This window comes from Amycolatopsis cynarae (assembly GCF_026802195.1).
GTDB classification, from domain to species: domain Bacteria; phylum Actinomycetota; class Actinomycetes; order Mycobacteriales; family Pseudonocardiaceae; genus Amycolatopsis_E; species Amycolatopsis_E rhizosphaerae.
On record NZ_CP113836.1, the window covers coordinates 3897554 to 4012896 of the forward strand.

The following is a 115343-nucleotide window of genomic DNA, read 5'->3' on the forward strand; positions in this document are numbered from 1 at the left end:
GGGACGGCAGCAGCGCCCGGGTCAGCTCCATCGGCGTGAGCAGGTTCACCTCGACGATCCGCCGCACGTCCGCCGCGGTCATCTCGGGGAAGGGACCCGCCCAGCCGATCCCGGCGTTGTTGACCAGGATGTCCACCTCGCCGAAGCGGCGGGTGATCTCCTCGGCGGCGGCGGGCACGGCCGCCGGGTCGGCGAAGTCCGCGGTGAGCGTGGCACCGCCGGTGCGCCCCGCCAGCGCGGCGAGCCTGCCGGGGTCGCGCCCGTGCAGCACGAGCCGCGCCCCGGCCTCGTGCAGCCGGAGCGCGGTCGCCGCCCCGATCCCCGACGAAGCGCCGGTGACCACCGCGAGCGCGCCCCGGACGTCCATCTGCGGGGACGCGTCAGCCGGTGACGCCGACCGCGTCGACGACGAACACGAGTGTCTCGTTCGGCTTGATGGTCTGCTGCCCGCTGGCGCCGTAGCCCAGCTGCGGCGGCACGACCAGCAGGCGGCGGCCGCCCTGCTTGATGCCCACCAGGCCCTGGTCCCAGCCGGGGATGACGGTGCCCTGGCCGAGGGTGAACGAGAACGGCTGCGAACCGAACGAGTTCTGCTGGTCCTTCTTGTCCGACCAGGTGTAGAGGTCGTAGTTCATCTGCAGCGCACTGCCGGCCTTCGCGTCGGCTCCGCTACCGGCCTTGAGGTCCTTGGTCAGCAGCTTCGTCGGCGCGGTGCAGGTGTCCGGGATGGTGACGGTCGGCTTGCTGCCGTAGTCCCCGGTGACCTTGATGTCGTCCACGGTGCACTCATGCTGCTGGGTGGTCGGCGCGGCGGCCACCGAGGACGCCGAGGAGGCTCCCGCCGGGTTCGGCGCCGGATAGGTGGGTCCGTTGCCGGGAGGGTAGGACGAGGGCTCCTGGCCGTTGGAGCAGGCGGCGAGCCCCAGCGCGGCTGCCACCACGAGCACGATCTTGCCAGCATTACGCATGGCGACACCTTAACCGCCGGTTGACCTGTCCTTATCCGGCACCCACGAGAGTCGGCAGCGCATGCTCGGTGTAGACGACACCGAGCCGCTGCGTCGCCCGGGTGAGCGCGACGTACAGGTCGTTCCAGCCCCGCGGGGAGGCCGCCACGATCTCCTCGGGCGCCACCACGAGCACCCCGTCGAACTCCAGTCCCTTCGCCTCGCCGACGGTCAGCACGGACAGCCGTTCGTCCTCGGGCAACTGCTGCCGCACCCGGTCCAGCCGGGAGTCCGGGCACAGCACGGCGAGCGTGCCGCCGTCGACCGCGGCCAGCTCCTGGGCGGCCAGCCCCGCGACCCCCTCCTCGGGCAGCTTGCGCTGCCACGGCTCGACCCCGGTCTCCCGGACCGAGGAGGGCGCCCGCAGCCCCGGGTCCACCTCGGCGAGAGCGGCCGCGGCCAGCCGCATGATCTCGGCCGGAGTGCGGTAGTTGACGGTCAGTTCCCGCAGGCGCCAGCGGTCCTCGACATAGGGGGCGAGCATCTCGTGCCACGAGGAGGCGCCCGCCGCCGCACCGGTTTGCGCGACGTCGCCGACCAGGGTCATCGACCGGCTGGGACAGCGCCGCATGAGCAGCCGCCAGTCCATCGGCGACAGCTCCTGTGCCTCGTCGACGATCACGTGCCCGAAGGTCCAGCGACGGTCGGCCGCCGCCCGCTGCGCGGCGGTCAGCTCGCTGCGGCGCTGCTGGCGTTCGGCGAACAGTTCGGCGTCGAGAATGTCGCTCACCCGGAGGATTTCCTCGTCGATGATCTCCTCGTCCTGTTCGAGGATGTCGAGCACGCCCTCGGCGTAGGCCCGTTCCTCACGCTCGCGCCGCGCCCTAGCGGCGCGAGCGTCGCTGTCGTCCTCGCCGAGCAGCTCGGCCAGCTCGTCGAGCAGCGGCACGTCCGCGGACGTCCACCGCTCGGCGGCGGGACGCACCAGATGCGCCCACTCCTCCTCGGCGAGGAGGCCGCCCGCCGCGGACTCCAGCCGCTCCGGCGCGGAGAACAACTCGCGCAGCAGGCGCTGCGGGGTGATCTTCGGCCACAGGGAGTCCAGCGCCTCGCGGACGGTCGCCGAGGCGGCCAGCTCGGCCCGGATCTCCGCCCGGTCCCCGGGATCGAGCACCGGCGTGTCCGCGTTTTCCCCCTCCTTGAGGGGGATTTCCGGCACGCCGTCGAACAGGTCGACCTCGAACCGGCTCGCCGCCCGCTCCGCCAGCACGCCGAGCAGCTCTTCGAAGAACACGCGGCGGGCGACGTTGTGCGGCCGCAGGGTCCCGCGTGCCTTGGCGCGGGCCCGCTCGCAGGTCGCCCGGTCCAGCTGGAGCACTCCGTCGTCGAACTCCACCTCGAGCACGTCTTCGGGCACCCGCTGGCGGTCGGCGACCGCGGCGGCCAGCACCCGGGTCATCACCAGCCGGCCCTTGACCTCGGCGGCCTCGCGGCTGTCGGCTCCCCTGGCCCGCACACCGGGGAACAACTGTCCCACCGTGGCCAGCAGCACGCCGGTCTCCCCGAGCGACGGGAGCACCTGCCCGATGTAGCGCAGGAAAGTGCTGTTCGGGCCCACCACGAGCACGCCGCGCGTGGCGAGCTGCTGGCGGTAGGTGTAGAGCAGGTACGCGGCGCGATGCAGGGCCACGGCCGTCTTGCCGGTGCCCGGGCCGCCCTGGACCACGAGCACACCGCCGAGCTCGTCGCGGATGATCCGGTCCTGCTCGGCCTGGATGGTGGCGACGATGTCGCTCATCTCACCGGTCCGGCGGCGCTCCAGCGCGGCCAGCAGCGCCGCCTCGCCCGCCAGCCCCAGGTCGTGGCCCTGGTCGGCGGCCCGCAGGTCCAGGATCTCGTCGTCAAGGCCGACCACCCTGCGGCTGAGGGTGCGGATGTGCCTGCGCCGCCGCACTCCCTCCGGGGAGGCGGCGGTGGCCAGGTAGAACGGCCGCGCGGCGGGGGCGCGCCAGTCGATGAGCAGCGGTTCGTAGTCGCCGTCTTCGTCGAACAGCCCCAGCCTGCCGACGTAGACGGTCTCGTCCTCGTGGAAGTCGAGGCGGCCGAAGCACAGTCCCTGTTCCACCGAGCTGAGCTGGGCGAGCCGCTCCGAGTACAGGGTCGTGGCCACGTCCCGCTCGGTGCGGGCCTGCGGCGGTCCCCCGGCCTGCCCCAGCACTTCGGTCAGGCGCCGCTGCGCGGATTCCCGCTCGGCGTCGAGCCTGCGGTACAGGAGAGACACGTAGTCCTGTTCCCCCGCCAGGTCGGTGCTGTTGTCTGGTTCCCGTTCCGGGGACACGGACAAGACGCAACCCACTTTCGCATCCGGAATGATCTGGTGACTGTTGCCCAACGCGGGAACCCGTCGGGGAATTCCCGCGCCGCCGGCCACCCGCCGGATCGTGCGAAGAACTAGAACGGCAGGCCGAAGGCGGGGAAGCCGAACGCCGAGTCCACGGCCAGCGCGCAGAACACGATCATCAGGTACGTGTTCGAGCGGTGGAACAGGGCCATCGGCTTGGTCGCCACCCCGCGCTTGACCTGGCGGTAGAGCCGGTGCGCGTAGAAGAGGAACCAGGTACCGGCCAGCACCGCGAAACCGGCGTAGAGCCAGCTCGTCGCGGGCACCAGCAGCAGGCTCCAGCCGACCATGACCCACGAGTAGATGAGGATCTGCCGCGCCACGTGCTGGGGGGTGGCCACGACCGGCAGCATCGGCACGCCGGCCCGCTCGTAGTCCTCCCGGTACCGCATGGCCAGTGCCCAGGTGTGCGGCGGGGTCCAGAAGAAGATCACACCGAACATCACGAAGGCGGGCCACTGCACGGTGCCGGTGACCGCGGACCAGCCGATCACGGTCGGCATGCAGCCCGCGGCCCCGCCCCACACCACGTTCTGCGCCGTCCGCCGCTTCAGGCCGAAGGTGTAGACGAAGATGTAGAACAGGATCGTGGCGATCGCGAGGATCGCCGAAAGCAGATTGACCGTGAAGTACATCATCGCGAACGACGCGATGCCCAGCACGATGCCGAACACGAGCGCGTTGCGCCGCGGAACGGAGTCACGGACCAGCGGCCGGCGCTTGGTGCGGTTCATCACCTTGTCGATGTCCGCGTCGATCACACAGTTCAGCGCGTTCGCGCTGCCCGCGGCCATGGAACCACCGATCAGCGTGGCCAGCATCAGCCACGGCGACGGAATCGTCCGCCCGGCAAGGAACATCGCCGGAATGGTCGTCACCAGCAACAGCTCGATGACCTGCGGTTTCGTCAACGCGAGGTAGGCACCCGCGCGGCCGAGAAGGCGCTGCGGGAGCGTGCCGGGCCGTCCGCCGCTCGGGTCCACAGCGCTGGTGCTGTCACTGCGGCCGTGCGCAGCGTCCACCAACGACATTTCGCTCCCTGGGTCGGATCCAAATCGGGTCGGCACCAAGGCGCGACACCTCGACCGATGGTAGTCACGGCCGCGGGCCGCAGCGCGCCTGGGGTTGCCGATCTCGCCGTCCGGCCACGGTAAGTGTCGGGTTTCGACCCGGCGGGTAGTCACCCACTAGGCTGCCTGCCGAGGGACCCGATCGTGGCTGCGCGCAGGGCCCCGAGCAGGAATATTGCGCCTTCGTGATCGATTGAGACAAGGGGTAGCCTGCAGGCGCGCGCAAGCCGAGTGACGAAAACGACCAACGACAAGCACCGGGGAGTCCGAGTTCAGTGTCCGAAACCGCCTCTATCAGCGAGAACAACCCTCTGCTCCGGCGGAACGTGCCCGCCGGCTGGACCGATCTCGACACCCGCGCCGTGGACACCGTCCGGGTGCTGGCCGCGGACGCGGTCGAGAACTGCGGCAGCGGGCATCCCGGCACCGCGATGAGCCTGGCCCCGCTGGCCTACACGCTGTTCCAGCGCGAGATGCGTCACGACCCCAGTGACCCCGAGTGGCCCGCGCGCGACCGGTTCGTCCTCTCCGCCGGGCACAGCAGCCTGACGCTCTACATCCAGCTCTTCCTCTCCGGCTACGGACTCGAACTCGAGGACCTCAAGCAGCTGCGCAAGTGGGGCTCCAAGACCCCGGGCCACCCCGAGTACCGCCACACCAAGGGCGTGGAGACCACCACCGGCCCGCTGGGCCAGGGCCTGGCCAACGCGGTCGGCATGGCGATGGCCGCCCGCCGCGAGCGCGGCCTGCTCGACCCCGCGGCCGCGCCCGGCGAGAGCATCTTCGACCACCACATCTACGTGATCGCTTCCGACGGCGACATCGAAGAGGGCGTCACCTCCGAGGCCTCCTCCATCGCGGGCCGCCAGGAGCTGGGCAACCTCATCGTCTTCTACGACGACAACAAGATCTCCATCGAGGACGACACCACCATCGCGCTGTCCGAGGACACCGCGAAGCGGTACGAGGCCTACGGCTGGCACGTGCAGACCGTCGAGGGCGGCGAGGACGTGGTGGCGATCCAGGAGGCGATCGCGGCGGCCAAGGCCGACCCGCGCCCGTCCTTCATCCTCCTGCGCACCGTGATCGGCTACCCGGCGCCGACGAAGATGAACACCGGCAAGTCGCATGGTGCCGCGCTGGGCGCCGAAGAGGTGGCCGCGGTCAAGAAGATCCTCGGTTTCGACCCGGAGAAGGACTTCGAGGTCGACGACGAGGTGCTGGCCCACACCCGCCAGGCGGTCGACCGCGGCAAGCAGTGGCGCGCCGAATGGCAGGAGCGCTACGACGCGTGGGCCACGGCCAACCCGGAGCGCAAGGCGCTGGCCGACCGGCTGGCCACCCGCACCCTGCCCGATGGCTGGGCGGACGGGCTGCCGTCCTGGGAGCCCGACGCCAAGGGCATCGCCACCCGCAAGGCCTCCGGCGAGGTGCTCTCCGCCCTGGCCGACGCGCTGCCGGAGCTGTGGGGCGGTTCGGCCGACCTGGCCGAGAGCAACAACACCACGATGAAGGGCGCCGACTCCTTCGGCCCGGAAAAGGCTTCCACGGAGATGTGGCGGGCCAACCCCTACGGCCGCACGCTGCACTTCGGTGTCCGCGAGCACGCGATGGGCTCGATCCTCAACGGCATCGCGCTGCACGGCGGCACCCGGCCCTACGGTGCGACCTTCCTCATCTTCAGCGACTACATGCGCCCGCCGGTGCGGCTGGCCGCGCTGATGAAGCTGCCGGTCACCTACGTCTGGACGCACGACTCGATCGGTCTCGGCGAGGACGGCCCGACGCACCAGCCGATCGAGCAACTGGCCTCGCTGCGCGCGATCCCGGGCCTGAACGTGGTCCGGCCCGCGGACGCCAACGAGACCGCCGCCGCCTGGAAGGCCGTGCTGGAGGACACCGAGCACCCGTCGGGCCTGGCGCTGACCCGCCAGAACGTGCCGATCCTCGAGGGCACCTCGGCCGAGGGCGTGGCCAAGGGTGGGTACGTGCTGGCCGAGGCCGAGGGCGGTGCCGCCGGCAAGCCCGAGGTGATTCTCATCGCCACCGGCTCGGAGGTCCAGCTGGCCGTCGCGGCCCGCGAGGCCCTGCAGGCCGACGGCGTGCCGACCCGCGTGGTCTCGATGCCGTGCGTGGAGTGGTTCGACGCGCAGGACGAGGCGTACCGGGAATCGGTGCTGCCCTCCGACGTCAAGGCCCGCGTCTCGGTCGAGGCCGGCGTGGCCCAGCCGTGGCACCGCTTCGTCGGCGACGCCGGTGAGATCGTCTCGATCGAGCACTTCGGCGCCTCCGCCGACTACCAGACCCTGTTCCGCGAGTTCGGGTTCACCGCCGACGCCGTGGTCGCCGCCGCGCGCAGCTCGCTCGCCAAGAGCAAGAACTCCTGACCACAGAGGGGATCACAGTCATGAGCGAAACCGGAAACGGCACCACCGACCGGCTCGCCGCGCTGTCCGAGGCCGGCGTGTCCATCTGGCTCGACGACCTGTCACGGGACCGGCTGAACTCGGGCAACCTCGCCGAGCTCATCCGGGACCGCCACGTCGTGGGTGTCACCACCAACCCGACGATCTTCGCCAACGCCCTGTCCCAGGGCGAGGCCTACGACGAGCAGGTCCGTGAGCTCGCCGCCCGCGGCGCCGGCCTGTCGGCCACCGTGCGCGAGCTGACCACCACCGACGTGCGCAACGCGGCGGACCTGTTCCGCGATGTCTACCGCGCGAGCAACGGGGTGGACGGCCGCGTCTCCATCGAGGTCGACCCGCGGCTGGCCAAGGACGCGGAGAAGACCGCGGCCGAGGCGCAGGACCTGTGGAAGACGGTGGACCGGCCGAACATCTTCATCAAGATCCCGGCCACCGAGGAAGGCCTGCCCGCGATCACCCGCACGCTCGCCGAGGGCATCAGCGTCAACGTCACGCTGATCTTCTCCCCTCAGCGCTACCGCGCGGTGATCGAGGCCTTCTTCGCGGGCCTGGAGCAGGCCAAGGCCAACGGCCACGACCTGCACTCGATCGAGTCCGTCGCCTCCTTCTTCGTGTCCCGTGTGGACACCGAGGTCGACAAGCGGCTCGACGCGATCGGCACCGCCGAGGCGAAGGTGCTGCGGGGTGAGGCGGCGATCGCGAACGCACGCCTGGCCTATGCCACCTACCTGGAGCTCTTCGCGTCGGAGCGCTGGGCCGCGCTCAAGGCCGCCGGAGCCAACCCGCAGCGCCCGCTGTGGGCCTCCACCGGCGTGAAGGACCCGGCCTACTCCGACACCCGCTACGTCGACCAGCTCGTGGTGGCGGGCACGGTCAACACGATGCCGGAGAAGACACTCTTCGCCGCCGCCGATCACGCGGAGATCGAGGGCGACAGGGTCAGCGGCACCGAGGCGCAGGCACAGGCGGTCTTCGACCAGCTGTCCGCGGTCGGGGTGGATGTCGCCGACGTGTTCCGCACCCTCGAGGACGAGGGCGTGGAGAAGTTCGAGAAGTCCTGGCAAGAGCTGCTCGACACCGTCGAGGCGCAGCTCGGGAAGGCTGAGAACTGACATGATGGGGGACGAAACCAGCGGGCTTGCCGTCACCATCCCCGATGGGCAGCTCGCGGCCCAGGCCGCACCGCTGGTGGACAAGCTGGTCTCGGACCAGATCGCCTCGAAGCTCGCCGCCGGAGACCCCACGCTGTGGGGTCCCGCGGCGGAGCCCGAAGCGTCCATCCGGCTGTCCTGGACCACGCTCCACAAGAGCTCGCGTCCGTTGATCGGGGAAATCGAGGCGCTGCGCGAGGAACTGCGCGGCGAAGGCGTGGACCGCGTCGTGCTGGCCGGTATGGGCGGCTCGTCGCTGGCGCCCGAGGTGATCACCAGGACCGAGGGCGAGGCACTGACCGTGCTCGACACCACCGACCCCGGCCAGGTCGCCGACGCCCTCGCCGGTGATCTCACCCGCACCGTGCTGGTGGTGTCGTCGAAGTCCGGCGGCACGGTGGAGACCGACAGCCACCGCCGCATCTTCGCGAAGGCCTTCGCGGAGGCCGGTGTCGACGCGGCGAGGCGGATCGTCGTGGTCACCGACCCGGGTTCGCCGCTGGCGCAGCTGGCCGAGAACGAGGGCTACCGCAAGGTGTTCCTGGCCGACCCGCACGTCGGCGGCCGCTACTCGGCGCTCACCGCGTTCGGGCTGGTCCCGGCGGGGCTGGCGGGCGCCGATGTGGCCCGCCTGCTCGACCAGGCCGCCGCCGCGGCCCAGGTGCTGGGCGGTGACGACGCGGACAACCCGGCGCTGCGGCTCGCCGCGGCCTGGGGCGCCGCACACGCCAACGGTGCCGAGAAGGTCGTACTGGCGACGACCGACTCGGGCGGCCTGGACTCGCTGCCCGGCTTCCCCGACTGGGCCGAACAGCTCATCGCCGAGTCCACCGGCAAGCAGGGCACCGGCCTGCTGCCGGTCGCCGTCGAGAGCGCCGACGCGCCCGGTTTCGCCGACGCCGGTGCCGACGCGACCCCGGTCGCCGTCGGCCCGGCCACGGGCGCGGCGAAAATCGCCACCTCCGGTTCGCTCGGGGCCCAGTTCCTGTTGTGGGAGTTCGCCACCGCGATCGCGGGCAGGCTGCTGGGGATCAACCCGTTCGACCAGCCCGACGTGGAGGCCGCCAAGGCGGCCGCCCGGTCGCTGCTGGACAACCCCGCCGCGCTCGGCGGCGGCGAGACGCCGTCCACTGTGGACGGCGCGGTGGAGGTCTTCGCACCCGCCGGGGTGTCCGGCGAGGGCACGCTCACCGACGTGCTCACCGAGTTCTTCGCCACCGCGCCGGAACACGGCTACCTGGCCGTGCAGGCCTACCTGGACCGGCTCGACGACGCCTCCGCTTCGCTGCTGCGCAGCGAGCTGGCGCGGCGCACCGGACTGCAGACCACCTTCGGCTGGGGGCCGCGGTTCCTGCACTCGACCGGGCAGTACCACAAGGGCGGGCATCAGAACGGCATCTTCCTGCAGATCACCGGTGCCGCCGAGCACGACCTCGACGTCCCGGACCGCCCGTACACCCTGGGCACGCTGCAGCACGCGCAGGCGCTCGGCGACGGGCAGGTACTCACCGGGCGCGGCAGGCCGGTGCTGCGTCTGCACCTCACGGACCGGGCCGCCGGCCTGGCCCAGCTCGTCCGGGCGATTCAGGCGATCCAGGAGGTGGGGGACCGATGACCGACTGGAGCAACCCGCTGCGCGATCCGCGCGACAAACGCCTGCCGCGCATCGCGGGCCCGTCCAGCATGGTGATCTTCGGGGTTACCGGCGACCTGTCCCGCAAGAAACTCATGCCCGCGATCTACGACCTGGCCAACCGGGGCCTGCTGCCCGCGGGGTTCTCGCTGATCGGGTTCGCCCGGCGGGACTGGGAGAACGAGGACTTCGGGCAGCTGGTGCACGACGCGGTCGCCGAGCACGCCCGCACCCCCTTTCGCGAGTCGGTGTGGAACCGGCTCGCCGAAGGCATCCGTTTCGTGCAGGGCACCTTCGACGACGACGACGCCTTCGACCGGCTCGCGCAGACCGTGCGGGACCTCGACGCCGAACGCGGCACCGGGGGCAACACCGCGTTCTACCTGTCGATCCCGCCCAGCGCGTTCCCGGTGGTGACCAAGCAGCTGGCCCGCTCCGGTCTCGCGCAGAGCGACGACCAGTCGTGGCGCCGGGTGGTCATCGAAAAGCCGTTCGGGCACGACCTGGCCAGCGCCAAGGAACTCAACACCATCGTCAACGACGTCTTCCCCGAGGAGTCGGTGTTCCGCATCGACCACTACCTGGGGAAGGAGACGGTGCAGAACATCCTGGCGCTGCGCTTCGCCAACCAGATGTTCGAGCCGATCTGGAACTCCAACTACGTCGACCACGTGCAGATCACCATGGCCGAGGACATCGGCCTCGGCGGCCGGGCCGGCTACTACGACGGTATCGGCGCGGCACGCGACGTGATCCAGAACCACCTCCTGCAGCTGCTGGCCTTCACCGCGATGGAGGAGCCGCTGTCGTTCGAGCCGCGCGCCCTGCGCGCGGAGAAGATCAAGGTGCTGTCGGCCACGAAACCGTGCCATCCCTTCGACCAGACGACCGCCCGCGGGCAGTACGCGGGCGGCTGGCAGGGCGGCAAGAAGGTGCCGGGCCTGTTGCAGGAGGCCGGGTTCGCCAAGGACTCGATCACCGAGACCTACGCCGCGGTCACCCTCGAGGTGCAGAACCGCCGGTGGGCCGGGGTGCCGTTCTACCTGCGCACCGGCAAGCGCCTGGGGCGCCGCGTCACCGAGATCGCCGTGATGTTCAAGCGGGCCCCGCACCTGCCCTTCGACCGCACCTCCACCGAGGAGCTGGGGCAGAACGCACTGGTGATCCGCGTCCAGCCGGACGAGGGCGTGACCATGCGGTTCGGGTCGAAGGTGCCGGGCACCACGATGGAGGTCCGGGACGTCACGATGGACTTCGGGTACGGCCACGCCTTCACCGAGTCCTCCCCCGAGGCCTACGAGCGGCTCATCCTGGACGTGCTCCTCGGCGAGCCCTCGCTGTTCCCGGTGAACGAGGAAGTCGAACTGTCCTGGCAGATCCTGGACCCGGTCCTGGAGTACTGGGCCAAGCAGGGCGCTCCCGAGCCGTATGCACCCGGCAGCTGGGGGCCCGCTTCGGCCGATGAAGTGCTGCAGCGCAGCGGGCGGAACTGGAGGCGACCGTGAGCCACACTTTGCGCAGCCCCGGCCACGGTCGCCGACCGGGTGCGGGTGCCCCGCACAAGCACTGGAGGCGACCGTGATCATCGATTTGCCCTCGACCACGACCTCTCAGGTCAACCGCAAGCTGGTGGAGTTGCGGGAACGTGGTGGTGCGGTCGCGCTCGGCCGCGTGCTCACCCTGGTGATCGTCGATGACGACGGCGAGCATCTGGAGGCGCACATCGACGCCGCCAACGAGGCCAGCCGCGAGCACCCGTGCCGGGTGATCGTGGTCGCGCGGGGTTCCCGCACGGCGGCTCCGCGCATCGACGGCCAGATCCGGGTCGGCGGTGATGCCGGTGCCAGCGAGGTGGTGATCCTGCGGCTGTACGGCCCGCTCGCGGCCCAGGGCCAGAGTGCGGTGGTGCCGCTGCTGCTGCCGGACGCGCCGATCGTCACCTGGTGGCCCAGCGCGGGACCGAAGGCTCCGGCGCAGGACCCGATCGGCCAGCTGGCGCAGCGCCGGATCACCGACTCGGCGGCCGAGCGCAGCCCGATAAGAGCACTGGCCACCCGCCGCAAGTCCTATGTGGAGGGTGACACGGATCTGGCCTGGACGCGGTTGACCAACTGGCGTGCCCAGCTGGTGGCCGCGCTGGATCTGCCGCCGTACGAGAAGATCACCGCCGCCACGGTGACCGGCGAAGCGGATTCGCCCTCCACCGAGCTGCTGGCGGGCTGGCTCGCCGAGTACCTGCGGGTGCCGGTGAAGCGGGTGAAAACCAGTACGGCGCAAGGAATCGTGTCCGTGTCGCTGGAGCGTCGCTCGGGTGCGGTGGAGCTGTACCGGCCGGATGGCAAGGTCGGCACGCTCACCCAGCCCGGCCAGCCGACGCGGCGCATCGCGCTGCACCGCCGCAGCACCAAGGACTGTCTCATCGAGGAGCTGCGGCGGCTCGACCCGGACGAGGTCTACGAGGCCGCGCTGCATGGTCTGGACAAGCTGAGCGCGGGCGCCGCCAAGAGCCCCGGCAAGCCCAAGGCCAAGAGCAACGGGAAGAAGCCGGCGAAGGCAGCCGCCTCGTGAGCGCGACCGAGGTGGTCGTCTACGCCAACCCGGAACTGCTGGCCGCGGCGGCCGCCGCCCGGCTGGTGACCAGGCTGGTGGATCTGCAGGCCGCCAAGGGAAGCGCTTCCCTGGTGCTCACCGGCGGCACCACCGGGATCGCGGTGCTGGAACAGCTGCACCGCTCCCCGGCACGGGATGCGGTGGACTGGTCCCGGCTGGACCTGTACTGGGGTGACGAGCGGTTCGTGCGCGCGGACGACGACGAGCGCAACGAAAAGCAGGCCCGCGAAGCGCTGCTCGACCACGTGCCCGTCGCCCCGGAGCGGGTGCACGCGATGCCGGCCTCGGACGGGGAATTCGGCGACGATCCGGACGCGGCGGCGGAGGCCTACGCCCGGGTTCTGGCCCGCCACGCCCGGCCCGAGGACCACGGCGAAGTGCCGGGATTCGACATCGTGCTGCTCGGCCTCGGCGGCGAGGGGCACACCGCGTCGATCTTCCCGGAATCGCCCGCGGTGTACGAGACCCAGCGGTCGGTGATCGCGGTGCGCAACTCGCCGAAGCCTCCGCCGACCAGGATCTCGCTGACCCTGCCCGCCCTTCGGCAGGGACACGACGTCTGGCTGCTGACCACCGGGGCGGCCAAGGCCGATGCGGTGGCGCTGGCACTGGCCGGCGCCGGCGAGGTGCAGCTCCCGGTCGCGGGTGCCCGCGGACGGCGACGCACGCTGTGGCTGATCGACCGGACCGCGGCGGGCAAGCTGTCGAACGTCTACCTGCCCCCGACGGCCTGATGACGGGCGCGGTGCCGTGCGGGTGCGCCCGCACGGCACCGCGCTTTCCGACGAAAGTCTTGAGAATGCACGGAATTTACCCCCATCACACGCTTCGTCGTTAGCATCCGCACATTTTTTCGGTTTCCCGCGTCCCGATCGGGCGTCTCGTGCATCTCACCGTCAAGTCCACGAGACGAGTGAGGTCCAACGACATGAGCACTGAGGGACTCTCCATAGGGATTTCGGTCGGCGGCCCGAGCGCCGGCGCCGGCACCGGAACGGCCGAGCGCACGCGGCGGAGAACCGGTTCCCGCCCGCGCGTACTGCTCCGGCGGGAAACCTGGGCACCGCTAGCCATCGACGCGGCCGCCATCCTGCTCGCGGCGCTCGACGTCTGGCTCGTCGTCCCGGAAAAGGCCGAACCGTACTCCATCTACCTGTCGGCGTTCGCCTGTCTCGCGCTGGCCGCCCGCCGGTGGCTGCCGTTCCTGGTCGTGCTGGGCACGGTGCCGGGCTTCCTCACCGGCTGGTCCCAGCTGGCCGCGATGATCGCGCTGGGCATGCTCGCCACCCGCAAGCAGACGCACTGGCAGGTGTGGGTGGGTGCGGCCCTGGTCTGGGCCTGCCGGTTCATCCAGTGGCCGCTGTCCGATTTCGCCACCCTCAGCTGGCGCGAACACGTCCTCGACGGGATCTACGGCGTGCTCGTGGCGGGAATGCCCATCGCCATCGGCCTGCTCATCGGTGCCCGGGCCCAGCTTTCCCAGAAACTGGGCGAGCTCGCCGCCAGCCGCGATCGGGAACGCACGTTGCACGCCGACGCCGTCCGTGCCGAGGAACGCGCCCGGCTGGCCCGTGAAATGCACGACGTGGTTTCGCACGACATCACGCTGATCGCCATGCAGGCCGGGGTTCTCGCGGCCACTCCCGATTCGGAACGCGCGCAGGAGACCGCGAAGGTGATCCGCCAGCTGTCCACGCGCACCCTGGAGGAACTGCGGTCCCTGGTCGGTGTGCTGCGCTCGGGTGCGGCGGACGACGGCCCCCAGCCGGGTATCGGCGAGCTCGACCAGCTCGTCCAGGGCTGCGAGGTCCCCGTCCAGCTCACCGTGGACGGCGTACCCGAGCACCTGCCCGCGAAGGTGTCCGCGGCCGCCTACCGCACCGTGCAGGAATGCCTCACCAACGTCCGCAAGCACGCGCCCGGCGCCGCCGCGAAGGTCTACATCGTCGGCACGGACGGCTCCCTCGACCTGGAGGTCCGCAACGACGGCCCCCGGCGGCCGGTGACCCCGCTGCCGTCCGGTGGGCACGGCCTGACCGGACTGGCCGAGCGGGCGCGGCTGCTCGGCGGCAGCTTCGAAACCAGTCCGACCGAGGATGGCGGGTTCCGGGTCCGGGCCAGCTATCCCCTGCACGCCTGAGGGCGCTGCTCCCCCGCGCGGCCGCCTGGTTGCCCGCAGGAGACCGGGAAACGGCAACGGGGGCCGGGCCTTGTGGGCCCGGCCCCCGTCTGGGACGTGCGTGTCAGATGATCTGGCGCCGCTGGCGCAGACGCTCGAGCGCCTCGGCGAGGATCGCCTCACCATCGGCGTCGCTGCGCCGCTCCTTCACGTAGGCCAGATGGGTCTTGTAGGGCTCGGTCCGTGGTGCCGCCGGCGGGTTCTTGGCGTCCTGGCCGCCGGGAAGTCCGCAACGGGGGCAGTCCCACTCCTCCGGGATCTCCGCGTCCATCGCGAACGAGGGACGCGATTCGTGCCCGTTGGCACACCAGTAGGAAACCCGGCGCCGGGGCGCGGACTCACCGCGCTCGGACTCGCCGGAAGGACCGGCACCGACCCTGGTGCCTCGAATCGCGTTACCGCCAACCATGAATCCTCACAGTGTTATCGGCGGCGCACCCCCCATAGGCACGCCCTGCACTCAGACCTTCAGCAGCAGGCCGAGGCCCACGATGCTGATCAACCAGACAGCACCGAGGAACAGGGTGATGCGGTCGAGGTTCTTCTCGGCCACGCTCGACCCCGCGAGACTCGACTGCATGCCACCGCCGAACAGCGAGGACAACCCGCCACCACGTCCGCGGTGCAGCAGGACCGCGATGACCAGCAGCACGCTGGACGCGATCAACAGGATTTGCAGGAACAGCTTCATCTCATCCTCTACGTTCTCGGGTCACGCACGACGGGCCGACTTGGCCCGATCGTACGTTACCGCGAAGACCTGCCTGATCGTGTGACGGTCTGAGATTGCCAGACTACTCGTCGCCCGCAAGAGTTACGGCAGCGGTCCCCCGGCGGCCAGTGCGCACAGCTTGGTGAACTCGTCGGCCTGCAGGCTCGCCCCGCCGACCAGCCCGCCGTCGATGTTCTCGCAGGCCACCAGTTCGGCGACGTTGCCCGACTTGACCGAACCGCCGTAGAGCACGCGGACCGCCTCGGCCACCTCGGTGCCGTACTTCTCCGCCAGAGCACCCCTCAGCGCCTTGCACACCTCTTCGGCGTCGGCGGGAGTGGCGACCTTGCCGGTGCCGATCGCCCACACCGGTTCGTAGGCGACCACCACGTGCTCGGCGACCTGCTCGGCCTTGAGGCCCTTGAGCCCGGCGAGCAACTGGCTGGTGCAGTGGCCGAGGTGCGCACCGGAGTCGCGCACCTCCTGCTGCTCACCCACGCACAGGATCGGCTTGATCCCGTGCTTGATGGCGGCCTTGACCTTCTTGTTGACCAGCTCGTCGTCCTCGTGGTGGTACTCGCGCCGCTCGGAGTGCCCGACGGTCACGTACGAACACCCGAGCTTGGCCAGCATCGGCCCCGACACGTCGCCGGTGTAGGCACCGGAATCGTGCGGCGAGAGGTCCTGCGCCCCGTAGGTCAGCAGCAGCTTGTCCCCGTCGACCAGGGTCTGGATGCTGCGGATGTCGGTGAACGGCGGCAGGACCGCCACATCCACCTTGGCGTAGTACTTCTCCGGCAGGGAGAACGCGATCTTCTGCACCAGGGCGATGGCCTCGAGGTGGTTGAGGTTCATCTTCCAGTTGCCGGCGATCAGCGGCTTGCGCGCCATCAGTCTCCCTCTCCCAGCACCGCGACGCCGGGCAGTTCCTTGCCCTCCAGGTACTCCAGGGAGGCGCCGCCACCGGTCGAGATGTGCGAGAACCCGTCCTCGGGCAGCCCGAGCAGGCGGACCGCGGCGGCCGAGTCGCCACCGCCGACCACGCTGAACGCGCCGGAGTCGGCGATGGCCTGCGCCACGCCCCGGGTACCCGCCGCGAACGGAGCCAGCTCGAACACTCCCGCGGGCCCGTTCCAGAACACCGTCTTCGCGCCCGCCACCTCGGCCGCGAACAGCTCGACGGTGCGCGGACCGATGTCCAGGCCCATCCAGCCCGCCGGGATGGCCTCCGCGCCCACCGTGTCGGTGGCCGCGTCCGCCGCGAACCTGTCGGCCACGACGACGTCGACCGGGACGACGATCTTGTCACCGTGCTCGTCGAGCAGCTTGCGGGCGGTGCCGACGAAATCGGCCTCCAGCAGCGAAGCGCCGACGTCGTGCCCCTGGGCGGAGAGGAAGGTGAAGGCCATTCCCCCGCCGATGAGCAACTTGTCGACCTTCGGCAGCAGGGCCTCGATCACCGCCAGCTTGTCCGACACCTTCGACCCGCCGAGCACCACCACGTACGGGCGCTGCGGGTCGCCGGTGAGCCTGCTCAGCACCTCGAGCTCGGCGAGCACGAGACCACCCGCGTAGGCGGGCAGCACCCGGGCCACGTCGTAGACCGAGGCCTGCTTGCGGTGCACCACACCGAATCCGTCGGACACGAACGCGCCACCCTCGCCGAGCAGCGCGGCGAACTCCGCCGCCAGTTCGGCGCGCTCGGCCTCCACCTTGCTCGTCTCGCGCGGGTCGAACCGCACGTTCTCCAGCAGGGCGACCGCACCGTCGGCCAGGGAACCGGTCACGGACTTCGCCTGCTCGCCGACGACGTCACCGGCGAGGCGCACCTCGGCGCCCAGCAGCTCACCGAGCCGCGCGGCGACCGGGGCGAGCGAGTACTTCGGCTCCGGCGCGCCCTTGGGCCTGCCCAGGTGGGCCGCGACGACCACCTTGGCGCCGGCCTCGGCCAGGCGCCGGATGGTGGGCAGCGCGGCCCGGACCCGGCCGTCGTCGGTGATGGTGGTGCCGTCGAGGGGGACGTTGAGGTCCGAGCGCACCAGCACCCGGCGACCGGCGACCCCCTCGGCGAGCAGGTCTTCCAGAGTCTTCACGGTCATGTTCGTCAGGACAGCTTCGAGCCGACGAGCGTCACCAGGTCCGCGAGGCGGTTCGAGTAGCCCCACTCGTTGTCGTACCAGCCGAACACCTTCACCTGGTCGTCGATGACCTTGGTCAGCGGCGCGTCGTAGATGCACGAGGCCGGGTCGTTGACGATGTCGCTGGAGACGATCGGGTCCTCGCTGTAGCGCAGGATGCCCTTGAGCGGGCCCTCCGCGGCGGCCTGGTACGCGGCGTTGATCTCCTCGACGGTGGCCTTCTTCGTCAGGTTGACGGTCAGGTCCGTGATCGAGCCGGTGGGCACGGGCACGCGCAGCGAGTAGCCGTCCAGCTTGCCGTTGAGCTCCGGCAGCACCAGCCCGATCGCCTTCGCGGCACCGGTGGAGGTCGGCACGACGTTCAGCGCGGCGGCGCGGGCGCGGCGCGGGTCCTTGTGCGGGCCGTCCTGCAGGTTCTGGTCCTGCGTGTAGGCGTGGATGGTGGTCATCAGGCCCTTTTCGATACCGAAGGCCTCGTGCAGCACCTTGGCCAGCGGGCCGAGGCAGTTGGTGGTGCAGGACGCGTTCGAGATGATCGTCTGCGAGCCGTCGTAGAGCTTGTCGTTGACACCCAGCACGACGGTCAGGTCCTCACCCTTGGCGGGCGCGGAGATGATCACCTTCTTGGCGCCGCCCGCGATGTGGGCCTTGGCCGCGTCGGCGTTGGTGAAGAAACCGGTCGACTCGACGACCACGTCGACGCCCAGGTCGCCCCACGGGAGGTTGGCCGGGTCGCGCTCGGCCAGCGCCTTGATCGTCTTGCCGCCCACGACGATGCCCTCGTCGCTGACGGTCACCTCTTCGGGGTAGCGGCCCAGGATGCTGTCGTACTTGAGCAGTTGCGCCATCGTCGCGACGTCACCGAGGTCGTTGAAGGCGACCACCTCGATGTCGTGACCGGCGGCCTGCACCGCGCGGAAGAAGTTACGGCCGATCCGACCGAAGCCGTTCACACCTACGCGAACCGTCACTACTCTTCTCTCCTCGGGTCCGTCCCGGCCTTCGGCCGGGACAACACATCTTCGGGCTCCCGGCCACCCTAGCGTGCTGGCCTGGGCCGATCGGCATGGACCAACGAGATGTCCGCCACCTGGCCACCCCCTGTCCCGCCATGGGGGGAATCGATCAAGAAACGAGCCCTTTTTCCAGCGGTGTCCGGAACTTGGGGGTAACCCGCCGCGTTCCCAGCCAATCCTGCAGGCGGGCACTTTCCGCCGCGATGGCCGTTTCCGCGGCACGGCCGACGTCTTCGAGCAGACGGTGGACGATCTCGCCGTCGGACCGCTGCGCCCAGCCGCCCACTATCCGGCCGTCCCACCACACCGTCGGCCCGATGTTGCCGGTGCGGTCGAACAGAGCGCCCTGATGGTCCCCGAGATACCAGTCGCGGTGGAGCCACCCCATCGGGGTCGGATCGAGCGCGGGCAGCAGTGCCGCCGACGGCTCGGACGCCGGTACGGGGCCGGGATCGTCCGGCAGCGCGATGCCCGGCGTGCCGTCCAGGTCCACCTCGGCCGGGCCGACCGCCGTCAGCGCCTTGCGCACCTGGCCCGCCGTCCAGCCCGTCCACCACTTGAGGTCCTCCACCGTCGCCGGCCCGAAGACCCGCAGCCAGCGCCGCGCCAGTTCGGCGCGCGCGGTGTCCGGCGCCAGTACGGGGAGGCCGCCGTCGATCCAGTGCTCGGCCGTGGCCCACGCGTACTGCGTGGACAGCCAGGAACCGCGCGGCCTGCCCCGCACGATCCGGCCGCTCGCGGCGAGCAGGAACAGCACCCGGTTGGTGATGAAGGGCCTCGCCTCGTAGGGCTTGCCCTCGGCCATCACGATCTGCGTGCGCAGCCGGGGCTCGGCGGCGGCGATCTCCTCGGCATGTGCCGTGCCCAGGGCGCGCAGCGCGGCATAGGCCCCCTCCTCCACTTCGGCCAGCCACCCGGACAGGTCGGTATCGAGCCCCGCCGTGCCCAGGTGCTGGACGAGCCGTTTCCGCTCACGCTGCGCGATATCGCCGGCGCAGGCGGCCTGCACGACCGGGGCGAGCGTGGCGGGCACGACGAACACGGTGCGGCGCATGCCGAGCATGCGCAGCAGCACCCGGTCCTCGTAGAGGGCGCGCTCGACCGTCTCGGGCTCGGCCAGGCGCACTGCCGCGGACAGGTGCACGGTCGCCGGATCGGTGGCATGCAGCGCGACCAGGCTTTCCGCGACCTGTTCGGGGCTCGCCGCCGGGGTGGCGAGGTGATGGCGCGCCATCAGGCGCGCCCGCCGCTCGGCGGCGTCGATTCGGGGCGTCACGCGATCTTCCTACCAACACCCCCCGACATAACCGGCCCGAACACCCTGCGCTCTGGCGTCCACGCGGCCGTGAGGGGCCCCTCACGGCAGTCGTTTGACGGGGGAGCGGCACTCGCGGGACCAAGGGGCGTGCCCTCAAGGTGGCCTTGAGGGCGTTTATGACCCTGAAGGCGACCTTCAGGGCACCCCGCCCCGGCCCCACCGCGGGACCACACCCGTCTAAGCGTGGGACACGGGCGCACCACCGTGGGACTCGCCCGGCGGACCCGAGCCGACCGGACTTTGCCGGGGCCCTGGTCGATAGGGCCGTGAGGGGACCCCTCACGGCAAACGCGGGGCGGTGGTGAAAGGAGTTCCACCGGCTCGGGCGGGAGGGCTAGGGTCCCGGGCATGGTCTCCCCGAGTCACTTCGTGGCGTTCGCCGCGCTCGTGTTCGTCATGGTGGTCGTGCCCGGGCCGAGCGTGCTGTTCACCATCAGCCGCGCGCTCACGGTCGGGCGGCGCGACGCGCTGCTCACCGTGCTCGGCAACGCCGCCGGGGTGTACACGCAGGTGGTGGCGGTGGCCTTCGGGCTGGGGGCACTGGTCCAGACCTCGGCGGCGGTGTTCACCGTGATCAAGCTCGCGGGGGCGGCCTATCTGGTCTACCTCGGCGTGCAGGCGGTGCGGCATCGCCGCAGGCTCACCGATGCCTTCGCCGTGAGCGCCCCGGCCGGCCCCGGGCGGGTGCCCGCGGTGCTGCGCGACGGGTTCGTGGTCGGGTTCGCCAACCCGAAGTCGATCGTGTTCCTCGCCGCGGTGCTCCCGCAGTTCGTCGTCCCGGCGGCCGGGCGGGTACCGGTGCAGATCATGATCCTTGGCGTGTGCCTGCCGGTCATCGCGGTGCTGTCCGACAGCGCGTGGGCCCTGGTCGCCGGGGCCGCCCGCACCTGGTTCGCCCGCTCCCCCCGGCGGCTCGAACTCATCGGTGGCACCGGCGGCATGGTGATGATCGGACTCGGCGCCGGGCTCGCCCTCACCGGCCGCAAGGACTAGCGAAACCGAAGCGACCACTCGATGATTTGCTTCTCCTCCTCGACCTTGCCCGCGAGAAAATCGAGCAGCGTCGGCCAACTCCTGCGTATGACTTCTTCTCCCTCCAGGTGGAAATTGAGCCGCCCCGAGGGCTGCCCGGGCTCGAGCCAGTAGAGCTCGTATCCCTGGTGCATGCCCACGAAAACCGACCCGGGTGACATCAGATGGGTGACGTTGCTTTCCTCCAGAAAATCGGAAACCTCGTCGGCGATCTCCACGATCTCACGGTAGAAGAACGAGCTTCCGCGCAGAAAAACACCCGCGCGCTTTCCCATGGTCAGCAGAAACTGTTCATACTGGGAGGGCAGACGCTCGACCTGCTGGACCCGTCGGACTTCGTCGACTTCCTCCGGCGAGCACCCCACCAGGGTTTTCCGCGTCGCCCAGCCCAGCGAGACAAGTCGCGCGGCCAACTCTTCCATGGTTTCCGGCATCGGCTTCTAGGGCCGTTCGGCCAGGATCAGGTCGAGCAGGCCGGGGAAGGCCTCGTCGAATTCGGGGCGGCGGAGGCGGTTGAGGCGGCGGGCCCCTTCGTCGCGCTGCTCGACGAGCCCCGCGGCGCGCAGGACGGCGAAGTGGTGGCTGCGGGTCGCCTTGGTCACCGGCAGGTCGAAGGTGCCGCAGGCCTTGGTCCAGTCCGGCAGTCCCGCGAGCTCGCGAAGGATGGCGCGCCGCACGGGGTCGGCGACCGCGGTCAGCGCGTCCTGGAGCGGGACGTCCCGGGGGTGCACATGGGTCAGCCCGCGCGCCCGGGCGTTGTCGTAGGTCCGCTCTCGCGCTGTGTTTGATTGCTGTCGTACACTCATCTGGTCGACCTCCATCGAACACTGTACCCGTGAAGGAGCACGTCATGACCCGCCTGCTCGACCTGTCCTTCGGCCCCGGCTCCCGCAACCGCCTCGCCGAGACCACCTCCCCCGGCCTCGACGGCGCGCTCGCCGCCCTCGAATCGTTCTACTACGCGTTCAACCACCGCGATCTCGACGCCTTCGCCCAGGTGTGGACGAAGGACCCGCTCGCGCAGCTGAACAATCCGCTCGGCGGGATCCTGCGCGGCGGCGAGCCGATCACCGAGCTCTACGACCGCGTCTTCCACGGCCCGGCGCGGGTCACCGTCACCTTCGGGGACATCGTCGAGTACGCCGACGACCGGCACGCCGTCTTCGCCGGCCGCGAAACCGGCGAATACTCCGTCGGCGGCTCCCCCGCGGTGCCGCTGTCCATCCGCACCAGCCGCTACTTCCGGTACGACGACGGCCGGTGGTCGCAGTTCCACCACCACGGCAGCATCGACGACCCCGCCGCGCTGGCCGCCTACCAGTCCGCCATCCGCGGAAGCTGACCGCACTCCTGCGCCGCCGTCACGCCGTCTCCGATGCCCTGGTGAACAGGCGGGTGGCCGAAAGGTACGAGGTGCCGTCGGGGGGCGGCAGTTCGTCGAGCTCCCGGCGGACGGTCGTCTCCACCGACAGGTACTTGCGGCCCGCCCGCAGGTCGGCGTCGTTGCGGAGCCGGATGATCAGCGGGAACTCCGACAGCGCGCCCGCGTCGAACAGCCCCGTGGTGTAGATCAGCTGCACCCCCAGCGCCTCGGCGACCACCCGCTGCAGTTCGAGCAGGTAGCCCGCCGAGGCCCGGCCGATCGGGTTGTCCAGGAACAGCACCCCGGAATGCGGGTTGCGCATCCGGCCCCGGTTGTTCGCCCGCAGCGCGGCGAGCGTGCAGTAGAGGATGATCGCGGCGGTCAGCTGCTGGCCGCCCGAGAACACGTCACGGATCTCCGACACGCGCTGCCGCTCGGTCCGCAGCACCGAGTCCGGTTTGAGCATGTCGACCCGGAACCCCCTGGGCACGGCGGCCCGCACTCCGCGCAGCACCAGGGTCATCCCGTCCCGCTTGACCTCGCGGCCGTCGGCGGTCCGGCCCGCGGCCGCCTCGTCCACGACCTGCCCCAGCGCCTCCGCCAGCTCCGTCTCGTCGGGGTCGGCGAACCGGATGCGCAGGAACTCCTGGCCCGACCAGTCGCCGAGCCCCTCGGGCAGCCGCGACAGCCGCTGCGCCGAGCGCAGCATCCGCAGCCCGCCTTCGACCAGGCCCTGCAGGCGCGCCACGATGCTGCGGCGGTGGCGGTCGATCTGCGCCAGGTCGTCGGTGAGGGTGCGCAGGCGCGGTTTCAGCGCCGCCGCCCACTCCGCCGCCGAGGCGGGCAGGCTGTCGCGCCGCACCGAGATGATCTGCTGGCGGACCGGGCTGGACAGCTTCTCGAACCGCTTGTCCGTGGCGTACTGGGCGAGCGCGTCCGCGGCGGCCCGTACCCGCTTCTCCGCGTGGTCCACGGCGGTTTCCGCGTCGGCGAGGGCGGCGGTCAGCTTGCGGTGGCGGGCCTGCGCGGCCTCGACAGCGCCGTCGAACACGGTCTCGCCCGCCGTCTCGCCCGCGAGGTGCCGCAGGGATTCGGCGAGCATGCCGAACCCGGCGGCGGCTTCCTTCGCCGATTCCACGGCCCGCTCGGCCTCGGCGCGCCGGGCCTGCGCCCGTTCGCAGGCGCGGGCGGCGGCACTCGCCTCCTGGACCGCCTCGTCGATGAGTTCGCGGCCGTGCCCGATGTCGCGCGGCCGCACCTCGAGGGAGGCGCCCTGCCGGGGCAGCTGGTCCAGCTCCGCCCTGCAGGTGGCGACCCGTCCGATCGCCCCGCCGTGCTCGGCCTCCAGCGCGGCCACCACCCGGCCCGCCCTGGCCTGGGCGGCCGCGCGCGCGGCGGCGTCGGAACCGTCCGGGGTCTCCAGCAGGCGCGCCGCCTCCTCGCGCACCGCGGGCTCCAGCGCCTCCAGTGCCGCCCGTGTCGCGGCTTCCGCCGACTCCGCCTGGTCCAGTTCGGCCCGCAGGTCGCCGCCGACCTCGACCTTCGCGTAGGCATCGACGGCGGAGGCGAAGGCACGGCGCAACGCGTCCACCGGTTCGGCGGGCACACCGTCCTCTTCGGACACCGAGCCGCCGCCGGGCACCTCCGCGAGCTCGGCCCTGGCACTGCTGACGGTCCGGCGATGCCCGTCGGCCGTGCGCTGTTCCTCGGCGGCTTCCTCCCGGAACCGCTCGGCACGGGAGGCCGCCTGCCCGGCCTCGGCCACCGCCCGCGCCACGATCTCGCGGACCCGCTCGATCTCCTCGGTCCACTGTGGAATCCTGGCGACCCGCCCGGCGAGCGCGGCCAGCCTTCGCGCGCGCTCCTCCGTTTCCCGCGCCAGGGCACGGGCCGCGGGTACCGCCTCGCGCAGGCGCTCACGGCGCCCGGTCAGTTCCCCGAGCGCGCGTTCGGCCGCTTCCGCCGCGGCTCGCGCTTCGGCGAGTTCCCCCGCCGCGTCTTCGGCCTGCTCGGCCAGCGAACCGAGGGCGCCGACCGGATAGTCCTCCCGCCAGGCGGCGAGTTTCCACTCCAGTGCCGCATCGTCGTCGATCGCCCCGGACAGCGCGTCGAACTGCTTCCGCCTGCGGGCACTCCGGGCCAGGATCGCGCGACGCTCGGCTTCGGCGGCCTCTTCGTCGTACATCGCCGGGTTCGGCGGGACCAGGAACTCCACCCCCGGCGCGGCTTGGTCACCGCGCACCGCCTGTGTGGTGGCGACGGGCAGCACCACGCCCGGTAGCAGCCGCGCCGCGGCCAGCGCCTCCCGTGCCCTCGGCACCTGCGCGGCCTCGTTGACCAGCACGCCGCCCACCAGGTGCGGCCGCCGCGCCAGCACGCGCTCCCGCAGTTCGGGGTCCAGTGTGGACAGATAGCGCCAGCCGGACCACGCGGTGATCCCGGCCTCCTCCAGGACCTCGAGCGCGGCCTGCACCTCGGGCGGTGCGGGCAGCAGTCCACCGCTGCCGAGCGCGGCGAGCGACCGCTCGTCGGCCGAATCCGCCACCCGCAGCGCGGTCCGCTCCCGTTCGGCCGCGGCCCTCGCCTCCCGCAACCGCTTCAGCAGCGCCGGGGTGTCGGTTTCGAGCCGGACGCTGTCGCCGCCGAGCAGTTCGAGCAGCCGCGGATGAGCCGCGAGGCTGTCGGTGCGGCGATGTGCCCGGGCGAGTTCGGCGGCCGTGCGGTCGGCCAAGGCCCCTGCCTCGGACATCCGCTGCCGGGCCCCGTACAGCACCGACTGCGCCTCGGACAGTTCCTCCGCGACGCTTTCCCGCTCCGCTTCCCGGGCGGCGAGCTCCCGCGCCGCCCGCTCGCTCAGCGCCGCCGCCTCCCGCGCCGCCTCCGCGACCTGGGTCCCATCGGTGAGCAGGCCCTCGCGGACCGCCTGGGCCACCTCGGCCCGCACCTCGCCGATGCGGGCGCTCAGCTGCGACTCCTCCGCGCGGTGGCGGGCCGCGGTGCCGGTCGCCTCGTCCCGGCGGGCCTGCGCCTCGGCCGCCCCGGCCAGCGCGGCGGCCGCGCGCTCCTCGGCGGCGGCGGCCTGTTCCCCGGCCTGCCGGGCCAGAGCGAGCAGGCCGCGGGCCAGCGCGTGCGCGGCGGCGTTCCTCGCTTCGAGCGCGGGTTTCGCCCGTTCCTCCCGCTGCCCCACCAGGCGCCGGATGTCCGCGGCCTTGCGCGCGGCGTTGACCTGCGCCAGCACCGTCGTGGTCTCCCGCCACGCCTGCGCGCTCGCCCTGGCCCCGGCCAGTTCACCGTCCAGCCGCGCCTTTTCGCCGGTCGCCTCGGCGAGGCGGAGTTCGGCCACCACGCGCCGCAGTTCGGTGACCACCGCGGCGAGCCTGCGATGATCCCCTTCGGCGAGCCGCTCCGCGTCGCGCGCTTCGTCCACATAGGACGACAGCCCGGCGAGGCGGCCGGACTCCAGATCGTGGCGGGCCAGCACCGAGGCCGCGAACCGCCGTGCCTCGTCGCGCGCCGCCCCGGCGAGCTTCCGGGAGGCCGCCGCGAACGACTCCTCCTCGCTCAGCGGTCCGAGCAGATCCAGCGCGCCCGCCACGAAATCCCGTTCCGCCAGCAGGTCCCCGCGCTGGCCGAGATTGTCCGCGTAGGTCTTGACGACCTCGGCGAGATCCCGCGGATCGTCCTCGGAGAGCACCGCCCGCAGCAGGAATTCCACGAAGGCTTCGTCGGAGCCGAAGGCGAACGCGTCGGCCGCCTCGCCCTCGCCCGCGTTCATCGCGCGCTGGTAGCGGAACAGTTCGGTGTCCAGCCCGAGCGCGTCGAGCCGCTCGGTCCACTCGTGCTGCCGCCGCGTCCACGACAGCTCCAGCTCCGGCTCGTCGCGATGGGCCCGGGCCAGCCGTTCCTGGAAGCCCGACATCGTCAAGAGCCTGCCCTCGGCGGTGAACGGCAGCGACTCCAGGTGCGTGTCCACGCTGGGCCGGAAGCAGTACCACGCGTCGACGAGGTTCGCCGGATCCTGCGACAGCACGTGCCCGCGCCACTGGGACACCTTGCCGGTGATCACGCGCTGCCCCGACCCGGTGTGCTGCCATTCCAGCACCACGTGGGCGACATCCTTGGCGCCGACGAACTTCTCCAGCACACGCGTGTTCGTCGTGCCCACCACCTGCCGACGTCCCGGCAGCATCACGGAGAAGATCAGTTTGATCAGGACGGACTTCCCGCCGCCGTTTTCCAGGAACAGCACGCTCGCCGGGGACGGGCGCCGCGGCAGGCCCTGCCCGGCGGCGTGGATCCCGGCGCCGAACAACGCGTCCTGCGCGGGCGCGGCGACCACCGGCCCCACCCCGGAGAAGTCCAGCATCACGTCCTGGTACCGCGCCCCGGCCGGACCGACCGAATGCAGGCGCACCCGTGAAAGCTCGTACATCGCTACCCCGTCCCCCGGTTCAAAGAGTGTCCGGAAGGGACGGACGAAGCGTCCCCCCGGATTCGGGCACCGCCACCACGCCCAGCGCCAGCAGTTCCTCGAAGGCGCTGTCCGCGGCCAGTTCCCGCACCTGCACCTGGTAGCGCCCCGTGGTCCGGTAGGTTCCGCCCTGCTCGGTGCCGGCCTGGACCAGGAAACCTTGCTCGGCAAGGAAACGCAGCGCGCGGGAAACCATCCCCCGCGTGGTGTCGGAGGCGAGCCTGCCGTCCTTCGTCGCCGCCACGGCGGGGCGGCGCGCGTAGGCCCGCCACGCCTGTTCCAGCTCCGGCGCGTCGGAGAGCGGATCGTTGTTGCGCTCCGCCTTCGAAGCCCGCTCGTCCAGGATCCGGCACGCCTCCCGCACCACGCCGTCGACCTGCTCGACGCTGACCCGGCCGACGTAGGTGTCGTTGGCCAGATCGTCGGGCCGCGGGTAGGCCAGTGCCGCGGTGGCCAGGTGGACCAGGCCGTGCAGCACCTTCTCGGTCTCACGGCGCTCGCGGATCTTGCTCTGCCGCGCGTAGGTGTCCATCCTGATCTCGAACACCGACTCGTCGGTGGCCGCGAGCACCGCACCCGCCTGCGCGTTGACGTCCAGCACCAGCAGCCCGAGCCCGGCCGCCACCGAATGGGTCATCTGCTTGAAGGCGCTGTCCTCGCGGTAACGGCGGACCAGATCGGCATAGACCACGTCGCGCGAAGGCAACTGCTTGGGCCGCAGGCCGAACGCGATCAGCCGGGCCGCGGACTCCCCGTCGCCGGTGCTCACCGGCCTGCTCATACTTCCCCCTCCGCCCCGGCGTCCGGGGCGTTGATCCGTGCCGTCACCAGCAGCAGGTCCGCCCCGCCGAACTCCTCGTCGGCCAGCGGCGTCCCGTCGTCCACGGCCAGCAGCGCGCGGTCTTCCCCCTGCCGGAGCGCCGCGCCGATCTCAGGACTATAGGAGTGCAGTGCCCGCAGCGCGACCAGGCGGGCCAGCCGCGGATCGCTCTCGCGCGCCTCGGCCAGCAGCCCGGACAGGCGCCGGGGCACCTCCGGCAGGTCGAGCAGTTCGTCGGCGCGCCGCCAGTGCGCATCACTGTAGTAGCCGGGGTTTTCCGCCGGCACGAGCTGGGGTTCGGGCACTTCGCCGACGAGCTGGTCCCGCTCGGGCGCCGGCCGCAGCAGCAGCGACACCAGCGACGGCAGTGCGGGCACAGCCGGCACGCTCACCCCGGCCACCCCGTGGAAGAAGCGCTCCACCGGACCGGCCGCGGTGGCCAGCGGCAGCTCCAGCGACGGCACCAGCAACTGCCCGAACAGGTCCAGCGTGGCCCGGCGGGGCGGGCCGGAGAACTGCTGGCGGTCCTGCTCGGCGCGGAAGACCGCCCCCGCCGCCTGCAGCCGCGCCTGCAGGCGGGTGTGCCTGCCGATGCAGTCGCTGACGATGTCCACCAGTTCGGCCGCGCGGCGCTTGTGGCCGACGTCCTCGGCCTCGTCCCTGGCCTTGGTGATGTTGCGCAGGATGGCGTTTTCGGCGCGGAACCGGGACTCGATGTGCGCGAGCGCGGAGTCCAGCAGTTCCGGCATTTCCTCGGCCCAGTCCACCGAGCGCACGTCGCGGCGGGTGGCCTCCAGCTTGGCGCGCAGCGTTTCCCCGTACTGCACGGTGCGGTAGCGGGCCTGCTCGGCGGCGAGCTTGGCGTCGGCCAGCCTGCCGCGGCTGATCAGGTTCTCCAGTTTGACCTCGGCCGCGATCTGCGCCGATTCGACGTCGGTGTCCAGCGCCCCGACCAGCACGTTGATCGCCTCGTCACTGGCCCGCAGGTACACCTCGCCGTCCGGGGCGGCCAGTTCGACCAGCAGCTTGAAGTCGAACGCATGGCGCCGGTAGGTGCCCGAGGCGTCGACGCTGCCGTACACGCGGCGGAAACCGCGGTCGGTGGTGCCCACGTTGATCAGGTTGTCCAGCACCCACCGCGCCACCCGCAGGTGCTCCTCGGTGCCGCGGTCCGGCGCCTGCGCGGCGATGAACGGCCGCAAGCGCCGCACCACGTCGTCGTGACCGGCGCCGGTGTCGAAGTCCATCGCGATGGTGACCTGGTCGATCGTGTGCAGCGCGATCTCCGCCATCTGGTAGACCGTCGCGTCGGCCCAGTCCAGCTTCGCCTTGCGCGCGTCCAGATCGTGCAGGGGCGCGGTGCAGGCGAGCGCCTTGAGCCGCCTCGCCAGACCTTCGTCCACCAGGCCGCCGCTGATCAGCTCCGCATCTCGCACGACGGGCCAGACTAGCCCCCGCGCGGTCCGCCCCGATCGGGTACCGCGTCTTCGAACTCGCGCTCGTAGGCTTCGAGGGTGTCGATGAACATCCGGCGCTGCTCCGGGGTGAGCGGCGCGAGCACCTTCTGCCAGGCACGGGCACCATGGGCCAGCCAGGCTTCGACGTCGGCCCGGTAGCGGCCGGCGATGCTCACGATGGTGCGGCGCCGGTCCGCCTCGTCCTCGTGGCGTTCCAGGATGCCGCTGCGGCTGAGGTCGCCGACCATCAGGCTCACCGTCGTCGGCGCCACCTCCAGCCGCGCGGCCAGCTCGTTCACCGCGAGCGGACCGTCGAACAGCAGGTAGGCCAGCAACGAAAGGTGCCTCGGGGCGAGCGAGAACGAGCGCAGGCTTTCCGGCACCGGCAACCGCTTGGCCCGCCCGACCAGGCGCGGCATGAGCAGCAGCAGGGTGCGCACCCCCTCGTCAACACTCGGACCGCCCGCCATGGCCCCATCTTCGCACGGGCCCGGAACGGTGATCGACTACCTTGGGGCGCATGTACGAGATGACCAGGGCACAGTGGTGGGAGTTCGCGGGCACCGGAACCCGCACCGGCAAGCTCGGGCTCACGCGGGCGGACGGATCCCCGCACGTCACACCGATCTGGTTCGTGCTCAACGAAACCGCCGACGGCGACGAACTGGTCTTCAACACCGGGCGGGACACGGTCAAGGGCCGCATCCTCCGCCGCGACCCGCGGCTCTCGCTCGTCGTCGACGAGCAGGAACCGCCTTACGCCTTCGTGCAGTTCACCGCGGTCGCCACCCTGCACGAGGACCTCGACGAGATGCTGCCGTTCTCGACCGAGATCGGCGCCCGGTACATGGGCGCCGACCGCGGCGAGGAGTTCGGCAAGCGCAACGCCGTGCCGGGCGAGTACCTGGTGCGCGCCCGGATCACCAAGGTGATCGCCCTGGGCGGCCTCGCCGACTAGGGCATCGATACGGCTGTGACGGGACCCCTCACGGCAACGCGCACCGTCTCTCAGGCGATCTCGCGGCGCCGTCCGCTGCCGTCGGCCGCCCGCAGGCCCGACAGCGGGGGCCGCTGCTGGCACGCCAGATCGGTCAGCACCATTTCCCGGCTCACCCCGTGCCCCGATTCGCCCCGCTGGAACTGGGCCAGCAGGGTCGCGGGCGGCTGCGCCGAAATCAGCCGCCCATAGCGTTCGAGCCGGTCGAACAGGGTGAGCATGATCTGCCCCGCCATCCGCCCCAGCGCCTGGGTGCTCTGGTGGCGGTGGGTCCGTTTGCCCAGATCCACCTGCGCCAGTGCGTCCAGTCCCCGCGACTCGAGGATGTCGATCAGATGGCCGATCTCCACGCCGTAGTTCACCACGAACGGAATGCTTTCCAGCACCTCGCGCCTGCCCGCGTACTCACCGGCGAGCGGCTGCACGAACCCGGCGAGTTCCGGCCAGTACATGTTCAGCAGCGGGCGCGCCACGAGTTCGGTCACGCGGCCACCGCCGTCGGCGTCCGTGCCCGACGAACCGACCAGCGGACGGTGGTAGAAGCCCTTGACGTAGGCCACGGACTCGTCGGTCAGCAGCGGGCCCAGCAGCCCCGTCACGTAGTCGCTGGTGAAGTCGTAGAGGTCGCCGTCGACGAAGACCACGAGGTCGCCGGTGGTGGCCGCGAGCCCCTTCCACAGCGCCTCGCCCTTGCCCGTCATGCCGGACAGCATGGGCAGCACCGAATCCTGGGCGACGACCGTCGCTCCCGCCTCCGCCGCGACCCTCGCCGTCGCGTCCTGGGAGCGGGAGTCCACCACGAGCAGTTCGTCCACCAGCGGCACCGTTTCCATCAGGTCGTGGCGCACGGTGCGAACGATGTCACCGACCGTCTTCTCCTCGTCCCGGGCCGGGATGACCACGCTGACGGTGGTGCCGCGCTTGATGTCGAGCAGGTCGCCGGCCTCCCAGTCGGCGGCCTGGCTGCTGCGCCGGGGGAGCCAGCGGCCCACGTCGGCGGAGACCTTGAGTTCCGCCGCCTCGTTCGCCCTGTTGGTACGCATGCCTATCCCCTTCCCCGAACCGGACACGGCCAAGGCCCAGAGTCTGTGGGTCGGGTTTCACCAATCACGCCGCCATGAAACCGCTAGGTTACGAGATACGGCAGGACTGGTGTCCTACGTAACACCGCCTCTACATCGGCTCACTGCCCGATGGCGGTACAGGCCAGCGGCCGGGTCGCGGCCAGCTGCTGGGTTCCGGTCAGCTGCACCATCACCCCGCTCCCGCCGGTTCCGGTCCGCACGAACGCCGTGATCGTCGTGCACACGACCTGCTCGATCGCCGTCTCCGACAGCACAAAGGGATCACTCGCCGACATCGGGGAAATCCACACGGTCACGTAGCCCTCCCGGAAACCGAGCACCGAAAGTCCGAGATGCGGTGGCAAGGCCGTGCCGGACCCGGCCGCGGCCTCTCCCGGCGTGGGCCCCTCGGCGAGCAGCCGCAGCGCGGTGGCCGGATCGCCGAGATAGCCGAGCGGCCGGGTCACCGGCCGCACCCGCCCCGCCACGACGAAGTACAGCGCGGGGCCGGTTCCGACGCCCACGGCGGGCTCCCCCGCCGCGACCACGCCGGTCGGCCGCACTCCGCATCCACTGAGCGCGAGCAGTGAAATCAGCAACGCCAGCAGTCGTTTCACGGCTCCCCCGTCTTCGCCGCCGTCTTCGGGAGGGTCAGGACGAACCGCGCACCGGCTCCGGGTTCGTTGCCCGCCTCGAGACGTCCGCCGTGCAGCTCGGCGTTCTTCAGCGCGATCGACAACCCGAGACCGCTGCCTTCGGACCGGGTCCGTGCCGCATCCGCCTTGTAGAACCGGCTGAACACGTGGGGCAGCACGTCCTCGGACAGTCCCGGGCCGTGGTCCACGACGGTGAGCACCGCCAGTCCCCCCGCCTCGCCGAGGCGGACGAGCACGGGCGGCTCACCGTGCCGCAGCGCGTTGCCGACCAGATTGGCCACCACCACGTCGATCCGGCGCGGATCGACCTCGGCGATGATCCCGGCGGGCAGCCCGGTCTCCACCTGCCCGGTGAACCCGCGTGCCCGCAGGCTCGCCGAGACCAGTTCCGCGAGATCGGTGGGGCGGCGGTCGAGCCGCGCGGCGCCGGAGTCGAACCGGGAGATTTCGATCAGATCCTCGACCAGCCGGGCGAGTTTGCGGGTTTCGGAGCTGACCAGGCGCGCGGCGGTGCCCGTGTCCCCGGCGAGCGCGGCGTCGTCGAGCACCTCGTTCACCGCCGTCATCGCCGCCAGCGGGGTTCTCAGCTCGTGCGAGACGTCGGCGACGAACCGGCGCGCGTCGGCCTCCATGCGCCGCAACTCCCCCACCGAAACCTCCAGGCGGGCGGCGGCGTGGTTGAACGTGCGCACCAGTTCGGCCAGTTCGTCGTTCCCCCTGGCGGGCAGCCGCACGGACAACTCCCCCTCGGCCAGCCGCCGTGCGGCGTCCCGCAGGCGCCGCACCGGCCGCAGCACCGCACTCGCGGCGAGCCAGGCGATGAGCACCGCGATCGGCACCGCCACCGCGGCGGTGCGCCAGCCGTTCTCGGTGAAGGCCTGGATCTGCGCGGACGGCTGGTTCAAGTCGTACCACGCGTAGACCTCCAGCCCCGACGGGTGCCGGTGGAACGAAGCGTCCACGGTCAGCACCGGCATCCCCACCCACAGGGCGGGCCAGCCGTCGCTCACCACCCGCTGGAACCGCATTTCCGATCCGGCGTGCACCGCCGCCCGCAGTTCGGCGGGGACGGTGCCCGGCCTGCCGTACCGCGAAACGACATTGCCATAGAAGGCCCCTGCGGCCCCGGGCACCGACCGGACGAGCTCGTCCAGCGCCGCCTGGTCCGGTGGCATCGGGATGGCGGGAGCCAGTGCGTCGACGTCGTCCCGCAGCTTCCGCATCGCCTGGTCCTGTGCGGCGGCGAGCACGGTGCGGCGCGCGTCGACGTAGTTGGCGCCGGTCGCCCCGATCGTGGCGAGCAGGGCGACGAACGTGACGATCAGCAGCAGGCGCACCCGGACGCCCAGGAGGCGGGCCAGCAGGCGCCGGATCACACGGGACCGAACCGGTAGCCGAAGCCGCGCACGGTGCGCACGTACACCGGCGTGGACGGCCGGTCCTCGATCTTGGCCCGCAGCCGCTGGACACAGGCGTCGACCAGCCGCGAATCGCCGAGGAAGTCGTGGTCCCACACCAGTTCCAGCAGCTGCTGCCTGCTGAACACCCGGCCCGGCGTGCGGGAAAGCTCCAGCAGCAGGCGGAGTTCGGTCGGGGTCAGTGCCACCGGAGTGTCGCCTTTGGACACTTCGAGCGCGGCCCTGTCGATCACCAGCGCGCCGTGGGACTCCCGCTGCCGTTCCTGGCCGGGGGTGCCGCGCCGCAGCACCGCCTTGATCCGTGCGTCGAGCACACGCGGCTGCGCGGGCTTGACCACGTAGTCGTCGGCCCCGGCCTCCAGCCCCCCGACCACGTCGATGTCGTCGCCCCGCGCGGTCAGCATGATGATCGGAACGCCGCCCGCGGCCCGGATCCGGCGGCACACCTCGAATCCGTCGATTCCGGGCAGCATCAGGTCCAGCAGCACGATGTCCGGGTGCCTGGCGGCGAACGCGGTCAGCCCCCGCTCCCCGTCCACGGCCACCTCGACGCGGTGACCGTGCCGCCGCAGCCCCAGTGCCAGCCCCTCACCGACCGCGGGGTCGTCTTCGATCAACAGCACGTTCGGCACCGGCCCATTATGTCGGTCGTTCACCGGGTCCCTGCGGCTTGTAGCAAAACCATGACAAGACCGCGGTGAAACGCGAAACCCCGGCCCCGACGCTGACGGTCATGCTCGATCATCGGACACAGCTTGCCGTACCCCACCGTAGGAACCGCCGCGGCGCCGTCTGGGTGGGCGCCGTCGCCGTCCTGGTGACCGCCGCCGCGCTGGTGACCTCGTTCCTGCTGGTTCGTTCCCCGGACGGCGACACCGGCGAGGTCGCCGCGAACGCCTCGGCCCGCGCCATCGTGGTGTTCGACCGCACCACCGGCCGGACGGTGCGCGGTGACAACGCCGCCGCGCGATTCCGGTCGGCCTCGCTGGTCAAACTGCTGATCGCCCTCGACCTGCTCGACCGCGGGGTGGTCACCCCGGCGCGGCCGAGTCCCCGGATGAGCCGGATGCTGGCCTACAGCGACGACGGCATCGCCCAGCAGCTGTGGGATTCCGGCGGGGGCGGGCAGATCGTCACGCGCATGGCCCAGGCCCTCGGGCTGCACGACACCCGGCCCCCGACCGTCGACCGGCGCTGGGGCGACACCCGGATCAGCGCCGACGACATGGTCACCCTCTACCGCCATGTCTGCGGCCTGCCCGCCGACCGGCGCGCCCTGATCCTCGACCCGCTGCGCGGAGCCGCCCGCGTCGCCGCCGACGGGACCGACCAGTTCTTCGGCATTCCGTCGGCGCTGCACGAGCCGTGGGCGGTCAAACAGGGCTGGGCCGCCGGGCAGGGCGGGGTGGACGCGCACACCAGCGGACTGGTGGGCACCGGCGACCGCTACGTCGTGGTGGTGCTGACGCACGCTCCCGAAGGCAGTTCGCTGTCCGCGGCCACCGCCACACTCACCGCCATCACCGCGACCCTGGCCCCGCTGCTGAAATGATTTCCTGTGAGGGGTCCCCTCACAGCCGACCGTGAGGGGACCCCTCACGGCAGCGTCCGCAGCCCTGATCGGGATTGGCCGTGGGGGTCCTAGGCTTCTTCGGCGAGCATTTCGGCGGTCACGGCGGATTCGGTGTCCGGGATGCCGAGGTCCTTCGCGCGCTTGTCGGCCATCGCCAGCAGGCGGCGGATCCGGCCGGCGACCGCGTCCTTCGTCATCGGCGGGTCGGACAGCTGGCCCAGTTCCTCCAGCGAGGCCTGCCGGTTCGACAGGCGCAGCTTCCCGGCCGCCAGCAGGTGATCCGGGGCCGTGTCGCCGAGGATCTCCATCGCCCGCTCCACCCGGGCCGCCGCGGCGACCGCGGCACGGGCCGAGCGGCGCAGGTTCGCGTCGTCGAAGTTCGCCAGCCGGTTGGCGGTGGCCCGCACTTCGCGGCGCATCCGGCGTTCTTCCCACTGCAGCACGCTGGCGTGCGCGCCGAGCCGCGTCAGCAGCGCGCCGATCGCGTCGCCGTCGCGCACCACCACCCGGTCCGCACCGCGCACCTCACGGGACTTCGCCTGGATGCCCAGCCGCCGCGCGGCGCCCACGAGGGCGAGCGCGGCCTCCGGACCGGGACAGGTCACCTCCAGCGAGGAGGAACGGCCCGGCTCGGTGAGCGAACCGTGCGCGAGGAAGGCCCCGCGCCAGGCGGCTTCGGCGTCGGCGACCCCGCCGGACACCACCGCCGCGGGCAGGCCCCGCACCGGGCGCCCCCGGTTGTCGATCAGGCCGGTCTGCCGGGCCAGGCCCTCACCGTCCTGCACGACGCGCACCAGGTACCGCGTGGTCTTGCGCAGGCCGCTGGCGGAGAGCACGTGGACGTCCGAATGGTGCCCGTAGAGCTCGTGGATCTCCTTGCGCAGCCGCCGGGCCACCGACCCGGTGTCCAGTTCGGCCTCCACGACGACCCGCCCGCCCACGATGTGCAGTCCGCCCGCGAACCGCAACATCGAGGCGACCTCGGCCCGCCGCGGCCCGATCTTGGTGATCTGCAGCCGGCTGAGTTCGTCCTTGACCGCGGCGGTCATCGCCATGGTCCCTCCCTGCTCTCTTCACCGTCCCGGCCCACCGCTTCCCAGCGGCGTCCGAGAGCTTCCCGCACACAGTCCGCCAGCGCATCCGGATCGTGTAAACCCGCCACGTTCGGGTCAGCCACGTCGGCCAGCAGCGCTCGCGCCCCCAGTTCCGCCGCCGCGGCGCGCAACCGGGCCGGCATCGGCACCGACGCGCGATCGGCGATCACCACGTCCAGTCGCAACCCGGGCGCGTGCTGGAAGAGTACGTCCAGGTGCCGCTCCGGGGAGAACCCCGCCGTCTCACCCGGTTGGGGGATGAGGTTGAGCACCACCATCCGCATCGCCCCGGTGGCCACCAGCGCGTCGTGCAACTGGGGCACCAGCAGGTGCGGCAGCACACTCGTGAACCACGAACCGGGGCCCAGGAAGACCACGTCGGCGCCGAGCACCGCCTCCACCGCCTCGGCGCAGGCGGCGGGCACCCCGCCGGGCCGCCGGGGGGTGTGCAGGCGGATCCGGCGCACCTGCCCCGGCGTGCTGGCGATCGCGACCTGGCCGCGGATGACATGGCTCTCGCCGTCGTCGCTCAGGCCCGCCACCTCGGCCTCGATGTCCAGCGGCTCCGCCGACATGGGCAGCACCCGGCCCGAGACGCCGAGCAGCCTGCCCGCCTCCTCCAGCGCCGCCACCGGATCACCCAGCACCTCGAACAGCCCGGCCAGCAGCAGATTGCCCACCGCGTGCCCGGTCAGCGCGCCGCTGCCGCCGAACCGGTGCTGGAACACCTCCGCCCACAGCGGGCCGCCGTCGCCGGTACCGGCCAGCGCCGCGAGCGCCTGCCGCAGGTCACCGGGCGGCAACAGCCCGAGCTCGCGGCGCAGCCTGCCGGAGGAACCGCCGTCATCGGCGACCGTGACCACCGCCGTGACGTCCGGGGTGATCCGGCGCAACGCGCCCAGCGTCGCGTGGAGTCCGTGGCCGCCCCCGAGGGCGACCGCGCGCAAGGGTCTGCCCAGGCTCACTCGCGACCCAGATCCCGGTGGATCACCTTGACCGCCATTCCGTCCTCATTGGACAACAGCCGGGCCAGTTCCTCGGAGATCGCCACGCTGCGGTGCTTGCCGCCGGTGCAGCCGACCGCGAGCGTGAGGTACCGCTTGCCCTCCCGCCGGTAGCCCGCCCCGATCAGGCGCAGCAACTGGTGGTAGCGGTCGAGGAACTCCTCCGCACCCTCCTGGGAGAGCACGTAGTTGCGCACGTCGGAATCGAGACCGGTGTGGTCGCGCAGCTCCGGGATCCAGAACGGGTTCGGCAGGAACCGCACGTCCATCACCAGGTCCGCGTCCATCGGCAGGCCGTACTTGTAGCCGAAGGACAGCACGGTGACGCGGGTGCGCGTGGCCGATTCGGAGCCGAACGCGTCCTCGATCTTGGCGCGCAGGTCGTGTACCGACAGGGCCGAGGTGTCCAGCACCAGGTCGGCCTCTTCGCGCAGCGGGGCGAGCAGCGCGCGCTCGGAGGTGATGCCGTCGGCGAGCCTGCCGTCGCCCTGCATCGGGTGACCGCGGCGCACGTGCTCGAACCGGCGCACCAGCACCGCGTCCGTGGCCTCCAGGAACAGCACCCGCGGCTTGTACCCCCGCGCGTCCAGGTCCTTGATCACCGAGGCGAGGTCCTCGGTGAAGGCGCGCGAGCGCACGTCCATCACCACCGCGACCTTCGTGATGGCGCCCCGGGCCTGCGCACCCAGTTCGACCATCGTCTCGATCAGCTCCGGCGGCAGGTTGTCCACCACGAACCAGCCGAGATCCTCCAGGCATTTCGCCGCGGTGCTGCGGCCCGCCCCGGACAGCCCGGTGACGACCGCGACCTCCATCCCCGACACGCGGCCCCCTTCGCTTGTGCTCATGTCTTCCTCTCCCCTGCCTTCCCGTCCTCGCCCCGCAGTGCCGCGAACACCGCTTCCGCGGTGCGTTTCCCCACTCCCGGCACCGCCGCGATCTCTTCCACCCCGGCCAGTTTGAGCTTCTTCACCGACCCGAAGTGCTTGATGAGCGCGGACCGGCGCGTCTGCCCCAGGCCCGGCACACCGTCCAATACGGACACCTGCAGCCGCTTCGAACGCTTCTCCCGGTGGTACCGGATCGCGAAGCGGTGCGCCTCGTCGCGCACCCGCTGCAACAGGTACAACGCCTCCGAGGTGCGCGGCAGGATCACCGGGTCCGGATCGGCCGGCAGCCACACCTCCTCCAGCCGCTTGGCCAGCCCCACCACCGCGACATCGGTGATGCCGAGCTCGGCCAGCACGTCCGCCGCCGCGGTGGCCTGCGGGCCCGCCCCGTCGACCACCAGCAGGTTCGGCGGATAGGCGAACTTGCGGGGCCGCCCCGTCTCCGGGTCGATACCGGGCGTCCCGGCGGGCGGCTCGACGGCCTCGCCGCTCTCGGCACCCTCGGCGCCCCCGTCCTGCCCGTCCGCCGCGGCGGCCGTGTTTTCCTTGAGATAGCGGTGAAAGCGGCGGCGCACGACCTCGGCGATGGACGCCACGTCTCCCTCTTCGGCGGCCTCCCGCAGCGCGAAGCGGCGGTACTCCGACTTGCGGGGCACCCCGTCCTCGAACACCACCAGGGAGGCGACCACGTCGCTGCCCTGGATGTGGCTGATGTCGACGCATTCGATCCGCAGCGGCGCGGTGTCCAGTCCGAGCTGCTCCTGCAGCTCCGCCAGCGCCGCGGAACGGGCGGTCAGATCGCCCGCGCGGCGCAGTTTGTGCTGCGCGAACGCCTCCTCCGCGTTGCGCTGCACGGTCTCGGCCAGCGCGCGCTTGTCCCCGCGCTGCGGCACCCGCAGCTGCACCCGGGAACCCCGCAGCCCGGACAGCCATTCGGTGAGCGCCTCCGCGTCGGCGGGCAGTTCGGGCACGAGCACCTCGCGGGGCACCGGCGATCCGGCGTCCGCGGTCTGCTCGGCCTGCTCCACCTGCTCGCCGTAGAACTGGGCGAGGAACTGCTCGACGAGCGCGGGCACGTCCATCTCCTCGACCTTGTCGATCACCCAGCCGCGCTGGCCGCGCACCCGCCCGCCGCGGACGTGGAACACCTGCACGGCCGCTTCCAGCTCGTCGTGGGCGAAGGCGACCACGTCGGCGTCCGTGCCGTCGCCGAGCACCACGGCCTGCTTCTCCATCGCGCGGCGCAGGGCCCCGATGTCGTCGCGCAGACGCGCCGCCTTCTCGAACTCGAGCTGCTCGGCCGCCTCGGCCATCTCCCGCTCCAGCCTGCGGACCATCGCGTCGGTCCGCCCGGCGAGGAAATCGCAGAAGTCGCCGACGATTTCGCGATGCTCCTCCGCCGACACCCTGCCCACGCACGGCGCCGAGCACTTGTCGATGTAGCCGAGCAGGCACGGCCGCCCGATCTGGCCGTGCCTCCGGAACACGCCGGTGGAGCAGGTGCGCGCCGGGAACACCCGCAGCAGCAGGTCCAGCGTCTCCCGGATGGCCCAGGCGTGGGCGTACGGGCCGAAGTAGCGGACGCCCTTCTTGCGTGGGCCGCGGTAGACGTGCAGGCGGGGGAACTCCTCGTTCACCGTCACCGCCAGCACCGGATAGGACTTGTCGTCGCGGTAGCGGACGTTGAACCGCGGATCGAACTCCTTGATCCAGTTGTACTCCAGCTGGAGCGCCTCGACCTCGGTGGAGACGACCGTCCATTCGACACTCGCCGCCGTGGTCACCATCTGGCGGGTGCGGGGATGCAGGCCGGCCAGATCGGCGAAGTAGGAGTTCAGCCGGCTGCGGAGGCTCTTCGCCTTGCCGACGTAGATGACCCGCTTCGTCGCGTCGCGGAACTTGTACACACCGGGTTCGTCGGGGATGCTCCCGGGTGCGGGTCGGTAGGTGGACGGGTCAGCCACGGCACAAGCCTATGGCTCACCCCCGACAGTCCCGGCAACCCCTCCGTCATCGGCGTGGACGGTGTGCCATTCTCAGGCCCATGCGCATCGCCACCTGGAACGTCAACTCGGTCGCCGCCCGGCTCCCGCGGCTGCTCGCCTGGCTCGGTTCCGCCCAGCCCGACGTGCTGTGCCTGCAGGAACTCAAGTGCGCCACCGAGGCGTTCCCGCACGGCGAAGTGACCGCGCTCGGCTACGAGGTGGCCGCCTACGGGCTGGGCCGCTGGAACGGCGTGGCGATCCTCTCGCGCGTCGGGCTCGGCGACGTCCGCCGCGGGCTGCTCGACGAACCCGCGTACGAGAACGAGACCGAACCGCGCGCGATCGGCGCGACCTGCGGGGGCGTGCGCGTGTGGTCGGTGTACGTGCCGAACGGCCGTGAACCCGAGCACCCGCACTACGCGTACAAACTGCGCTGGCTGGAGGCACTGCGCGCCACCGTCGTGGCGGAGACCTCGGCGGAGCGGCCGCTCGCGGTACTGGGCGACTTCAACATCGCGCCCACCGACGACGACGTGTGGGACATCAGCCTGTTCGAGGGCGCCACGCACGTCACCGACGCCGAGCGGAAGGCACTGGCCGTGCTGCGCGACGCGGGACTCACCGACGTCGTGCCGCGGCCGCTGAAGTACGACCGGCCCTACACCTACTGGGACTACCGCCAGCTGGCCTTCCCGAAGAACAACGGGATGCGCATCGACCTGGTCTACGCCGACGCGGCGTTCGCCGCCGCGGTCACCGACGCCTACGTCGACCGCGAGGAACGCAAGGGCAAGGGTGCCTCCGACCACGCCCCCGTCGTCGTCGACCTCTCCCGCTGAGCGTTCGAGGAGGCCCTGCTGCACAACCGAAGACAGCTCTACCGATGAGTGGCGTGGGTCAGCGGTCGGCCCAGGCTTGTTTGTGCAGGCGGCGCAGGGCGCGCACGGACCGCACCGCGTGTTCGCGGTCCACGGCCTGGATGGCCAGCATGCCCTGGTACTCGAAGTCCGGCAGTTCGAGGCGGGCGAACGAGGCGCCGTCGGGGAAGCTCACCGACAGCACCTCGTGCCAGGCGAGCTTCTTGTTCAGCAGCAAGATGTTGCGCACCTCGATGCCCTCGGCGTCCGCCCGCACGCGGGGCGTGGCGAACAGCAGCGCCCCGCCGGCGAGGACCACCCCGATGCCCACCATCGCGATCTGGTCCGACACCGCGAAGATGACGCCGGTGCGGGAGCCGCGCAGCAGTACCGACACGACGACGAACACGGCGAACAGCACCACCGACAGCACCACGGCCATCCAGGTGGCGCGCTTCGGGCGGATCACGAGCACTTCTGAAGTGTCCTTGGCGGTCATGGTCTTCACACGAAACCTCGTTCGGTCCACGGCTGGCGCAGCGACCTCAGCACGAGCGCGGTGTCCAGTGCGGCCTGCGTCGCCTCGCGGCCCTTGTCCTCCGCCGAACCCGGCAGCCCGGCCCGGTCCAGCGCCTGCTGCTCGGTGTCGCAGGTGAGCACCCCGTTGCCGACCGGGGTGCCCTCGTCCAGTGCCACCCGGGTCAGCCCCGCGGTCACCGCGTCGCACACGTACTCGAAATGCGGGGTGCCGCCGCGGATCACCACGCCGAGGGCGACCACCGCGTCGTGCGTGCGGGCCAGCGCCTGCGCGACGACGGGCAGTTCCACCGCGCCGGCGACCCGCACCACGGTCGGCTCTTCCTTCAGCTTCGCCTCACCGGCCGTGGCGAGCGCCCGGGCCAGCAGGGTGTCGGTGATCTTGGCGTGCCACCGGGTCGCCACGATGGCCAGCCGCAGGCCCTCGCACTCGCTCAGGTCGATCCCGACGTCCGGGCGTCCTTCGCCGCTCACCGCGCCGCTCCGTTCCCGTTCCCGCTCGGCGCCTCGTCCAGCTCGGCCCCCACCTGGTCGAACTCCTCCAGGTTGGCCAGGTCGTGGCCCATGCGGTCGCGCTTGGTCCGCAGATAGCGCAGGTTCTCCGGGTTCGGCGAGATCGGCAGCGGCACCCGCCCCGTCACCTCGAGGCCGTACCCCTCGAGCCCCACGCGCTTGGCGGGGTTGTTGGTCAGCAGGCGCATCGACCGCACCCCGAGATCGCAGAGGATCTGCGCGCCCGTGCCGTAGTCCCGGGCGTCGGCGGGAACCCCCAGCGCGAGGTTCGCGTCGACGGTGTCCGCGCCCAGATCCTGCAGCTGGTAGGCCTGCAGCTTGTGCAGCAGCCCGATGCCCCGGCCCTCGTGACCCCGGATGTAGAGCACCACCCCGCGCCCCTCGGCGGCCACGGCCTTGAGCGCCGCGTCCAGCTGCGGACCGCAGTCGCACCGCAGCGAGCCGAACACGTCACCGGTCAGGCACTCGGAGTGCACGCGGACCAGGATGTCCTCACCGTCGCCGATCTCGCCGTAGACGAACGCGACGTGCTCGATCCCGTCCAGCAGGCTGTCGTAGCCCACAGCGCGGAACGTGCCCGCCGCCAGCGGGATCCGTGCCTCGGCCACCCGCTCGACCTGCTTCTCGTGGCGGCGGCGGTAGGCGATCAGATCGGCGATCGTGATGATCTGCAGGTCGTGGTCCGCGGCGAACACTTCCAGCTCGTCGCGGCGGGCCATGTCGCCCTCGTCCTTCTGCGACACGATCTCGCAGAGCACGCCCGCCGGGTGCAGTCCGGCGAGGCGGGCCAGATCGACCGAGGCCTCCGTGTGCCCGGGGCGCCGCAGCACGCCGCCCTCCTTCGCCCGCAGCGGCACCACGTGCCCGGGACGGCGGAAGTCCACCGGCTTCGAATCCGGATCGGCCAGCAGGCGCACGGTGTGCGCGCGGTCCGCGGCCGAAATCCCGGTGCTGACCCCCTCGGCCGCGTCCACGGTCACCGCGTACGCGGTCCCGCGCACGTCCTGGTTCGTGTGGTACATCGGCGGCAGGTCCAGTCGCGCGCAGTCCTGTTCGGTCAGCGCGGCGCACACGTAACCGGAGGTGTAGCGCACCATGAAGGCCATGAGCTCCGGCGTGGCCTTCTCGGCGGCGAAGATGAGGTCGCCTTCGTTCTCCCGGTCCTCGTCGTCGACCACGACCACGGGGCGCCCGGCCGCGATGTCGGCGATCGCCCGCTCGATCCCCGCGGTGTCCACCGGCATCCTGGCCCCGCACGGCGTCCCTGCAGTCACGCGTCCTCCTGTGTCTTGCGGGGCACCCGCACCCGGTCGGACCGAATGCTCATGCGTCCTCCTGTACCCCGCCGGTCTTCAACCCATTGTGCTCTGCGAGCCGGGCCAGGTGCGGAGCGGCCAGCTTCTCCACGTACTTGGCGAGCACGTCGACTTCGAGGTTGACCGGATCGCCCGGTTCGGCCAGGCCCAGCGTCGTCAACTCCAGTGTGGTCGGAATCAGCGCCACCGTGAACTCGTCGTTCGTCACACTCGCGACGGTCAGCGAGATGCCGTCCACCGCGATCGAGCCCTTCTCCACCACGTAACGGGCCAGCCCGGAGGGCAGCGCGAACCGGGTCAGGCCGTTCTCGTCACGAGAGAGAAAGCGGCCCGTGCCGTCCACGTGGCCCTGCATGATGTGCCCGCCGAGGCGGTCGCCGACGGCCGTGGCACGCTCCAGGTTGACCCGGTCGCCCGGCGCGATCTTCGCCAGGCGCGAACGGCGCAGTGTCTCGTCCACCACATCCACGGTGAACTCGTCGCCGGACACCTCGACCACCGTGAGGCACACCCCACTGACCGCGATGGAATCGCCGTGCCCGGCGTCGGAGGTGACGAGGGGGCCACGGACGGTGAGCCGGGCGGCGCTGGGCAACTGCTCGACGTGGGTGATCTCACCCAGCTCTTCGACGATGCCGGTGAACACGGGAGTCTCCTGTCCTGCGGTCGGAATCACTGGGCCTGGGCCCGGGCCGCGCGTTCGCGCAGGGCGGCCACGGCCTTGCCGGGGTCCTGGGCGCCGTAGACGGCCGACCCGGCGACGAAGCAGTCGACACCGGCCTCGGCGGCGGCCTCGATGGTGTCGGCGTTGATCCCGCCGTCGATCTCCACCAGCACCTTGAGGTGCCCGGTGTCCACCAGCCTGCGGGCGGTGCGGACCTTGTCCAGCACCTCGGGGATGAACGACTGGCCGCCGAATCCCGGCTCGACCGACATCACCAGCAGGGTGTCGTAGTGCTTGAGCGTTTCCAGGTGGTCTTCCAGCGGGGTGCCCGGTTTGACGGACAGGCCCGCCTTGGCCCCGGCGGCACGCAGGTTCTTGGCGAGCATGACCGGGTCGTGCGCGGCCTCGACGTGGACCGTCACGTTGTAGGCGCCCGCCTCGGCGTACGCCGGGGCCCAGCGGTCGGGGTCCTCGATCATCAGGTGGCAGTCCAGGGGCAGATCGGTCGCCTTGAGCAGGGACTGCACGACCGGAAGGCCCAGGGTCAGGTTGGGGACGAAGTGCGCGTCCATCACGTCGACGTGCACCCAGTCGGCACGCGTGTCGCCGGTTCCGGCCACGGCCTGGATCTCCTCGCCCAGGCGGGCGAAGTCGGCGGACAGGATGCTCGGCGCGATAAGAGGTCGGTGGGCCACGGTTACGCAGTGTAGAAGGCGGTCCCCGGGCCGGGTTCGGGGCCAGCGCCGGGCAGGGTGAGCAGGGCGTCGCGCCACGCCTCTCCGAGGGCGTGCAGGCGGACCCCGGCGGAGGCGAGGGCCTCCAGGTGCCGGGGCCAGGCCGGGTGCCCGGCCCGGGCCGGGCGCACCTGGTAGGCCACCGCGATGGGGACCGCGGGATCGCCGAGCACGTCCCCGAGCACGGTCAGCGCCTGGTTGTCGGCGATGCCGAGCGCGAGCTTGGCCACCGAGTTCGCGCTCGCGGGCGCGAACAGGAACGCCTCCGGATCGGGATGCGGCCGCGGACGGCCGGGCAGCCGCGGCTCGCTGCGCACCTCGAGATCGGTCAGTGCCTGGAGCTTCGGCAACTCTCCGGCGTCGTCCAGCCAGCGCGCCGCGGTGGGCGTCAGCGTGATCGCCAGGCGCCACCCCAGCCGGGCGGCGGGTTCGGCGAGCTCGGTGCGGAACCGGGATTCCACGCCCCCGCACGAGCTCGCCACCAGGCCGAGGACCCTCACTCGGGCCGTCGCAGCACCGCGCAGAACATCGCGTCGGTCCCGTGCCGGTGCGGCCACAGCTGCACGTACGGGCCGTCCCCCAGCTGCGGAACGCCGGGGAAGAACTCGCGCGCGTCGAGGATCTCCGCCTTGGCGCGCCGGGCCGCGTCGCCGATGACGCCCTCGGTCTCGGCGAGGTGCGGGGAACACACCACGTAGGCCACCACGCCGCCGGGCCGGAGCAGTTCGAACGCCGAAGCCAGCAGCTGGCTCTGCAGCTTCGTCAGGTCCGACACGTCGGAAGGCTTGCGACGCCAGCGGGCCTCCGGCCGCCGCCGCAGCGCGCCGAGCCCGCTGCAGGGCGCGTCGACGAGGATGCGGTCGTAGCCGGGCTCCAGCCCGGGATCGCGCCCGTCGGCCACCCGCACGGTCACGGGAAGTCCTTCGGTGGCCTTCTCGACCAGGCGCGCCCGGTGCGGGGCCTGCTCGACGGCGTCGACCCGCGCCCCGGACAGCCCGGCGAGCGCGCCGAGCAGCGCGGCCTTGCCACCGGGCCCGGCGCACAGGTCGAGCCACCGCTCGTCGCTCCCCTGCAGCGGGACCCGGGTGAGGGCGACGGCGCACAGCTGACTGCCCTCGTCCTGGACGGCGGCGAGCTTCTCCTTGACGGGCTCGGAATCCCCGGGGTCCCCGGCACCGGCCGGGAGGTGCACGCCGTAGGGCGAGTACGGCGCCACGTCGCCGCCGGTGATGGCGGCCAGTTCGTCCGCGCTGATCTCCCCGGGCCGGGCGACCAGGTGTACCTCGGGCCGGGCGTCGTCGGCCTCCAGCGCCGCCTGCAGCTCGGTCCCCTTGTCCCCCAGTGCTTCGGCGAAGGCGCGGGCGATCCAGCGCGGGTGCGCGGTCCGCATCGCGAGGTGCCCGATCGGATCGCTGTCACGGTCCGGCGTGAGCTCCTCCAGCCAGGCCGCCTCGTCCTTTTCGGACACCTTGCGCAGCACGGCGTTGACGAAACCCGCGACATGGGAACCCGCGTCGGCACGGGCCAGGTTCACCATCGCGTCGACCGCGGCGTGCTCGGGCACCCGGGTGCGCAGCAGCTGGTAGGCACCCAGCCGGAGGCAGTCCAGCACCGTCCCATCCACTTTGGACAACGGGCGGTCGATGCAGGCTTCGATCACGGCGTCCAGCAGCCCCTGCGCCCGCGACGCGCCGTAGGTCAGCTCCGTGGCGAGCGCGGCGTCCCGGCCGCTGATCCGGCGCTGCCGCAACAGATCCGGCAGCACGAGGTTGGCGTAGGCGTCCCGCTCGCGCACCGCGTGCAGCACATCGAGGGCGACCCGGCGCGCCGGGTCTTCCGGGGCCGGCGGCCGCCGCGGGCCCTGCTTGCGCGGGGCGGGCCTGCCCCGTTGCGGCCGAGACGGCCTGCGTTCACGTTCCGGGCTCATACCAGGCGTTCCCCTTGTTCGATTCTCGTCCCGCGCGCCCAGTCGGTGGCCGCCATCCGTTTCTTGCCCTGCGCCTGCACTTCACCCAGCGACACCGGTTTGGTCGCGGTGCCCGCGAGCACGCGCCTGCGCTCGACCAGCAGTTCCCCCGGCGCCAGGTCCGGGCCGTCCACCACGGTCACCGGCCCGAGCTTGAACCGTTCCTCCCGGAACAGCGCCCAGGCGCCGGGCTCCGGGGTCACCGCCCGCACGTGCCGGTCGACGGCGGCCGCCGGATCGGCGAAGGAGATCCGGGCGTCGTCCACGGTGACCTTCGGCGCGTAGGTGATGCCGTCAGCGGGCTGCGGCACCGGGACGAGCGTGCCGTCCTCGATACCGTCCATTGTGGATACCAGCAGCCGGGCGCCGCTGACCGCGAGGCGGTCCAGCAGCGCTCCGGCGGTGTCGCCCGCGCCGATCGGCTCGGTCACCACCCCGTAGACGGGCCCGGCGTCTAGCTCGCGGACGATCCGGAAGGTGGAGGCGCCGGTGATCTCGTCACCGGCCCGGATCGACGCCTGCACCGGAGCCGCGCCACGCCACGCCGGCAGCAACGAGAAGTGCAGGTTCACCCAGCCTTGGCGCGGGATGTCGAGCGTACGCTGCGGCAGCAGCGCGCCGTAGGCGACCACCGGGCAGGCATCGGGCGCCAGTTCGCGCAGCCGGTCCAGGAACTCGGCTTCCCCGGCCTTGGCCGGGGTCAGCACCTCGATCCCGTGGTCGTCGGCGAGCGCGCCGACGGGCGAGCGCAGCAGCTTCCGGCCCCGCCCCGCGGGCGCGTCGGGACGGGTGACGACCGCGACCACCTCGTGCCGCGGCGAGTCGAGCAGGGCTTGCAGTGACGGCACCGCGGGTTCCGGGGTGCCGGCGAACACCAGGCGCATCAAGGCACCTCGGCGGGTTCGGGCTGGGTAAAGGACTGGGTGAACATTGCCGTCCAGTCTATGGGCACCCTCCCGCCGCCCCGATCACCCGTGCCCTGAGAGACGCCTGGCAGGACCAGCCGGTTCTTCGAAAGCGGCGAAGCCGCTTGCGCCGCCGCGGGTTCTCAGGCGTCTTCTCGTGAGGACAGCGCCGACGTGGTTTGGCATTCATGAGGAGGCGATCCCACAGCGAGAAGACGCCTGAGGTTCCGCTACCTGCACCGCCACGCAAGTCCCTGCCAGAACACTTCCTAGATGATCTCCAGGGGGTCGAGCTGGATGCGGACGGGATCGGCCTCCTTGCGGGCGACGCGCTGGGCCTGGGCGGTGGCCAGTGCGGTGGCCAGGGCGCGGCCGTCGGAGCGCGGCACCCGGATGAGCATGCGTTCCCGCTCGGTCCGGCCCTCCTCGTCGGCCCGCCCCACCGGAACGGGACCGAGCAGTTCCCCGGAATCGGGCAGCACCAGTTCCTCCAGCAGCGCCGCCACCGCCCCGGGCGTGCCCTCCACGCTCGCCATGCGTACCGCGGGCGGGAAGGCGAGTCCGGCGCGCTCGGCCAGTTCGCGTTCGGCGTGCCAGGCGGGATCCCAGCGGACGAGGGCCTGCACGGGGGTGAGCCCCGCCTCCGCGCCGACCACGACGCGGCCGCCCGCGGCCGACGGCCGCACCAGCGCCGCCGCGGCCAGCCAGCGGCGCAGGGTCTCCTCCGCGGCCCGCAGGTCCTGCCTGCCCAGCAGCGCCCAGCCGTCCAGGAGCAGGGCGGCACCGTAACCGCCCTCGGCCACCGGTTCGGCGCCCGGCGTGCACACCACCAGCGCCGGTTTCCCGGGCACGGTGGCCAGCACCTCCCGTGCCCCCGAGGTCCGCACCGGGACACCGGGGAAGGCCCGTCCCAGCTCCTCGGCGGTGCGCTGGGAGCCGACGACCATCGCCCGCAGCCGGGTCGAACCGCAGGCCACGCAGCGGAAGCCGCCGTCGGGGGCACCGCACCAGCGGCAGCTCGGCGGGCGCCCCGCACCACCGGACAACGCCAGCGGCCCCGCGCAGCGGCGGCAGTGCGCGGGGGTGCGGCACCGGGCGCAGGCCAGCGCCGGGACATACCCGCGCCGGGGCACCTGGACCAGCACCGGGGCCCCGGCGGACAGGGCCTGCCGGGCGGCCTCGAAGGCCACCGCGGGCAGGCGGGCGGCCCGCGCCGCCTCGTCCCGGGCCACGTCGAAGTCCTCCCCGACGGGGGTGACGCGGGGTGCGGCCCTGCGCAGCTCGTCCCAGGAGGCGATCACCGCGTGGGCCCAGCCGGACTCGACGAGCAGCTGGGCTTCGGCGGTGCGGGCGTACCCGGCGACCACGAGCGAAGCCCGCTCGGCGTGGGCCCGCAGCGTCAGCACGTCACGCACCTGCGGATAGGGCATATGGGGATCGACGTGCAGATCGTCGCCGTCGTCCCAGACCACGAACAGCCCGGGGTCGGCGACCGGGGCGAACATCGCCGCCCGGGTGCCCACCACGATGCGGGACAGCCCCCGGGCGACGGCGAGCCACCGGCGATAGCGCTCGGCGGGCCCCACGTCGGCCGACAAGGCCACCACGGCGCCCTCCCCGGCCAGGCGCGCGCACGCGGCGTGCAGGCGCACGAGGTCCCGCTGGTCCGGCACCACCAGCACCGCACCGCGCCCGCCCGAGGCCACCGTCGCGGCGGCCTCCGCCAGCCGGGACGGCCAGTCCTCCCCCGGCAGCGCCTGCCAGACGGCGTGGGCCTGCCGCTGCCCGCGCAGCGCGTCCAGGAAGGCCGTTCCGCGCTGGTAGCGGCCCCAGCCGGTGGTCGCGGGCACGGGCGGCGCCGGTGCGGGCGGGCCCGCGGGCTCGGCCTCGGCCTTGGCGTGACGGGGCGGGATGGCCAGGCGCAGCACGTCGATCAGGGTGCCGCCGTAGCGTTCGGCGACGGTACGGGCGAGCGACGCCAGCGACGGCCCGAGCACCGGTTCACTGGAGACGACCCGCTCCAGGAAGGCCAGCCTGCCGGTGTGCCCGGTGGTGGCGGCGCGTTCGAGCAGGAACCCGTCGACGAGCTGCCCCGCGAACCGCACCCGCACCCGGCATCCGGGCACCGCCGCCTCGTCCAGCTGCGCGGGCACCTGGTAGTCGAAGGTGCGGTCCAGGTGCGCGAGCGGCACGTCCACCACGATCCGGGCGATCGGATCGCGCTCGGCCGGCCGCTGCTGCCCCTTGCGGGCGGCAGCGGGCCTCCCCGCGGCGCGCTTCGCCTTGGGGAGGTCCCACAGGGGCGGAGTCTGGGGGCCGGTCACCCGCTGATCTCTACCAGAAGGCCCCGACAGTCCGGACCGCCACGGCGGACCGGGTCAGGCGCCGGCGGCACTGCGCAGGTCGGCGGCACGGTCGGTGTTCTCCCACGGCAGGTTCAGCTCCGGCCGTCCGAAGTGACCGTAGGCCGCGGTGGGCGTGTAGATCGGGCGCAGCAGGTCGAGGTCGCGGATGATCGCGGCCGGGCGCAGGTCGAACACCTCGGTGATGGCGGACTGGATCTTGACCGGGTCCACCGTCTCGGTGCCGAAGGTCTCCACGAACAGCCCCACGGGCGTGGCCTTGCCGATCGCGTACGCGACCTGGACCTCCACCCGGGACGCCAGCCCCGCGGACACCACGTTCTTGGCCACCCAGCGCATCGCGTAGGCCGCCGAACGGTCCACCTTGGACGGGTCCTTGCCGGAGAAGGCGCCGCCGCCGTGGCGGGCCATGCCGCCGTAGGTGTCGACGATGATCTTGCGGCCGGTCAGGCCCGCGTCCCCCATCGGGCCGCCGATCACGAACCGGCCGGTGGGGTTCACCAGGAGCCGGAGGTCTTCCGTCTCGAGGCCGAGGCCCGCCAGCTCCGGTGCGACGACGTGCTCGCGCACGTCGACGCCGAGCATCGTCTCCAGGTCGATGCCCTCGGCGTGCTGGGTGGACACGACCACGGTGTCCAGCCGGACGGGCTGGTCCCCGGCGTACTCGATGGTGACCTGGGTCTTGCCGTCCGGGCGCAGGTAGGGCAGCACGCCCTCCTTGCGGACCCTGGTGAGCCGCTGCGACAGGCGGTGCGCCAGCGCGATCGGCAGCGGCATCAGCTCGGGGGTGTCCGAGCAGGCGTAGCCGAACATCAGGCCCTGGTCGCCCGCGCCCTGGCGGTCGATCTCGTCCAGCGCGTTCTCGAGCCGGGTCTCGTAGGCGGTGTCCACGCCCTGCGCGATGTCGGGCGACTGGGACCCGATCGCGACGTTCACCCCGCAGGAGTTGCCGTCGAAGCCCTTGGCGGAGGAGTCGTACCCGATCTCGAGGATCTTCTCCCGCACGATCGTCGGGATGTCGGCGTAGGCCTCGGTCGTCACCTCGCCGGCGACGTGCACCTGGCCGGTGGTGATGAGTGTTTCGACCGCGACCCGGCTGCGGGGGTCCTTCGCCAGCAGCGCGTCCAGAATGGAGTCGCTGATGGCGTCGCAGATCTTGTCCGGGTGCCCCTCCGTCACGGACTCGGAGGTGAACAACCTGCGGGTCGTTTCGGTCACGACGCTCGTCACATCCCATCAAACTCTGACGCCGGTGTTCCGGCGGCACCGCGGCGGCATGGCCGACGGTGTCCCGTCCAGCGTACGAGAAATTCTCAACGGCCGGTCAACGCTTGCCGTACTCCGACACGGCATCCCACACTGTGGCCGCGAGCTGCGCCTTCGACCCGAGCGGAATGGCCCGCTCCGTGCCGTCGGCCGCCAGCAGCCAGCCCGCGTTGTCCTCGACCTCGAACGCGCGGCCGTCACCGACCGCGTTGACCACCAGCAGGTCACAGCCCTTGCGCCGGAGCTTCGCGCGGGCGTGATCCAGCACGCTACCTTGTTCGTCGCCGGTTTCGGCGGCGAAACCCACGACGACCTGGTCGGGTTTCCGGTTTTCGACCAGCTCGGCGAGGATGTCCGGATTTCGCACGAGCGAAATCTCCGGATCGGGCCGGTCCTCCGATTTCTTGATCTTGTGTTCCACCCGGGCCGCGGGCCGGAAATCGGCCACCGCGGCGGCCATCACCACGACGTCGGCGGCCTGGGCCGCCTCCAGCACTGCGTCGCGCATCTCCAGCGCGGTGGACACGTGACGAAGATCAACTCCGGCGGGTTCGGGCAGGGCCGCCGTGTGCGCGGCGACCAGGACGACCTCGGCGCCCCGCTGGGCGGCCACCCTGGCCAGCGCGTAGCCCTGCTTGCCCGAGGACCGGTTGCCCAGGTAGCGGACCGGGTCGAGCGGCTCGCGCGTGCCACCGGCGGACACCACCACCCGCAGCCCGTGCAGGTCGCGGGGCAGCGCGTCGGGCCGCGCGAGCAGCAGGCGCGCCAGGTCGGCGATCTCGGCCGGGTCGGGCAGCCTGCCCTTGCCGGTGTCCACGCCGGTCAGCCTGCCGGAAGCCGGTTCGGCCACCACCACACCGCGCGAGCGCAGCAGCGCCACGTTGTCGCGGGTCGCGGGGTGTTCCCACATCTCGGTGTGCATGGCCGGGAAGAACGCGACCGGGCACCGCGCGGTGAGCAGGGTGTTGGTCAGCAGGTCGTCGGCCAGCCCGTGCGCCGCGCGGGCCAGCAGATCGGCGGTGGCGGGCACCACCAGCACCAGATCCGCCTCCTTGCCGACGCGGACGTGCTGGACCTCGGGCACCTCGGTGAACACGCCGGTGTGCACGGGATGCCCGGAGAGCGCCTCGAAGGTGGCCGCGCCGACGAAGTTCAGCGCGGCGGCGGTGGGCACCACCCGCACGTCGTGACCCGATTCGGTCAGCCGGCGCAGCACCTCGCAGGCCTTGTAGGCGGCGATGCCGCCGCCCACGCCCAGGACGACCCGGGGCCGCTCACTCACCTTCGGTGTGCTCGAGCAGACCGCCGTGGATCTCGCGCAGCGCGATCGACAGCGGCTTCTCGCGGGGTCCCGGCTCGACCAGCGGGCCGACGTACTCCAGCAGACCCTCGCCCAGCTGCGCGTAGTAGTCGTTGATCTGACGGGCACGCTTGGCGGCGTAGATCACCAGCGCGTACTTGGAACTGACCTTCGCCAGCAGATCGTCGATCGGCGGGTTGGTGATGCCTTCCAACTCTTCGCCATGGGCAGTACCCAGCGCTGAAGTCACTCGTGATGCTCCCGAATCGATTCGAAGTCCGTGTTCATCAAGTCTAACAACTGCCCGGCCGCGGTCCGCACGTCGGCGTTGACGACACGCACGTCGAACTCCCCCGCCGCCGCCAGTTCGCGCTCCGCCTCGGCCAGCCGCGCCTTGACCGCGGCCTCCTCCTCGGTGCCGCGGCCGGTGAGCCTGCCGACGAGCTCCTCCCACGAGGGCGGCATCAGCATCACCAGCCGGGCCTCGGGCATCGCCGCCCGGACCTGCCGGGCGCCCTGCAGCTCGATCTCCAGTACCGCCTGCCTGCCCTCGGCCAGCGCCCGCTCGACGGGCTCGCGCGGGGTGCCATAGCAGTTTCCCGCGAACTCCGCGTGCTCGAGCAACTCTCCCGCGGCGACCATCTTGTCGAACATCGCGCGGTCGATGAAGTGGTAGTGCGCCCCGTCGACCTCGCCGGGCCGGGGGGCCCGGGTGGTCACCGAAACGCTGAAGTAGATGTCCGGATCCAGCCGTCGCAACTCTGAGACCACGCTGGACTTGCCGACCCCGGACGGTCCCGAGACGACGGTGAGCCGACGCCGGGACGAACGTCCCGGAACCGGCTCACCGTGTGTCGCACGGCCGGTGTCCCCGGCCGCTGCCACGTGGTTACCTGTGTCGCTCACTCGCCGCTGAACTCGGCCAGCAGCGCCTTGCGCTGCCGGTCGCCGAGGCCGCGAAGCCGCCGGCTCGGCGCGATTTCCAGGCGCTCCATGGTCTGCTGAGCGCGCACCTTGCCGACGCCCGGAAGCGCCTCCAGCAAAGCGGAAACCTTCATCTTGCCGAGAACCTCGTCCTCGTCGGCCTGCTTGAGCACATCAGTCAGGGTGGTACCGCCCCGCTTGAGGCGTTCCTTCAGCTCCGCGCGGGCACGACGAGCGGCAGCGGCCTTCTCCAGCGCCGCCTTGCGCTGTTCCTCGGTCAGCTGGGGAAGTGCCACGTTTTCCTCCGTAGTACTCAAAATTCCGGGTGGGTGACGCGACGGTACCCACCCCCGGCCACCGGCCACAATGCGGGGGTGGCTGGTCAGTTCCGATTGCGGGGCCTGATATTAACGCTCATTCACTGATCGAAGCCTGGATCCTCCGCACGGCCGCCCGCAGCGCGGCGGGGTCCGGCCCATGCCGCAGGAGGTCCCTGGAGGATGCCGGGAGCACGCCCCGCAGCGCCGTGCCGAACAGCCTGCGAAGATCACCCACGGTGGCGCCCTGCGCCCCGAAACCCGGGGCCAGCACGGGTCCGTTGAGCGCGTCCAGGTCGAGTTCGCCGGGCGCGACGGTGGCCCCGACCACCACACCGACGTCCCCGAGCGGCGCCACACCCCGGTTCACCGCCGCCGCCTCATCCACAATGGACTGCGCGACGGTCTTTCCGTTGGGCAGCAAGGCATTCTGCAACTGCCACGCCTCCGGGTTCGAAGTGCGCGCGAGCACGAACACGCCCCGGCCCGCCGCCCGCGCGGTTTCGATCGCCGGGACCAGCGAGCCGAAGCCCAGGTACGGCGACACCGTCACCGCGTCGGCCGCGAGCTCGCTGTCACCGTCCAGATACGCGGCGGTGTAGGCGCCCATGGTGGAACCGATGTCTCCCCGCTTCACGTCCAGCAGGACGAGCGCACCCCCCTGGCGGGCGTAGTTGATCACCCGGGCCAGAACGGCGACCCCAGCGGCCCCGTAGGCCTCGAAAAAGGCCGACTGCGGCTTGATCACCGCCGCCTCCGCGGCGAGCACCTCCACCGCGCCCAGGGCGAACTTCTCGAGACCGGACACCGACCGTGGCAGACCCCACGCGTCCAGCAACCCCGGGTGCGGGTCGATCCCCGCGCACAGAGCTCCGCGCTCCGCCGTCCGCTCGGCGAGCCTGCGCCCGAACGGTTCAGTCATCGTGACTCCTTTCGGCGCAGCGCGGACGCGCCCGTGCGCCTCACTCCCCGGCCCGCAGGGCGGCCTGCAGGTCCTGCAGCGAGCGCACCCCGATGTCCCCGCGGATGAGCGCCTCGATGCCGTGCACAGCCGCGGCCGCGCCCTGCACCGTGGTGATGCACGGGATGTCCCGCGACACCGCCGCCGTCCGGATCTCGTAGCCGTCGATCCGCGGTCCGCTGTTGCCGTACGGGGTGTTGATCACCATGTCCACGGCGCCGTCGAGGATCACGTCGACGATGTTGGGCCCCGGCACCGCTTCCGGCCCGTTCTCGGTGTGCTTGCGCACCACCGTGCAGGCCACGCCGTTGCGGCGCAGCACCTCCGCGGTACCCGAGGTCGCGAGGATCTCGAACCCGAGGTCGGCCAGCCGCTTCACCGGGAACACCAGCGCCCGCTTGTCCCGGTTGGCCACCGACACGAACACCCGGCCCGAGGTCGGCAGCGAACCGTAGGCCCCGGCCTGCGACTTGGCGAAGGCCTTGCCGAAGGAGGTGTCCACCCCCATGACCTCACCGGTCGACTTCATCTCCGGCCCGAGCAGCGAATCCACGCCCATGCCCTCCGGCGTGCGGAACCGGTGGAAGGGCAGCACGGCCTCCTTCACCGCCACCGGGGCGTCGGCGGGCAGCGCGCCGCCGTCACCCTCGGCGGGCAGCACCCCGGCGGCCCGCAGCTGCTTGATCGTCGAGCCGGTCATGACCAGCGAAGCGGCCTTCGCCAGCGGCACCCCGGTCGCCTTGGACACGAACGGCACCGTGCGGCTCGCCCGAGGATTCGCCTCCAGCACGTAGAGCACGTCGTCCTTGAGCGCGTACTGCACGTTGAGCAGGCCCCGCACCCCGACACCCCGCGCGATCGCCTCGGTGGAGGCGCGCACCGTCTCGATGTCGAGGCGGCCCAGGGTGATCGGCGGCAGCGCGCACGAGGAGTCGCCGGAGTGGATCCCGGCCTCCTCGATGTGCTCCATCACGCCGCCGAGGTACAGCTCCTCGCCGTCGAACAGCGCGTCGACGTCGATCTCGATCGCGTCGTCGAGGAACCGGTCCACCAGCACCGGGTGCTCCGGGCTGACCTCGGTGGCCCGCCGGATGTAGCCGGCCAGCGAAGCCTCGTCGTAGACGATCTCCATCCCGCGGCCGCCCAGCACGTACGAGGGCCGCACCAGCACCGGGTAGCCGATCTCGTCGGCGATCCGCTTCGCGCCTTCGAAGGAGGTCGCGGTGCCGTAGGCCGGGGCGGGCAGCCCGGCGTCGCCGAGCACCTCCCCGAAGGCGCCGCGGTCCTCGGCGAGGTCGATCGCCTCCGGCGGGGTGCCCACGATCGGCACGCCCGCGTCGGCCAGCCGCTGCGCCAGCCCGAGCGGGGTCTGCCCGCCCAGCTGCACGATCACCCCGGCCACCGTGCCGGAGGCCTGCTCCGCGTGGACCACCTCGAGCACGTCCTCGAAGGTGAGCGGCTCGAAGTACAGGCGGTCGGAGGTGTCGTAGTCGGTGGACACCGTCTCCGGGTTGCAGTTGACCATGACGGCCTCGAACCCGGCCTCGCGCAGCGCGATGGCCGCGTGCACGCACGAGTAGTCGAACTCGATGCCCTGCCCGATCCGGTTCGGGCCCGATCCGAGGATGAGCACCTTCGGCTTGTCCGGCTGCGGGGTGATCTCGGATTCCGCGGTCCCGGCGTCGTACTCGTAGGCCGAGTAGTGGTAGGGCGTCTTGGCCGCGAACTCGGCGGCGCAGGTGTCCACGGTCTTGAACACCGGGCGCACGCCCAGGCGGTGCCGCAGCGAGCGGACCCCGCCCTCACCGGCCAGTTCCGGCCGCAGCGCGGCGATCTGCTGGTCCGACAGCCCGGTGCGCTTGGCCTCCCGCAGCAGCGCCTCGGTCAGCACCGGCGCGTCCCGCACCGCGGCGCCGACCTCGCCGATCAGCGCGATCTGGTCGATGAACCACGGGTCGATCCCGCTGGCCTCGTGCACCTGCTCCACGGTGGCACCCAGCCGCAGCGCACGCTCCACCGCGTACAGGCGGGCGTCGTGCGGGGTGCGCAGGTCCGCCAGCGTCGACTCGAGGGTGGCGCCCTCCGGGTCGGGACGGGTCCAGAACCCGGCCGCCTTGGTGTCGATGGAGCGCATCGCCTTGCCGAGCGCCTCGGGGAAGCTGCGGCCCAGCGCCATCGCCTCGCCGACGCTCTTCATCGTCGTGGTCAGCGTCGGGTCCGCGCCGGGGAACTTTTCGAAGGCGAACCGCGGCACCTTGACCACCACGTAGTCCAGCGTCGGCTCGAAGGACGCCGGGGTCTCCCCGGTGATGTCGTTGCGGATCTCGTCGAGGGTGTAGCCGATGGCCAGCTTCGCGGCGATCTTGGCGATCGGGAAGCCGGTCGCCTTCGACGCCAGCGCCGAAGACCGCGACACCCGCGGGTTCATCTCGATCACGACCATGCGCCCGTCGTCCGGGTTGATCGCGAACTGGATGTTGCAGCCACCGGTGTCCACGCCGACCTCGCGCAGCACCGCGATGCCGACGTCGCGCATGTGCTGGTACTCGCGGTCGGTCAGGGTCATCGCGGGGGCGACGGTGACCGAGTCCCCGGTGTGCACGCCCATCGCGTCGACGTTCTCGATCGAGCAGATCACCACGACGTTGTCGTGGCGGTCCCGCATCAGTTCGAGCTCGTATTCCTTCCAGCCGAGGACGCTCTCCTCGATGAGCACCTCGGTGACCGGCGACTCCGCCAGCCCGGTGGACGCGAGCCGCTCCAGCTCCTCGCCGGTGTGCGCCATGCCGGAACCGAGACCGCCCATGGTGAACGAGGGCCGGATGACCACCGGCAGGCCGAGCTCGGCCACCGTCTCGCGCACCTCGTCCATGGTGTGGCAGACCCGGCTGCGCGGCACTTCCGCGCCGATCGCCCGCACGATGTCCTTGAACTTCTGCCGGTCCTCACCGCGCTGGATCGCGTCGATGTCGGCACCGATCAGCTCGACCCCGTAGCGCTCGAGCACCCCGCGCTCGTGCAGCGCCACGGCGGTGTTCAGCGCGGTCTGCCCGCCGAGCGTGGCCAGGAGCGCGTCGACCGGACGGCCCAGCTCCTTCTCGCGGGCGATGACCTTCTCCACGAAATCCGGCGTGACCGGCTCGATGTAGGTGGCGTCGGCGAACTCCGGGTCCGTCATGATCGTGGCCGGGTTGGAGTTGACCAGGCTGACCCGCAGCCCCTCGGCACGCAGCACACGGCAGGCCTGGGTGCCCGAGTAGTCGAACTCGGCCGCCTGGCCGATGACGATCGGGCCCGACCCGATGACGAGCACGTGTTGGATATCAGTACGTTTCGGCATCAGCGGGAGCTCTTCTTTTCCATCAGAGTGACGAACTCGTCGAACAGGGGGTTGGCGTCGTGCGGACCGGCCGCCGCTTCGGGGTGGTACTGCACCGAGAACGCGGGCACGTCGCTGCACCGCAGCCCCTCGACGGTGCCGTCGTTGGGGCAGTAGTGGCTGACGCGGGCGGTGCCGAACGGCGAGTCGAAGGTCCGCCCGGCCTCACCGGTCAGCGCGAACCCGTGGTTCTGCGCGGTGATGGCGACCCGTCCGGTCTCCACGTCGATCACCGGGATGTTGATGCCCCGGTGCCCGTACCGCATCTTGTAGGTGTCCAGGCCCAGCGCCCGGCCGAGGATCTGGTTGCCGAAGCAGATGCCGAACAGCGGGATCTCGCGGCGCAGGATTTCCCCGGTCAGCGCGATCGCGTGCGCCTGGGTCTCCGGGTCCCCGGGGCCGTTCGACAGGAACACCCCGTCCGGCTCGATGCCGAGCAGGTCCTCGACCGTGCTGCCGGCGGGCAGCACGTGCACCTCGATCCCGCGGCGGCTCATCTGCCGCGGCGTGTTCGACTTGATGCCCAGGTCCAGCGCGGCCACGCGGTAGCGGCGCTCCCCCTGCGCCGCGATGACGTACGGCTGGGCCGTGGTGACCTCACCGGCCAGGTCGGCGCCCTTCATCGGCGGGCTCGCCAGCACCTTCTCGCGCATCGCGTCGTCCCCGGCGAGCCCGTCGCCGGAGAACACCCCGGCCCGCATCGCGCCCTGCTCGCGCAGGTGCCGGGTCAGCGCACGGGTGTCCACCCCGGAGATGCCCACCACGCCCTGGCGCGCCAGTTCTTCGTCCAGGGACCGGCGGGAGCGCCAGTTCGACGGGATCCGGGCCGGATCCCGCACCACGTAACCGGAAACCCAGATCTTCGACGATTCGTCGTCCTCGTCGTTCCACCCGGTGTTGCCGATCTGCGGCGCCGTCTGCACCACGATCTGACGGTGGTAGGAGGGATCGGTCAGGGTCTCCTGGTAGCCGGTCATGCCGGTGCAGAACACCGCTTCGCCCAGGGTCGTCCCCTGCGCCCCGTACGCCCAGCCACGGAACACCCGGCCGTCTTCCAGTACCAGCGCCGCCGGTGTCTTCCCGCTCACTGGGCACCTCCCTTGATCTCGTTCTGCACGCTTTCCGTCCACTGTGGATAGACCTCGAGGTCGTCGCCGCGGAATCCGGTGTCCAGTTCGACCCCGCCCAGCCGCCAGGTGAACACCAGCAGGCTGTCGGTCCCCATCACCTTCCCGGCGATCGCGCTCGCGCGCCGGACCCCGGTCAGCGAGTCCGCCGGGATCCAGAACCCCGGCGCCCCGGCCCGGTCGACCTCGATCCCGCCGGGGTAGCGGCGCAGCACCGCCCGGCCCCGCAGGCCCATGCCGCGGGTGACGATCCGGTCCTGCCAGTTGCCCGCGGTCGTGGTGCTCACGTACAGGCCCGCCGTCTCCAGCAGCGGCTCCCCCGGCTCGTCCGGAACCGTGGGGAACGGCGGCACCAGGACGCTCTGCGAGCGGGCCCGCCGTCGCCAGCCCACGCGCATGCCCCACAGGGCGAGCAGCAGGCAGGCCAGGACGGCCAGGGTCAGCAACCATCGTTCCATCAGCCGATTTTCCCTTCGCGCGCCGTGATGCGCCCGCGCAGCAGCGTGAGGGTCACCACGGCGGGCAGCCGCATCCCCTCGTACGGCGTGTTCGCCGCGATACTGGCCAGTTCCGCCCCGCGCACCGTCCACTCCGCGTCCGGGTCGACGAGCACCAGGTTCGCCGGTTCCCCGGCGACCAGCGGCCTGCCCTGGTCCGCCAGCCCGGCGATCTCGGCGGGCCGTTCGCTCATCACCCTGGCCACCCCGCGCCAGTCCAGCAGCCCGGGGCGGACCATCGTCTCCGCCACCACGGACAACGCGGTCTGCAGGCCGAGCATGCCCGGCCGGGCCTGGGCCCACTCGCAGTCCTTGTCCTGCACGGCGTGCGGCGCGTGGTCGGTGGCCACGCAGTCGATGACCCCTTCGGCCAGCGCCTCCCGGAGGCGGAGTGCGTCGCTTTCGGCGCGCAGCGGCGGGTTGACCTTGTTGACCGGGTCGTAGGTCTCCAGCCGCTCGTCGGTCAGCAGCAGGTGGTGCGGGGTCACCTCGGCGGAGATCCCGGCTCCGCCCGGCCTGCCCTTGGCCCAGCGCAGCACGTCGGCGGTGCCCGCGGTGGACACGTGGCAGACGTGCAGGCGGGCCCGCGCGTGCTGGGCCAACAGGCAGTCGCGGGCGACGATCGACTCCTCCGCGGCAGCGGGCCAGCCGGCGTAACCGAGGCGGGAGGCACGCTCCCCCTCGTGCGCCTGCGCCCCGACCGTCAGCCGCGGCTCCTCGGCGTGCTGCGCGATGACCGCACCCAGCGCGGTGGAGTACTCCAGCGCCCGCCGCATGATCAGCGGGTCGGCCACGCAGTGTCCGTCGTCGGAAAACATCCGCACCCCGGCCGCGGACCTGGCCATCGTGCCCAGTTCGGCCAGCCGCTCGCCCTTCAGGCCCACCGTCACCGCGCCGACCGGGTGCACGTCGACCAGCCCGGCCTCCCGGCCCCGCCGCCACACGTGCTCGACCACGACCGCGTTGTCGGCGACCGGATCGGTGTTGGCCATCGCGAACACCGCGGTGTACCCGCCGAGCGCCGCGGCGGCCGAGCCGGTGGCGATCGTCTCGGTGTCCTCGCGCCCGGGCTCACGCAGGTGGGTGTGCAGGTCGACGAAACCGGGCAGCAGTACCTGGCCCGCCGCCTCGATGATCTCGGTGTCCCCTTCGGGCTCGACCGCACCGGCCTCGCCGATATGCGCGATGATCCCGTCGGCGACCAGCACGTCCACTCCGATGCCCTCGCCGTAGAGCCGGGCACCCCTGATCAGGATCTGGTCGCTCATGCCGTTCCTTCTGTCTCCGAGGCCAGCAGGTGGTACAGCACGGCCATGCGCACGTGCACCCCGTTGCGGACCTGCTCGGTGATCGCGGAGGCGGGGGCGTCGGCCACGGCCGAGGCGATCTCCATCCCCCGCAGCATCGGCCCGGGGTGCAGGACCACCCCGTGCGCGGGCAGCAGTTTCAACCGCTTCTCGTTGAGGCCGTAGGCGATCGAGTACTCCCTGGCCGACGGGAAGAACCCGCCGTGCATGCGTTCGGCCTGCACCCGCAGCATCATCACCGCGTCGGCCGCGGGCAGTTCCGCGTCGAGTTCGTGGGACACCGTCACCGGCAGCGCCTCGACCCCGGCGGGCAGCAGTGTCGGTGGGGCGATCAGCACCACCTCGGCGCCGAGCGCGGTGAGCAGGTGGATGTTCGACCGGGCGACCCTGCTGTGCAGCACGTCGCCGACGATGGCGATCCGGCGGTCGCGCAGTCCGCCCAGCCGCTCCCGCAGGGTGGCCGCGTCCAGCAGCGCCTGGGTCGGGTGCTCGTGCATCCCGTCCCCGGCGTTGACGACCGCGGTACCGGCCTCGGCGAGCCAGCCGGCGAGCCGGTGCGCCGCCCCCGAGGCGGGATGGCGGATGATCACGCAGTCGGCACCGGCGGCGGCCAGGGTCAGCGCGGTGTCGCGCAGCGATTCGCCCTTGCTCACCGAAGATCCGCTCGCGGAGACGTTCACCACGTCCGCGCTCATCCACTTGCCCGCGATCTCGAACGACACCCGCGTGCGGGTCGAGTTCTCGTAGAACAGCGTGATCACGGTGCGCCCGCGCAGGGTCGGCAGCTTGCGCACCTCACGGCCGAGCAGGGTCTCCTTCAGACCGTCCGCGGTGTCCAGCACGGCGGTCGCCAGCTCCGGGTCAAGGCCCTCGGTGGCCAGCAGGTGCTTCACTCAACTCTCCCCAGTCTTCTTCGCGGTGGAGTCGCGGAGCAGGACGCCGTCCTGCCCATCCACTTCGGACAGCAGCACCAGGACTTCTTCGGCGCGCGAGGTGGGCACGTTCTTGCCCACGTAGTCGGCGCGGATCGGGAACTCGCGGTGGCCGCGGTCCACGAGCACCGCGAGCTGCACCGCGCGCGGGCGGCCCAGATCGCGCAGCGCGTCGAGGGCGGCCCGGACCGTGCGGCCGGAGAAGAGCACGTCGTCGACCAGGATCACGACCCGGTCGTCGATCCCGGTCCCGGGCACCTTCGTCGAGGCCAGCGGCCGCGTCGGACGGCGGCGCAGGTCGTCGCGGTAGAGCGTGATGTCCAGGGTGCCCGTGGGCGGGGCGACACCGGTGAACTCGGCGATCCGCTCCGCGAGACGGGTGGCCAGGCTGCTGCCCCGGGTGGGAATCCCGAGGAGCACGGGGAGTGCGCCCGAGTCCGCACCGAGGGCGGTCTTCTCGATGACCTGATGGGCCATCCGGGCGATCGTGCGCGCGACATCACCGGCGGAGAGCAGTTCCCGCTCACCACCCGGATCCGTCGCGCCGCGAGGGCGTGACGTCACAACGGACTCCTTCCCCGCCTCACCGGACGGGTCCTTAAAGGATGCCGACCTCCTGCTTCGCAGGAAATCCACTCGACAATAACAGGGCGTCCAGTTCACACACGACGGGTGGTATGCCCCCGCCCGATTGCAGCATTTGCTTGACCTAGTGACGACAATGCGTAACCATTACTCTGAGTATTCAAACTCGGCAGTGCCCCGGCGGTCCTCCCGACCGACTGGGCGAGGAAACGGAGAACCACCAGATGGGCGATTACGCCAAGGCGCTCGGGGCGAAGCTCCGCGGGATCCGCCAGCAGCAGGGCCTGTCCCTGCACGGGGTCGAGCAGAAGTCCGGCGGGCGCTGGAAGGCGGTCGTGGTCGGATCCTACGAGCGCGGCGACCGCGCGGTGACCGTCCAGAAGCTGGCCGAACTGGCCGACTTCTACGGGGTTCCGGTTGTCGAACTGCTCCCCGAAGGACGGGTGCCCTCCGGTGCCGAGCCCGCGACGAAGATCGTGATCAACCTGGAGCGGCTGCAGCAGTTGCCCGCCGAGAAGGTCGGGCCGCTCGCCCGGTACGCGGCGACGATCCAGAGCCAGCGCGGCGACTACAACGGCAAGGTCCTGTCCATCCGCACCGAGGACCTGCGCTCCCTCGCGATCATCTACGACATGACCCCCGGCGAGCTGACCGAGCAGCTCATCGACTGGGGCGTCCTGCCTCCCGAGGCACGGCCGGCGAAGGAAGACTGAGGCGGGCCCGCCGGCCTCCCACCGCCCGCCCGCGATGGGAGGCCCCCAGAGGCTTCCGGGCCCCGCGCTCTACAGCACGGCGCGCAGCCGGTCGGCGATGTTGCCGATGCGGCCGAGCACACCGTTGACGAACCGCGGCGAATCGTCGGTCGACAGTTCCTTCGCCAGGCCGACGGCCTCGTCGATGGCCACCGGGTCCGGCACGTCCGCGGCCCACAGCAACTCGTAGACGCCCACGCGCAGCACCGCGAGATCGACCGGCGGCATGCGGTCCAGCGTCCAGCCCTGCGCGTGTTCGGACAGCAGTTCGTCGATCCGCTCCCGGTGCGCCGTGACGCCTTCGACGAGCGCGATCGTGTAGTCACCGATCGGGTCGACCTCGGTGGAACCGACCCGGCTCGCCAGCAGCGTCACCGGATCGATCTCTCGTTGCGCGGCCTCGTAGAGCATTTCGACGGCACGCCTGCGCAACGCGCGGCGGCCCAGCGAGCCGCCGCGCCTGGTCGAATCTGCGGGAGAGCTCACCGCTCGCCTCCGGATGCCGGGGCGCCGGCGAGGGCGCCGGCCACCCGCACGGTCATGGTCCTGACGTTCATTCGGCCCGTCAGTTCGAGACGCGGCCGAGGTAACGCCCGTCACGGGTGTCCACCTTGACCTTCTCGCCGGTGCCGACGAACAGCGGCACCTGGATCTCCGCGCCCGTCTCCAGCGTGGCCGGCTTGGTGCCGCCGGTGGAGCGGTCGCCCTGCAGACCCGGGTCGGTGTGCTGGATGACCAGCTCCACCGAGGTGGGCAGCTCGACGTACAGTGCGACGCCCTCGTGCATCGCGACCTGCACCTCGGTGTTCTCCAGCAGGTAGTTCCTCGCGTCGCCGACGGTCTCGCCGGGCACGGAGATCTGCTCGTAGGTCTCGCCGTCCATGAAGACGAAGTCGCTGCCGTCGCTGTACAGGTAGGTCATGGTGCGCCGGTCGACGGTCGCGGTCTCGACCTTGGTGCCGGCGTTGAACGTCTTGTCCACCACCTTGCCGGACAGCACATGCTTGAGGGTGGTGCGCACGAAGGCGCCGCCCTTACCCGGCTTGACGTGCTGGAAGTTCACGACGGACCAAAGCTGGCCGTCGAGGTTGAGCACCAGGCCGTTCTTCAGGTCGTTGGTGGTGGCCACGGGTAGTCCAGTTCTCCTGTTGTCCGTTCACGGCCGCCCGGGCGATGCCTAGACGACCACGAGTTCCTTGCTGCTCAGGGTGAGGAGTTCGGGAGCGGTGTCCCGCACGACCAGCGTGTCCTCAATGCGCACGCCACCGCGGCCGGCGAGATAGACACCTGGCTCGACGGTGACCGTCATACCGACCGATAGTGTACCTTCGCCGGTCTTGGCGAGCCTCGGTGCCTCGTGGATCTCCAGTCCGACGCCGTGCCCGAGGCCGTGCGGGAACTCGCCACCGTGACCGGCCTGCTCGATCACCTGGCGCGACGCCCGGTCGACCTCGGTCAGCCCGGTGCCGGGCAGCGCCCGCGCCACCCCCGCCGCCTGCGCGCGGAACACCAGCTCGTACAGCTCACGCTGCCATTCGGCGGGCCCGGACAGCACCACGGTACGGGTCATGTCCGAGTGGTAGCCGTCCACAGTGGCCCCGAAGTCCAGTTTCACGAAGTCGCCGCGCGCCAGCACCGCGTCCGTGGGCCGGTGGTGCGGGATCGCCGAGTGGGCGCCCGCCGCGACGATGGTGTCGAACGCGGGCCCGGCGGAGCCGTAGTCCAGCATCCGGTCCTCCAGCTCCCGCGCCACCTCACGCTCGGTGCGGCCCGGCCGGATCCCGCCGTGCTCGAGCAGATCGGCCAGCGCCCGGTCTGCCGCGGCACAGGCCATCCGCAGCGACTCGACCTCACCCTCGTCCTTGACCAGCCGGAGCCGCTCCACCAGCCCCGGCGCCCGCACCAGCTCCGTCCCGCCGGTGAGCCCGGCAAGGCGGTGGTACTGCTCGACGTCGACATGCTGGCTCTCGAACCCCGTGCGACGGTAGGAAGCAGGCCGATCGCCGGCCCGTTTTACCAGAGCCGCCGCACTGTCCCGGTCCACGACCGGCTCCAGATCGGGCACCTCGGCCGCCGCCTGGGTGGTGTAGCGGCCATCGGTGCAGAACACGGTGCGTTCCTCGGAGGAGGCGTGCACCAGCAGCGCCGCGTTGGACCCGGTGAAACCGGTCAGATAGCGGATGTTGCGCAGATCGGTGACGAGCAGCGCGTCCAGCCCGGCCTCTTGGACCAGGCCGCGAAGGGATTCCCGGCGGGAAAGATGTTGTGCGGGCACCCCGTCAGCTTAGGGGCGGAAGTGCCGCCAAGACCTGTATCCAAGTGGTTTGTGTGGCGGTGCGGGTGGCGGAACCTGACGTAGTCCCTCGCTGTGGGATCTCCTCCTCATGAATGCCAATCAGAGGAGTCGCTGGCAGTGCTGTTCTTGCGAGGAGCCACGTCAGAACCCGCGCCGGTGCCGGTTGACGGCCCACCGCAAGCGGCTCCGCCGCCTAGGAAACACGACCTACTAGGGTCGGGACTTCGCACGGGCGGTGCCCTACAGTGAGGCGATGCGGCCCTGGTTGCTCCGCGGTCTCGGCATGGCGCTGTTGCACGCCGTGGCCGACACCGCCCTCGCGAAGGCGACGGTCTACGAACCCACCGGCCTGACCACCACGCGGATCGTGGTGATCGCCCTGCTGGTCGGCGCGGCCGTGCTGTGGAGTTCGGTGGACTCCTGGCGGCGCCGGGAAGAGCCCGGACGGACCTGGCTGATCGCGGCCCTGCTGGCCGGACCCGCCTCCGGGGTGCTCTACGTCATCGGGCGCGCCCTGTTCGTCGACCAGACCGGCACCGGGGAACTGTGGCCCGCGCTCACCGGTGGCGCCGCGTTCACCGCGCTGCTGGTCCTGATCCCCGCCGGGCTCGGCATCCTCGCGGGCAGCCGGCTCACCCCGCCGCGCGCCACCCCGGCGGAATCCGCCGCCCCCACGGCGGGATCCGCTCCGGTGGCGAGGGCGGGCAAACCCAGCCCGCGCCCCCGCGCCTGACCGGCGGCGTCCCGCTCCGCCACGCGAACGCCCTCGATCCGCTTCTCAAGGACCGAGGACGGGGCCACGGGGATAGGTCCGCCACTGGGTGGGGCTGACGGTCTGCACCGTCGAGGCGTTGAGAGCGGCGATCGAGCCCGGGTGGGCCGGCCAGAGGCGGCCGTCGCTGAGCAGCAGACCCAGGCCGAGACCGTCGGCGGTCACCGCGCGGGCGCCGGTGGCGAGGGTGGCCGCGACCGGAATCCGGTCGAGGACCGGCACCCGGCCGTCCAGCACGTGCCGGGCCAGTTGCCCGGCGACCGAGCGGCGGTCGATCCGCACCACCTGGCCCGCCACCACCAGATCCATCGTGCGCACCGGGGACGGCATCGCGAACCCGTCGAGCAGCGTCAGCGCCCTGGCCGGTTCGGTGCAGCCGTCCACCCCGGTCAGGTCGACCCCGAAGTGACGCAGGTCCGTGGGCGCCCCCGCCTCCCCCAGCACGGTCGCCCGCACCAGGTCGATCGGCACCCGGCCACACGGATCGTCCGCCGCCACCGGCGCGTGCCCGTCGGGGGTCCGCACCAGACCCGGCCCCTCCCGCCAGGCCCCGGGCAGCACAATCGGCTGGTAGGGGCTGCCGGTGAAATCACGGTTCCGGAAGGTGATCGTGGTGCCGTCCTGCGTCTCGTGCGCGATGGCGAAGGCGTTCAGCGCGTCCACCCACATCAGATCGGCGCTGAAGGCATCCACCACCGAGGTGGTGCGCGGCACGGCGTTACCGGACACCGCGGCGAAACCCTTGTCCCCCAATGCTTCCACATCGGAACTGAAGCTGGGATCCTTGGCGCGCAAGACGAACTGACCGGCGCCGTTCCAGCCCGCGGCACGGCCGGTGGTGTCGGTGAACATCAGGTAGAACCAGCCGTCGAGAAACACCACCGACGGTTGCCCCACCCCGTAGAGGTTGTCCCGGTGCACGTCGTGCGACGGGGTCACGATCGGTCCCGGCGAACGGGTCCAGGTGATGCCGTCGGCACTGGTCGCCAGTCCGATCGCGTTGCCGAGCGCGTGATCCCCCGCCGCTCCCGTGTAATACAGGTAGTAGGTCCCGTTGACCTTCACCACCGACGGATCGCAGGTGTGCGCACCGTCGAACTGGCCGGGGTTTCCCGACAGGACCGCGGGCGGCACACCGCCTCCCGGGCCGGTGAACGGGCCGTCCGCGGAAGCGGCCTCGCCGTAGATGATGTCGTCACCGGGCGGGCCGGCGTTGGGATACTGGCTGCACCACCACATCCGGGTCCGGCCACCGTCGATCATCACGGTGGGCCCGTAGTTGTACGGCGCACCGGGGCCACCGGCCGCGACCACGCCGCCGCTTTCCCTGGGCTGCCCGGTTTTCAGCGCCACATCGCTCGGGGTGGCCGAACGCGGCGCGGCCGACGGTTTCCCGCCGCCGAGCCCGCCGTCACCACTGCCCTCGGCCTGGGTCCGCGTGGTACCGGAACTGCACCCGGAGAGGACGGCCGCACCCAGAATCCCGGCGAGCAGAAGGGCTCCGAATCGCCGGCCGAACGAGCGCATGAACCGGTGCCCCTCTCTCCCCCACAGTCGATGGCAGCACTCAGTGTAGAGATCGACGCCCCGTGTCCGGTGGGCACTCGGCGGACTGTGCTCAATCCGCCGGTCCGGCGCCGCCGGTGCGCGCCACCAACTCGACTTCGAACCCGTCGTCGTTTTCCAGATAGGCGGCGTAATGCGCCCGCCCGCCCGCGTGCGGGTACCGGTCGGCGAACAGGGGCCGCCAGCCGTGGGTGAGCGCGGCTTCCGCCAGTGCGTCGACCTGCTCAGCCGAACCGGCGTGCAACGCCAGGTGGTTCAGGCCGGGCCGGAGCCGGTCGTGTTCGTTCGCGGTCAGGGCGGGTGAGGACTCCACCACCACGTAGGCGCTGCCGAGCCGCCAGCTCACCCCGTGCGGCCAGCGCTGGTACTCGTGCCACCCGAGTTCGGTCAGCAGCCAGCCGAGACTTGCCTCGGCCCGGCCGAGATCCGCCACCCACAACTCGACGTGGTGCAGCCTGCCCCGCTCGCCCGGCAGCGCCACATACACCCGGTGCTCGGCGCCGTAATGCGTTCTGCCGCCCACATCGAGAAAACCCAGTCGTTCGGCCAAATTGCGGCTGGCCACATTGGACTCATGGATCAGTGCCCAAATCGCGGGCAGGCCCAGTGTTCCGAAGCCGTGGCCGAGCAGGGCGGCCACCGCCTCGGTGGCCAGTCCCTTCCCGCCATAGGCGGGATCAAGGTAGTACCCGATCTCCATCGCATCGCCTGGCAGCTCACCGGAATCGCGCAGATGCACGAGTCCCACCACGACGCCGTCGTGTTCCAGGACCCAATGCCCCAGCCCTTCCGGCCCCTCGTAGGCGAGGCGCCACTCGACCGTCGCCCGCGCCTGTTCCGGGTCGCTGAAGTCGGCGGCGAAGTACCGGCTGGTTTCGGGGTCGGCGAAGAGACCGATCACCGCGTCCGTGTCGGCAGGTGTGAGCCCGCGCAGGAGAAGACGCTCGGTCCGCAGCGCGGGGACCTTCACCGCTGTTGCTCCGCCAGCCAGCGCAGGGCGAGCGGGTACCCGGCGACGCCGAATCCGGCGAGCACCGCGGTCGCGATGTCGGAGAGCACGCTGTGGTGCCGGAACTGTTCCCGCTTGTGCACGTTGGAAATGTGGACCTCGATCAGCGGTGCGCTCAGTTGCGCGGCGGCGTCGCGCACCGCGATCGAGTAGTGGGTCCAGGCACCGGCGTTGAGCACCACGGGATGGCCGCCGTCGGCCGCCTCGTGCAGCCAGCCGACCATCTCGCCCTCGTGGTCGGTCTGCCGCACCTCGACCTCGAGGCCGAGTTCCTTGCCCGTGCGGACGCACAGTTCGGCGAGGTCGGCATGGGTGGTGGAGCCGTAGACCGAGGGTTCGCGTTTCCCGAGGCGGCCCAGGTTGGGCCCGTTGAGCACGAACACCTTCACAGCAGGACGCTCCCGCCCGACTCCTCGCGGGCGACCACCGAGTACGCCGCCGCCAGCAGCGCCGGATCGGGTCCTTCCAGGCGGCCGGGCTTGGCCAGTCCGTCGAGCACCACGAACCGCAGCATGCCCGAGCGGGTCTTCTTGTCGCCGCGCATGGTTTCGATCAGTTGCGGCAGGGCGTCCGCGTCGTAGGTGGTGGGCAGGCCCAGCAGCTTCAGTACGGAGGCATGCCGCGCCGCCGTTTCGTCGTCGAGCCGTCCGGCCAGCCGCGCGAGTTCGGCGGCGAACACCAGGCCGACGCTCACCGCCGCGCCGTGCCGCCAGCGGTACCGTTCGCGGCGTTCGATCGCGTGCCCGAGGGTGTGGCCGTAGTTGAGGATCTCGCGCAGGTCGGACTCGCGCAGATCGGCCGCCACCACATCGGCCTTGACCTGCACCGACCGGCGGACCAGCTCACCGAGGACCTCGCCGCGCGGGTCGACCGCGGCGGCCGGGTCGGCCTCGATGAGGTCGAGGATCACCGGGTCGGCGATGAACCCGGCCTTGACGACCTCGGCCATGCCCGCGACCAGTTCGTGGGACGGCAGGGTCTCCAGGGTGGCGAGGTCGGCCAGCACGGCGCTGGGTTCGTGGAACACGCCGACGAGGTTCTTTCCCGCGTCGGTGTTGATCCCGGTCTTGCCGCCGACGGCCGCGTCCACCATGCCGAGCAGCGTGGTGGGCACGTTCACCAGGCGCACACCCCGCATCCAGGTGCCCGCGACGAACCCGGCGAGGTCGGTCACCGCACCCCCGCCGAGCCCGACCACGACGCCCTGCCGGTCGAGGCCGATCCGCCCGAGCACCTCCCAGCAGAATCCGGCCACCGAAAGGGCCTTGCCGTCCTCGGCGTCCGGGATCTCGACGCGATGCGCGTCCAGGCCCGCCGACGCCAGTTCGTCGCGGATCGCCTCGGCCGTCGCGGTCAGCGTGGGCGGGTGGATCAGCGCGACCTTGGAGGCACCGGCCAGCGCCTCGGTCAGTTCGCCGAGCAGGCCGCGGCCGATGACGACGTCGTAGGGCCGGGCGGTGTGCACCGTGACCCGCACCGGATCGGTCACTGCGTTTTCTCCAGGTTCTCGTTCAGCCCGGCCGTGATCAGGGCGACGATCTCGGCAGGGGTGCGGTCGTCGGTCGGCACCTCGAGACTCGCGACCTCCCGGTAGACCGGCAGCCGCTGTTCGAGCAGGGTGCGGTAGGTGGCACGGGGGTTGACCCCGGCCAGCAGCGGGCGGGCCGTGGACAGGCCGACCCGGTGCACGCCGGTGGCGAAGCCGACGTTGAGGAAGACGACGAAATGCCCGCGCAGCCGCTCGCGGGTGCCGGGCGCCAGCACCGCACCGCCACCCACGGACAGCACGCCGTCGTGTTCGGCGAGCGCCTCGGCGATCACCTGCTCCTCCAGTTCGCGGAAGAACGGCTCGCCTTCGGTGGCGAAGATGTCGGAGATCGAGCGCCCGGCGCGGGCGACGATGTCGTCGTCGGAGTCGCGGAAGGCCGCTCCCAGCTGCTCGGCCAGCAGCGGCCCCACCGTGCTCTTGCCCGAGCCCGGCGGTCCGACCACGACCAGGCAGGGTTTCACCACCGCTCCTCCAGAGCCTTGAGGTATCCCTCGGCGTTGCGCTTGGCCTCGGCCAGCGAGTCGCCCCCGAACTTCTCCAGTGCGGCGTCGGCGAGTACGAGCGCGACCACCGACTCCAGCACGACCCCGGCCCTCGGCACGGCACAGACGTCGGAGCGCTGGTGGATCGCCACCGCGGGCTCGCCCGTCACGACATCCACAGTGGACAGTGCCTTGGGGACGGTGGAGATCGGCTTCATGGCCACGCGGACGCGCACCGGCTCCCCGTTGGTGATGCCGCCCTCCAGGCCACCGGCCCGGTTGGAACGGCGGGTCACCCCGACCGGGCCGGAGCCGCGGTCGATTTCGTCGTGCGCCTGGCTGCCCCAGCGATGCGCGGTGGTGAAGCCGTCGCCGACCTCGACCCCCTTCATCGCCTGCACACCCATCAGCGCCCCGGCCAGCCGCGCGTCGAGGCGACGGTCCCAGTGCACGTGCGAACCGAGCCCCGGCGGCAGTCCGTAGGCGATGACCTCGATGACACCGCCGACGGTGTCACCGGCCTTCCGCACCGCGTCCACTTCGGCCACCATGGCGTCGGTGGCCTCCTGGCCGAACGCACGCACCGGGCTTTCGTCGATGGCGGCGAGATCCTCCGGCCCCGGCAGCGGCCCCTCGGGCGCCTCCGCCCGGCCGATGGACACGACGTGGCTGACGATCTCCACACCGAGCAACTGGCGCAGGAAGGCACGGGCGACGGTGCCGAGCGCGGTCCGTGAGGCGGTCTCCCGGGCGCTCGCCCGCTCCAGGACGGGACGCGCGTCGGTGAAGCCGTACTTCTGCATGCCGGGAAGGTCGGCGTGGCCGGGCCGGGGACGGGTCAGGGGCTCGTTCCGGGCGAGGCCGGCCAGCTCGGCCGGGTCCACCGGGTCGGCCGCCATGACCTTCTCCCACTTGGGCCATTCCGCGTTCTCGATCTGGATCGCGATGGGGCCGCCCTGGGTGACACCGTGCCGGACGCCGCCGAGAAAGTCGATATGGTCGGTCTCGAAGCCCATTCGCGGGCTCCGGCCGAATCCGAGACGGCGCCGGGCGAGCTGCTCGCTCACTTCGGCCGTGGTGACCTCGACTCCGGCCACCATCCCTTCCAGCACGGCAGCCAGTGCGGGTCCATGCGATTCACCAGCGGTTATCCAGCGCAACACCCGACGATCCTGTCACGTCGCGCCTCGCGCGGTTCAAGTGCCCATGCCGACCTGGCCCTCCGCGGCGGGGAACACACTCACCAGCCAGGTCGCGGCGAGCAGCCCGGGCCCGTGCGGGACTCCCCCGTGCCAGCGCCTGCTCAGGGCGAGCACGGCCGTGAGCACCGCGGCCAGCACCGCCGCCACCACCAGCGCCGTCCAGCTCACCGCCCCGAGCACCGCGCCGAGCACACCCGAGAGCTTCACATCACCCGCGCCCAGCGAGCCCCGGGCCAGCGTATGCGCGAGCAGATGGAGGCCTCCGAACACGGTAGCCGCGGCCACCGCGCGCCCGGCGAGCCCGGTTCCCGGCCCCAGTACGGCCGCGAGGCCGAGCACGATCCCCAGCAAGGGGTACGACGGCAGGGTGAGCACGTCCGGCAGGCGCCGGTGGCGCAGATCGGCCGCCACCAGCGGGACGGCCACCGTGGTGACCGCCAGGGGCACGGGCAGCCACCACGGTGGCCACGCGCCGGCCCACCAGCGCCAGGCCACCACCAGCCACAGCAGCGCCGTGCCCGCGGCGACGGGCCCTCGCGGGACCGGCGCGGGAACGGCCGCCCTCGTCAGCACGAAGGCGGTGAACAGGCCGGCGGCAGCCCCGGCCATGGCGAAGATCGGCAAGATTCCCCAGGTCATGGGCATCACCCTGCCCGCACCTCGCCCGGCGCCGCAAACGCGATGGGCGATGAACGGACCGTTCATCGCCTACCCCCCGAGACTTCCCCTGAACGGCGCAGCGGCACGGGCGCGGCCCTGCCGACCCTGCCGGGCGCTGCCGTGAGGGGTCCCCTCACAGCCGATACGACCGTCAGGGGACCCCTCACGGCAGTCGCTCGTGACCTTCAGGGGTGCCAGCGCAGGAGGGGCAGGCCGGAGCGGGTGCGGATCTCCAGTGCCTGGATGTCGTCGGCGGGCAGGGCCGTGTCGAGCGACAGTTTCGCGGTGCGCTCCGGGTCGGCCCACCAGGTGGCGAGCTGGGCCTCGGTGCCGTCCCGCCGCACCGCGACCAGCAGGTAGTCGGCGCCGCGGCCCGCCCCGTGGTACTGGCACGACATGTCCACCCGCGAACCGCCGGAGACCGGCGCGACCGCCGCCGTGGCCTGGACCGGGAACGCGCCGAGCGGGGTCATGGCGGTCCCGGAGGACCCGCCCTCGCCCGGCGGCAGCAGGATCGCCGTCAGGACCGCCGCGGCGGCCACGAGGCCGACGCCGCCGGTCACCAGGGTCCGGCGCAGCCGCAGGCGCCGCACGCGGCGCAGCACCGAGGGCAGCAGCCCCGCGGGCGGCTGCTCCGCCACCAGTTCCGGCGTGACCTGCGCCAGCAGCCCGGGCAGTCCCGCCAGTTCCCGGACCGAACGGGCGCAGTCCGCGCAGTCGTCCAGATGCTCCTCGAAGGCCGCGCGGTCGGCCGGTGACAGTGCCCCGAGCACATAGGCCGCGTCGTAGGTGCGGAACGGATCGGCCCGGCCGGTCACGAGGTCACCCCCCGTTCCTCCAGCGCCAGCCGCAGGGCGCGCAGGGCGTAGTGCGTCCTGGACTTCACCGTCCCGGGCGGGATGCCCAGCCGCTGGGCCGCCTCGGCCACCGAGTAGCCCTCGAAGTAGCACAGGCCCAGCACCTCGCGATGAGCCGGCGACAGCGCGCCGAGCGCTTCGGCGACGAGCCAGCCCTGCAGGGCACGCTCGGTGTCGTCCGGCAGCGGCAGTTCCGGCGGCGCATCCGTGCTCACCTCCGTCCGGGCCGCGGCCGAGCGCCAGCCGTCGATCGCGATACGCCGCGCGACGGTGAAAAGCCAGGCACGGGCCGAGCCCTGGGACTGGTCGAGCACCCGAGGGTGCTTCCAGGCTCGCAGCAGGGTCTCCTGAACGAGGTCTTCGGCGCGGGCACGGTGCCCACCGGTCAGCCGGAGCGCATAGGACCACAGGGCCGCCGCGTGCTCGTCGTGCAGCGTCCGCATCAACTGGTCTTCCGCGGCCTCCTTCATGTCCGGCGAGCCCCCGCTCGCCGCTGGACGACCAGCAGCGCGAGGCCGAACACGACACAGCCCGCCTCGGTCACCACGCCCCAGACCTCGGCCGCCGTCCGGAACTCCTCGTGCACCCCGAGCAGGCCGTTCGGCGTCAGCGAAACGAGGTACGCGGCCAGGGTGACGGCGCCGAAACCGATCGCGGCCAGCACCGGCAGCCAGTGCCGCCACAGCAGGACCGCCACCGCGATCAGCACCCCGGCCACCGCGTTGACCAGGAACAACGGGCCGATCGTGGGGATATCGGAGAAGCCCTCCCGAGACCACAGGTGGTAGTGGACCCAGGCCGAGCCGAGCAGGCCCGGCACCACCAGAACGCGCAGCGCCCACGCCACGGTGGCCTCCTTCCGTCGCCGGAACCCTCCCACCGTTGGGCACGAGAAGCCACTCGATCCGGTTCACTCCGCGGTGAGATCGAACCGGGCCGCACGGTGTCTCGTATTCCTGGGCATGACTGCTGAACTTCCCACCCGGCGTACCGCGCTGACCACCGGGGCGGCCGTGGCCACCGGTGCGGTCGCGCTCGTGGCCTGCGGCCCCGGCCCGGGCACGGACATCCCCCGCGCTGCCACCCCTTCGGGACCCGGCTCGGTGCCCGCGGGCATCACGGTGGCATCGCTGTCCGACATCCCGGTGGGCCAGGCCAAGTCCGTCACCATCGACGAGAAGGAGGCCGTCGTCGCCCGCCCGACCGACACCACCGCGGTCTGTTTCAGCGCCACCTGCACCCATCAAGGCTGCATCGTCAAACCGAGCGGAGACAAGCTCGACTGCCCGTGTCACGGCTCGGTGTTCAACGCGATGACGGGCGCGGTGGAACACGGCCCCGCCCGCCGGCCGCTGCCCGCGATCCCGGTGAAGGTGGACGGCGGCAAAGTCGTCACCGCGTGACGTCCGGGCCCGCACCGAGTGGTTCCGGCGCGGGCCCGGACATCCCTACTCCCACACGAACAGCCGCTCACCGGCGGCGGCCTCGCCGTCGGTGAGCATCTCCGACAGCGCGGTCTCCGCCGCGTCGAGCGCCACCACCGGCACCACGGCCGAGTAGCCCGCCGCGCGCACCGAATCCGGGTTCCAGCCGATCAGCGGCTGGCCCGCCCGCACCGACTCGCCCTGGACCACGTGCGGGGTGAACCCCTCGCCCTTCTGCTTGACCGTGTCGATGCCCAGGTGCACCAGCACCCCCTTGCCGTCCGCCCCGGCGACGACGAACGCGTGCGGGTGCAGCGTGACCACCGTGCCGTCGATCGGAGCGAGGGCCTCCTGCGGACCGCCCTCGGGCTCGATCGCCACGCCCGGGCCGACCAGTTGCTGGGCGAACACCGGGTCCGGCACGTCGCCCATCGCCACCACCTTGCCCGCCACCGGGCTGGCCACCCCGGCGCTCACAGCAGGTCCTGGATGTCGCCGGCGATGGTGTCCGCCTCCGGGCCCACCACGACCTGGACCACCGAACCCATCTTCATCACCCCCAGCGCGCCGGCCTTCTTCAGCGCGGCCTCGTCCACCACGGAACCGTCCTCCAGCTCACACCTCAGCCGCGTGATGCAGCCTTCGATATCGATGATGTTCCCGGCACCGCCGAGCGCGGCGAGGATCTTCTCCGGCCTTTCGTCTGCCACGACGGCCTCCCTTCCTGCTGATCCGAACACGAACCCGTAACGGCGGTTGACACCCCGACCGACACCGGAGCATCCTGCCCCATCAAGAAATGGTCTAGACCGGAACGTACCAATCTTCGGCGACGGGGGCGAGCCCCCGAGACCGGACCGGAATCGACGGGGGTGGCGAAACTGGCCGCGTCTGAGGTGACCACCGGGAAGGTGGTCGACGGCCCGGTGCCGAAACACGCGCAGTTGCGGGAAATCCTGCGCCGCGCGATCGAGCGCGAACTGCCGCCCGGTTCCCCCATCCCCTCGGAACGGGAACTCGCGCAGCGCTACCGGGTCTCCCGGCTCACCGTCCGCTCGGCGATCGGGAAGCTCGTCGACGAGGGGGTGCTCACCCGGGTCCGCGGCAAGGGGACCTTCACCGTTTCGCCCCGGATGGACCTGCAGCTCTACCTCATGTCATTCACCGGTGACATGCGCCGCCGGGGGCTCGTGCCCAGCACCGACGTGCTGCACCGGGGCGAGGAGGTCCCGCCGCCGTCCACCGCGCGGGCGCTCGCGCTCGCGCCGGACCGGCCCGCCTACCGCCTGGTCCGCCTGCGCCGCGCGGACGGCATTCCGCTGGCGCTCGAGCGCGGCTGGTACCACCCGGGCCACCTGCCCGGCCTGCTCGACCTCGACCTCACCGGGTCGCTGTACGAGCTCCTCGCCCACCATCACGACCTCCGCTTCGACGACGCCAGGCAGACCGTCTGGGCCGAGGCGGCGGACCGGGACACCGCGCGGCTGCTTGGCATCCGCACCGGTGACCCGCTCCTGGTCTTCCGCCGGATCTCCACCACGCGGGGAGCGCCGGTCGAGGACATCACCTCCTGGTACCGGGGCGACCGGTACCAGGTGACCGTGCAACTGGACCGGAAAGTCCCCGCCGAACACGGAGGTATGCCGTGAGTACCACCACCGCGGAAGGAACGAAGGGCAAGGGCAAAGGCGTCGCCGGGTTGCAGCGATTCGGCCGCAGCCTGATGCTGCCGATCGCCACCCTGCCCGCCGCCGGCCTGCTGAGCAGGCTCGGCCAGGACGACATGCTGGGCCGGTGGGACGCCACCAAGAAGGTCGCGGCCGTGCTGGCCGCGGCGGGCGGCGGGCTGTTCGACTGGCTGCCGCTGCTGTTCGCCGTGGGCATCGCGGTCGGCTTCGCCCGCAAGGGCGACGGCTCCACCGGCGTCGCCGCGGTCGTCGGCTTCGTGGTGTTCAACAAGGTCGTGCAGGTGTTCGCGCCGATCAGCGGGCTGCAGGGCTTCAAGGAGGGCTGGTACCTGCAGCCCATCAAATGGCCCTTCAGCGTGCTCGGCGGCATCGTCGTCGGCCTGGTCACCGCTGTGCTGTGGCAGCGCTTCCACCGGGTGAAGCTCCCGCCCTACCTCGCCTTCTTCGGCGGACGGCGGTTCGTGCCGATCATCAACTCCGCGGTGCTGCTGCTCCTCGGCGTGGTGTTCGGCCTGATCTTCCCTGCGGTGGACAGCGCCATCAACCACCTCGGCGACGCGGTGACAGGCAACGCCGTCGCGGGCGGCGGCGTGTACGGACTGCTCAACCGGCTGCTGCTGCCGGTCGGCCTGCACCAGCTGATCAACGTCCCGGTGTGGTTCATCTTCAAGGGCGGTGACATCACCAACTTCTTCGCGGGGGACCCGAACGCGGGCGCGTTCACCACGGGCTTCTTCCCGATCTTCATGTTCGCCCTGCCCGCCGCGGCTCTGGCGATCTGGAAGACGGCCCGCCCGGAACAGAAGAAGGTGGTCGGCGGCATCATGATCGCCGCCGCGTTCACCTCGTTCCTCACCGGCGTGACCGAGCCGATCGAGTTCGCGTTCATGTTCGTGGCCTGGCCGCTCTACCTCGCGCACGCGGTGTTGACCGGCGTCTCGCTGGCGGTGTGCAACGCGCTGGGCATCCACCTCGGGTTCTCCTTCTCCGCGGGGGCGATCGACTTCGCGCTCAACTCGGGGGCGACCGCGGCGAGCAAGGCGTGGCTGCTGATCCCGATCGGCCTGGTCTACGCGGCGATCTACTACTTCGGGTTCAAGTGGGTGATCACGAAGTGGAACCTGCGCACGCCCGGCCGTGAGGACGAAGGCGGCGACGCGGGCGATACCTCCGCCTGACGGTCCCGCCTCGGCTGGGGCGGGCGGCGCGAGCGCGTGCCGCCCGTCCCAGGCCGGGCCGTAGGGTGTCCGGGTGGACAGCGTGCGTTTGGCAGAGCAGTGGCCGGTGGGCAACGTTTCGGTGGCGGTGGTGGGCGCGGACGGCTCCGTGCTCGGACGGCACGGCGACGGGGCCCGGCCCTACCGGCTCGCGTCGGTGACGAAACTGCTGACCGCCTACACCGCGCTCATCGCCATCGAAGAGGGCGTCGTGGAACTGGACACCCCGGCGGGCCCGGAGGGCTCGACGATCCGGCACCTGCTGGCGCACACGGCGGGCCTCGCCTTCGGCGAGCACAAGGTCGTCGCCCAGCCGGGCACCCGGCGGCTGTACTCCAACGCCGGTTTCGAGCAGCTCGCCGACGCGCTCGCCGAACACTCCGGCATTCCCTTCACCGGCTACCAGACCGAGGCGCTCTTCACGCCGCTGCGCATGACCGGCACGAAACTCGCCGGCTCGCCCGCGTCGGGCGCGGTGTCCTGCGTGGACGACCTGATCTCCTTCGCCGCCGAGCTGCAGCGGCCCTCGCTGCTCGATCCGTCGACGCTGGCGGAAGCCACCACCGTGGCCTTCCCCGGACTGAACGGGGTGCTTCCCGGCTTCGGGCACCAGAAGCCGAACGACTGGGGCCTGGGCTTCGAGATCCGGGACCACAAGAGTCCACACTGGACCGGAACGCACAGCTCGCCCGCCACCTTCGGGCATTTCGGCCAGTCGGGCACCTTCCTGTGGGTGGACCCCGATGCCGCGGCCGCCTGCGTCGCGCTGACCGACCGCGACTTCGGCCCCTGGGCCGCCGAGGTGTGGCCCCCGTTCACCGACGCCGTGCTCACCGAACTCATGGCGTAGCCCATTCGGGGCTTATTGTCCGATTATTGGTGGTTCCACGACTTTCGTCGGGGTTTCCCGGCGCTAGCTTTTCCGCGTCGCGTACCGAAAGCGCGATCCGGTATCCCGGTGCCCCCGGGTCCGGAAAACGTTTCCAGTTCTTCGAGCGAACGGAAAAGCGATGTCACTCGCCAGCACTCTGCGCCGTGGTCTGCTCGCCGCGGTCGCCTTCGCCACCGCACTGTCCGCGGTCGTCACGGGCAGCGCGCAGGCCGCGCCCGCCCGCAGCAGCGCCACCCCCTTCGTGGTCGGGGGCACGACCGCGGCGCAGGGCCAGTTTCCCTGGATGGTCCGGCTGTCCATGGGCTGCGGCGGCGCGCTCGTCGCCTCGCGCGTCGTGCTGACCGCCGCCCACTGCGTCAGCGGCACCGGGACCACCACCACCATCACCGCCACCCTCGGCAAGGTGGACCTGCAGGGCAGCGGCGGGCAGTCGATCCGGTCGACCTACGTCTACCGCAGCCCGCAGTACGCCTCCACGGGCGCGCAGGACTGGGCGCTGATCGAGTTGGCGTCGGCCCCCTCCGCACCGACGCTGCCCTTCGCCGCCCAGGGCGACACCTCGCTCAACAGCGGCACCTTCACCATCATGGGCTGGGGTGCGACCTACGAAGGCGGCCCCCAGTCGCGCTACCTGCGGTACGCCACGGTGCCGTTCGTGCCCGACTCGACCTGCCAGCAGTCCTACGGCAGCAGCCTGCACCCGGCCTACGAGCTCTGCGCGGGCTATCCGCAGGGCGGCGTGGACACCTGCCAGGGCGATTCGGGCGGCCCGATGGTGAAGCAGACCACCGCGGGCACCTGGGTGGAGGTCGGCATCGTGAGCTGGGGCCAGGGCTGCGCCGAACCGGACTACTACGGCGTCTACGCCGAGATCCAGTCCTTCTCCGACAACGTCAGGAGCCGGATCTCCACCGGCGGGACGATCGTCAGATAGTCATCACGCGCACCGGCTCGCCCGCCTGGTAGGAGGCGATGTCCTCGACCGCGTCCCGGTAGAAGACCTCGTACACCTCCCGGGTGACGTAGCCCAGGTGCGGGGTGAGGACCGCGTTCGGCAGCGTGCGCAACGGGTGGTCGGCGGGCAGCGGCTCGACGTCGAAGACGTCCAGGGCCGCCCCGCCGATCGTCCTGTCCCGCAACGCGGCCAGCAACGCGGCTTCGTCCACGATGGGGCCGCGCGAGGTGTTGACCAGCAGCGCGTCCGGCTTCATCAGCGCCAGTTCCGCGGCGCCGACCAGGCCGCGGGTGCGGCGGCTGAGGACCAGGTGCACCGACAGCACATCCGACCGGGCGAAAAGGTCCTCTTTGGACACCGCGGTGACGCCGTGCTCCGCCGCGTGTTCGGCGGTCAGGTTCTGGCTCCAGGCAATGGTTTCCATCCCGAACGCCTGGCCGACCTTCGCCACCCGCGCACCGAGCTGACCCAGTCCGAGCAGGCCGAGCGTCCGCCCGTGCAGCCCCACTCCGACGGTGCTCTGCCACCCGCCCGTCCGCATCGCGGGCAGTTCGACGTCCAGGTGACGCACCGCCGCGAGGATCAGCGCCCAGGTGTGCTCCGCGGTCGGGTGCGGGAAGTAGCCGGTCCCGCACACCAGGATGCCCAGGCGATCGGCCGCCTTCAGGTCGATGGCGGCGTTGCGGCGTCCGGTGCTCACCAGCAGCTTGAGATCGGGCAGCCGGACCAGCAACTCCTCGGGGAACCGGGTGCGCTCCCGCATCGCGACGACGACCTCCGCCCCGGCGAGCCGGCGCACCAGCTCGCCGGAGTCGCCGACCGGGGAGGTGATCACTTCGATCTCGGCACCGAGGGAGTCCCAGTCCGCGAAGCTCAGTGCGACGTTCTGGTAGTCGTCGAGGATGACAATCTTCACGCGACGAACGGTACCCCGGTCACCGCCTCAACCGAGCGGCAGCGGCAGCACGTTCCCGGTCGCGTCGCGCAGCGCGTCCCGCATCGCCTCCCGCGGCGCTTGCCGCCCGGTGAACAGCTCCACCTGCCCGAAAGCCTGGTGCAGCAGCATGTCCAGCCCGGTGGCCACGGGGACACCCCGGTCGAGCAGCGCCTGCGCCAACGGGGTGGGCCACGGGTGGTAGATGACGTCGAGCACGCACGGCGCGGCCGCGAGCCGGGACGCCTGCCCGGCGACCGCCTCCGCGGGCACCGTGCTGACCAGCACCGCGGCCTCCGCGGCCACCTGGCCGAAATCCACCTCCGACCAGGTGAGCACCTCGGTTTCGAGCCCGGCCCGGCGAGCCGCCGCCACCGTCTCCCCCGCCCGCGCGGGGTCCCGCACCACCAGGCGCACCCGGGACAGGCCGAGCGCGGCAAGGGCGACCACGGTGGCCGCCGCCGTGCCACCGGCACCGAGCACCACTCCGGCAGCCCCTGGCGGCGGCGCGGTGAATCCTCCAGCCGACCGGAGCGCGCCCACTACACCGTCGACGTCCGTGCAGTCGGCGAACCAGCCGTTCTCCCGCCGCACCAGGGTGTTGGCCGCCCCGACGGCGAGCGCGCGCGGGGACGCTTCGGTGGCGAATTCGAGTGCGGCCCGCTTGCCGGGCATGGTCACCGAGAAGCCTACCCAGTCCGGGCCGAGGCGCTTGATCAGCGCGGGCAGGCCGACCTCGTCGACCTCGATCCGGTCATAGGTCCAGTCCGCCAACCCGAGGGCCAGGTAGGCGCTGCGGTGCAGAACCGGGGACAGCGAATGGGACACGGGCTTGCCGAGCACGGCGGCTTTAGTAGGCACCGCGCTCCTTCGCCAGATCGATGTTCCTGCTGTGTTCGGTCATCGTCGTGGCGAAACAGGACAACCCGTTCTTCTCGCATTTGACGAAGAACATCCAGTCGCCGTCGGCGGGTTGCAGGGCAGCCTTGATCGCGTCGGGACTCGGGGCCCCGATCGGGGTCGGCGGCAGTCCGAAGAAGGAGTAGGTGTTGTACACCCCCGGCCGGTCGCGGTCGTCGTCCGTGGTCGTCACCACCGGCTTGTCCAGCAGGTAGTTCACCGTCGAGTCCAGGCCCAGCCTCCAGTGCTGGGCCAGCCGGTTGTACAGCACCCGCGAGATCTTGGTGAAGTCCTGGGTCACGCCTTCGCGTTCGATCAGCGAGGCGATCTCCAGGAGCTGGTACGGATTCTGCCCCTGGAACGCCGAGGACGGGCCCAGCCCGGCGGCCTGGATCTTCGTCGCCGAACTCTTGAGCACGTAGCCGAGCAGATCGGCGGCACTCCAGCCTGGCTTGACGTCGTACACGCCGGGGGCGATCAGCCCCTCGACCCGGCGGGCGTCGCCGCTCTTGGGCGCACGGCTCGCCGCCCAATCCGGCACGCCCATGGCCGCGAGATCGGCCGAAGCGGCCGCCTTGCGGAGATCGTCGGTGGACAGGCAGGTGCTCTGCCCGTTCAAGGTCGCGCAGGACGCCTTCGACAGCAGGGTGAACGCGCCGGGGGTGACCTTGCCGTCGGGCTGGGTGACGTCGTCGAGCTGGGTGCCCGCCCGGATCTGGAGCTCGCCCACGCGCGCGTCGGACGCGGTCAGCTTGGCGACCGCGGCGGCGCCGGACATCTTGGTCTTCACCACGTAGTAGCCGGGTTGCAGGCTCAGCACCTTCGCGTTGCCCGCGCTGGCCTTGACGAACGCCTTCGCGCTCGCGACCACCCCCGCGTTGGTCAGCTCGGCGCCGATCGCGTTGGTCGAGTCGCCGTCGGCGACCTGGATCACCACGTCTGACTCGCCGTCGCCGCTGAAATCGGCGTAGCCGAAGATCGCCTGGATGCCGTACCAGGCGCCGCCGCCGATGACGGCGATCACCGCGAGCGCGGCGACCCAGCGGAACACCTTGGGACGGCGCTTCTTGTCCCCGCCCCGGCGCCGCTTCGGCGGATCGGCGTCGTCCGGCGGGTCGATGTACTCGGGTTCGGCCCGCTCCTCCTCGGCCAGGTCCTCCTCGTACTCGTGCTCGTCGTACTCGTGCCCGTCGTAGTCGTGCCCGTCGTACTCGTGGTCGTCGTACTCGTCGTAGCCGTCCTGCTCGTAGGGCTCGCCGGCGTACGCCGCCTCCTCGTGACCGGTCTGGTGGGCGTCCTCGGGGTAAGCGCCTTCGGGATAGCCTCCGCCCTCCCCGCGAACCGGCGCCTGATAGCCGGACCGGTAACCGGATTGGTAGCCGGACTGATAACCCGACTGGAAGGCCGGCTCGGGCTCGCGATCGACCGGGATCACGTCCGTGGGGGTGTCGTCCACCGGAACCAGCCTCCGCCGTGGTGCGGGCGGCGGCATCCGGGGCGGTTCGGGCCTGCGGGGCGGTTCGGGCCTGCGGGGAGGCTGCGCCCGGTCTTCGAACAGGTCCAGACCATGATCCGGTGACGGGGGCCGCGTCGCGGGCGGGCGCCGCACCGGCGGCGGTGGCGGCTCCTCGGCCCGGGCGTGGCGCGGCCCCGCCGGACGCGGCGGCACCGGCGGCGGCACCTGAGCACGACGGCGGCCGCCACCACCGCGCGGGGGAAGCGGCGGGGGAAGCTCACGACTCACGAACGGCCCTCCCGAGCCAGGTAGGCGGAGCGGCCGTCCAGCCAGCCCTGCAGGATCTCCACCGCGGCGGCCTGATCGACCACCGCGCGCTGCTTGCGTCCCTTGACGCCTCGCTGAGAGAGCATGCGGGCAGCGCTGACCGTGGTCAAGCGTTCATCCGTCAGCCGCACCGGAACCGGCGCGATCCGTCCGGCGAGCCGGTCGGCGTAGTCGACCGCGATCTCCGCGGCCGTCCCGTGGCGGCCCGCGAGCGTCCTGGGCAACCCGACGATCACCTCCACCACCTCGTGTTCGGCGACGAGCCCGGCAAGCGAATCCAAGTCACTGTCGCTGCGCGCATCACGCGACAGGGTAACCAGTGGGGTCGCGAGCATCGGGGCGGGATCGCTGAGCGCGACACCGACGCGGACGGAACCCACGTCGACGGCAAGACGGCGACCGGCTCCGGGATCGTGCTCCCCGGGCCGGTCGGCCTCACGCTGGGTCACCCTCGCGTGAGGGCGTCGCGGAGCGCGCCGATGGCCTGATCGACACCCGCGGGGTTGGTGCCGCCGCCCTGGGCCATGTCCGGCTTGCCGCCGCCGCGGCCGCCCACGGCCGGGCCGAAGGCCGGCACCAGCTTGCCCGCCGCGAAGCCCTTCTCCCGTGCGGCGGCGGTGGTGGCCACCACGAAGGCGACCTTCTCACCCTGGGGCGCGAACAGCGCCACCACACCGGGACGCGCGCCAAGGCGGTTGCGCACCTCCATGGCGAGCGCACGCAGGCCGTTGGCGTCGACCTCGCCGTCCACCCGCTCCGCGACCAGCGCGACACCGTCCACGTCCTGGGCCTTGTCCGCCAGCGAACCGGCCGAGCCGAGCACCTGCTGCGTGCGCAGCTGCTCGATCTCCTTCTCCGCGTTGCGCAACCGCGCGAGCACGTCGTCGACGCGGGCGGGCAGCTCGCCGGTGGGCACCTTGAGCGTGCTCGCCAGTTGCGAGACCAGCAGCTGCTCCTTGCGGACGTGCTTGAGCGCGTCCTGACCGACCAGCGCCTCGACCCGGTGCACCCCCGAGCCGATCGAGGAGTCGCCGACCAGCTTCACCAGGCCCAGCTCGCCGATCCGGCCGACGTGGGTGCCACCGCAGAGCTCACGGGAGTAGTCGCCCATGTCGACCACCCGGACGTCGTTGCCGTACTTCTCGCCGAACAGCGCGACCGCGCCGAGTTCGAGCGCCTTGTCCTTGGTGGTGACGTAGGTCTCCACCTCGACGTTGGTCAGCAGGTAGTCGTTGACCTCCTCCTCGACCTCGGTGAGGAGGTCGGCGGAGACCGGGCCGGGAGTGGTGAAGTCGAACCGCATGCGGCCCGGCGAGTTGAGCGAACCAGCCTGCGCGGCACGGCGGCCGTAGGCGCCGCGCACCGCGGCGTGCACCAGGTGGGTCGCCGAGTGCGAGCGGGCGATGGCGGCACGGCGGTACGCGTCGACCGATCCCGTCACGGCCGTGTCGACCCCGATCTCGCCGGAGGTCACCTCGACGCGGTGCACCCACAGGCCCGGCACGATCTTCTGGACGTCGTAGACCTTCGCCTCGCCACCCGAGGAGATCAGCACACCGGTGTCGGCGACCTGGCCACCGCTTTCGGCGTAGAAGGGGGTGCGGTCGAGGATCAGCTCGGCCTTGTCGCCCACCTTGACGCTGCTGACCGCGGCACCGTCCTTGAGCAGCGCGAGGACCTTGGCGTCGGCCTGCAGATCCGTGTAGCCGAGGAAGCCGGTCTCGCCGTGCCGCTCCAGCAGCTGCCGGTAGACCGACAGGTCACCGTGGCCCTTCTTGCGGGCGGCCGCGTCGGCCTTGGCGCGCTGCCGCTGCTCCTCCATGAGGGTGCGGAAGCCCCCCTCGTCCACCGACAGGCCCTGCTCCTCGGCCATCTCCAGGGTCAGGTCGATCGGGAAGCCGTAGGTGTCGTGCAGCTGGAACGCCTTGTCGCCGGCCAGTATCGTGCCGCCGGACTTCTTCGTCTCCTCCGCGGCCAGGTCGAAGATCTTCGAACCGCTGGTCAGGGTGGCGAGGAACGCCTCCTCCTCGACCCGCATGACCTCGCTGATCCGGTCGAAGTCGCGGGCGATCTCCGGATACGAAGGGGCCATCGCGTCGCGGACCACCTTCGCGAACTCCGGCAGCACCGGCTCGTGCACGCCGAGCAGGCGCACCGAGCGGACGATGCGGCGCAGCAGGCGGCGCAGCACGTACCCGCGCGCCTCGTTGCCCGGGGTCACGCCGTCGCCGATCAGCATCACGCCGGAGCGGGCGTGGTCGGCGATGACCCGGAAGCGGACGTCGTCGGCGTGGTCGGCCCCGTAGCGGCGGCCGGAGAACTCCTCGGCCTTGCCGATGACCGGCCGCACCAGGTCGGTCTCGTAGACGTTCTCCACGCCCTGCAGCAGGTACGCGACGCGCTCGACACCCATGCCGGTGTCGATGTTCTTCGCGGGCAGCTCGCCCACGACGGGGAAGTCCCGCTTGCCGTGGCCCTCACCACGGATGTTCTGCATGAAGACCAGGTTCCAGATCTCCAGGTACCGGTCCTCGTCGACCACGGGGCCGCCGTCGCGGCCGAACTTGGCGCCGCGGTCGTAGTAGATCTCCGAGCTCGGCCCGCACGGCCCGGGCACGCCCATCGACCAGAAGTTGTCCTCCATGCCGCGCGCCTGGATGCGCTCCGACGGGATGCCGGCGACCTTGCGCCACAGTCCCGCGGCCTCGGAGTCGTCCTCGTACACGGTCACCCAGATGCGGTCCGGGTCGAAGCCGAACCCGCCGTCGGCCTGGGACTTGGTGATCAGCTCCCAGGCGTGCTCGATGGCGCCTTCCTTGAAGTAGTCGCCGAAGGAGAAGTTCCCGGCCATCTGGAAGAACGTGTTGTGCCGGGTGGTCTTGCCGACCTCGTCGATGTCACCGGTGCGCACGCACTTCTGGATGCTGGTGGCCCGCGGGTACGGGGGCGGGACCTCACCGAGGAAGTACGGCTTGAACTGCACCATGCCCGCGTTGACGAACAGCAGCGTCGGGTCGTCGAGGATCAGGGACGCGCTGGGGACGGGGGTGTGGCCGCGGCTTTCGAAGTGGTCGAGGAAGCGCTTGTTGATTTCGTGTGTTTCCACTGGATCTTTCCTTGGGGGAGGGCGGCAGGCGCGCGAGCGCCGCGCCTTGGGTTCGGAGTGCGGCAACGGCGGAGAGCGCGACGCGCCCGCGTCAGCTCTCCGCCCGGCGCGCTCGCGCCGGACGGGTCCGGGCGGTGTGCCTGCCCTCGGCCCGCTTCGCGGGCACTCCGGACCGCTGTTCCACCATCTCGCGTAACTCCTGCTCGCGCTCGCTCATCCCGGCGCGGATGTCCGCCCCGAACGAGCCGATGGCGCCCGCCAGCTCCTGCAAGGCGTCGCCGAGGTTCGAGGCCAACCCGGCGGGTGTGGCCTGGCGAGCGGTTCTGCTCGCCTTGCGGGTCGCCGCGACTCCGGCCGCGACACCCACCCCCAGCCAGAATAGCCGCTTCATGACTTGGCGCCCCTCCGGCCGCGACGCGAGTGCCTGCCGTCCGCACCGGCCTTGGCCTTGCGGCGGGCGCGGATGGCCTTGCTCACCCCGTAGGAGAACGCCGCCGTCTTGACCAGCGGGCTGCCCAGTGTCGCGGTGAACACCGACGACAGCGCCGACACGTTGCCCGTGACCGCCTGGGCGTTCGCGGTGATCCCGTCCACCCGTTCGAGCTGGGCGTTGACGTGGGTGATCGTGTCGTTCGCCCCGATCAGCAACGGGTCGGCGTTCTCGTGCGCCTTGCGGATCGCGATCGTGGCCTCGTCCAGTGTCCGGCCCAGCTTGAGCAGCGGGATCGCGAGCAGCAGCACCAGCAGCACGAATGCACCCGCGGCGATCAGTGCGGCGATCTGCCCTGCCGACACGGTCCCTCCTCTTTGTCCAGCGGCTGAATGCCGGTCAGGCTACCGTGTGTCGCCGCGCGGGGCCGTTCCGGCCCGCCCGGTGGGCGATCTTGGCTTGGAACGGCCTCTCAGCGCGCGCCGTAGTAGAGGGCGGCCATGTCCTCCTCGGCGTATCCGGCCTCCGCGGCGGCCTCCAGATGGGCCAGCGCCGCGCGCGCACTGGCCAGGTCGACCTTGCCGTTCCCGGCCTCCAGCACCAGCCTGGCGTCCTTGGCGGCGTGCTTGATCGCGAAGCTCAGCGGGAACTTCCTGTCGATCATCGCGCCGCCCTTGAGATGCGCGTACGGCACGTCCAGGCTGCCACCGCCGATCGCTTCGAGGAACAACTTCGGGTCCAGGCCGAGCGCCTCGGCCAGGCCCACGCTCTCCGCGGTCGCGTTGGTCAGCGCCAGCACCCAGGCGTTCGCGACGAGCTTGAGCCTGCTGCCCGCCCCGGCGGGCCCGATCCACATCGTGCGGGAGCCCACGGCGTCGAACACCGGGGCGCACCGGTGGCGCAGCTGCTCCGGGCCGGAGGCCAGCACGACCAGCTTCCCCTCTTCGGCCGGTTGTTTCGTGCCCAGCACCGGAGCGTCCACGAAGGACAGCCCGTCGCGCTCGGCGAGTTCCGCGAGCCGGGCCGTCCACTCCAGGCCGACCGTGCTCATCTGCAGCCACACCGTGCCGCCCCGTGCCGCGCTGCCCGCCTTCTTCATGACCTGCTCGACGGTGGGGCCGTCGGCGAGCATGGTGAGCACGAAGGCGGCGCCCCGCACCGCCTCTTCCGGGGTTTCGCACACCTGCGCCCCCTGCCCGGCCAGCGGCTCGGCCTTGTCCCGGCTGCGGTTGAACACCCGCACCCCGAACCCGGCGGCGAGCAGGTTCTCGGCCATCGGCCGCCCCATGATCCCGGTCCCGAGCACGGCCACCGTGTCCTTCGTCCTTGGCTCGTTCATCGCTGCTCCTCGCCCCTGGTCCGTTCCCGCACGGCAGGTACCCCGGGCGGGCCGCGGGCAATCCCGGTGCGCCGATCCGGGCGGTTCGCCCCCGGATGTTCGGTTTCCCGGGCGGGCCGCGTTCAGGTGGTGTTCGCTTTTCCCGGCGATCGTTCGCCCATGCCCCGACTTTCCCGACGACGCCTGCTGGGCGTCTCCGGCGCCGCGCTCGCCGGCTCCCTGCTCCCCCCGTCCCTGCACGCCGCGATGGCCCAGCCCATGCCCGCCGGCGGCCTGGACGCGGTCGAACACGTCATCGTCCTGATGCAGGAGAACCGCTCGTTCGACCACTACTTCGGCTCGTTGCGGGGCGCGCGCGGTTTCGGTGACGCGCACCCCCTGGATCTGCGCGGCGGCGGGCCGGTGTTCGCCCAGCCCAAGCCGGGCGGCGGCAGTGTGCTGCCGTTCTCCCTGCGCGAAGAGGCCCGCCGGGAGGGCCGCGGCCCCGGCGACATCCAGTACCTCGGCGCGCTCGACCACAGCTGGACCGGCACCGGCGCGGCCTGGGCCCGGGGCTGGAACGACGGGTGGATCGCGGCGAAGGGCGCGGCCACCATGACCTTCTACGACCGCACCGACATCCCGCTGCAGTACGAACTCGCCGACACCTTCACCCTGTGCGACGCCTACCACTGCTCGATCTTCGGGTCCACCAACCCGAACCGGAACTTCCTGTGGACCGGTACCGTCGGCCGCGAACCGCTGACCGGCCTGCGCGCCGTCACCAACGCGGCCTACAGCTACGACCACCCCGGCTACGACTGGACGACCTATCCGGAACGGCTGGAGCAGGCCGGCGTCGGCTGGCAGATCTACCAGGAGTGGGACAACTTCACCGACAACGCGGTCGAGTACTTCAAGCCGTTCAAGAAGATCGGCAAGAAGATGCTGGCCTCGGTGGAGGGTGGTTTCCGCACCACGGAGGAGTTCTACGACAAGCTCTTCGGCCGCACCGCCGAGGAGCAGCAGAAGCTGCTCCGCCAGCTCGACGCCGGACGCGCCCTGCTCAGCCCGGCCGAACGGAGCCTGTTCGACCGCGCGATGTACCGCAGCGAGCCGGGCACGCTGGTGAGCAGGCTGCGGGCCGACATCGCCGCGCGCCGCCTGCCCGCGGTCAGCTGGCTGGTGCCCTCCGCCGCCGACTCCGAGCACCCCGGCTCGTCCACCCCGGTGGGCAGCGCGAGGCTCGTCTATGACGTGCTGGACGCGATCGCCTCGGACCCGCACACCTGGTCGAAGACCGTGCTGCTGATCAACTTCGACGAGAACGACGGCTACTTCGACCACGTCCCGCCGCCGGTCCCGCCCGCCGCGGTGGAGGACGACGACCACTTCGCGGGCCAGCCGCTCGGCTTCGGCCCGCGCGTGCCGATGACCGTGGTCTCGCCGTGGACCATCGGCGGGTTCGTCGACTCCACCGTCTACGACCACACGTCGGTCCTGCGCCTGCTGGAGCGGTGGACGGGGGTCGTGGAGCCGAACATCAGCCGGTGGCGGCGGGCGGTGGCAGGCGATCTGACGGGCGCGTTCGACTTCCGGCACGCGGGCAGGCCACCGCGGCTTTCCCAGCCCGGTCCGGTGCCGTCCCCGATCGCCCGCTGGCACCCGCAGGCGCCCGAACAGCAGGCGATGCCCGCCGCCGAGCCCGGCACGCGGCCCGCCAGGGCGCTGCCGTACCAGCCGTCGGTGTCCGGGCTGGTTCAGGACGGCCTGCTGGCCCTCACGCTCCGCAACGAGGGACGCGCCTCGTCCCATTTCGCGATCTACCCGTACGCCGGTGAGCTGATCGAGCCCGCGCACCACGACGTGTCCGGCGAGCACACCGTGCGGCTGCCGATCCTCACCGGTTCCTACCGGGTATCGGTGCAGGGCCCGAACCGGGCGTGGTGGGAGCTGCGCGGCAAGGCGGCCGGTGCGAATCTCGACGTCCGGACGCGGTTCGTGCGGTCCGGGCTCGAACTCACCGTCGTCAACGCCGGGACCAAGCCGATGACCGTCCGGCTGGCGTCGAAGCGCTACGCGCCCACGACGCGGGTGGTGCAGGTCGCGGCGGGCCGCTCCGCCGTGGTGGCCTGGCCCACCGAACGCGGCTGGTACGACGTCGAGGTGACCACCGATGCCGACCCGGCCTTCCACCGCGGCCTGACCGGGCGGGTGGAGAACGGACGCCCCGGCGTCACCGGCTGAGCCGCGCCCCTTCGGCGTCGAAGCGCCCGGATCGCCGGGCGCTTCGACGCCGAAAGCGGGCTTGAATCAGGTTGTGTTTCCAAGCGGCGACCACTCCGACACAGGCTCTACCGGCCGCGGATGGTGCGGCGGAGGCGGGGCACCCGCTCGGCGAGGGTCCGCTCCACGCCGCGCTGGGTGGGCTGGTAGTAGTCCCGCCCCACCAGCTCGTCCGGCGGGTACTGCTGCGCCAGCACGCCCTCCGGCACGTCGTGGGGGTAGCGGTAGCCCTGCGCGTTGCCGAGCTTCGCGGCGCCCGCGTAGTGCCCGTCGCGCAGGTGCGGCGGCACCGTGCCGATGCGCCCGGAGCGCACGTCGGCCAGCGCCGCGTCGATGCCCGCGACGATCGCGTTGGACTTCGGCGCGGTGGCCAGGTGCACGGTGGCCTGTGCCAGCGCGAGCCTGCCCTCCGGCATGCCGATGAACTGCACCGCGTGCGCGGCGGCGACCGCCGACTGCAGTGCGGTCGGATCGGCCATCCCGACGTCCTCGCTGGCGTGCACGACCAGGCGCCGCGCGATGAACCGCGGATCCTCCCCCGCTTCGATCATGCGGGCCAGGTAGTGCAGCGCGGCGTCCACATCGGACCCGCGGATGCTTTTGATGAACGCGCTGACGACGTCGTAGTGCTGGTCGCCGTCGCGGTCGTAGCGCACCGCAGCCTTGTCCACAGTGGACTCGACGATGGCCAGGCCGATGGTGCGGTGCTCGGTGGCGGCCGCGGCGTCGGCGGCCGCTTCGAGCGCGGTCAGTGCCCGGCGGGCATCCCCCGAGGCGAGCCGGACCAGGTGCGCACGGGCCTCTTCGGTCAACTCCAGCCGCCCGCCGAGCCCCCGCTCGTCCGCGAGCGCGCGCTCGATCAGCTCGCGGATGTCGTCGTCGGTGAGCGGCCGCAGTTGCAGCACCAGCGAACGCGACAGCAGTGGCGAGACCACCGAGAACGACGGGTTCTCCGTGGTGGCGGCCACGAGCAGCACCGTCCGGTCCTCCACCGCCCCGAGCAGGGCGTCCTGCTGGGTCTTGGAGAACCGGTGCACCTCGTCGATGAACAGCACGGTGTTCTCCGCGTGGTACAGGCGACGGCGCCGGGCCTCCTCGATGACGCCGCGTACCTCCTTCACCCCGGCCGACAAAGCCGACAGCGCCACGAACCGGCGCCCGGTCGCGGTGGACACCAGGTTGGCCAGAGTGGTCTTGCCGGTGCCGGGCGGGCCGTAGAGCAGCACCGAGGCGGGCGCCGCGCCCTCGACGAGCCGGCGCAGCGGGGCGCCCTCCCCCAGCAGGTGCTGCTGCCCGACCACCTCGTCCAGGGACCGGGGCCGCATGCGCACGGCGAGCGGGGCACCGGGCGGCAGCGGCTGTTCCCGGGGCGCCTCCGTGCCCTCCGGCGGCGCCACCTCGGGGTTCACCGTGAAAAGTTCGTCCTGCTGCACCACTCCACCGTAATGGCCGGGGCCGACGGGTTCGCGGAGGCCAAGGGGCGCCTCAGCGCACGGGCCCGGCCTCCGCACCGGGTGCGACCTCCGGCTCCGCCGCGAACCGCCGCGCACGGCGGCCCTCCCGCGCGGACTCCAGCAGAATCCGCGCCGCGTGGGGAACCAGATCACGACCACGCCGCCACAGCCACGGAATCCCTTTCACCACAAGCCAAGCGAGGTGGTCCACGGTGCGCGGCCGCACCCCGCCGGAACACACCAGGCTGACCGGCTCCACCAGTTCGATCCCGCGCCGCGCCAGCACCTCCGTCAGCCCGCGCGCCAGCAGCCGGTGCCCCAGTTCCGACGGGTGCAGCCGGTCCACGCTCCACGCGGACAGCTCGTAAGCGCCCGGCACCGCGGCCAGATCCAGGCAGGGCACCTCGTGCCGGGCGACCACCTGGTCGATGCCGCCGTTCAGCGCCTCGATCCGGTCCTTGAGCGCCCGGTACAGCGGCCCCGGCAACCGGAACACGCGCCCGTGGTCGTGGTACCGCACCGGCACCACCACCGCGCCCGCCGCAGCCAGTGCGGTCACCACGTGCTCGAGATCGGCGGCCAGGGCCGCCGGGTCGAAGTCCGACCGCAGGGTGTCGTTCATCCCGACGATCACCACCACGACGTCGGGGGCGTGCGCGAGCGCCGCCGGCAGTTGCGTGTCCCGCACACAGCGCATCCGGGCGCCGGTGAAGGCCAGGTTGAGGTAACCGTCCGGGCCGACACCAAGCGCGGAGGCCACGAACGGCCCCACGCCCCGCCAGCCGCGGCCCGGCACCGGATCGCCGAGCCCGACGGCCGTGGAATCACCGAGCACGGCCAGCCGCCGCACCCGGCGCGGCGCGGGCTGGGCCTGCCGACTCTGTTCGCTCACCGCGGTCACGACTAGACCTTCGGGCACGCATCCGCATCGGCGGTGAGCGCGGGGTAACGAAGCAGAGATCTTCCAGCGAACTACTGGAACGCCGGGTACAGCGGCAGTTCCAGGCCGGGGCCGAACCGCGCGTCCAGCGCGGCGGCGGTCTCCCGCGCATGCGCGGCGAGGCGCGCACTGCCCTGCCGCTCGGCGTACGCGTGCAGGTTCCGCCACCAGGTCACCAGCGCGGCCGGTTCCTCGGACCCGCCCGCCAGCGCGCTCCACGTGTTCACCCAGACCAGCAGCAGCTGGTGGTCGAGCAGATGCGCGGACAGCACGTCGTTGTCGGCAAGACCGGGCCACACCCCGGCGATCTCGGCCCGCCACGCGGCGACCATCGCCTCGCTCATCCCCGCGGGCAGCGCGCCCGGATGGGCACTCGAGGCGAAGGGCACGCGCAGGTGTGCCGCGTCGATCAGGGCGTTGCGGACCCGGCCCCGCTCGAAGTCGAGGAACCGCACCCCGTGGCTGGTCACCAGGTTGTTTTCGGGGCTGAGGTCCACCGGGCTGAACGCGCGGTAGGCCAGGGACCGCGCCCGTGCGCAGGCCTGCTCCGCGTAGTGCCGGACCTCCTCCGGCGTCTCCACCCCCACCGTCTCGGACAGCAGTGACGGCAGCTGGGCACACGCCGCCGCGGGAGTGCCGTCCTCCTGCTGGACCGGGCCGCCCACGCGCCGCAACAGCGCGTCGAAATCGGCCTCACGCCCGGCCGTGGTGGCATGCATGCGCCCCAGGGAACGCGCCCAGGACAGCAGCGACCGCTCCGCGGCCCGCGCGTCGCTGCCGCGCAGCTTGTCGCGCAGGGTCGGCGCCCGGCCGAGGTCGTCGATCACCAGCACGCGCGCCGCCGGGTCGTGCGCCAGCAGTTCCGGGCACATCCGGTCCTCCGGGGGCAGCGCGGTGAACAGCTGGTAACTGACCGCCTCCTGTGCGAAGGGGTCCGGTTGCCCGCTCGGCGCGGGATCGGGATAGTGCTTGATCACGAGGGTGCGGGGAAGCCCGAACGGCGAGGAGGCGATCCGGGCGCGCACCACGGTGGCCGGGCCGCTGCCGGGCAGCAGCTCCGGATCGACCAGCTTGATGGCGCTGCCGAAGCGGCGGGCGAGCACGGCCTCGCCGGCCGCGACCGCACCGATCACGGCCCGCTCCCCGGGCGGGGTGTCACCGGCCGTCGATGCCGGCGATCCGGCACCGCCGTAGGCACCCTCATGTCTGCCCTCTTGAGAAGTGTCGAGCGTCATCGCCTTCGACCCTACTAGCGGTCACACGCACGTCACCAGAACGATTTCAGCCCGCGGGCAGCGGTCGGCCGTTGGCGCGCCCCCGTTGCCCCCGACGGCGGATCGCCAGTACTCCCGCTGCCGCGATCACGATGCCCACCAGATTCACCGCCAGCTGCGCGACCGACTCCAGCGACCGCGACCAGTCGCCGGTGATGGCCGCCACGGCGGCGTACCCGGCGGCGGGCACGGTGGTGACCGAGATGAACACGCCGACCAGCGCGGCCGATTTCGCCGAGGTCATCGCCAGCATCCCGGCGGCGCCGGCGAGCAGCGCCACGATCAGCGAATACCAGCCGACCTGGTAGACGAAATCGACCTCCTGGTGCCCGCTGCGCAGCTGCCCGGTGTCGAGCAGCCCGGCGAGCTCACTGAGCAGCGTCGCGCCCGCGGTCACCACCATCGCCAGCGGGAACCCGACGGCCAGTGCGGTGCCTGCCCGGCGCACCAGGTCCCACCGCCGCAGCACCAGCCCGACCGCGATCGCGGCCAGCGGGCCGAACTCGGGGCCGACCACCATGGCACCCACGATCGTCACCGGCGAGTTGGTGACCGCGCCGATCGAGGCGAGCAGGCACGCGATGGTGAGGAAGGCCTGGAAAGTGACGTTGAGCCGGGACTCCTCCCCGGTGCGCGACACCAGTTCCTGCCACACCACCGCGTCCGCGCCCTCGCCCGGCGCCTCCCGCTCGGCCTCGTCGGCCGCATCCGACAGCGCCGTGTCGAGCGTCTCCAGCGTGATGCCGCCGACGCGGTCCAGGCCCAGCTCGCACAGGGCCTCGACCACCTCGTCCGCCGCCTCGCGAGCGAGGTCGGCCTCGATCAGGTCCCCCGGGGGCGTGACCGCCGCGCCGCGGTGCACCAGCAGGTGCGCCGCGCCCGGCTGGTCACGCAGCACCGCGATGGCCCGTGGGGTGCACTCCGGCGGGCAGATCACCCGCAGGTGCAGCATCGGCGGGGCCTACCCCTGGGCCTGCGGCTTGACCGGCTTCGGCCGGAAGTCGATACCGGCCTCCCTGCGCTGCTGGTCGGTGATCGGCGCGGGCGCGCCGGTCAGCGGGTCGTAGCCGCCGCCGGTCTTCGGGAAGGCGATCACGTCGCGCAGCGACTCGGCACCGGCCAGCAGCATGGTGATCCGGTCCCAGCCGAAGGCGATGCCGCCGTGCGGTGGCGCGCCGAACTGGAAGGCGTCGAGCAGGAAGCCGAACTTCTCCTGTGCCTCCTCCTCGGACAGGCCCATCACCTCGAAGACCCGCTTCTGCACGTCGCCCCGGTGGATACGGATCGAGCCGCCGCCGATCTCGTTGCCGTTGCAGACGATGTCGTAGGCGTAGGCCAGCGCGCTGCCCGGGTCGGTCTCGAACTTGTCGATCCACTCGGGGGTGGGCGAGGTGAACGCGTGGTGCACCGCGGTCCACCGGCCGGAGCCGACCGCCACGTCGTCGGTCTCCTCCGCGAGCTCGAACAGCGGCGCGTCCACGACCCAGACGAAGGACCACGCGTTCTCGTCGATCAGGCCGAGGCGGTGGCCGATCTCCACCCGCGCCGCACCGAGGGTCGCCCGGGCGTGGCTCGCCGAGCCCGCGGCGAAGAACACGCAGTCGCCCGGCTTCGCGCCGACGGCCTCCGCGAGGTTCTCCCGCTCCTTCTCCGAGATGTTCTTGGCGACCGGGCCGGACAGGGTGCCGTCCTCGGCGATCAGCACGTAGGCCAGGCCCTTCGCGCCGCGCTGCTTGGCCCACTCCTGCCAGGCGTCGAGCTGGCGGCGCGGCTGGCTGCCGCCGCCCGGCATCACCACGGCGCCGACGTACGGTGCCTGGAAGACCCGGAAGGGGGTGTCGGCGAAGAACTCGGTGAGCTCGGTGAGCTCCAGTCCGAAGCGCAGGTCCGGCTTGTCCGTGCCGTACTTGGCCATCGCGTCGGCGAAGGTCATCCGCGGGATCGGCAGGGACACCTCGTGCCCGATGAGCCGCCACAGCGCGGCGACGATCTCCTCGCCGATGGCGATCACGTCGTCCTGCTCGACGAAGCTCATCTCGATGTCGAGCTGGGTGAACTCCGGCTGGCGGTCGGCGCGGAAGTCCTCGTCCCGGTAGCAGCGGGCGATCTGGTAGTACCGCTCGAGGCCGCCGACCATCAGCAGCTGCTTGAACAGCTGCGGCGACTGCGGCAGCGCGTACCACGAGCCGGGCTTCAGGCGGGCCGGGACGACGAAGTCGCGGGCGCCCTCGGGGGTGGAGCGCGTCATCGTCGGGGTCTCCACCTCGACGAAGTCGCGGGCGTGCAGCACCTCGCGGGCCACGCGGTTGGCCTCGCTGCGCAGGCGCATGGCCCGGGCCGGGCCGCTGCGGCGCAGGTCGAGGTAGCGGTACTTGAGCCGCACCTCCTCGCCGGCGTCGACCCGGTCGTCGATGGGGAACGGCAGCGGCGCGGATTCGGCCAGCACCTCGAGTCCGGTGGCCAGGACCTCGATCTCGCCGGTGGGGATCTCGGTGTTCTCGTTGCCCTCTGGCCGCCGGGAGACCTCCCCGACGACCCGGACGCAGAACTCGGCGCGCAGGTGGTGCGCGCGCTCGGCCATCTCGCCCTCGCGGAAGACGACCTGCGCCACCCCGCTGGCGTCCCGCAGATCGATGAAGATCACCCCACCGTGATCGCGCCGCCGGGCGACCCACCCGGTGAGCGTGACGATCTGGCCGGCGTGCTCGGCACGCAGGGTGCCGGCGTCGTGGGTGCGAAGCACTGCGGTTGCTCTCCTTAAAAGGCGCGGAACGCACGATGGCTAGCAGGGGTTTTGCTGTCGGTCAAGGCTAACGAATACCCCCCAGGTGCCCGCCACCAGGTTTCGCTGCCGCGGTCAGAGCAGCGTCAGCTGCCCGGCCGCGGGCGGCGGAACAGGCACGGCGGCCCCGGACCCGGCGGGCGGCCGGTGCGCGGATCCGGTGTGCCCGCCCAATCCGTGCCGTCGCAGCAAGGGCGCGACACGCGCGGCCAACGTGCGGCGGTAGCGGCCCCCCGCGTAGCTGCCGCCGGCGTACAGCTCCCGGTAGCGCGGGACCAGCTCCGGATGCTCGCGCGCCAGCCACCGCCCGTACCACTCGCGGGCACCCGGGCGCAGGTGCAGCGCGAGCACGGTGGCGCCGGTCGCCCCGGCGGCGGCGATCGCGGCGAGCAGTTCGTCCAGTTGCCCGGAGGAGTCGGTCAGCCCGGGCAGCACGGGCGCGACCATCACGGAACAATCCAGGCCGGCGTCGCGGATCCGGCGCACGAGCTCCAGCCGCGCCTTCGGGCTCGGTGTGCCCGGCTCGAGGCGGTGCTGCAGTGCGCGGTCCAGCACCGCGATCGACACGCCCAGCCCGACGTCCACCTCCGCCGACACCGACCGCAGGAGCGGCAGATCACGGGCGAGCGTGGTGCCCTTCGTGAGCACGGAAAACGGGGTGCCGGAGCCGGCGAAGGCGCGGATGATGCCGGGCATCAGCCGGTACCGGCCCTCGGCACGCTGATAGGGATCGGTGTTGGTGCCCATCGCCACGTGCTCCCGCGTCCAGCCCGGCCTGTGCAGCTGGGCCGCGAGCACCTCCGGCGCGTTGATCTTGACCACGACCTGGGTGTCGAAGTCCCGGCCGGCGTCGAAATCGAGATAGGTGTGGGTGTTGCGGGCGAAACAGTAGGTGCACGCGTGGGAGCAGCCGCGGTACGGGTTCACCGTCCAGCGGAACGGCACCCGCGAGCCACCGGGCACGCGGTTGAGCACCGAGCGGGCCCGGACCTCGTGGAAGGTGAGGCCGGCGAACTCCGGCGCACGCACCGAGCGCACCAGCCCGTCGAGCCCGATCAGCGCCTGCTGCGCGTCGGTTCCGGCGCGTTGGCTTTCCCACCTCATGACCTCAGTCGAACACGCGTTCGACCGACTGTCAAATCCCGGCGCCCGGCCCGGGGTTCAGCCCACGATGCGGTGCACGAAGCACCACCGCCAGTTCTCCCCCGGCTCGAAGCTGCGCATCACCGGATGGCGGGTGTCGTGGAAGTGCTGGGTGGCGTGGCGGCGCGGCGAGGAGTCGCAGCAGCCGACGTGCCCGCATTCCAGGCACAACCGCAGGTGCACCCAGGTGGTGCCCTCGCGCAGGCAGTCCTCGCAGCCGGTCTCCTCGGACCGGGCGTCACCGGCCTGGTCGAGGTGCTCGCAGGAACCCGCGGTGTTCTCGGGGGTGTACAGCTCCCGGCCCGTCGACTCGACGCCGCCCGCGGACGAGGTCAGCATCGACTCCTCGATGTCGAGAGTCTCCAGCACGCTGAGCAGCACCTCGTCGTCGACCGTGGCCTGGTCACGAGCCTTGAGCAGCACCTCGCGCTCGGCCTCGAGCATCTCTGAGCGAAGGCGCCGGTAGGCCGCGCTCGGCGTCTCCTCGAGGCTGCTGCCCGCGCCCAGGCGCTCCCAGGCGGAGTCGGAGCGGTACGCCTGCTTGTCCCGCAGCCGGTCGATCACGTCCGCCGGATCGCTGGGGCGGCGCGCCGCCTCCAGCCGGTCCAGGCCCGCCTGCGTCATGTCGTGCAGCAGCGCGGCCTGCTGCAGCGCGTCCTCGCCCGGGTCCGGCCCCGGCAGTTCCAGCCAGCGCACGAGCCGGGGCAGCGTGGTGCCCTGGATCATCAGCGTGCCCGCCACCACGACGAACGCGGCGAGCACCAGCACCGCGCGCTCGGGCGTGTCCGCGGGCAGCACGAAGGCCGCCGCCAGCGTGACCACTCCGCGCATACCCGCCCAGCCCAGCACGGCCGAGTAGCGCCACGGCACCTCCCACGTCCTGGTGAACCGCCGGAGCAGCCCGGCCGCGAACATCCACACCAGCCTGGCGGCGATCGTGGCCGCCAGCACGGCCGCGCAGATCGCCGCGATCGCCAGCGTCGACAGGTCGCTGCGCGCCGCCTCGCCCAGCAGCCGCCGCAGTTGCAGCCCGATCAGCAGGAAGACCGTGTTCTCCAGCAGGAACTGGATGGTGCGCCAGTTGAGCAGGCCGGCGAGCCGCGACGGACCCGACAGCAGGCGCGGGGTCTGCTGGCCGACCATCAGGCCGGCGACCACGACGGCGAGCACGCCCGAACCGTGGATCGCTTCGGCGGGCAGGTAGGCCACGAACGGGATCACGAACGACCACGCGGTGTCCAGCACCGGGTCCACCAGCCTGCGTCGCAGCAGGCCCGCGCCCCAGCCGATCGCCAGTCCCACCACGGTGCCGCCCGCCGCGGCGAGCAGGAAGTCCAGACCGACCTGCCACAGCGCCACCGAGCCCGCGATCGCGGCGATCGCGGTGCGCAGGGCGACCAGCGCGGTGGCGTCGTTGAGCAGGCTTTCCCCTTCGAGGATGCGCACGATCCGCCGTGGCATGCCGACCCGGCGGGCGACCACCGTGGCGGCCACCGCGTCCGGCGGCGCCACGACCGCACCGAGCGCGAACCCCGCTGCCAGCGGCAGCCCGGGGATCGCCAGCCAGGCCACCAGGCCCACCACGAGCGTGGTGAACACGACCAGCCCGACCGACAGCAGCGCGATCGGCATGCGGTTCGCCCGGATTTCGACCAGCGAGGTGCGGACCGCGGTGGAGTACAGCAGGGGCGGGAGCAGCCCGACCAGCACCAGTTCGGGGTCGAGGTGGTAGTCGGGCACGATCGGGATGAACGAGGCCCCGACGCCGGCCAGGACCAGCAAGAGGGGTGGCGACCAGTCGAAGCGCCGGGCGAGCCCGGTGACGAGCAGGACCACCACGACCAGGCTGAGGATGGCGACCGCCGGCTGCATCAGCCGGTCACGGTGCGCCGAGGGAGGAACAGCCTCCGGGGCCGGAAGTCACACACCGGATCAAGGATATCGACCCCGGCCGCGAGCCGTGGCGGCGCGGCGCACAGGCCGTGGCCGTGAGGTGCCCCCCGGGGGCGGGATGCCCTGAAGGTCGCCTTCAGGGGCATCAACGCCCTCAAGGCCACCTTGAGGGCACACCCCTGGCCCTAGGAATGCCGTTCCCCGGTCGAACGACTGCCGGGCGGGGTCCCCTCACGGTCGTATCGGCTCTGAGGGGACCCGTCACGGCACCTGGCCTCACGGCCCCGGCCGCGAGCCGTGGCGGCGCGGCGCACAGGCCGAGGCCGTGAGGGGGTGGAGGGGGCACGTCAGGGGGCGGCGGCGAGCGGGGCGGGTTCGCCGAGGGCGCGGCTCAGGATCGCGGTGGCCCCGGCCGGGTCGGTGGCCACCCCGGCCACGTGCGCGTCCGGGCGGATCACCCACAGCTCGCCGGGCCGCGCGCCGAGGGAGTCGCCGAGGACCCCGGTCACGTCGATCCCCGCCAGCTCCACGGTCCTGACCGGGACCCCGGCCACCACCGGCTCCCCGGCCGGGGCACCCGGGGCGGCCAGCACCAGGAACCCGTCCCGCGCCAGCTCCCGCAACCGCGCGCATCCCGGCGCCGACACCGGCACGTCGGGGACGAGGATCCCGGGCCCCGGCGACGGCACGTGGCCCCGCGGGGGCCTGCCCGCGAACGGACGCGAGGAGTCCGGTGTGGTCAGCGACGAGGCGACGTACCAGAACGGTTCGCAGAGCCGCCCCGAATCGACGTTCGCCGCGGCGGCCTGGTCCCGCTGGGCGGCCTCGAGCAGCTCCAGCCTCCGCCTGCGCTGCTCCTCGTCCTGCGGCACCAGGAAGTTCATCGTCGCCGTGGTGACCTCGAGGTTCTCCCGCGCCGCGGCGTGCCGTTCCTCGTGGTAGGTGTCGAGCAGCCGGTCGCTCGCCCAGCCGCGGAGCACGAAGGCGAGTTTCCACGCCGCGTTCTCCGCGTCGCCGACGCCCGAGTTCAGCCCTCGCGCGCCGAACGGCGACACCAGGTGCGCGCAGTCCCCCGCCAGCAGCACCCGGCCCACCCGCATCCGGTCCACCACCCGCGAATGGAACCGGTACACCGACTTCCACACGATCTCGTAAGGGCGCTCGCCCACGATCGCGCGGATCCGCGCGTCCAGTGCCCCGCTGCGCTCCTCGGCCTCGAGGTCGTAGCCGCCGGGCACCTGCCAGTCGATGCGGAAGGTGGAGTCCGGGCAGGGGTGGATGAGCACCTGCCTGCCCGGGTTCCATTCGGGATCGAAGTAGAACCGCCGCTCCTCGGCCCAGCCGGGCAGGTGGGCGCGGATGTCGCAGATGAGGAACCGGTCGTCGAACGAGTGCCCGTCGAAGGAGACCCCCAGCATCCGGCGCACCTCGTCGCCCTTCGCCCCGGCGCAGGCGATGGCGTAGTCGGCGCGGACCGGCGGCCTGCCTTCGCAGTGCAGCGTCACGCCGTCGCCGTCCTGGTCGATGCCGGTCACGTGGTGGCCCCAGCGGACGTCGATCAGCGGCCGGTCGGCGATCAGCTCATCGAGGATCTGCTCGGTGCGGGCCTGCGAGATGTTGACGAACGGCGGGAACGCCGAGCGCCCCGGATCGGCCAGGCTGTAGGCGAACAGCTCCCGGTCGCGGTAGAAGGTCCTGGCGGTGGTCCAGGTGACGCCCTCGCCGGCGATCCGCCTGCCCGCCCCGACCGCCTCCCACACGTCGAGCACGTCGCGCTGCTGGCAGATCGCCTTCGAGCCGATCGGATCCCGCTCCGGCCTGCCGTCCAGCAGGACCACGCGGATGCCCCATTTCGCGAGCAGCAGCGCCGCGGTCTGCCCGACCGGCCCGTTGCCCACCACTGCCACTGTGCCGCTTTGCACAGCTTCCTCCCTGTCCTCGGGTCGGCCGTCAGTCCTGCAACTGGTCCCACACTTCGCGGTCGCGCTCGGCCGTCCAGATCACCGGGCGCTCGATGCCGGACAGCTCGTCCCACAGCCGGGAAACGTCGAAGGGCAGGCAGTGCTCGAAGATGGGCCACTGGCCGTAACGCGGGGCGAGCGCGGCGTGGGTGCGCTCGAACGCCTCCTTGAGCGTGCCGCCCGCTTCCTGGACGGCACCGACCTCGCGGATCATCACGCGGAGGAAGTCGCGGGTCTGCTCGATCGCGGCGTCCACCGCGTCGCGGCCCCGCGTCACTCCGCCCCGGCCGCCGATCAGCGTCTCGGCGCCGAACTCCCGAATCCGGTCCAAAGTGGACGAGGACCAGTCGCGGTGGAACGCGTCACCGGTGTAGAGCGCGGCCTCGGCCTCGACCAGGTCACCGGCGTAGAGGATCCGCTGCCGGGGCAGCCAGGCGACGATGTCACCCTCGGTGTGCCCGCGGCCGCAGTACTGGAGGACGAGGTCGCCGCGGTCGCCGCCGAGGTCGATGGTCAGCCGGTCGGAGAAGGTGAGGGTGGGCCAGGTCAGGCCGGGCACGGAGTCGGCGCCCTTGGCCAGGCGCGGCATGCGGCCGAACTCGCTGGCCCAGTCCTCCTTGCCGCGCTCGGCCACCAGGGCACGGGTGTTCTCGTGCGCGACGATCACCTCGGCGTCGAAGGCGGCGGCCCCCAGCACGCGCACCGCGTGGTAGTGCGAAAGGACCAGGTAGCGGACCGGCTTGTCGGTGTGCTCACGCAGCTTGGCCAGCCACTCCCCCGCCGCGACCGGAGTGGCCAGCGCCTCGAAGCAGACCAGGAAGTCCTCGCCCTCGATGGCGCCGACGTTCGGGTCGCCCTCCGCGGTCAGCGCGTACACCCCGTCGGCGAGCACCTCCAGCGTCTGCTGCTTTTCCCCGAGATCCGCCGACGACGCGAATGCCTTCTGGGACACCGCGATCACCTCCCTGTGATCAAAGGTTTGATTATTAAGCCGCCAAAAGGGTAACCCAGCTCACCCCGGAAGGAAAGCCTATGACACAAACGTGACGGACCCATGGTCGTTCCGGGGACTTTCCGGCTGGGCCTAGCCTGGGCTCATGCCCGCAGAACCGGTGGCCTCCGAGGACCTCGACTACCTCACGTTCGTGGACTACGCGGTCGCCAAGACCACCGCGGAACTCCCCGCGGTCGACCCGGTGGCGATGCGCCTCGGCCTCACGCTCCACCGGCTGACCAGCGCGCTCGTCTACGACTGGGAATCCACCGTGCACCGGCCCCGCGGCTGGAGCTGGGGCGGCTTCCGCGTGCTGTTCGTGCTGTGGCTGGCGGGCCCGATGGAGGCCAAGCGCGTGGCCCAGTTGTCCGGGATGAGCCGGGCCGCGGTCTCCGCCCTCGTCAACACCCTCGAGCGGGACGGCCTCGTCTCCCGCACGCCGTCCGCGCACGACCGGCGGGCGGTGCTGCTGAGCCTCACCGGAGCCGGGTACGAGGCCATCACCACCGCGTACGAGGCGCACAACGAGCGCGAGCAGGCCTGGGCGAAGTCACTGTCCAAGGACGAGCAGGAACAGCTCATCGGCCTGCTGGACAAGCTGGCGGGCGGCCCGGCCGCCAGCGAGGCCAAGCGCCGCTTCTGACCCCCCGCCGGCCACGCTCAGGGCCCGCCGAGGGACACAGGCCCTACGGCAGGATGGCCTCGAGTGCCGAGCACAGCTCGGGCGACTCGGGATCGGTGCGCGGGCGGAAGCGGGCCACCACGTGACCGTCCGGGTCCACCAGGAACTTCTCGAAGTTCCACTGGACGTCGCCCGCCTCGCCGTCCGCGTCGGGGGCCTTGACCAGCTCCGCGTACAGCGGGTGCCGCCCCGGCCCGTTCACCTCGATCTTGTCGAACAGCGGAAAGGTGACGCCGTAGGTGGCCGAGCAGAACTCGGCGATCTCCTCAGGGGTTCCCGGCTCCTGCCCGGCGAACTGGTTGCACGGGAACCCTGCCACGGAAAACCCCTTGTCGCCGTAGCGTTCCTGCAGGCGTTCGAGGCCCTCGTACTGCGGGGTCAGCCCGCAGCGTGAAGCCACGTTCACCACGAGCAGGGCCTTGCGGCCGAGACCGCCGAGGGTCGCGGGTTCGCCGGACAGGGTACGAAGCGGGATTTCGCCGAGAGCCATGACAGTCCTTTACGGGTCGCCGGTGCCTACCGTGGGTGTCTCACCCGCCACCCGAGCACGAACCCCGCTTCCCGCCCAGCGCTTGTGGCGGAGGCCACACCGCGAACCCTCCGGGAGAGGGATCAGCGGCGGTGGCGCGGGGCCGGGACGGTGGTCACACCCTCGGCGGGCCTGAGGCCCAGCGCATCCAGCAGCAGCGCGCAGTCGTCGGCGTTCATCGCCGAGGACGCCACCGCCCGCACCGCCCGCCGGCGCTCGGCCCGTACGGCCTCGCTGTCGCCGGCGACCTCGTGCGGATCAACGACCGAAAAGCGGTTCTCTCGCATGGTTCTCCCCTCCATCCGAACAAGATCGCGTGTAGTGGGCGCGCCCCCGGGTAGCCGGACACCGAGGAAAGGAGCGGCCATGGACTACTCCCCCGACCCGGTGCGGGCCGCAGGCCCGCCCGCCGTCACCGAAGGTACCCCGGACGGGCCGATCGTGCTGGTACTCGACCCGGCGGGCGCGGCGAAGCACGACGGGCTGCCCGCGACCTGGCGGCCCTTCGCCGACCGCTGGCGCATCGTCTGGTGCCGCATGCCCGCCGACGGCGGCCTCAGCGAGGCCGACGAGATCCTCGCCGATCCACCCGTGGGCGGGCGTCCGGTGCACCTGGTGGCCAGTGGCCCGTTCGGCGAAGCCGCGCTCGGCCTCGCCGAGCGCCACCCCGAGGCCGTCCGGGCGGTTCTGCTGGTCGACCCCGCCGCCTCGGGATATGTGGAAGCGGGCGACGGCGCCACCGCCGACGAGTACTGGGAACAGGACTCCGCGCCCCGGCGCGCAGCGCTGGCGCGGTCGGGCGTCGACGTGCGCGTGATCGCCCACAGCGAAGGCGGCGCGCGGGACCGCATTCCCGCCCCGCTGCCCCTCGGCCACCCCGACGTGGCCGAGGCCGTCCGGAAGTCCGTCGCCGATCTCGGCCGGAAGGAGTGACCAGGTGACCCACCCCGACGAATCCCTGCGCGAGGCCCTCGACGAGGACGCCACCCTGCCCGTCGACCCGCTCCAGCCCGTGCCGGACGTCCTCGAACAACGCCAGGAAATCGCCGCGGAGGTGCCCACCGGCGTCCGGCCGGGGCTGCCCGCCGAGGCCGACCCTGGGGACGTGGCCGAGCAGCAGCGGGGCCTGGGCTACCCGGAAGACCAGTTGGACGAGGAGGAGCACGACCATGCCTGATCCGGTACGCATCGTGATCGTGGGCGGGGGCTATGTCGGTGCCAAGGCGGCCCACTACCTGCGCAAGCACCTCGAGCCGGGCGAAGCGGACGTCGTGGTGATCGACCCGCGCTCCTACATGACCTACCAGCCGTTCCTCGCCGAGGCGGCGGCCGGTTCGGTGGAACCCCGGCACGTGGTGGTCCCGCTGCGCGAGGTTCTGCCGGGCTGCCGCGTGGTCGCCGCCGAGGTGACCGGGATCGACCGCACCGAGCGGACCGTGACGATGCGGGTCGCGGGCGGCCACGTCGAGCAGGTGGGCTACGACGTGCTCGTCGTGGCGGTGGGCTCGGTGTCCAAGACGCTGCCGATCCCCGGCCTCGCCGAGCACGGCATCGGATTCAAAACCCTCGAAGAGGCCATCTACCTGCGCAACCACGTGCTGTCGCGGCTCGACCAGGCCGACAGCACGATGGATCCCGAGCTGCGGCGGCGGCTGCTCACCTTCGTCTTCGTCGGCGGCGGCTACGCCGGTGTGGAGGCGATGGCCGAACTGGAGGACATGACGCGGCAGGCCCTGCCGTCGTATTCGATCGGCAGGCACGAACTGCGCTGGGTGCTGGTCGAAGCGATGGACCGGATCATGCCGGAGGTCAGCCCGCAACTGGCGGCCTACACCCTCGAGGTGCTCCGGTCGCGCGGGTTCGAACCCCACCTCGGCACGACGCTGAAGTCGGCCGAACACGGGCACATCGTGCTCGGCGACGGCACCGAGTTCGACGCGGACACCCTGGTGTGGACGGCCGGGGTGCGGCCGAACCCGATGCTCGCCGGCACCGACCTGCCGCTGGACAACCGCGGCCGGGTGATCTGCTCGGCCACCCTCGAGGTCAGGGACAGCCCCTGGGTGTTCGCCGCGGGCGACGCCGCCGCCATTCCCGACCTGTCCAAAAAGGATCCGGATGCGACGTGCCCGCCTTCGGCCCAGCACGCCTCCCGGCAGGCGACGCGGCTGGCGAAGAACGTGCTCGCGTCGCTGCGCGGCGAGCCGCTGGTGCGGTACCGGCACGCGAACGCGGGCTCGGTCGCCAGCCTCGGCCTCTACCAGGGGGTCGCACAGATCTACGGCGTGAAACTGCGGGGCTTCCCGGCGTGGGCGCTGCACCGGGGCTACCACCTGGCCACGATGCCCACGGCGCACCGCAAGGCCCGTATCGCGGCGGACTGGCTGCTGTCACTGCCCTTCCGGCGGCAGGTGGTGGCGACCGGCGAACAGCAGCATCCGCGCAGCCAGTTCGTGCACGCCACGGCGAGATGAGGACCGGCCCGCCAGGGCTCACCGGGCGCCGGACAGCCCCGCCTTCCAGCGCTCACGGTCCTTTTCGGACGCGAAGCAGGAGTCGAAGGAGTTGCGTGCCAGCAGGGCCAGCGCGTCTTCGTCCAGCCCGAACTCCCGCTGGACGGCGGCGAAGTTGTCGTCGGCGTAGCCGCCGAAGTAGGCCGGGTCGTCGCTGTGGACACTCACCAGCAGCCCCTCTTCGAGCATCGCGGGCAGTGGGTGCGCGGCGAGGGAGGGCACCACGTTCAGGGCCACATTGGACAGCGGGCAGACGGTGAGCGGGATGCGCTCGTCGCGCAGCCTCCCCACCAGCACCGGGTCTTCCATCGCGCGGATGCCGTGGTCGATGCGCTCGGCACCCAGCACGTCCAGCGCCTCCCACACGTAGTCCGGGCCGCCCTCCTCACCGGCATGCGCGACCCGGTGCAGTCCCTCCGCCGCCGCCCTCCGGAACACCTCCCGGAACAACGACGGGGGAAATCCCGCCTCGGCCGAGTCCAGCCCGACCCCGGTGAACCGCTCCCGGAACGGCATCGCCGCCCGCAGCATCTCCTCCGCCGCCTGGGCACCGAGATCACGCAGAAAGCAGAGGATCAACTCGGCCGACACCTCCGCGGACTCCTCCACCGCCGCCGACAGTCCCGCGAACACCACCTCCAGCGGGACCCCGTTGGCCAGGTGCGCCTGCGGATCGAAGAAGATCTCGGCGCGGCGGACCCCCGCCGACGCCGCCCGGACCAGATACGCCCGCGCCAGATCGTGGAAGTCCTCCTCGGTCCGCAACACCGGCAGGTTCGCGTAGTACAGGTCCAGGAACGACTGGAGGCCGGTGAAGCGGTAGCGGTCCGTCCGCCCCCTCGTGCCCGCGGCGGGCAGGGTCACCCCGTTGCGGGCCGCGAGCCGCACCAGCAGCCCGGGCTCCAGGGTGCCCTCGATGTGGACGTGCAGTTCCGCCTTGGGCAGCATGCGCACTCCCCTTCCCGGCTTCATCCTCCCGCCGGAGCGCCTGCCCCGCCCGGCGCTGCCCGTCTCTGCCCTGCCCCGGCCTACGCCCGGGCGGCCAGCGCCTGCACCTCGTCGTAGCCCGGAATCCCCGGCGGGACGGGTTCTCCGGCGGCGACCGCCTTCGCCGTCTTCACGGCGGCGCCGAGCGCGGCCCGGAACAGCAGGGACCCGAGGCTGACTCGCCGCACCCCCAGTGCGGTGAGGCGGCGCAGGTCCGGCCCGGACGGCGAGTACAGGATGTTCAGCGGGACCTCCACCGCTTCCACAAGCGAGGCGATCACGCCTTCCTCGGCCAGGCCGGGCACGAACACCCCGTCCGCCCCGGCGTCCGCATAGGACTTCACCCGCCGCAGCGCCTCCCGGTCGTGATCCATACCCGCGGGCCGCAGCCAGTGCGTGTCGGTGCGGGCGTTGACGAACAGGCCGCTGGTCTTGGCGGCGGCGATGAGTTCCTGCTGGTGGCCGATGTCGCCGGCCTCGTCTTCGAGGTTGATCCCAGCGATGCCCAGCGCCGCCAGCCGTGCGGCCAGGTCGGCGACCTCGCCGGGATCGCCGGAAAACCCGCTTTCGATGTCCACGGTGATCAGGCAGGGCAGCCCGGACAGTTTCCGGGCCAGTTCCAGGGTCTCGGCCCGGGTGGCGCCGGTGCCGTCGGGCAGGCCCGCGGCCGCGGCGACCCCGAGGCTGGTGGTGCCGACGGCGGGGAAGCCCTCCGCGGCCAGGGCGGCGGCCGAGGCGTGGTCCCAGGCGTTGGGCAGCAGCAGCGGGCGGGATCCCTGGTGCAGTGCGGCGAAGGCGGCCGCCGGGAGCGGTTGTGCGGATCCGGTCATGCGTCCACGGTAGAGACGCCTCGTATCGGCCGTGACCGAAGCGACGCGCACTCCCCCGCGAAGGGCGCTCGCGGAGCGGTTACCCACCCGTTGGTGCCAGAACCCGCGGGGATCATCACCCTCCGTGGGCTGGATCACCTACATCCGAGTGACCGGCAGGTCGCCCAGCGGGGCGAAATTCAGTTAGCATAGGTCAACTAATTTTCCCCTGGCAGTCTTTGGAGTGGTGGAAGTGGAGTCTGCCCAGCAGACGGTGGACGCCCCGGTCAAACCCCATCGGCGCCACCAGCGCACCTGGTCGGTGGAGGAACTGGGGCCGCGCTACAAGTGGATCGCGCTGTCGAACACGACCCTCGGCATGCTGATGGCCACCATCAACTCGTCGATCGTGCTGATCGCGCTGCCGGACATCTTCCGCGGCATCCACATCAACCCGCTGGAGTCGGGCAACACCAGCTACCTGCTGTGGATGATGATGGGCTTCCTGGTCGTCACCGCGGTGCTGGTGGTCGGCTTCGGCAGGCTCGGCGACATGTACGGCCGGGTCCGCATGTACAACCTCGGCTTCGCGATCTTCGCCCTGTCCTCGGTGCTGCTCGCGCTCACCTGGATGGACGGCGGGGCCGCGGCGGTCTGGATGATCGCCTGGCGGATCGTGCAGGGCATCGGCGGCGCGTTCCTGATGGCCAACTCCAGCGCGATCCTCACCGACGCCTTCCCCGTCCGCCAGCGCGGCATGGCACTGGGCATCAACGGGGTCGCCGCGATCGCGGGCTCCTTCCTCGGGCTGGTCATCGGCGGTCTGCTGGGCCCGGTCGACTGGCGGCTGGTGTTCCTGGTTTCGGTGCCCTTCGGCATTTTCGGCACCGTCTGGGCCTACCTCAAGCTGCACGACACCAGCGAGCGCCACCGCGCCAAGATGGACTGGTGGGGCAACCTCACCTTCGCCGTCGGCCTGATCGCGGTGCTGGTCGGCATCACCTACGGCATCCAGCCCTACGGCGGGCACACCATGGGCTGGACGAGCCCCTTCGTGCTGTCCTGCCTGATCGGCGGCGCGGTGGTGCTGGCGATCTTCGTGGCGATCGAGCTCAGGGTGCCCAACCCGCTGTTCAACCTCGGGCTGTTCCGGATCGGCGCGTTCACCTTCGGCAACCTGGCGAACCTGCTCGCCTCGCTGGGCCGCGGCGGCCTGCAGTTCATCCTGATCATCTGGCTGCAGGGCATCTGGCTGCCGCAGCACGGCTACAGCTTCGAACAGACCCCGCTGTGGGCGGGCATCTACATGCTGCCGATGACCGTCGGCTTCCTCATCTCGGCCCCCACCTCGGGCGTGCTGTCCGACCGGATGGGCGGGCGGGTGCTGGCGATGACCGGCATGCTGGTCACCGCGGCCAGCTTCATCCTGCTGGAAGTGCTGCCGGTGAACTTCGACTACTGGGCCTTCGCCGCGATCCTGCTGCTCAACGGGCTCGGCATGGGCATGTTCGCCTCGCCCAACCGGGCCGAAGTGATGAACAGCCTGCCCGCCAACGCGCGTGGCGCCGGCGCGGGCATGACGGCGACCTTCCAGAACTCGGCGATGGTGCTGTCCATCGGGCTGTTCTTCAGCCTGATGATCGCCGGTCTCGCCGACCACCTGCCCTCGGCGATGGCGCAGGGCCTGACCGCGCACGGGGTGCCCGCGGCCAACGCGAACGCGGTCGCGCAACTGCCCCCGGTCGCGGTGCTGTTCGCGGCGTTCCTCGGCTACAACCCGATCGAACAGCTGCTCGGCCCGGTGCTGCACCAGTTGCGTCCCGACCAGGCCTCCTTCCTCACCGGCCGCAGCTTCTTCCCCAACCTGATCAGCGAACCGTTCTCCAACGGCCTCACCGCGGCCTTCTGGTTCGCGATCATCGTCTGCCTCGTCGCGGCGCTCGCGTCGTGGTTCGCCAGGGCCCACGTCCCGGCCGCCACCGCTCCCGCCTCCCGGGAAACCGTGGGCGCGGAACTGGCGGCCGAAGCCGGTGAGCTCGTCGGCACCGAGTCCGTCGCCACGGTCGGCACGGCGAACGGCACGGCGAACGACACCGACCGCCACGGGGCGAGCCACCAGCGGCAGCCCGGCGCGGTCAGCGGCAGGCTGCGCACCCCCGGCGGGTCGCCCGTGCCCGGCGCGGTGGTCACCGTGACCGGGGAAGAGGGCCTGCAGGCCGGGCGGGCCCGCGCCGACGAATCCGGCACCTACCGGATCGACGGACTGGCAGCGGGCACCTACACGCTGATCGTGACCGCCCCGGGCTTCCAGCCCGCCGCCGCCTCGGTCACCGTCACCGCGTTCGGCGCCGTGCACGATTTCGTCGTGCCGGGCGGGGGTGTCGTGGCCGGTGCCGTGCGCCGCACCGGCGGCGTGCCGCTCGCCGGGACGGTCGTGCTCGCCACCGACGCCGAAGGCAGGCTGGTCGGCCAGGCCACCACCGCCGGTGACGGCACCTTCCTGCTGAGCGGCCTGCCCGCGGGCGAGGTGGTGGTCACCGCGAACGTCGAGAACCACCATCCCCGCGCGGTCACCGTGCTCACCGGCGGTGCCGAACCCGCCGTGGTCGAGCTGCTGGTCGAGGCGGCGGGCGTGCTCTACGGCACGGTCACCGGCCCGGACGAGGCGCCGCTGGCCAACGCCACCGTCACCCTCGCCGACGGCGGCGGCCGCACGGTCGCCACCGCGGTCACCGGTGCGGACGGCCGGTACGAGCTGCGGGACCTGGAACCCGGCGAGTACACCGTGGTGACGAGCCTGTATGAACCCGCGGTGCGGCAGGTGGACCTGTCCTCCGGCGAATCCGCCACGGTGGACGTGGACCTCGCCCCCGGCGCCCGTGCGGACGCGGCGTCATGACCGGCGCGATTCCCCGGCAGGAACGGCCCGGGACCGAGATCACCGGGCGGGTCCGCGACGAGGCAGGCACCCCGGTCCCCGGTTCGGCCGTCACCCTCGTCGACGCGGACGGCCAGCAGGCGGGCCGGACCGCGGCGGGCGAGGACGGCGGGTTCGCCCTGCACGCCCCGGCGCGCGGTACCTACGTGCTGATCGCCTCGGCGGCGGGACACCAGCCCGAGGCCGCCACGGTGAACGTCGCGGACGCGCCGGTGCGGATCGAGGTCGCACTGCGCGGCACGGGCGGGCTCCACGGCGTGGTCCGGAGCTCCGAAACGGGCGTTCCGATCATGGGTGCCGCGGTGACCGTCACCGACCCGCGCGGCGAGGTGATCGGCTCGCGGCTGTCGGGTCCCGGCGGCGACTACACCCTGCCCGGCCTTCCCGCGGGCACCTACACCCTCGCGGTGAACGCGCCCGGCTACCGGCCCACCGCGCTCGCCGTCACCACCGGCGCGACCGCTTCCTCCCGCCAGGACGTGGAACTCGCCGACGGCGCCGTCATCCACGGCACGGTGCGCCTGCCGGAGGGTTCCCGCCCCGCGGTCACCGTGACCCTGCTCGACACCGGGGGAAACGTGGTCCGCACCGGCACCGCCGACGACCGCGGCCGCTACGCGTTCCACGACCTCGACCCCGGCACCTACACCGTCGTCGCCGCGAGCTGGTCGCCCTCGCGCAGGCAGGTGCGGGTGGCGGACGGTGTCCGCAACCGGCACGACGTCCGGCTGTCGTAGGATGCACCGGGGCGGCTGGAAAACGCTTTCGCCGCCCCGGTCATCCGGCCGTCGGAACATGATCGGACCAGGGTGGACACGAACGCCCGAGTCTGGTTGCATGGCGCAGCCGGAGCGGAGGCCGCGAGCCCCGCAACGGTGGTCGAAGAACCCGTACGCGACGAGAAGGCAGTGGTAGATGGCGACGCGGGCGCGAGAACTGCTCATCCGGTCGAGAGCGCTACTGGGCCGCTCCCGGGAGGCGGCCGCCCAGTTCCTCGCCACCCCGCAGCCACCGCCACGGCCTCCGCGAGTCCCCGTCCCCTTACCCCCGCCCGTACCCGCCGCGGACCCGTCCGGGCCGGTGCCGGCAGCGACCGAACCACTGGTTCCGCAGACCGAAACACTGGCCGCGATCTGCGCGAACGTCGCCCTGCGCGACCTCAACCTGGTCGACTCCCTGCTGTCCCAGCTGGAGGAGATGGAAGCCAAGGAAGAGGACACCGAACGGCTGGCCGAACTCTACCGTCTCGACCACCTCGCCACCCGCCTGCGCCGCAACGCGGAGAACCTGCGGGTGCTGGCCGGCCGCGACGCGAATGACTCCACTTCGGACACTTTGTCCCTGGTGGACCTCGTCCGCGCCGGTATGTCCTCCATCGACCACTACGCGCGGGTCACCATCGGCCGGGTGGTAGCGCTTGGGGTGGTCGGGTTCGCCGGCGAAGACCTCAGCCGCCTGCTGGCCGAACTGCTCGACAACGCGACGAAGTCCTCACCGCCCGACGCGCCGGTCCGCGTCAGCGCCCACCTGACCGAACAGGGCAGCGTGCTCGTCCGCATCGAGGACGAGGGCATCGGGCTGCCCGCCGACCGCCTCAGCGAGCTGAACAAGCGCCTGTCCGACGAACCCGTGCTCGACGACGCCGCGGTGCGGCACATGGGGCTGGCCGTGGTGCGCAGGCTCGCCGCGCGGCACGGCATCCGCGCCTGGCTCGACCGCCGCGTCCCGCACGGCACCACCGCCTCCGTCCTGCTGCCCGCCGCACTGGTCAGCGAACTGCCGGAGGCGAACTGGTCGGGCGCGCAGACCGTGTTCTTCCCGCCCACGGGCGAAAAGCCCGCCCGGGCCGTCCCGGACACCCCGTCGCGCCCGGCGGCGGGCCCCCTGCCCCGCCGCACCGCGTCCGCCGAACCGCCGGTGCCCCGCGCCGTGCGGCACACGCCCAGCGAACCGGTGGTCGGCGGCACCACCAGCAGCGGCCTGCCCCGTCGCGTCTCGCAGAGCATCAAAAGCCCCAACGGACACGCCCCGGCAGGCCCGGCGAAGACCACCGGGAGCTCCGCGCCGGGCACCGGCCGCAAGGCCGGGCACGACAAGCTGCTCGCCGATCTCGGTGCCTTCTCCGAGGGCGAACGGGCGGCGCGGGAAGACCAGAAAGCCCAGCGCGACGGCGAATCTTCGCCGCACGACACCGAGGGACAGCAGCAGTGACGGACGAACACCTCCGCCCCGCGGGCCAGGACTTCTCCTGGCTGATCAACGATTTCGTCCGGAAGGTGCACGGCGTCAGCCACGCCCTGATCATGTCCTCCGACGGTTTCCCGCTCACCGCTTCCGAGGCGATGAACACGGTGGAAAGCGAGCAGCTCGCGGCAATCGCCAGCGGCCTGCTCAGCCTCGCGGGCAACAGCGCGGCCCTGTTCGACAAGGGCGGCTGCGAGGAGATCATCATCCGGCTGACCCACGGGTACTTCCTGTTCATGGGCATCGACACCGGGGCGGGCCTCGCCGTGCTGACCAGCCCGGAATGCGACATGAAGGTCGTCGCCTACGAGATGACCCAGTTCGTCACCCACGCCGGGCATGCGCTCACCCCAGAGGCGCGCGCGGACCTGCGCCGCGTGCTCACCGCCCGCCGCCCGATCGGCTAGCGCGACAAGGAAGTGATGACATGTCCCAGGATCCCGGGCGGGGCCAGCCGGTGATGAAGCCGCGCAGCAAGCGAATCCGTCCGTACACGCTCACCGGCGGCCGCACCCGGGGCCGCCACCAGCTGCTGGTGGAGACGCTGATCTCGGTGCCCCGGTACGACCCGGTGCTGAGCGAGAAGCTCATGCCCGAGTCCAAGGCGCTCTACGAGCGGGCGCGCTCGCAGGTGTCGATCGCCGAACTGTCGTCGATGCTGTCGATCCCGCTCGGCGTCGTGCGGGTTTTGGTCAGCGACCTCGCGGCGCAGGGCGCGGTTTTCATCCACCCCACGGCGCACGCCTATCACCACGATCGGAACGTGCTGGAGAGGATCCTCAATGGACTCAAGCAGCTCCCCGTCTGATCCCGGCCAGCTGACGATCTCGGCGAAGATCGTGGTGGCCGGCGGTTTCGGGGTCGGCAAGACGACGTTCGTCGGCTCGGTGTCCGAGGTTCCCCCGCTCAACACCGAGGCCTGGATGACCGAGGCGAGCGAAGGGGTCGACGACCTGCCTCCCGACGCCGCGAAGACCACGACCACGGTCGCCATGGACTTCGGCCGGATCTCGCTGTACTCCGACCTCATGCTGTACCTGTTCGGCACGCCCGGCCAGGCGCGGTTCTGGTTCCTGTGGGACGACCTCTCGCGCGGCGCGCTGGGCGCGATCGTACTGGTGGACACCCGCAGGCTGGACCAGTCGTTCGCCGCCATCAACTATTTCGAAAACGACTCTGACCTGCCGTTCATCGTGGCGGTCAACCTGTTCGACGGGCAGCTGACCCACGATCTGGACGAGGTGCGCGAAGCACTCGCGCTGCGGCCGGAGATCCCGCTGATCACCTGCGACGCGCGCGAGAAGGCCTCCACCGTGGCCGCCCTGCGGGAGCTGGTCACGCACACCCTGTCACTCGCCGAAGTCAGTGAAGTCGGAAGGGTTCGCGCGAATGCGTAAGATCCTGATCATCGGCGCGGGCCAGTCCGGTCTCCAGCTCGCCTTGACCCTGCGCGACCACGACTACGACGTCACGCTGATGTCGGCGCGCACCCCGGACGAGATCCGCGACGGCTACGTCACCTCCACCCAGTGCATGTTCGCCATGTCCATGGCGATCGAACGCCGGCACGGGCTCGACCTCTGGCAGGACGTGGCCCCGCAGATCACCCACCAGGGCTTCAGCCTGGGCGACGGCGAGGGCAACCGGGTGCTCGACTGGCGGGGCCTGTGGGAAGAAGGTCCCGCGCAGTCGGTGGACCAGCGCGTGAAGATGGCCGCCTGGCTGGAACTGCTCGAGGAGCGGGGCGGCAAGGTGATCACGCACGGGGTGACCACGGCGGACCTGAACTCGCTGGCCTCGATGTACGAGCTGACCATCGTCGCGGCGGGCAAGGGCGAACTGGTGCAGCTCTTCGACCGGGATCCCTCCCGGTCGCCCTTCACGCAGAAGCAGCGTTCACTGGCGGTGTGCTATGTGGACGGTCTGGTGCCACGGCCCGAGTACCCGGGCTCGGTCAACGTCTGGTTGAACGTCCTGCCCGGACTCGGCGAGATGATCCACATGCCGGGGTACACCCACACCGGGCCGTGCGACATCCTCTACCTGTCCGCGATCCCCGGCGGACCGCTCGACATCGCGGTCGACCGCCCGTCACCCGAAGAGCAGTTGCGGCGGCAGAAGGAACTGTTCCGCCAGTTCGCGCCGTGGGAGTACGAGCGTTTCAAGGACGCCGAGCTCACCGACCGCCGGGGCGTGCTCAGCGGCGGCTACCCGCCCGTCGTGCGGCGTCCGGTGGGCGAGCTGCCG

The 115343-nt window shown here is 71.7% G+C and carries 112 protein-coding genes (2 of these 112 running past the window's edge); 31 read left to right on the plus strand and 81 right to left on the minus strand.

Annotated elements, in window-relative coordinates; translation table 11 throughout:
* From ORV05_RS18570 to ORV05_RS18585, 4 genes are all read right to left on the minus strand, one after another.
* Positions 1-367, minus strand: partial view of an SDR family NAD(P)-dependent oxidoreductase gene (locus ORV05_RS18570; RefSeq protein WP_268440693.1) — the 5' end (the start) only. Its footprint begins 392 nt before the window's first position; only the first 367 of its 759 coding nucleotides appear in the window; it begins with the start codon at positions 365-367; its stop codon lies beyond the left edge, outside the window.
* A 13-nt stretch (positions 368-380) separates the two neighbouring features.
* A complete protein-coding gene (locus ORV05_RS18575) occupies positions 381-968 on the minus strand; it encodes an FKBP-type peptidyl-prolyl cis-trans isomerase (RefSeq protein WP_268440694.1) in 588 nt (195 codons plus the stop codon).
* A gap of 31 nt (positions 969-999) precedes the next feature.
* A complete protein-coding gene (locus ORV05_RS18580) occupies positions 1000-3285 on the minus strand; it encodes an ATP-binding domain-containing protein (RefSeq protein ID WP_268440695.1) in 2286 nt (761 codons plus the stop codon).
* Positions 3286-3398: 113 nt separating this feature from the next.
* Positions 3399-4379 (minus strand): heme o synthase, encoded by a 981-nt coding sequence (locus ORV05_RS18585; RefSeq protein WP_268440696.1) that lies wholly within the window; start codon positions 4377-4379, stop codon positions 3399-3401.
* A gap of 314 nt (positions 4380-4693) precedes the next feature.
* Here ORV05_RS18585 and tkt point away from each other — a divergent pair, with 314 nt between their 5' ends.
* From tkt to ORV05_RS18620, 7 genes are all read left to right on the plus strand, one after another.
* Positions 4694-6805, plus strand: a complete 2112-nt coding sequence (tkt, locus tag ORV05_RS18590) for a transketolase (protein WP_268440697.1) — start codon at positions 4694-4696, stop codon at positions 6803-6805.
* 20 nt (positions 6806-6825) lie between these two features.
* Positions 6826-7956 (plus strand): transaldolase, encoded by a 1131-nt coding sequence (tal, locus tag ORV05_RS18595; RefSeq protein WP_268440698.1) that lies wholly within the window; start codon positions 6826-6828, stop codon positions 7954-7956.
* A gap of 4 nt (positions 7957-7960) precedes the next feature.
* Positions 7961-9610 (plus strand): glucose-6-phosphate isomerase, encoded by a 1650-nt coding sequence (locus tag ORV05_RS18600; RefSeq protein ID WP_407652788.1) that lies wholly within the window; start codon positions 7961-7963, stop codon positions 9608-9610.
* Positions 9607-11133: a glucose-6-phosphate dehydrogenase gene (zwf, locus tag ORV05_RS18605; RefSeq protein ID WP_268440700.1), complete on the plus strand. Its 1527-nt coding sequence runs from the start codon at positions 9607-9609 to the stop codon at positions 11131-11133. Before ORV05_RS18600 ends, zwf begins: the two co-directional genes overlap by 4 nt.
* Positions 11134-11206: 73 nt before the next feature.
* Complete coding sequence (opcA, locus tag ORV05_RS18610; RefSeq protein WP_268440701.1) at positions 11207-12196, plus strand: glucose-6-phosphate dehydrogenase assembly protein OpcA; 990 nt, start codon at positions 11207-11209, stop codon at positions 12194-12196.
* Entirely contained in the window at positions 12193-12972 is a 780-nt protein-coding gene (gene pgl / locus ORV05_RS18615; protein WP_268440702.1) for a 6-phosphogluconolactonase, read from the plus strand. Before opcA ends, pgl begins: the two co-directional genes overlap by 4 nt.
* A 194-nt stretch (positions 12973-13166) precedes the next feature.
* Positions 13167-14378, plus strand: a complete 1212-nt coding sequence (locus ORV05_RS18620; RefSeq protein ID WP_268440703.1) for a sensor histidine kinase — start codon at positions 13167-13169, stop codon at positions 14376-14378.
* Positions 14379-14481: 103 nt separating this feature from the next.
* Here ORV05_RS18620 and ORV05_RS18625 read toward each other — a convergent pair whose 3' ends face one another.
* The 6 genes from ORV05_RS18625 to ORV05_RS18650 all read right to left on the minus strand — a co-directional run bounded on the left by ORV05_RS18625 (position 14482) and on the right by ORV05_RS18650 (position 19559).
* Positions 14482-14826: an RNA polymerase-binding protein RbpA gene (locus ORV05_RS18625; RefSeq protein ID WP_268440704.1), complete on the minus strand. Its 345-nt coding sequence runs from the start codon at positions 14824-14826 to the stop codon at positions 14482-14484.
* A 51-nt stretch (positions 14827-14877) separates the two neighbouring features.
* Positions 14878-15108 (minus strand): preprotein translocase subunit SecG, encoded by a 231-nt coding sequence (secG, locus tag ORV05_RS18630; protein ID WP_144587180.1) that lies wholly within the window; start codon positions 15106-15108, stop codon positions 14878-14880.
* A gap of 123 nt (positions 15109-15231) precedes the next feature.
* Positions 15232-16020 (minus strand): triose-phosphate isomerase, encoded by a 789-nt coding sequence (gene tpiA, locus ORV05_RS18635; RefSeq protein WP_144587181.1) that lies wholly within the window; start codon positions 16018-16020, stop codon positions 15232-15234.
* On the minus strand, positions 16020-17222 hold the full coding sequence (locus ORV05_RS18640; RefSeq protein ID WP_326938155.1) for a phosphoglycerate kinase: 1203 nt from the start codon (positions 17220-17222) through the stop codon (positions 16020-16022). The genes tpiA and ORV05_RS18640 overlap by 1 nt, the downstream gene beginning before the upstream one ends.
* Before the next feature lie 11 nt (positions 17223-17233).
* A complete protein-coding gene (gene gap, locus ORV05_RS18645; protein WP_268440706.1) occupies positions 17234-18238 on the minus strand; it encodes a type I glyceraldehyde-3-phosphate dehydrogenase in 1005 nt (334 codons plus the stop codon).
* A gap of 154 nt (positions 18239-18392) precedes the next feature.
* Positions 18393-19559, minus strand: a complete 1167-nt coding sequence (locus tag ORV05_RS18650) for a winged helix DNA-binding domain-containing protein (protein ID WP_268440708.1) — start codon at positions 19557-19559, stop codon at positions 18393-18395.
* A 390-nt stretch (positions 19560-19949) separates the two neighbouring features.
* Between ORV05_RS18650 and ORV05_RS18655 the strand changes: the two genes are divergently transcribed.
* Positions 19950-20594: a LysE family translocator gene (locus ORV05_RS18655; RefSeq protein WP_268440710.1), complete on the plus strand. Its 645-nt coding sequence runs from the start codon at positions 19950-19952 to the stop codon at positions 20592-20594.
* Here ORV05_RS18655 and ORV05_RS18660 read toward each other — a convergent pair.
* Positions 20591-21067 (minus strand): hypothetical protein, encoded by a 477-nt coding sequence (locus tag ORV05_RS18660; RefSeq protein WP_268440711.1) that lies wholly within the window; start codon positions 21065-21067, stop codon positions 20591-20593. The two genes, ORV05_RS18655 and ORV05_RS18660, sit on opposite strands and share 4 nt — an antisense overlap.
* Positions 21068-21073: 6 nt before the next feature.
* Positions 21074-21439: an ArsR/SmtB family transcription factor gene (locus tag ORV05_RS18665; RefSeq protein ID WP_268440713.1), complete on the minus strand. Its 366-nt coding sequence runs from the start codon at positions 21437-21439 to the stop codon at positions 21074-21076.
* A 44-nt stretch (positions 21440-21483) separates the two neighbouring features.
* On the opposite strand from ORV05_RS18665, the gene ORV05_RS18670 reads away from it, so the two are divergent.
* Positions 21484-21975 (plus strand): YybH family protein, encoded by a 492-nt coding sequence (locus ORV05_RS18670; RefSeq protein ID WP_144587186.1) that lies wholly within the window; start codon positions 21484-21486, stop codon positions 21973-21975.
* 19 nt (positions 21976-21994) lie between these two features.
* On the opposite strand, the gene ORV05_RS18675 is transcribed toward ORV05_RS18670, so the two are convergent.
* From ORV05_RS18675 to ORV05_RS18690, 4 genes are read right to left on the minus strand one after another with little or no spacing between them, the layout of a single operon-like run.
* A complete protein-coding gene (locus tag ORV05_RS18675; protein ID WP_268440715.1) occupies positions 21995-26428 on the minus strand; it encodes a hypothetical protein in 4434 nt (1477 codons plus the stop codon).
* Positions 26429-26447: 19 nt separating this feature from the next.
* Complete coding sequence (locus tag ORV05_RS18680) at positions 26448-27248, minus strand: hypothetical protein (RefSeq protein WP_268440717.1); 801 nt, start codon at positions 27246-27248, stop codon at positions 26448-26450.
* On the minus strand, positions 27245-28723 hold the full coding sequence (locus ORV05_RS18685; protein WP_268440719.1) for a hypothetical protein: 1479 nt from the start codon (positions 28721-28723) through the stop codon (positions 27245-27247). The genes ORV05_RS18680 and ORV05_RS18685 overlap by 4 nt, the downstream gene beginning before the upstream one ends.
* Positions 28724-28734: 11 nt before the next feature.
* A complete protein-coding gene (locus ORV05_RS18690) occupies positions 28735-29214 on the minus strand; it encodes a MarR family winged helix-turn-helix transcriptional regulator (RefSeq protein ID WP_268440721.1) in 480 nt (159 codons plus the stop codon).
* Between the two features lie 50 nt (positions 29215-29264).
* Between ORV05_RS18690 and ORV05_RS18695 the strand changes: the two genes are divergently transcribed.
* On the plus strand, positions 29265-29702 hold the full coding sequence (locus ORV05_RS18695) for a PPOX class F420-dependent oxidoreductase (protein ID WP_268440722.1): 438 nt from the start codon (positions 29265-29267) through the stop codon (positions 29700-29702).
* A gap of 50 nt (positions 29703-29752) precedes the next feature.
* On the opposite strand, the gene ORV05_RS18700 is transcribed toward ORV05_RS18695, so the two are convergent.
* The 4 genes from ORV05_RS18700 to ORV05_RS18715 all read right to left on the minus strand — a co-directional run bounded on the left by ORV05_RS18700 (position 29753) and on the right by ORV05_RS18715 (position 33511).
* A complete protein-coding gene (locus ORV05_RS18700; protein WP_268440724.1) occupies positions 29753-30784 on the minus strand; it encodes a glucosyl-3-phosphoglycerate synthase in 1032 nt (343 codons plus the stop codon).
* A 140-nt stretch (positions 30785-30924) separates the two neighbouring features.
* A complete protein-coding gene (locus tag ORV05_RS18705) occupies positions 30925-31422 on the minus strand; it encodes a hypothetical protein (RefSeq protein ID WP_268440726.1) in 498 nt (165 codons plus the stop codon).
* Entirely contained in the window at positions 31419-32837 is a 1419-nt protein-coding gene (locus tag ORV05_RS18710; protein WP_268440728.1) for a sensor histidine kinase, read from the minus strand. Before ORV05_RS18710 ends, ORV05_RS18705 begins: the two co-directional genes overlap by 4 nt.
* Positions 32834-33511 (minus strand): response regulator transcription factor, encoded by a 678-nt coding sequence (locus ORV05_RS18715; RefSeq protein ID WP_268440730.1) that lies wholly within the window; start codon positions 33509-33511, stop codon positions 32834-32836. The genes ORV05_RS18710 and ORV05_RS18715 overlap by 4 nt, the downstream gene beginning before the upstream one ends.
* A 101-nt stretch (positions 33512-33612) precedes the next feature.
* Between ORV05_RS18715 and ORV05_RS18720 the strand changes: the two genes are divergently transcribed.
* Positions 33613-34431, plus strand: coding sequence for a serine hydrolase (locus ORV05_RS18720; RefSeq protein WP_268440732.1), 819 nt, complete (start codon positions 33613-33615; stop codon positions 34429-34431).
* 89 nt (positions 34432-34520) lie between these two features.
* Here the strand turns inward: ORV05_RS18720 and whiA are convergent, their stop codons facing one another.
* The 4 genes from whiA to uvrC are packed head-to-tail and all read right to left on the minus strand — an operon-like array spanning position 34521 to position 39404.
* Entirely contained in the window at positions 34521-35507 is a 987-nt protein-coding gene (gene whiA, locus ORV05_RS18725) for a DNA-binding protein WhiA (RefSeq protein WP_268440734.1), read from the minus strand.
* Positions 35498-36493, minus strand: a complete 996-nt coding sequence (locus ORV05_RS18730; protein WP_268759810.1) for a gluconeogenesis factor YvcK family protein — start codon at positions 36491-36493, stop codon at positions 35498-35500. Before ORV05_RS18730 ends, whiA begins: the two co-directional genes overlap by 10 nt.
* Positions 36494-36507: 14 nt before the next feature.
* The gene (gene rapZ / locus ORV05_RS18735; RefSeq protein ID WP_268759811.1) at positions 36508-37365 is read right to left on the minus strand and encodes an RNase adapter RapZ; all 858 of its coding nucleotides are present in this window, start codon (positions 37363-37365) and stop codon (positions 36508-36510) included.
* 29 nt (positions 37366-37394) lie between these two features.
* Positions 37395-39404, minus strand: coding sequence for an excinuclease ABC subunit UvrC (gene uvrC, locus ORV05_RS18740; protein WP_268440736.1), 2010 nt, complete (start codon positions 39402-39404; stop codon positions 37395-37397).
* An 80-nt stretch (positions 39405-39484) separates the two neighbouring features.
* Between uvrC and ORV05_RS18745 the strand changes: the two genes are divergently transcribed.
* On the plus strand, positions 39485-40264 hold the full coding sequence (locus tag ORV05_RS18745) for an exodeoxyribonuclease III (protein WP_268440738.1): 780 nt from the start codon (positions 39485-39487) through the stop codon (positions 40262-40264).
* Between the two features lie 58 nt (positions 40265-40322).
* On the opposite strand, the gene ORV05_RS18750 is transcribed toward ORV05_RS18745, so the two are convergent.
* The 21 genes from ORV05_RS18750 to pyrR form a co-directional block, all read right to left on the minus strand.
* Entirely contained in the window at positions 40323-40781 is a 459-nt protein-coding gene (locus ORV05_RS18750; protein WP_268759812.1) for a PH domain-containing protein, read from the minus strand.
* A gap of 5 nt (positions 40782-40786) precedes the next feature.
* A complete protein-coding gene (ribH, locus tag ORV05_RS18755) occupies positions 40787-41293 on the minus strand; it encodes a 6,7-dimethyl-8-ribityllumazine synthase (RefSeq protein WP_268440740.1) in 507 nt (168 codons plus the stop codon).
* Positions 41290-42576: a bifunctional 3,4-dihydroxy-2-butanone-4-phosphate synthase/GTP cyclohydrolase II gene (locus ORV05_RS18760; RefSeq protein WP_268759813.1), complete on the minus strand. Its 1287-nt coding sequence runs from the start codon at positions 42574-42576 to the stop codon at positions 41290-41292. The genes ribH and ORV05_RS18760 overlap by 4 nt, the downstream gene beginning before the upstream one ends.
* A gap of 79 nt (positions 42577-42655) precedes the next feature.
* A complete protein-coding gene (locus ORV05_RS18765) occupies positions 42656-43294 on the minus strand; it encodes a riboflavin synthase (protein ID WP_144589199.1) in 639 nt (212 codons plus the stop codon).
* A 26-nt stretch (positions 43295-43320) separates the two neighbouring features.
* The gene (rpe, locus tag ORV05_RS18770) at positions 43321-44007 is read right to left on the minus strand and encodes a ribulose-phosphate 3-epimerase (protein ID WP_268440743.1); all 687 of its coding nucleotides are present in this window, start codon (positions 44005-44007) and stop codon (positions 43321-43323) included.
* 2 nt (positions 44008-44009) lie between these two features.
* Entirely contained in the window at positions 44010-44546 is a 537-nt protein-coding gene (locus ORV05_RS18775; protein ID WP_268440745.1) for a flavoprotein, read from the minus strand.
* Positions 44543-45973 carry an RsmB/NOP family class I SAM-dependent RNA methyltransferase gene (locus ORV05_RS18780; RefSeq protein WP_268440747.1) on the minus strand — a complete coding sequence of 477 codons (1431 nt, stop codon included), beginning with the start codon at positions 45971-45973 and terminating at the stop codon, positions 44543-44545. Before ORV05_RS18780 ends, ORV05_RS18775 begins: the two co-directional genes overlap by 4 nt.
* The gene (gene fmt / locus ORV05_RS18785) at positions 45970-46896 is read right to left on the minus strand and encodes a methionyl-tRNA formyltransferase (protein WP_268440749.1); all 927 of its coding nucleotides are present in this window, start codon (positions 46894-46896) and stop codon (positions 45970-45972) included. The genes ORV05_RS18780 and fmt overlap by 4 nt, the downstream gene beginning before the upstream one ends.
* A 290-nt stretch (positions 46897-47186) precedes the next feature.
* Positions 47187-49241: a primosomal protein N' gene (locus ORV05_RS18790; RefSeq protein ID WP_268440751.1), complete on the minus strand. Its 2055-nt coding sequence runs from the start codon at positions 49239-49241 to the stop codon at positions 47187-47189.
* 54 nt (positions 49242-49295) lie between these two features.
* Positions 49296-50498, minus strand: coding sequence for a methionine adenosyltransferase (metK, locus tag ORV05_RS18795; RefSeq protein ID WP_268440753.1), 1203 nt, complete (start codon positions 50496-50498; stop codon positions 49296-49298).
* Between the two features lie 106 nt (positions 50499-50604).
* On the minus strand, positions 50605-51828 hold the full coding sequence (gene coaBC, locus ORV05_RS18800; RefSeq protein ID WP_268440755.1) for a bifunctional phosphopantothenoylcysteine decarboxylase/phosphopantothenate--cysteine ligase CoaBC: 1224 nt from the start codon (positions 51826-51828) through the stop codon (positions 50605-50607).
* On the minus strand, positions 51821-52096 hold the full coding sequence (gene rpoZ, locus ORV05_RS18805) for a DNA-directed RNA polymerase subunit omega (RefSeq protein ID WP_144589690.1): 276 nt from the start codon (positions 52094-52096) through the stop codon (positions 51821-51823). Before rpoZ ends, coaBC begins: the two co-directional genes overlap by 8 nt.
* Positions 52093-52752 carry a guanylate kinase gene (gene gmk, locus ORV05_RS18810; RefSeq protein ID WP_268440758.1) on the minus strand — a complete coding sequence of 220 codons (660 nt, stop codon included), beginning with the start codon at positions 52750-52752 and terminating at the stop codon, positions 52093-52095. The genes rpoZ and gmk overlap by 4 nt, the downstream gene beginning before the upstream one ends.
* Positions 52749-53066, minus strand: coding sequence for an integration host factor, actinobacterial type (gene mihF, locus ORV05_RS18815; protein WP_017983071.1), 318 nt, complete (start codon positions 53064-53066; stop codon positions 52749-52751). Before mihF ends, gmk begins: the two co-directional genes overlap by 4 nt.
* A 118-nt stretch (positions 53067-53184) precedes the next feature.
* Positions 53185-54009 carry an orotidine-5'-phosphate decarboxylase gene (gene pyrF, locus ORV05_RS18820; protein WP_144589684.1) on the minus strand — a complete coding sequence of 275 codons (825 nt, stop codon included), beginning with the start codon at positions 54007-54009 and terminating at the stop codon, positions 53185-53187.
* A 40-nt stretch (positions 54010-54049) separates the two neighbouring features.
* A complete protein-coding gene (carB, locus tag ORV05_RS18825) occupies positions 54050-57388 on the minus strand; it encodes a carbamoyl-phosphate synthase large subunit (RefSeq protein WP_268440760.1) in 3339 nt (1112 codons plus the stop codon).
* Positions 57388-58515, minus strand: a complete 1128-nt coding sequence (gene carA, locus ORV05_RS18830; protein ID WP_268440762.1) for a glutamine-hydrolyzing carbamoyl-phosphate synthase small subunit — start codon at positions 58513-58515, stop codon at positions 57388-57390. Before carA ends, carB begins: the two co-directional genes overlap by 1 nt.
* Entirely contained in the window at positions 58512-59012 is a 501-nt protein-coding gene (locus ORV05_RS18835; protein WP_268440764.1) for a PH-like domain-containing protein, read from the minus strand. The genes carA and ORV05_RS18835 overlap by 4 nt, the downstream gene beginning before the upstream one ends.
* A complete protein-coding gene (locus ORV05_RS18840) occupies positions 59012-60319 on the minus strand; it encodes a dihydroorotase (RefSeq protein WP_268440766.1) in 1308 nt (435 codons plus the stop codon). Before ORV05_RS18840 ends, ORV05_RS18835 begins: the two co-directional genes overlap by 1 nt.
* The gene (locus tag ORV05_RS18845) at positions 60316-61251 is read right to left on the minus strand and encodes an aspartate carbamoyltransferase catalytic subunit (RefSeq protein ID WP_268440768.1); all 936 of its coding nucleotides are present in this window, start codon (positions 61249-61251) and stop codon (positions 60316-60318) included. The genes ORV05_RS18840 and ORV05_RS18845 overlap by 4 nt, the downstream gene beginning before the upstream one ends.
* On the minus strand, positions 61252-61854 hold the full coding sequence (gene pyrR / locus ORV05_RS18850; protein ID WP_326938068.1) for a bifunctional pyr operon transcriptional regulator/uracil phosphoribosyltransferase PyrR: 603 nt from the start codon (positions 61852-61854) through the stop codon (positions 61252-61254).
* Between the two features lie 245 nt (positions 61855-62099).
* On the opposite strand from pyrR, the gene bldD reads away from it, so the two are divergent.
* On the plus strand, positions 62100-62588 hold the full coding sequence (gene bldD / locus ORV05_RS18855; protein WP_020422358.1) for a transcriptional regulator BldD: 489 nt from the start codon (positions 62100-62102) through the stop codon (positions 62586-62588).
* A 69-nt stretch (positions 62589-62657) separates the two neighbouring features.
* On the opposite strand, the gene nusB is transcribed toward bldD, so the two are convergent.
* The 3 genes from nusB to ORV05_RS18870 form a co-directional block, all read right to left on the minus strand.
* Positions 62658-63113 (minus strand): transcription antitermination factor NusB, encoded by a 456-nt coding sequence (gene nusB, locus ORV05_RS18860; RefSeq protein ID WP_268440771.1) that lies wholly within the window; start codon positions 63111-63113, stop codon positions 62658-62660.
* Between the two features lie 79 nt (positions 63114-63192).
* Positions 63193-63756 (minus strand): elongation factor P, encoded by a 564-nt coding sequence (gene efp / locus ORV05_RS18865; RefSeq protein WP_268440773.1) that lies wholly within the window; start codon positions 63754-63756, stop codon positions 63193-63195.
* A gap of 48 nt (positions 63757-63804) precedes the next feature.
* Entirely contained in the window at positions 63805-64902 is a 1098-nt protein-coding gene (locus ORV05_RS18870; protein WP_268440775.1) for a M24 family metallopeptidase, read from the minus strand.
* A gap of 274 nt (positions 64903-65176) precedes the next feature.
* On the opposite strand from ORV05_RS18870, the gene ORV05_RS18875 reads away from it, so the two are divergent.
* Entirely contained in the window at positions 65177-65656 is a 480-nt protein-coding gene (locus ORV05_RS18875) for a B-4DMT family transporter (RefSeq protein WP_268440777.1), read from the plus strand.
* Between the two features lie 45 nt (positions 65657-65701).
* On the opposite strand, the gene ORV05_RS18880 is transcribed toward ORV05_RS18875, so the two are convergent.
* The 10 genes from ORV05_RS18880 to ORV05_RS18925 form a co-directional block, all read right to left on the minus strand.
* Positions 65702-67222, minus strand: a complete 1521-nt coding sequence (locus ORV05_RS18880) for a glycoside hydrolase family protein (protein ID WP_268440779.1) — start codon at positions 67220-67222, stop codon at positions 65702-65704.
* Positions 67223-67313: 91 nt separating this feature from the next.
* Positions 67314-68231 (minus strand): GNAT family N-acetyltransferase, encoded by a 918-nt coding sequence (locus tag ORV05_RS18885; RefSeq protein ID WP_268440781.1) that lies wholly within the window; start codon positions 68229-68231, stop codon positions 67314-67316.
* Positions 68228-68659: a type II 3-dehydroquinate dehydratase gene (aroQ, locus tag ORV05_RS18890; RefSeq protein WP_144592187.1), complete on the minus strand. Its 432-nt coding sequence runs from the start codon at positions 68657-68659 to the stop codon at positions 68228-68230. Before aroQ ends, ORV05_RS18885 begins: the two co-directional genes overlap by 4 nt.
* Complete coding sequence (gene aroB, locus ORV05_RS18895; protein ID WP_268440783.1) at positions 68656-69759, minus strand: 3-dehydroquinate synthase; 1104 nt, start codon at positions 69757-69759, stop codon at positions 68656-68658. The genes aroQ and aroB overlap by 4 nt, the downstream gene beginning before the upstream one ends.
* Positions 69756-70280 (minus strand): shikimate kinase, encoded by a 525-nt coding sequence (locus ORV05_RS18900; protein ID WP_268440785.1) that lies wholly within the window; start codon positions 70278-70280, stop codon positions 69756-69758. The genes aroB and ORV05_RS18900 overlap by 4 nt, the downstream gene beginning before the upstream one ends.
* Positions 70277-71464, minus strand: a complete 1188-nt coding sequence (gene aroC / locus ORV05_RS18905) for a chorismate synthase (protein WP_144592184.1) — start codon at positions 71462-71464, stop codon at positions 70277-70279. Before aroC ends, ORV05_RS18900 begins: the two co-directional genes overlap by 4 nt.
* 33 nt (positions 71465-71497) lie before the next feature.
* A complete protein-coding gene (locus tag ORV05_RS18910) occupies positions 71498-72142 on the minus strand; it encodes a prepilin peptidase (RefSeq protein ID WP_268440787.1) in 645 nt (214 codons plus the stop codon).
* A gap of 206 nt (positions 72143-72348) precedes the next feature.
* Complete coding sequence (locus tag ORV05_RS18915; protein WP_268440789.1) at positions 72349-72981, minus strand: anti-sigma factor family protein; 633 nt, start codon at positions 72979-72981, stop codon at positions 72349-72351.
* Complete coding sequence (locus ORV05_RS18920; protein ID WP_268440790.1) at positions 72978-73490, minus strand: sigma-70 family RNA polymerase sigma factor; 513 nt, start codon at positions 73488-73490, stop codon at positions 72978-72980. The genes ORV05_RS18915 and ORV05_RS18920 overlap by 4 nt, the downstream gene beginning before the upstream one ends.
* Positions 73487-73867 carry a hypothetical protein gene (locus ORV05_RS18925; protein ID WP_268440792.1) on the minus strand — a complete coding sequence of 127 codons (381 nt, stop codon included), beginning with the start codon at positions 73865-73867 and terminating at the stop codon, positions 73487-73489. The genes ORV05_RS18920 and ORV05_RS18925 overlap by 4 nt, the downstream gene beginning before the upstream one ends.
* A 115-nt stretch (positions 73868-73982) precedes the next feature.
* Between ORV05_RS18925 and ORV05_RS18930 the strand changes: the two genes are divergently transcribed.
* A complete protein-coding gene (locus tag ORV05_RS18930) occupies positions 73983-74423 on the plus strand; it encodes a QcrA and Rieske domain-containing protein (protein ID WP_268440794.1) in 441 nt (146 codons plus the stop codon).
* A gap of 45 nt (positions 74424-74468) precedes the next feature.
* On the opposite strand, the gene ORV05_RS18935 is transcribed toward ORV05_RS18930, so the two are convergent.
* Positions 74469-74921, minus strand: coding sequence for a PTS sugar transporter subunit IIA (locus ORV05_RS18935; RefSeq protein WP_268440796.1), 453 nt, complete (start codon positions 74919-74921; stop codon positions 74469-74471).
* Positions 74918-75154, minus strand: coding sequence for a PTS glucose/sucrose transporter subunit IIB (locus ORV05_RS18940; RefSeq protein WP_268440798.1), 237 nt, complete (start codon positions 75152-75154; stop codon positions 74918-74920). Before ORV05_RS18940 ends, ORV05_RS18935 begins: the two co-directional genes overlap by 4 nt.
* Before the next feature lie 186 nt (positions 75155-75340).
* Between ORV05_RS18940 and ORV05_RS18945 the strand changes: the two genes are divergently transcribed.
* The 4 genes from ORV05_RS18945 (at position 75341) to ORV05_RS18960 (ending at position 79175) form a co-directional block, all read left to right on the plus strand.
* Positions 75341-76093 (plus strand): GntR family transcriptional regulator, encoded by a 753-nt coding sequence (locus tag ORV05_RS18945; protein WP_268440800.1) that lies wholly within the window; start codon positions 75341-75343, stop codon positions 76091-76093.
* Positions 76090-77310 (plus strand): PTS transporter subunit EIIC, encoded by a 1221-nt coding sequence (locus ORV05_RS18950; RefSeq protein ID WP_268440802.1) that lies wholly within the window; start codon positions 76090-76092, stop codon positions 77308-77310. Before ORV05_RS18945 ends, ORV05_RS18950 begins: the two co-directional genes overlap by 4 nt.
* 73 nt (positions 77311-77383) lie before the next feature.
* A complete protein-coding gene (locus tag ORV05_RS18955; RefSeq protein WP_268440804.1) occupies positions 77384-78199 on the plus strand; it encodes a serine hydrolase domain-containing protein in 816 nt (271 codons plus the stop codon).
* Positions 78200-78359: 160 nt separating this feature from the next.
* Complete coding sequence (locus tag ORV05_RS18960) at positions 78360-79175, plus strand: S1 family peptidase (protein ID WP_268440806.1); 816 nt, start codon at positions 78360-78362, stop codon at positions 79173-79175.
* On the opposite strand, the gene ORV05_RS18965 is transcribed toward ORV05_RS18960, so the two are convergent.
* The 8 genes from ORV05_RS18965 to ORV05_RS19000 form a co-directional block, all read right to left on the minus strand.
* Positions 79168-80112, minus strand: coding sequence for a D-2-hydroxyacid dehydrogenase family protein (locus ORV05_RS18965; protein ID WP_268440808.1), 945 nt, complete (start codon positions 80110-80112; stop codon positions 79168-79170). The two genes, ORV05_RS18960 and ORV05_RS18965, sit on opposite strands and share 8 nt — an antisense overlap.
* Before the next feature lie 27 nt (positions 80113-80139).
* Complete coding sequence (locus ORV05_RS18970) at positions 80140-80973, minus strand: shikimate dehydrogenase (RefSeq protein WP_268759815.1); 834 nt, start codon at positions 80971-80973, stop codon at positions 80140-80142.
* A gap of 7 nt (positions 80974-80980) precedes the next feature.
* Entirely contained in the window at positions 80981-82774 is a 1794-nt protein-coding gene (locus ORV05_RS18975) for an endolytic transglycosylase MltG (RefSeq protein WP_268440810.1), read from the minus strand.
* Entirely contained in the window at positions 82771-83262 is a 492-nt protein-coding gene (gene ruvX, locus ORV05_RS18980; protein ID WP_144592010.1) for a Holliday junction resolvase RuvX, read from the minus strand. The genes ORV05_RS18975 and ruvX overlap by 4 nt, the downstream gene beginning before the upstream one ends.
* Positions 83259-85919: an alanine--tRNA ligase gene (gene alaS, locus ORV05_RS18985; RefSeq protein ID WP_268440812.1), complete on the minus strand. Its 2661-nt coding sequence runs from the start codon at positions 85917-85919 to the stop codon at positions 83259-83261. Before alaS ends, ruvX begins: the two co-directional genes overlap by 4 nt.
* A 91-nt stretch (positions 85920-86010) precedes the next feature.
* Positions 86011-86310 (minus strand): hypothetical protein, encoded by a 300-nt coding sequence (locus ORV05_RS18990; RefSeq protein WP_268440814.1) that lies wholly within the window; start codon positions 86308-86310, stop codon positions 86011-86013.
* The gene (locus ORV05_RS18995) at positions 86307-86714 is read right to left on the minus strand and encodes a DUF948 domain-containing protein (protein ID WP_144592007.1); all 408 of its coding nucleotides are present in this window, start codon (positions 86712-86714) and stop codon (positions 86307-86309) included. Before ORV05_RS18995 ends, ORV05_RS18990 begins: the two co-directional genes overlap by 4 nt.
* 107 nt (positions 86715-86821) lie before the next feature.
* On the minus strand, positions 86822-87688 hold the full coding sequence (locus ORV05_RS19000) for an NAD(P)-dependent oxidoreductase (RefSeq protein ID WP_268440816.1): 867 nt from the start codon (positions 87686-87688) through the stop codon (positions 86822-86824).
* 159 nt (positions 87689-87847) lie between these two features.
* Between ORV05_RS19000 and ORV05_RS19005 the strand changes: the two genes are divergently transcribed.
* The gene (locus ORV05_RS19005; RefSeq protein ID WP_268440818.1) at positions 87848-89914 is read left to right on the plus strand and encodes a phosphocholine-specific phospholipase C; all 2067 of its coding nucleotides are present in this window, start codon (positions 87848-87850) and stop codon (positions 89912-89914) included.
* 107 nt (positions 89915-90021) lie between these two features.
* On the opposite strand, the gene ORV05_RS19010 is transcribed toward ORV05_RS19005, so the two are convergent.
* The 9 genes from ORV05_RS19010 to ORV05_RS19050 form a co-directional block, all read right to left on the minus strand.
* Positions 90022-91386, minus strand: coding sequence for a replication-associated recombination protein A (locus ORV05_RS19010; protein ID WP_268440819.1), 1365 nt, complete (start codon positions 91384-91386; stop codon positions 90022-90024).
* A gap of 52 nt (positions 91387-91438) precedes the next feature.
* Positions 91439-92308, minus strand: a complete 870-nt coding sequence (locus tag ORV05_RS19015; protein ID WP_268440821.1) for an SGNH/GDSL hydrolase family protein — start codon at positions 92306-92308, stop codon at positions 91439-91441.
* 71 nt (positions 92309-92379) lie between these two features.
* A complete protein-coding gene (locus tag ORV05_RS19020) occupies positions 92380-93582 on the minus strand; it encodes a phosphotransferase (protein ID WP_407652510.1) in 1203 nt (400 codons plus the stop codon).
* A gap of 46 nt (positions 93583-93628) precedes the next feature.
* On the minus strand, positions 93629-94573 hold the full coding sequence (locus ORV05_RS19025; RefSeq protein WP_268440823.1) for a DUF389 domain-containing protein: 945 nt from the start codon (positions 94571-94573) through the stop codon (positions 93629-93631).
* A 9-nt stretch (positions 94574-94582) separates the two neighbouring features.
* A complete protein-coding gene (gene aspS / locus ORV05_RS19030) occupies positions 94583-96364 on the minus strand; it encodes an aspartate--tRNA ligase (RefSeq protein WP_268440825.1) in 1782 nt (593 codons plus the stop codon).
* 114 nt (positions 96365-96478) lie between these two features.
* Complete coding sequence (locus tag ORV05_RS19035) at positions 96479-97507, minus strand: Rv2578c family radical SAM protein (RefSeq protein ID WP_268440827.1); 1029 nt, start codon at positions 97505-97507, stop codon at positions 96479-96481.
* Positions 97508-97564: 57 nt separating this feature from the next.
* Positions 97565-99418, minus strand: coding sequence for a Na+/H+ antiporter (locus ORV05_RS19040; RefSeq protein ID WP_268440829.1), 1854 nt, complete (start codon positions 99416-99418; stop codon positions 97565-97567).
* Positions 99419-99786: 368 nt separating this feature from the next.
* On the minus strand, positions 99787-101361 hold the full coding sequence (locus tag ORV05_RS19045) for an FAD-dependent monooxygenase (RefSeq protein WP_268440831.1): 1575 nt from the start codon (positions 101359-101361) through the stop codon (positions 99787-99789).
* Between the two features lie 28 nt (positions 101362-101389).
* Positions 101390-102352, minus strand: coding sequence for an MBL fold metallo-hydrolase (locus ORV05_RS19050; protein ID WP_268440833.1), 963 nt, complete (start codon positions 102350-102352; stop codon positions 101390-101392).
* Between the two features lie 145 nt (positions 102353-102497).
* Between ORV05_RS19050 and ORV05_RS19055 the strand changes: the two genes are divergently transcribed.
* Positions 102498-103037 (plus strand): MarR family winged helix-turn-helix transcriptional regulator, encoded by a 540-nt coding sequence (locus tag ORV05_RS19055; RefSeq protein WP_268440835.1) that lies wholly within the window; start codon positions 102498-102500, stop codon positions 103035-103037.
* Positions 103038-103080: 43 nt separating this feature from the next.
* Here ORV05_RS19055 and ORV05_RS19060 read toward each other — a convergent pair whose 3' ends face one another.
* Positions 103081-103566, minus strand: coding sequence for a glutathione peroxidase (locus ORV05_RS19060; RefSeq protein ID WP_268440837.1), 486 nt, complete (start codon positions 103564-103566; stop codon positions 103081-103083).
* Between the two features lie 122 nt (positions 103567-103688).
* Positions 103689-103892, minus strand: a complete 204-nt coding sequence (locus tag ORV05_RS19065; RefSeq protein ID WP_268440839.1) for a hypothetical protein — start codon at positions 103890-103892, stop codon at positions 103689-103691.
* A gap of 79 nt (positions 103893-103971) precedes the next feature.
* Here ORV05_RS19065 and ORV05_RS19070 point away from each other — a divergent pair, with 79 nt between their 5' ends.
* From ORV05_RS19070 to ORV05_RS19080, 3 genes are read left to right on the plus strand one after another with little or no spacing between them, the layout of a single operon-like run.
* Complete coding sequence (locus ORV05_RS19070; RefSeq protein ID WP_268440840.1) at positions 103972-104538, plus strand: hypothetical protein; 567 nt, start codon at positions 103972-103974, stop codon at positions 104536-104538.
* Between the two features lie 4 nt (positions 104539-104542).
* Positions 104543-104782, plus strand: coding sequence for a hypothetical protein (locus ORV05_RS19075; RefSeq protein ID WP_268440842.1), 240 nt, complete (start codon positions 104543-104545; stop codon positions 104780-104782).
* A complete protein-coding gene (locus ORV05_RS19080) occupies positions 104775-106079 on the plus strand; it encodes an NAD(P)/FAD-dependent oxidoreductase (RefSeq protein WP_268440844.1) in 1305 nt (434 codons plus the stop codon). The genes ORV05_RS19075 and ORV05_RS19080 overlap by 8 nt, the downstream gene beginning before the upstream one ends.
* Positions 106080-106097: 18 nt before the next feature.
* Here the strand turns inward: ORV05_RS19080 and ORV05_RS19085 are convergent, their stop codons facing one another.
* Together ORV05_RS19085 and ORV05_RS19090 are read right to left on the minus strand one after the other, a co-directional pair.
* Positions 106098-107066 carry an adenosine deaminase gene (locus ORV05_RS19085; protein WP_268440846.1) on the minus strand — a complete coding sequence of 323 codons (969 nt, stop codon included), beginning with the start codon at positions 107064-107066 and terminating at the stop codon, positions 106098-106100.
* A gap of 80 nt (positions 107067-107146) precedes the next feature.
* Positions 107147-107935 carry an isocitrate lyase/PEP mutase family protein gene (locus ORV05_RS19090; protein WP_268440848.1) on the minus strand — a complete coding sequence of 263 codons (789 nt, stop codon included), beginning with the start codon at positions 107933-107935 and terminating at the stop codon, positions 107147-107149.
* 358 nt (positions 107936-108293) lie between these two features.
* Here ORV05_RS19090 and ORV05_RS36365 point away from each other — a divergent pair, with 358 nt between their 5' ends.
* The 7 genes from ORV05_RS36365 to ORV05_RS19130 all read left to right on the plus strand — a co-directional run.
* A complete protein-coding gene (locus tag ORV05_RS36365) occupies positions 108294-110813 on the plus strand; it encodes an MFS transporter (protein ID WP_326938156.1) in 2520 nt (839 codons plus the stop codon).
* Positions 110810-111589 (plus strand): MSCRAMM family protein, encoded by a 780-nt coding sequence (locus ORV05_RS19105; RefSeq protein WP_268440850.1) that lies wholly within the window; start codon positions 110810-110812, stop codon positions 111587-111589. The genes ORV05_RS36365 and ORV05_RS19105 overlap by 4 nt, the downstream gene beginning before the upstream one ends.
* Before the next feature lie 178 nt (positions 111590-111767).
* Positions 111768-113063 carry a sensor histidine kinase gene (locus tag ORV05_RS19110; RefSeq protein WP_268440852.1) on the plus strand — a complete coding sequence of 432 codons (1296 nt, stop codon included), beginning with the start codon at positions 111768-111770 and terminating at the stop codon, positions 113061-113063.
* Entirely contained in the window at positions 113060-113503 is a 444-nt protein-coding gene (locus ORV05_RS19115) for a roadblock/LC7 domain-containing protein (protein WP_268440854.1), read from the plus strand. The genes ORV05_RS19110 and ORV05_RS19115 overlap by 4 nt, the downstream gene beginning before the upstream one ends.
* Before the next feature lie 20 nt (positions 113504-113523).
* A complete protein-coding gene (locus ORV05_RS19120; protein ID WP_144590520.1) occupies positions 113524-113904 on the plus strand; it encodes a DUF742 domain-containing protein in 381 nt (126 codons plus the stop codon).
* On the plus strand, positions 113879-114493 hold the full coding sequence (locus tag ORV05_RS19125; protein ID WP_268440857.1) for a GTP-binding protein: 615 nt from the start codon (positions 113879-113881) through the stop codon (positions 114491-114493). The genes ORV05_RS19120 and ORV05_RS19125 overlap by 26 nt, the downstream gene beginning before the upstream one ends.
* Positions 114486-115343: the 5' portion of a styrene monooxygenase/indole monooxygenase family protein gene (locus ORV05_RS19130; RefSeq protein ID WP_268440859.1), read on the plus strand. It continues 375 nt past the right edge of the window; 858 of the gene's 1233 nt are visible here — the first part of the coding sequence; the start codon lies at positions 114486-114488; its stop codon lies off the right edge, out of view. Before ORV05_RS19125 ends, ORV05_RS19130 begins: the two co-directional genes overlap by 8 nt.

Bases quoted from the DNA above. Each gene is read 5' to 3' on its own strand.
- ORV05_RS19005 (WP_268440818.1), top strand. From the start codon at position 87,848: ATGCCCCGACTTTCCCGACGACGCCTGCTGGGCGTCTCCGGCGCCGCG.
- carB (WP_268440760.1), bottom strand. From the start codon at position 57,388: ATGCCGAAACGTACTGATATCCAACACGTGCTCGTCATCGGGTCGGGC.
- ORV05_RS18760 (WP_268759813.1), bottom strand. From the start codon at position 42,576: ATGCCGGTGGACACCGCGGGGATCGAGCGGGCGATCGCCGACATCGCG.
- ORV05_RS18680 (WP_268440717.1), bottom strand. From the start codon at position 27,248: ATGAGCAGGCCGGTGAGCACCGGCGACGGGGAGTCCGCGGCCCGGCTG.
- ORV05_RS18930 (WP_268440794.1), top strand. From the start codon at position 73,983: ATGACTGCTGAACTTCCCACCCGGCGTACCGCGCTGACCACCGGGGCG.
- ORV05_RS18780 (WP_268440747.1), bottom strand. From the start codon at position 45,973: ATGAGCCCGGAACGTGAACGCAGGCCGTCTCGGCCGCAACGGGGCAGG.
- ORV05_RS19105 (WP_268440850.1), top strand. From the start codon at position 110,810: ATGACCGGCGCGATTCCCCGGCAGGAACGGCCCGGGACCGAGATCACC.
- ORV05_RS18620 (WP_268440703.1), top strand. From the start codon at position 13,167: ATGAGCACTGAGGGACTCTCCATAGGGATTTCGGTCGGCGGCCCGAGC.
- ORV05_RS19060 (WP_268440837.1), bottom strand. From the start codon at position 103,566: ATGGCTCTCGGCGAAATCCCGCTTCGTACCCTGTCCGGCGAACCCGCG.
- ORV05_RS18600 (WP_407652788.1), top strand. From the start codon at position 7,961: ATGGGGGACGAAACCAGCGGGCTTGCCGTCACCATCCCCGATGGGCAG.
- ORV05_RS18840 (WP_268440766.1), bottom strand. From the start codon at position 60,319: ATGAGCGACCAGATCCTGATCAGGGGTGCCCGGCTCTACGGCGAGGGC.
- ORV05_RS18660 (WP_268440711.1), bottom strand. From the start codon at position 21,067: ATGCCGGAAACCATGGAAGAGTTGGCCGCGCGACTTGTCTCGCTGGGC.
- ORV05_RS18675 (WP_268440715.1), bottom strand. From the start codon at position 26,428: ATGTACGAGCTTTCACGGGTGCGCCTGCATTCGGTCGGTCCGGCCGGG.
- ORV05_RS18690 (WP_268440721.1), bottom strand. From the start codon at position 29,214: ATGGCGGGCGGTCCGAGTGTTGACGAGGGGGTGCGCACCCTGCTGCTG.
- ORV05_RS18655 (WP_268440710.1), top strand. From the start codon at position 19,950: ATGGTCTCCCCGAGTCACTTCGTGGCGTTCGCCGCGCTCGTGTTCGTC.
- ORV05_RS19070 (WP_268440840.1), top strand. From the start codon at position 103,972: ATGGACTACTCCCCCGACCCGGTGCGGGCCGCAGGCCCGCCCGCCGTC.
- ORV05_RS18745 (WP_268440738.1), top strand. From the start codon at position 39,485: ATGCGCATCGCCACCTGGAACGTCAACTCGGTCGCCGCCCGGCTCCCG.
- tpiA (WP_144587181.1), bottom strand. From the start codon at position 16,020: ATGGCGCGCAAGCCGCTGATCGCCGGCAACTGGAAGATGAACCTCAAC.
- ORV05_RS18920 (WP_268440790.1), bottom strand. From the start codon at position 73,490: ATGAAGGAGGCCGCGGAAGACCAGTTGATGCGGACGCTGCACGACGAG.
- rapZ (WP_268759811.1), bottom strand. From the start codon at position 37,365: ATGGAGGTCGCGGTCGTCACCGGGCTGTCCGGGGCGGGCCGCAGCACC.
- ORV05_RS18585 (WP_268440696.1), bottom strand. From the start codon at position 4,379: ATGTCGTTGGTGGACGCTGCGCACGGCCGCAGTGACAGCACCAGCGCT.
- ORV05_RS19020 (WP_407652510.1), bottom strand. From the start codon at position 93,582: ATGACGCTCGACACTTCTCAAGAGGGCAGACATGAGGGTGCCTACGGC.
- ORV05_RS18750 (WP_268759812.1), bottom strand. From the start codon at position 40,781: ATGACCGCCAAGGACACTTCAGAAGTGCTCGTGATCCGCCCGAAGCGC.
- ORV05_RS19055 (WP_268440835.1), top strand. From the start codon at position 102,498: ATGCCCGCAGAACCGGTGGCCTCCGAGGACCTCGACTACCTCACGTTC.
- ORV05_RS19085 (WP_268440846.1), bottom strand. From the start codon at position 107,066: ATGCTGCCCAAGGCGGAACTGCACGTCCACATCGAGGGCACCCTGGAG.
- ORV05_RS18880 (WP_268440779.1), bottom strand. From the start codon at position 67,222: ATGCGCTCGTTCGGCCGGCGATTCGGAGCCCTTCTGCTCGCCGGGATT.
- ORV05_RS18575 (WP_268440694.1), bottom strand. From the start codon at position 968: ATGCGTAATGCTGGCAAGATCGTGCTCGTGGTGGCAGCCGCGCTGGGG.
- ORV05_RS19090 (WP_268440848.1), bottom strand. From the start codon at position 107,935: ATGACCGGATCCGCACAACCGCTCCCGGCGGCCGCCTTCGCCGCACTG.
- ORV05_RS18960 (WP_268440806.1), top strand. From the start codon at position 78,360: ATGTCACTCGCCAGCACTCTGCGCCGTGGTCTGCTCGCCGCGGTCGCC.
- ORV05_RS19000 (WP_268440816.1), bottom strand. From the start codon at position 87,688: ATGAACGAGCCAAGGACGAAGGACACGGTGGCCGTGCTCGGGACCGGG.
- pyrF (WP_144589684.1), bottom strand. From the start codon at position 54,009: ATGACTGAACCGTTCGGGCGCAGGCTCGCCGAGCGGACGGCGGAGCGC.
- ORV05_RS19035 (WP_268440827.1), bottom strand. From the start codon at position 97,507: ATGAGGTGGGAAAGCCAACGCGCCGGAACCGACGCGCAGCAGGCGCTG.
- ORV05_RS18700 (WP_268440724.1), bottom strand. From the start codon at position 30,784: ATGCGTACCAACAGGGCGAACGAGGCGGCGGAACTCAAGGTCTCCGCC.
- bldD (WP_020422358.1), top strand. From the start codon at position 62,100: ATGGGCGATTACGCCAAGGCGCTCGGGGCGAAGCTCCGCGGGATCCGC.
- secG (WP_144587180.1), bottom strand. From the start codon at position 15,108: ATGAAGCTGTTCCTGCAAATCCTGTTGATCGCGTCCAGCGTGCTGCTG.
- ORV05_RS19025 (WP_268440823.1), bottom strand. From the start codon at position 94,573: ATGCTGCACCTGCGGGTGATCTGCCCGCCGGAGTGCACCCCACGGGCC.
- ORV05_RS19125 (WP_268440857.1), top strand. From the start codon at position 113,879: ATGGACTCAAGCAGCTCCCCGTCTGATCCCGGCCAGCTGACGATCTCG.
- ORV05_RS19065 (WP_268440839.1), bottom strand. From the start codon at position 103,892: ATGCGAGAGAACCGCTTTTCGGTCGTTGATCCGCACGAGGTCGCCGGC.
- ORV05_RS18910 (WP_268440787.1), bottom strand. From the start codon at position 72,142: ATGACCTGGGGAATCTTGCCGATCTTCGCCATGGCCGGGGCTGCCGCC.
- ORV05_RS18670 (WP_144587186.1), top strand. From the start codon at position 21,484: ATGACCCGCCTGCTCGACCTGTCCTTCGGCCCCGGCTCCCGCAACCGC.
- ORV05_RS18990 (WP_268440814.1), bottom strand. From the start codon at position 86,310: ATGAAGCGGCTATTCTGGCTGGGGGTGGGTGTCGCGGCCGGAGTCGCG.
- ORV05_RS18875 (WP_268440777.1), top strand. From the start codon at position 65,177: ATGCGGCCCTGGTTGCTCCGCGGTCTCGGCATGGCGCTGTTGCACGCC.
- ORV05_RS19080 (WP_268440844.1), top strand. From the start codon at position 104,775: ATGCCTGATCCGGTACGCATCGTGATCGTGGGCGGGGGCTATGTCGGT.
- zwf (WP_268440700.1), top strand. From the start codon at position 9,607: ATGACCGACTGGAGCAACCCGCTGCGCGATCCGCGCGACAAACGCCTG.
- ORV05_RS18625 (WP_268440704.1), bottom strand. From the start codon at position 14,826: ATGGTTGGCGGTAACGCGATTCGAGGCACCAGGGTCGGTGCCGGTCCT.
- ORV05_RS18695 (WP_268440722.1), top strand. From the start codon at position 29,265: ATGTACGAGATGACCAGGGCACAGTGGTGGGAGTTCGCGGGCACCGGA.
- ORV05_RS18835 (WP_268440764.1), bottom strand. From the start codon at position 59,012: ATGGAACGATGGTTGCTGACCCTGGCCGTCCTGGCCTGCCTGCTGCTC.
- ORV05_RS19040 (WP_268440829.1), bottom strand. From the start codon at position 99,418: ATGCAGCCGGCGGTCGCCATCCTCAGCCTGGTCGTGGTGGTCCTGCTC.
- tal (WP_268440698.1), top strand. From the start codon at position 6,826: ATGAGCGAAACCGGAAACGGCACCACCGACCGGCTCGCCGCGCTGTCC.
- fmt (WP_268440749.1), bottom strand. From the start codon at position 46,896: ATGCGCCTGGTGTTCGCCGGCACCCCGGAACCCGCGGTGCCGTCACTG.
- ORV05_RS19110 (WP_268440852.1), top strand. From the start codon at position 111,768: ATGGCGACGCGGGCGCGAGAACTGCTCATCCGGTCGAGAGCGCTACTG.
- ORV05_RS18665 (WP_268440713.1), bottom strand. From the start codon at position 21,439: ATGAGTGTACGACAGCAATCAAACACAGCGCGAGAGCGGACCTACGAC.
- ORV05_RS19120 (WP_144590520.1), top strand. From the start codon at position 113,524: ATGTCCCAGGATCCCGGGCGGGGCCAGCCGGTGATGAAGCCGCGCAGC.
- ORV05_RS36365 (WP_326938156.1), top strand. From the start codon at position 108,294: ATGCTGATGGCCACCATCAACTCGTCGATCGTGCTGATCGCGCTGCCG.
- whiA (WP_268440734.1), bottom strand. From the start codon at position 35,507: ATGGCGATGACCGCCGCGGTCAAGGACGAACTCAGCCGGCTGCAGATC.
- ORV05_RS18720 (WP_268440732.1), top strand. From the start codon at position 33,613: ATGCTCGATCATCGGACACAGCTTGCCGTACCCCACCGTAGGAACCGC.